A 115,343-nucleotide genomic window follows, 5' to 3' on the forward strand; every position below is an offset into this window, starting at 1 on the left:
CCCAGAATTATACTCTTTGAACGACGGCTTTATAACAATTCTGTCGCTTACTTCAACAACTTTAACATTCTTTTCATACTCTTCATTCCAGTTCCGGTCCTCAATTAAATCTGAAGTTATTACATAATCATAAATAAATCCCTCTCCCTTAGCGGATTCAAGGACTGCCGAAATTTCCTCTTCTGTAACAGGATTATTTGGGTCAACAAAGAGATTCAAACTGTTTTCGGTTTCGGTAATACCGGCAAAATCAAATTGCCAGAGCATTCCGCTTATCAACTCGTTGTTTACCGGAGTTGTAACAATTTTATACTGCAGATATTTTTTCATTTATCAGTAACTGTAAATTAATTCGCAAATTTTATCCTGAATTTCTCTTGCGGTTTTGGATGAACCGTTAAAATTCTGGATCATAATTGTAAAGGCAATAAGATGATTTGACTTATTCGTAATAAAACCGCTTAGATTACTTACACCGCTGATTGTTCCGGTTTTAGCACTCACTTTTTTATTTGCAAAAGATTTTTTCATCCGGTCCTTTAAAGTCCCGTCGACTCCTGCTACGGACAAAGAGTTCAGCAGCTTATTAAATACGTCGCTCCTTTTATTGTAAACAAATTTCAGCGTTTCGTTTAGAAGTTCGGCGGAAACCAGGTTGTAAAAGGAGAGACCCGAGCCGTCCGCAATTCGGTAATTCTCCGGATTCAAACCGGTTAGAGTGATCAAGCTATCGATGAGATTAATTCCGTTTGAAGCGGAAGCAGGCTTACCGTAATACTTCAGAGCCATAGCCCTGAGGAGCATTTCGGCGCTAAGATTATTACTCTCTTTGTTGGCGCTTACAACAACAGAATCGGGCAATCGTTCGAGCGAAAAAATTTCTTTCAATCCGTCGGGCAGCGATGCGGTTTTAATTTCCCCGGAAAAATTGATTTTGTAAGCGGCAAGCCTTTCTTTGAATAACTGTAGAAAATATTCTGCAGGGCTGTAGACGTTGAGCAATAAATCATCCGGTTTATCATTTAAAGCTATTTCACCTTTAACGGTGATACTGTTTTTTCTGCTTATCCAGTCCCGGGTTATAAGAAAAGGAATATTTTTCTGTTCGGTAGTAACCGATGTGTTAATCACTTCAACAAAACCGGTTTTGGGTTCGGTATTGATAATAGCCGGTTTTCCTTTAATGTTTGGTGCGTACAAAACTTTTATAACATTATCATTTATGTTGAGAGCAGATAAGTAAGGGGAATTAGGATCCGGATCGTCGTCCCACATCCAGCCGTTTCCCCACATTAGTGAATCTATTGCAGAAAGGTCCGCATAAATATTCCCGCGAATCTCATTTATACCTGAAAGTTTAATCTCTCTAACTAAAGAATCCAGATCATTTAAAGAAAAACCAGGATCGAGTCCGCCTACTAAGTAGATATCACCCTTGCAAACAAAATTTTCGGTAACACCGCTCTGATAAACAGAGGTTTTGAATTTGAAATCATTAAGAAACAAGAGAGACGCACTTGTGGTAAGCAATTTAATAGTAGATGCAGGATGAAAAAGAAGTTTTTCATTCCTTCGGTAGATTGATTTATTTGATGTAAGATCAAAAACATCAATAGCTATCTGACTGCCATTAAAAAAATCCGAAGTAAGAACTTTATTTATCCGATTCTGGAGGCCCGAATTTTTTCCCTGTGGATATACGGAGACTGTAAGAAGCAGGAGTATGAAAAGTAACTTCATTTTCATGAATAGTCCTTTAAAAATATTCTCTCTCTCTGAAATCGACGCCGATCTTATCAGTCACAAATATTTTTGCCGCTTCGGAATCTACATCGCTTAAACCGACGATCGACATAACTACGTGAGTATATTCCTTCGCTTTATTAGCGAAGTCGAGCATTTCAGCATGAAGAGATGAATCGACTCTCATCAACGCTGCATATTGATCAGGATCAACAGAATTCAGGCTTATAGAAACAATATCGATCAACCCTTTCAATTCCGGTGTAATATCCCGTTTGTTTATAAAATTTCCGTGTCCATCTGTATTCATCCTTGTCCGGCCGCCGTTCTCTTTTACGTATTTGGCGATTTGTTTTACAACATCCCATCTGATAGCCGGTTCGCCGTAACCGCAGAATACAATTTCCTTAAAACGCTTCGGGTCGCCGATCTCTCTAATATAAACATCTGCTTCAGGTTCTTCCGACTTTGTCATTTTCAAATTGTAACCGTTTATAACAGCTTCTCCCTTACGATCGCAGAAAACGCAATCGGCATTGCATCTGTTCGTAACATTTATGTAAAGAGAACTGCCGATCTGATAAGTAAAACTTAATGATGGTTTCATACCGATACCGAATAATTTATATGCGTTATAAGAAGTTGTTCTTGCAACATCTTCAACCGAAAGATTGTGAACCTCTGCAATTTTTTCAGCAACCAGTTTAATATACGCCGGTTCGTTCCTTTCTCCGCGTCGGGGAGCTGGTGTCATAAAAGGGGAGTCAGTTTCAAGAAGGAGATTTTCAACCGCGATCCTGCTTAAGACTTTCCTGAGGCTATCTGCTTTTTTAAAAGTGATGTTTCCGGGAAAAGAGATGTAATGATGCATCTCCACAAGTTCTCTCGCATCTTCAACGGAACCTGCAAAGCAGTGATACTGTGCTTTAAGTCCGGTTCCTTTATATCTTCGGGCAAAAGCCATTATATCATCGTTCGATTCCCTGTTGTGGATAATCACTGGCAGGTTGAGTCGAATAGCAAGCTCAATCTGTGCCTCGAAAGCTTTCAGTTGAATATCGCGCGGCGAGAAATCGTAATAGTAATCAAGACCGATTTCCCCGATGGCAACCACTTTTTTGTGCCCGGCGACCTTTTCAAGCATTGGAATCAGATCGTCACTCCACTCTCTAGTATCATGAGGGTGAATTCCGACTGTCGCATAAATCTGCTCGTATTTATCAGCCAGTTCTATTGCACGGGCGGATGAAGCCAGATCTGTTGCGGGTACAATTATATAATCGACTCCTGCAGCTGCCGCACGTTCCAGTACCTGGTCGAGTTCACCGTTGAAATTGGGATAAAACAAATGTGCATGTGTATCTACGAACATATAATCCTTTCAAAAAAAATATTTGCGATGGGGATTAATACCGGAATCTTTATTGAATTACTTCTCCGATTAAAATTCCGGGCTCGCCAAGTGCCGATGCGACATCAAGCGCTTTTTCAACATCGTCCCTGTCGACTATCGCGATTAATCCGATACCAAGATTAAATACTTTTCTCATCTCTTCGATTTTAATGTTACCTGTACTTTTAATAAGTTCGAACAGTGGCGGAATTTCCCATCCTTCCCAGTTTATCTTTAATGAAAGATTCTTTGGTATAACCCGAACTGTGTTTCCAATAATTCCTCCGCCGGTAATATGCGAAAAAGCTTTGACAGAAATTTTCTCCTTCATTTCGCAGATCAATTTTAAATACGACTTATGAACTCTCAGGAGTTCCTCTCCAAGCGTATTTTCAAAACCGGCAGGTATTTCATTAATTCTGAATTTGTCCAGTAAAACTTTTCTGGCAAGTGAATAACCGTTTGTATGGAGCCCGTTGGACTTGAAGCCGATCATCAGGTCCCCGGCAACTACATTTTTACCGTTAATTATTTTATTGCGTTCTACAATGCCAACTATTGTTCCAGAGATATCGTATTCGTCCTCGGTATAAAATCCGGGCATCTCGGCAGTTTCACCTCCTATAAGGGCGACATTATTTTCTCTGCAGGCAATAGAAAAACCCTTAATAATTTCTGCAGCCCTTTCGGGAATCAGTTTTCCAACGGCAAGGTAATCCATAAAGTATTGCGGCTCAGCCCCGCATACAGCAATATCATTTACACAATGATTTACGAGGTCCTGTCCAACTGTGTCGTGCTTATCAGCTGCAAATGCTATTTTTAGTTTTGTACCGACTCCGTCCACGCTCGAGACAAGTACCGGATTTTTATATTTCTCAAGATCAATCTGGTAGAAAGCCCCGAAATGGCCGATACCGGAGAGAACATTCTTATTGAATGTAGATGCAGCCAGTTTTTTGATCTTTTCAACGGTTCTGTCACCGGCATCGATATCGACCCCGGCGCTTTTATAGGTATTATCGGAATTCATCAGATTCGATTTTTTGTTTTCTCAAATATAATCATTATTAAGGAACTGAAACTTTTTCGACTCAAAAATTGTCTTCCGGATTAACATAACTACCAGTTCTCCTTAGAAATGAAAAATTGCCTAATTTTTAATAACTTTGAGCCCATTGCTCTTAAGAATTTACTAAAATATGTCAGGATATCATTTAAACGAGAGAGAAAAAGCAATTTTGCGGTTCATTATTCACCAGTTTATTCTTACCGCAAATCCGGTCGGTTCAAGGAATATTTCGAAAAAATATGAAGTTGGACTATCGCCGGCCTCGATCCGAAATATAATGTCGGACCTCGAAGATCTCGGCTATCTCAATCATCCTCATACATCGGCCGGAAGAGTCCCGACCGATATGGGCTACCGTGTTTATGTAGATTCATTGATGGATCCGCCTAAACTCGGATCGGATGCCAGAAGTATGGTGGATAGTAATCTGAGTCAGGCTGCATCGGAAACAGAAGATCTTTTAAGGATAACATCATCTATATTGAGTAATCTTACGAACCAGCTGGCTCTTGTAACTTATCCGAAATTTGAGCAGGCGATTCTGGAAAGAATTCAAATTGTACAGCTTTCTTCCATCCGGATTCTCGTTGTTGTAACAGTTCAGTCCGGACTTATAAGAACCATAACTCTTGAGATTAATGCAGAGGTTAATGAAAATAATATTGCCGTAGTTCAGCAACTCCTGAACGAAAAGCTTTCGGGTTTACGTTTTTCGGAAATAAGATCTACATTGAATGACAGGATCAAAGATTTTAATAGTGATTCCGTAAAACCGATTATCAGGGTGTTTGTTGATTCAGTAGATAAAATCTTTAATGATATCGGTAGCGAAAAGACGATTATTTCCGGCGCGAAAAATATACTTTCTCAGCCTGAGTTCGAAGATCACGAACAGTTTCAGAGCGTTATTGAACTGATTGAGAATAAAGATGTTATAATTCATATTCTCGATAAAAAATTAACCGACAGTACCGATCTCAATATCACGATCGGCAAAGAAAACCAGGATGAAAAGTTTTCGGATTATAGTTTAATTACAAAGGAATACAAAGTAGGTGAATTAAAAGGTACGCTTGGAATTATGGGTCCGAAAAGAATGGACTATTCCAGGATTATTGCCGCTGTAGTTTATATAGCAGAACAATTAACACGCGAATTAACAAAACAAAGATAGGCGTCATGAAGAAAAAGAAAGATGTTAATGAAGAATTAAACGGTCAACCGGATGAAATGGAATCGAATCAAGAATTTAAACAGGAGATAAACGAAGAAGATACTTCAATAGAAATTGAAGGAAAACCTGCAGCCGATGATAAATCGGAAGACCTGAAGACGGCAATTCAGAAAATTTCGGAACTTGAAGATAAAGTAAAACAACTTCAGGATTCGCTCCTGAGAAAAGCTGCCGAGTTTGAAAATTATAAAAGAAGGACAGAAAATGATCAGCTCAACCTGCTTAAATATGCAGCAGAGCCGATAATAAAAAATATTCTGATAGTGTATGACGATATGGAAAGATCTATTAGCCATATAAACGACAATAACAATTTTGATTCTCTTAAGAAAGGAATGGAGCTTGTATTCGAAAAGTTTACCAAAATTCTGAATTCGCAGGGTGTAAAAAAGATTGATGCAATGGGAAAACCTTTCGACGTCAATTTTCACGAAGCTTTAATGCAGCAGCCTGTCAACTCCGCCCCTCCCAATACTGTAATTCAGATTGTTGAAGAGGGCTATATGTATAAAGACAAAGTAATTCGTCATTCAAAAGTAATTGTAAGTTCGGAGGCTGAAGATCAGGCTCAAAATAACTCCGGTTCTAATAAGACCGCCGGAACAGATTCCAATCTCGAAGGATAAAGACTAAATGGCAAAAAAAGATTATTATGAAATTCTGGGTGTATCCAAATCGGCTTCGCAGGATGAATTAAAAAAAGCCTACAGAAAACTTGCAATGCAGTACCATCCGGATAGGAATCCCGGAAATAAAGAAGCCGAAGAAAAATTCAAAGAAGCAGCCGAAGCTTACGAGGTCCTCAGCAATGATGAGAAAAGAGCAAAGTACGACCGTTACGGACACAGCGGTTTAAGAGGCGGTCAGGATTTCCATAGTTACCAGAATGTAAATGATATCTTCAGTCATTTCTCCGACATATTCGGTGGTGCGTTCGGCGGTTCTTCTATTTTCGACGATTTCTTCGGCGGTTCTGCTCAAAGAGGAAAACAGAAACAATCCGGTACTCCGGGCGCAGATCTTAAAATAACTTTAAAACTTACTCTTGAAGAAGTTGCCACCGGAACCACCAAAAAAGTAAAAATAAAAAAGTTTAACAAGTGCGACGAATGCAGCGGTACCGGCGCTAAATCGTCCGGTAGTTTCAAAACATGTGCATCGTGTAACGGTACAGGTGAAATAAGGCAGGTTTCCAGATCAATATTCGGTCAGTTCGTAAACATTGCCCCCTGCAATAATTGTAATGGAACCGGAAAAATCATTTCCGATCCATGCGTTAAATGTTCGGGTGACGGCCGTGTTCATTCCGAATCCACAATTAAAATCAATGTTCCGGCTGGCGTTTTCGATGGAAGCTATATGACACTCCGCTCCGAAGGGAATGCCGGAAAAAACGGTGGACCTTCAGGAGATATTATTGTTGTATTCGAAGAGATTCAGCATGAGCATTTCCTCCGCGACGGCGATAATATTATTTACGAACTTAATATCAGTTATCCCGAAGCTGTTATGGGTACAGAAGTTGAAGTACCTACTTTAAACGGAAAAGCGAAACTAAAAATTGACCCCGGAACACAATCGGGCAAGTTTCTCAAAATGAGGGAGAAAGGAATTCAGCACCTGAATAAACACGGTGCAGGTGATCAGCTTGTTAAGATCAATATTCATGTTCCTAAAAATGTAACTTCAAAAGAGAAGGAACTCTTGAAGGAGCTTCAGAAACTTTCGAACATTAAACCGGGCAGATAAATTGTTCAGTTCTCTCTGATTTCGATTTTCAGTTTGTCCTGAGATTCATTAAGTCTACTTATATATGGGGGAAAAGTAGATGAAAATTATTACCAGAGTATCCCGCAAATTTGGTTTTACCGAGACAGAATCCAGAATAATTTTTTTCCTTTTAGTTACTCTGTTCGCCGGAATTATTATCCACCTTATAAAAAGTGAAACAGAGAACCCATTTCTTTTAGAGTTCGATTATTCAAATGAGGATAGCAGGTTCTATCATGATGAAAATCCTTTAAATGTTGGCGATAGTACTGAAAAATTTACTGAAAAAAGGGTTGAATCTAAGTCTGAACTTTCAGATTTTAGAACCGAGAAAAAAGAAGGAAACAAGGGTATTGCCTCCTTCTCTCCGTTAAATAAACTCGATATTAACGGCGCAGGGACCGATCAGTTCACATCATTGCCCGGTATCGGATTAAAAACGGCTCAGAATATTGTCGACTATAGAATTAAAAACGGAAGATTCAAAAGTATCGACGAATTGCTCTTTGTTAAAGGTATTGGTAAATCGAAATTCGAGAAAATTAAAAATCTTATTTCAGTTAATTAAGAATTTATAAACCTCTGGAGGAAAAAAATGTCAAAAGGTGAACCCTGGTATGTTCATTTTATTATGTATGCTGTTATTGCAGTCCTTGTTTTTGTATTAATAAAAGTTGCATACCTTGATCCGAATGAAGTGATTGAACAAGAAAAATATTTCAAGCAGGAATCCAGACTCAGAATGTCGAATCTCCGTGCCGCCGAAAGACTGTGGCAGGATAAGTTCGGAAAATTCACTGACAATATGGACAGCTTAATTACATTTATTAAGACTGATGCCGGTGTTAAGAAAGTAATGGAGGGCGTGGATACTGTTACTAAAAAATCAACTAATCCGTTTGTCAATTTATCCTCCGGACTCTTTACACCCGACTCTCTGTTATTCAGTCCTAAATCCGGCCAGAAATTCCTTCTTCAGGTTGATACTTCTGAAGTTGCCGATACTGTGATTGATAGACGCGGCAGAATTCTTAAGATCGATAGAATGAGAACAATTGGTCAGAGATATTTCATCAGCTGCCCGGACGGATTCGGAACCATTGGAGATCTGAGAAGTGATGCTATGAAAAATACTGCATCATGGGAATAAAATAAAAACTTGAATGCCATTATTTCATAATCATGTTGGAATAAACTTAACTGAAACTAAATTACAGCTCGTTGAAATAAGTTATAAAGAAAATCTCTTTTGCCTGGAGAATATTGATCAGCTGGTATTTAAAGATTCTTTAAATCCATCAATGCAGGATTCAGATCTGATTAGAATTCTCCAGGACTCCTTAAACAGAATCACCCGCAAAAAACTTATCACATCAAATTTTATCTCGTTTACTCTGCCGAACAATTTTTTTAAAATTTTCGAAATTCCTTACGACGATACACTTACAAGAAAGGACCTTATTGATCATATCCGCTGGGAGCTTTCTGTCTCTTTTCCGATGTACGACGGAAAGGATTTCCTGATCCAGTACGTCGAAGTAAATAAGTCGTTTGTCCGGCCGGAAAACAAATTAATCGTATTTGCGGTAAGCAAGGATATTGTAGCGGCTATTAACAATTTCTGTAAACAGAACAAATTTGAACTGAAATATGTAGATAACGCACACCTCGCATCAAATGCATTTCTCCACCTCGATAAAACGATTTCCAGGGAGAGGATAACATTCAGTTTTTATATCGATCAGCATTTTTCTTCTCTTGCTGTCTTCGAAGGACTATTTCCGTTTTATTTCAAAATTTTTAATCAGAACGGTGCGGATTTTTTCGAACAGTTAAAAAGTGTTCTGGAAACTTTATCGGATATAAATATCGGTCCGGAAAATATAAGCAGGGTTACTATGTGCGGACAGACTGTTACTTCGGAATTTGCAGAAAATATTTCGAAAGCAATCGGTAAACCTTTAGTGCGAATTAATCCGTTTGAATTCCTCAGGGTTGATGAAAGCATTAAAATCAACCCTCTCTTTTCAACACAATTTAATTCATTTACGGCAGCAACCGGAATAGCCATAAGAATTGTCTGATGAGAATAATAGGCGGTATTTATAAAGGAAGAACGGTCAGGTTTCCAAAATCCAAACTGGTTAGGCCTACAACCGACAAGACAAAAGAATCGATCTTTAATTATTTGATTCACACTATCGACTTTGAAGGAATCCTCGTATGCGATTTATATGCCGGGTCCGGTTCGCTTGGGCTCGAAGCCCTGAGCAGAGGAGCATCGCAGGTACATTTTGTTGAGAAGGATTTCAGTGTCTCGCGTGTCTTGAAAGAGAATATTACGTCACTTAATGCCGACGACTTGTGTAAAGTATTTAAAATGGACGCAGTAAAATTCACTAAAATTGAAGATCATGCACAATATAATCTTATACTGGCTGATCCTCCTTTTTTTAAAGACGATATTCATAAAGTAGTAGAGAATATTCTTTCGGGAGATTTCCTGGAGGAGGGCGGTTTAATGATTGTTGAAAGATCGGTTCAGACCAAAGAAAATGATATTGAAAATTTTAAATGCGAGCCGTTCAAAAAACTTGGGGATAGCCTGATTTATCGATTCGTGAGGTAATTAAAAATCGGTTGGTTTTTAAGTTAAAGGGAATTATTTTTTAATCAAAAGAAATTGGAGCCGTTACAATGGCAAAAGTAATTTACCCGGGCACATTCGATCCTGTTACAAACGGTCATATCGACATTATTAAACGGGCAGTTGAATTATTCGAAGAAGTGATTGTTACGGTTGCTAAAAATCCTTCCAAGACCTGCCTCTTCACGGTAGAGGAGAGGGTGGAAATGCTGAGGGAAAGTTTGAAAGGATTCGACAGGGTAAAGATCGACTGGTTTGACGGATTGGTAGTAGAACACGCAAGGCGTTCCGGAGCTATCGGAATTATAAGAGGGCTTCGCGCGGTAAGTGATTTTGAATACGAATTCCAGATGGCCCTGATGAACCGCAAACTCGCCGATGATATTACTACCATCCTGTTGATGCCCCATGCTCGTTACACATATCTGAATTCGACTATTGTAAGGAATCTATCTCAATTCCACGGAAACGTTGCCGAGTTTGTCCCCCCGATTGTTAATGCCAAGTTAAAAGCAAAGTTCAATACAAAATAAAACCCCGCTAGTGCGGGGCTTTATCAATTTTTGTCGATAAGATTTACTCTTCCGATTACATTTCCTTTTCAGCGGTTAGAATTCTGCCTTCCTGGAACTGTCCGGTCAGTTTATGCTCCCTGCTTATGTAGATTACACCCGCTTCATCGTGAGATTTACCAATTTTAGAATGGAAGGATTTCAATCCGCCTAGATATTTTCTTTTATCACTTACATAAACAAGGTCGCCTTCTTCGGCTTCCATTTTCTTCAAATCTGTCAGGGAGAGGCTGACGTAATCTTCATCATCATTCCTCAATTTCCAGTTTACACTTACAATTTCTCCCTCGCGTTCATTTATTTTACCACCCTTGAAAATTTCTTTAGCCCTGTGGAGTGACCAGGCGGTTAGTCCGTCTGTATGAACAGCGGGATCAAAGTGAATGTAATACTGTGCGGTAAGAGAAACCAGGACTGTCATAATAAATGTAGTAGCGAGCAGCAGATACATTCCGCCGATGTTGAACCAAACCATTATCAAGGAGCCGACGATAACTGCAAAGAAAACTTTCATAAGGTTATTATGTGAATCGAGTTTCTTCAGTCTATTTACAATTCTCTTCTGCCAGCTGAATGTAAGGGTTATAACAACTGCTACAGCAACGCAGACAAAAGTATTATATAATGCGCTTATATACGTATAAGGATGAACAGGATCGAGCGGTGTTCCATGTGCGAAAGGAGTGATCAGAATTCCGGGGTATCTTGCCCCAAGAATCATTAAAGAAGATCCGCCTAAAAATGTTGCAAGAACTCCTGCCGGTGTAAATTTCCTCCAGAAAATCCCGAGGAATATAGCAGTTACAAGCGGAGGAGTTAAAGTTGAATGAAAATATCCGTGAGCCTCATAAACCGTTGGATACTGGCTGAACGGTATAGTTGCCAGAACGCCTATTGCAGTAATTACAACAGAGGCAATCCTTGCCGCACCCAGTTCCTGTTTGGCCTCCTCCTCTGCCGATTTAACTTTTTTCTTAAAATACTTTTTAAGCGGATGATGGACATCATTCATATAAACTGCGGCAATTGCGTTAATCAATGAATCAACTGTCGATAATAATGTTGCTGTCAGTGCTGCAATTACAAATCCGAATACTCCTTGGGATGCAATTATATGAGTAACTGCTATAAACACTTCATCCGGATTAACATTCGGACTCAATTCTGAAGAGATCATTCCCGCCATTGCTTTACCAATCCAACCTGCATTACCGACAACAATTGCTGATAAAGGAAGCATAAACAAAACATTAAATACTGCGGCCTTTCTACCTTCATCAACACTTTTTGCGGACATAAATCTCATTATTAAACCCATGTTCATAAAAAGGAATCCGACCGAACCGGCAACGCCATCCTGCCAGAATATTCCAACGAAATTAAAATCCGGCGGTGTATTGAAATCTGCTAACGGTAACCTCCACTCTACCGGAAGTAAATGCCAGAAGGATTCAAACCCGCCCACATAATTAACACCCATCAGGAAGATCAGGAACCCGGCAAATAGTAGGATCAAACCTTGTAATAGATCTGTGAAAATAACTGCCGTCTGTCCGCCGAATGTTGTATATGTACCAGTAATAATAGCAATAGTAATTATTACACCCATAAGCGATACCGGTATTGATAAACCGAGCAGATTAATCTCAGCAGGTAATAGCGGTGTGAATACTTTACCTAGAGTAAGTAATCCAATTCCCAGATATCCTATCAGATAGAGAAGCTGGAAGACGGTTGCAATTCTCCTGACGGAAGGGCTGAATCTTTTTTCAAAATATTCGGGAATTGAACGGATCTTGGTATATACGACTATCGGAAGCCAGCCGAATAAAAAGAACGGTACGAAAAACCAATCGTTCATATATGTCATTGTTGATGATATCCCGTGCTCAAAACCCTTAGCGGAATATTTAACAAAACTATGACTTCCAACTCCGGTCGCAACAATTGAAACGGTGATTAACCACCACGCGAATCGTCTGCCTCCAAAAAAGAAATCTGTTGTTGTTCTGTTGTATTTTGCAAAGTAGCTTCCAAAAAGCATTATACCGAAGAAGTAAACAAACATTACTATCCAGTCGGTAGCGCTTCCTAAACCGTGTAATGATTCCATATATTATTTCACCAGTAGATTGCAGCTATTATTAAAATGGCATGAATTATCATAAAGTAAAAGAAACCGAAGTAAAGTACTTTTCTCCACCGTCGGTTCTTTTTCAATCGAAGATCCAGACTGTTACTTTTATGAATTATATACATCCCAGTAAAGAATATAATTCCTCCGCAGACGTATAGATAGATGAAAGGTAACCATGAATGACTAAAAGATGGCATACAAATTCCATTTTTTTGGTTTCTAAGTTAGTCTTGATGACTTTTATTCGCAAATAAAATCGGTTCAATTCTTAATAGCGGTGAAACTGTCGCTTTTATAAGAGTTGAAACGGTTTAATCGTGTAAATTAGACTGCCGGTTAAAAGAAAATACGGATTGCATTTGAGCCCTCTTGTATCTAAATTAAGCGCCTAAATTTTCATTTTTTCTTAATTGGAGGTCGTATTATATGGCTATGATGGCCAAGATGAGGAGTTTAGCTCCCTGGTTCATTCTGCTTGTTGGTGGATTATTTGTATTGTTTATGGTTATTTCAGATTCAGGTGTTCTCGATTTCGTCCAGCAGCAAAAACAGTATATCGGTTCTATTAACGGCGAGGATATTACTTATCAGGAATATTCAAACCTTATTGAACGAGCCAGACAAAACCAGGAACAGGCAACAGGTCAGGCAATCGATGAATCGCAGATGGATTTCTTCCGCGACCAGGTATGGGATGCCCTTATTACCCAGAAAATGATTGACGAGAAGGTAAAGGAATTCGGTATTGTGGTAACCGATGAAGAAATAAAAAATGAATTGATGGGACCCAATCCGCCTGCCATGCTCAGACAACAGTTTACCGATTCAACCGGGAATTTCAATCGCCAGCTTTACGAACAGGCAATGCGCGATCCAAGAAATAAAGAAATTGTAATTGCCGTTGAAGATCAGATCCGTCAGCAGTTTATTCAGCAGAAACTTCAGAACTATCTCTTTGCTTCAATTACGGTAAGCGACGAAGAAGCTAAAGACCGCTTTATGCAGCAGAATATTAAAATGAAAGCCGATTATATTATGATTGATCCCAATACTATTCCACAGGATCAGTATACGGTTACAGACTCAGACATTAAGAAATATTATGATGAGAATATTGATAATTATAAAATTGAGCCATCGAGAAAAATTAAATATGTTCTTTTCAGACGCCAGGCCTCGCGCGATGATTCCGTTGGCGTTAAAAAGAATCTTGAAGCTATCGTATCAAAACTGAAAGCCGATACTGCTTCATTTAAATCCTACGTCGATATTTATTCTGAACAGCCGTATTCGAAAGATACTATCTCATTGTCCTCATTACCGGCTGAGGCAAAAGACGCATTAACAAAAGCCAGTAAAGGAGATATTGTTGGACCGGTCTCCTCATTCGAAGGATATATTGTTTACCGTTATATAGATAAAATAAAATCGAAACAGGAATCCGTAAGAGCTTCCCATATTCTCGTACGGACTACTGGAAACGATAGCGAAGATCAAAAGAAAGCAAACGGCATTTATAATGAAATTATGAAAGGCGCTAATTTCGAAGCTACCGCAAAGGCAAAATCTGACGACGGAAGCGGAAGCAACGGCGGTGACCTCGGATGGGCCTCAAGAGGACAGTGGGTTAAAGAGTTTGAAGAAGCCGCATTCAACGGAAAGATCGGTGTGGTTCAGAAACCTGTTAAATCCGTGTTCGGTTATCATATTATCAAAGTAACCGGAAGATCTAATGAGGATTTTGTAGTTGAAAAAATTGTTAATAAAGTTCAGATCTCTGCTACAACCAATGATAATCTTTTTCAGAACGCATCGGATTTTGCTTATGTTGCAGCCGATAACGGTTTTGAAGCCGAAGCAAAGATTCTGAACTATAACGTGATTGAGACTCCTCCTTTTACAAGTGAAACGATGGCTATTCCCGGAGTTGGTATCAATCAGGCCCTTGTTAAATGGGCGTTTGATAACAACGTCGGCAGCGTAAGTGAAGTTTTCCGTGTTGCATCCGGTTATGTTGTTGCCACAGTATCAGAGGTTATTAAAGCCGGCTTTAAGAAATTCGATGATGTAAAAAGTCTGATTAAAAATGATGTCATGCGCGAGAAGAGCTTTATTAAAGCTTCCGAGCTGATCACCCAGATCCGTAAGAGTATCGGCGATGGCGGCGATCCTCAGGTTGCTAAAAATATCTGGTATGCTGCAAAGGTAGATACTACTGGAGAGTTTACTTTAATGGGAAACATTAACGGTATCGGAAGGGAAATTGCTCTCGCTGAATATGCCGGCAAAGCTGAATTCAACAAATGGTCCCAGCCTGTTAAAGGAAATATTGGAGTTTACCTGATCAACCTTAGATCGCGTACTAGCTTCGACAAGTCCCAGTTCGATGCCCAGAAACAGGTTCTTAGAAAAAACATTTTGGATCAGAAAAGAAATAATTACTTCAACATATGGCTGCAGGATTTAAAGAAAGAAGCCGATATCGTTGATAACAGATACCTCTTTTTCCGCTGATTAAAATTTAGCAGCCTTGAAAGGTGCACTAATCTTTCAAGGCTGTATTCCTTTTTTTACACTTTGATTTTCCCCTCTATTTTCTATATTGCCTGTGCCATTTATGAAACAGCTAATCTTTCATATAATCATTTTAATTCTCCTTTTTTCGGAGACCTCTTTTTCCCAGTATAACGGAAAGAAATTCAGTCTGTCTGCCGGATTCAATTACATTACAACTTCAAAGCTCTATTTGCAGCCGAATTCAGCCGACCCGTTCTTCAGATCCACTCACGATGTCCTGGAGGATATTTACAGCGTCTCATTCGAATTCAGGTACAAAGTTTTAGATGAATTGATAATCGGTATCGGTACGGAATATTTATCCAAAACTCATAACAACGGAAATTTTTTCCTTGCAGGAAACAGGATCGAAATAGAGGACGGTTACACTGTTATCCCTATCGAACTAAGCGGATATTATCTGGTTCCGTTTTCTACAGAGGACTTTAAATTTTTTATGGGAGGAGGCGCCGGCATTTATCTGGGCCGCCATATCCGCCGCATCGAGGATGTTGAATTTAATCCTGATGGAAATGAGCTCGGTTATGGAATTCATGTTGCAATCGGAATGGAATATTTAATAAATGAATATTTTTCAGTCCGCGGACAAATGCGTTTCAGAGATCCGGAATTCACTATGAAGAGTCGTTATTCAAATCCGGCAGTAAATTACAAAGGAAATAATTATCCGCTCCCTGCAGGAAGTATCAGTTCAAAAGTTAATATCGACGGCATTACTTTCAATATCGGTCTTTCATTTAATTTTTAATCTCTTTTTATATCAGACCTCTTAACTTCAGCTTTATATTAATTATATTACGTCACAAAAACTGAAGGTCGGTTTTAATTGGACCAGAAAAGAATTTATTTAACGGGTTTCATGACGAGCGGCAAGAGTACTCTCGGTCCAATTATTGCCAATGTCATTGGTTTCGATTTTTACGACCTGGATAAGGAAATTGAAAAGGAAGAAAATCTTTCTGTAATTGAAATCTTTGAAAAAAGGGGGGAGCCCTATTTCAGGGAAATTGAAAGCAGAATACTTAAGGATTTATCGAACGGAAACCGTGTTATTATATCACTGGGAGGCGGGACTATTATTAATTCTGTAAACTATGAATTGATGAAGCGGACCGGAAAGATTGTCTATCTAAAAGTATCCCCTTCAAACCTTTATAAGCGCTTAAAAAATAAAATTGACAGACCGCTGTTCCGGGATCTTGTACTGGGCGAAAATCCGCAGGAAGACTTTATTCACAGAATAAAAGAATTACTGGATAAAAGAAAAATCTATTACGAAAAGGCCGATCTTACAATAGATACCGATATGAGCCCAATCGGAATAACGGTTGATAAAATTGCAAAGAAAATTATGGACCTCTTTCATGAAAAAAATTAATGTCAGGTTACCGGGCAAAGAATACCCTGTTTATACCGGCAAGAATATTTTCAGCAAGCTTAAAGGATTGATTAATAGTAATAAACTTTTTGGGAATTTATTCATCATTATTGATGAAAACGTATTAAGTCTTCACAACGGAAAGATTGAAAAATTTTTAAGCAGTATAGACACAAGAGCTTATCTTTACAGCATTAACGCAACAGAACCGAATAAATCCGCAGATCAGCTTTCGGATATTTATTCGGCATTAATAGAAAACGGATTCGGCAGAGATACACTCATAATTGCTATTGGCGGGGGAATTACAGGCGATATTGCCGCCTATGCTGCTTCGACTTTTGCAAGAGGAGTAGAGATTGTTCACGTACCAACTACGCTGCTGGCTATGGTCGACAGTTCGATTGGGGGAAAGACAGGAATCAATTTCAAATCGACAAAAAACATTATCGGCTCATTTTACCAGCCGGAATTTGTTCTTATAGATACCGACTTTCTCAAAACCTTGCCGGAAGATGAAATTCTGTGCGGATTCGGTGAGGTACTTAAATACTCGCTCCTGATCGGGAATGACTTCCTCAGCTTTGTAAGTAGGAATCAGAATAAAATACTTAATCTAGATGCTGAAAAACTTCTTAAGGTTTTTTCTGTTTGCGTAAAGTTTAAATCCGCGATTGTTGAAATAGATGAAACTGAAAAGCTTGGTTTGAGGAAAATCCTGAACCTCGGCCATACTTTTGCACATGCAATAGAGATTGAACAGAATCACTTAATTAAACACGGACAGGCAGTCATAATCGGTCTGGTATGCGCATTACATCTATCCAACCGTTTGGGGATTTTAGAAAACACATCCTTTAAAAAATATCTGCCGCTTCTTTTAAGGAGTTCTGAAAAAGTACGGATTAAACAATTCTATCCGGTGAAGATTTACGAAATAATGAAGAGAGACAAAAAATCAATTCACGATGGAATCCGGTTTGTACTTCTGAAAGAGGCTGGCAATTTAATTATTGATGTGGAGGCCGGGATGATCGACGTGATGGATTCTATAAACAAAGGCCTACATTATTTTATTAATGGAAAAAAATAAATCTCTTATGAATCATTTATCCGAGACACAAAAACTGTTATTTGTAGTTGTTCTCATTCTGTGGCTATCGGTTTATAATATTACCGTCAATTCACAGGTGGAGAGGGAGACAAGGGGAGTATGGGTTGCAACTAATTTCCGACTCGACTGGCCGCCCCCCACATACGACCAGGAAAAACAGAAACAGGCACTCATAAATATTTTTGAGAATATAAAATCGAAAAATCTTAACACTGTCTTTTTCCAGGTCCGCAGTAACGGTGTAGTCTTATTCAGTTCATCATTCGAAGCACTTTCTCCATATATTACAGGGGAAGTCGGAAGGAATGCCTCTTATGATCCTTTGAAGTTTGCAGTTGAACAGGCCCATAGTCACGGACTCGAAATTCACGCTTGGGTAAATGTAGTAAGATGTTTTTCCGGAACCGAATCGGCTACATTCAACAATCCGGCTCACATAACTCAACGAAAACCTGAATGGATTGTTGAGGACGTAAGAGACGGCGCGAAATCTTACTGGCTCGATCCGGGGCTCCCCGAAGTTCGGGATTATCTATCGGACATGTTTGCTGAAATGGCTGCCAGCTATGATATAGACGGAATTCACCTCGACTTTATCAGATACCCGGGTAAAAATTTTGATGACGCTTTCTCTTACAATGTTTACGGCAATGGTGTACCTGTTGACGATTGGCGCAGGAGTAATATAACATCTCTTGTTGAATCGATCAGCCGGAAAGTCAAATCGGTTAAGAAAAATATAAAAGTCGGCGCGGCTCCTATCGGTGTTTACAAGAATCAGAAAGGAATGTACGGATGGGAATCGTATAATGAGATCTATCAGGATTCACGCGAGTGGCTGAAGCGCGGAATAGTGGATTATCTGGCGCCTCAGATATACTGGTCCCTATCCGATAATACCCGATTCGATCTTCTGGCTAAAGAGTGGGTTGAAAATTCATTCGGCCGACATATTATTTTAGGTATCGGTGCATATAAGGATAATGTTAAGCCGGATATAGGCAAGATGATCGATTATTCCAGAAGTATCGGAGCCGAGGGGATTGCATTCTTCAGATACTCCAGCATTTCCGGGTACCGGATTGAAAAATTTCCTTATAAAACTCTTCCATCGTTAATGACCTGGATGGGGGGGATCTATCCCGAACCCCCGTCGAATCTAAGCGCAGGTATTTTATCAACCGGCAGCAGGGAAATTGAATTCGAATGGCAGGTAAGTAATAACAGTCCGGGTGATTCGATCGGTTATTTTGCAATCTATAATTTACCTAATCCGGGAGCCGAACTACTGCCAGATTATCTGCTAGATGTAATACCTGCCGATGTAAATAATTACAAATTGATTGTTGATAAACCGGAACGAGTTAATTATTATTTTGTTGTAAACTCTGTAAGTAAATTGTGGAATGAAAGTATCGAATCTTCTAACGTGGTTCAGGTCCGGATTACGGAATTAAATGACCTGATCTATTCTGAAAAGAACCGTTTTGTAAATCCTGTCCTTGTTAAAGAAAATAATCTCACTTATAAAATCCTACTTCATTCTGATGTGGAAGAGAAGATTGAGATTATCGGAATGAAAAAAGGGGAAAAAGAAAAAATAGAGAGCAGAATACTGTTGAAAGGTAAAAATATTATAAGTATTGAAAATGATACGATGGGCCCGGAGAAATTGAAAATCAGGTATCCGGACAGAAACAGGGAAGTAGAATTAAAACTCTAATCTTTCAGAAATTTATTAAACCATTCCTTCCGTTTATCATTAACTTCTTTTCTGTTTGATTTTAAAAAGTGATCGCCGTTTTCATATAGAATAAGCTGGTGCGGATAATTCAGCTCTTTAAGCTTTTCCGACAGGTCAATTGAGTCGTGCACAAGAACTCTGTCGTCCGCAGTCCCGTGTAATATGAGAAGAGGCGTATTTTTAGAAAGCATTTGAGGGAAATTAATAATCGATCTCGATTCACAGCTCTTACTGAAATTTTCGGTATCTGCTTTCCCCATTGTAATTTCGTAAAGCCGTTTCATAAACTTACTTTCTTCCGAATTGCATCTTAAGTTTGCAATTCCGCCAATTACGATCGCTGCTTTGAAAATACCCGTCCGTGTAAGTGTAAGATATGTCATCATACCGCCGCGGCTCCAGCCTTCAATTCCCCAGTTAGCCGGATCTGCAAATTCAATCTCGTTGGCTAATGGAATTAAATTAAGAACGTCGTTCACATCCGAGCCTCCGAATTCGTCTTTTCCATCACCGCCGGCATTACCCCTGTATTGCGAAGCAAAGACCACATGACCCCAGCTTGCGATCTGTCCGAATATTCCGCTTGCGTTGAATTGATCGATTGAACCCGCATTCCCTATGCCGCCCCGGCACCAGATAATACAAGGATATTTTTTAGAACGATCTTTAGGATAAGCCAGATACCCCTTCACCCTTAAGCCGTCGGATAGATAAGTTATCTGTTCAACTATAGCATCTTCTACGCTCCGTTCGCCCCATCCGCTTTTTATCATCTTCTGCTGGGTCGGGTTCAATTCAATAATTCTTCTTTCAATAATTACAGGCTGCATTTAATACTCCGGAAAATTCTTAAATTTCACATGCAACTTTGCAAGATTTCTGAGAATAGAAAAGAGTAAACTATGCCGACAAATTTAAGGTGGTTAAATGACTAAACAAAAAGTTAAAAAAAATAAAGGCGCTGAAAGGAAGAAAAATCTGTTTGTTCAGATTACTGTGATAGCATTACTTCTTGGATTCGTAATATATTTTGTCCTTTCAAATTTTATACTCAATAAACCGGCGGAAACAAACAGCGATTTAGAGAGAGCAATGAAAAATAAAACACCCTACACATTTCAAAAAGAAGGCGAGCTTGTCTTTACAGGCAACAATGGCGATACTATTACCAGAATCGATATCGAGATTGCGGACGACGATCAGCAAAGAGAATTGGGACTTATGATGCGCCGCACTATGAAGGAAGATAACGGAATGCTCTTCATTTTCCCTTACGAAACTATACAGGCTTTCTGGATGAAGAATACAATTCTTTCCCTGGATATTCTCTATGTCAATTCACGGAATGAAATTGTGAAGATCTACAAGAATACAGAGCCATATTCTGAAGTTTCCCTTCCATCGGGTAAACCTGCAATTTACGTGGTTGAAGTGATAGGTGGTTATACGGATAAATACGGAATTAAAGAGGGGGATAAGATTGTTTGGAAGAGGGATTAATAGATTGTAAAATCGTAATCGGAAAAGATCATAAGCGGGAGACCGTACATAAGAACTAGAATTCGAGCCTCCCGCTGTTTAGTAAATTACCTTTTTTTGCTGCTTTTCTTTTTAACTACTTTTTTAGCAACCGATTTCCCAGCAACCTTTTTTGCCGGCTTACGGATTATTTTCTTAACCGGCTTTTTAACTGCAGTTTTCTTTTTAGGTTTTACACTTTTCTTTGCGATCTTTTTCTTAACAATTTTTCTTTCTTTTTTCACTTTCCTCTTTTCTTTAACCACTTTCTTTTTAGCAGGCGATTTTTTCTTAACAACTTTCTTCTTCATGCTGGATGCAATAAGATTCAATGCGCCTCCGGCTTTGAACCATTCTATCTGTCCTGCATTGAAAGAATGATTGAGCCAAATTTCATCGGTTGTGCCGCCGATATGTTTAACAACCATCTTCAGTTGTTTGCCGGGCGCAAATTGCTTTAAACCAACCAGGTCGAAAGTATCATCCTCCTTTATTTTATCGTAGTCGCTCGGATCTGCGAATGTTAACGGAAGCATTCCCTGTTTTTTGAGGTTTGTTTCGTGAATACGCGCGAAAGACTTTGTAATAATTGCCTTCCCGCCCAGGAATCTCGGTTCCATAGCGGCATGTTCGCGGGAGGATCCCTCGCCGTAATTTTCGTCGCCTACTACAATCCATCCGATTCCCTGTTCTTTATACTCTCTTGCAACTTCGTGAACGGGCTGATAAAATTCGTTAAGCTGATTCTTTGCTTCGCCGGCATTTCCGTTAAATGCGTTTATAGCGCCGAGGAACATATTTTTTGAGATGTTATCCAGATGTCCGCGGTATTTAAGCCAGCTTCCTGCCGGTGAAATATGATCTGTAGTGCATTTCCCTTTTACCTTGAGAAGTAAAGCTAAAGACGTAAAATCTTTGCCGTCCCAGGGTTTGAAAGGTTCAAGAAACTGAAGACGCTCGCTACCCGGATCGATCTTAACTTCTGTCTTGAATCCATCTTTAACAGGTGCGAGGAAGCCCTTTGTATCCTTTTCAAATCCTCTCATCGGAAGTTCGTCGCCGAAGGGAGGATCGAGTTTAACCTGTTCTCCTTTTTCGTTAACAAGATAATCTGTTTCCGGATTGAATGATAATGACCCTGATATGGCTAGTGCAGTCACTATTTCCGGACTGGCAACAAACGACAGTGTTTCCGGGTTGTTATCATTTCTCTTTGCAAAATTTCTGTTGAACGAATTAATAATTGTATTACGTTCGCCGGTTTTGATATCCATTCTTTTCCACATGCCTATGCATGGTCCGCACGCGTTTGCCAGAACCTGTCCACCGAATTCTGTAAGAGTCTGCAGCTGTCCGTCTCTCTGGATAGTAGCACGTACCTGTTCCGAACCCGGAGTAATTGTAAATTGGGCTTTTGCTTTAAGTCCTTTAGATAATGCCTGACGAGCAATATTTGCAGAGCGGTCGATATCCTCGTAGCTTGAATTGGTACAGCTTCCAATCAATGCAACGCTTATCTTATCCGGGTAATTATTCTGAACAACAGCTTCTTTCATTCCGGAAACCGGATGAGCGAGATCCGGTGTAAACGGTCCATTAATGTGAGGCTCTAATTCATTGAGGTTTATTTCTATCAGCTGGTCGAAGTAGAGTTCCGGATTCGCATATACTTCATCATCGGCTTTTAAAACGTCAGCTAATTTCTCCGCGAGTTCTGCCACATCGGCCCGGTCTGTTTTTCTTAGGTAACGGGACATGCTTTCATCGAAAGCGAAGATTGAAGTGGTTGCGCCGATCTCGGCACCCATGTTGCAAATTGTCCCTTTGCCAGTACAAGAAATTGATTTTGCCCCGTCTCCAAAATATTCGACAATGGCACCGGTTCCGCCTTTAACGGTCAGCAATCCGGCAACTTTTAGAATTACATCTTTCGGGGAAGTCCATCCGGAAAGCTTTCCTGTCAGTTTCACACCGATCAGCTTTGGCCATTTTAATTCCCAAGGCATTCCGGCCATAACATCCACAACGTCCGCACCGCCTACTCCAATGGCAATCATTCCCAGTCCGCCGGCATTAGGAGTATGCGAATCGGAACCGATCATCATTCCGCCCGGGAAAGCATAATTCTCTAAGATAACCTGATGAATTATACCCGCACCCGGCCGCCAGAACCCGACACCGTATTTTTTGCAGATGCTTTCAAGAAATTCATAAACCTCTTTGTTCTCCTCAATAGCTCTCTTTAAATCCTCTTCCGATCCGCTCTGAGCAACAATAAGGTGATCGGCATGAGCGGTTGCGGGAACAGCGGAATTTTTTCTTCCGGCATGCATAAACTGTAATAATGCCATTTGCGCAGTTGCATCCTGCATTGCTACCCGGTCGAGCCTGAAATCCGCAAAGTCTTTTCCTCTTTGCATTGGTGATTTAGCCGGATCCCATAGATGTGCATATAAAACTTTTTCTGCGTAAGTCATCGGACGCCCTACAACCTTACGCGCATTCTCGATTTTCTTACGGATTTGCGAGTAAACTCCCTTTATCATGTCGAAATTTGCAGTCATGGTATTGTACCTAAGTTTATTAATATTCAATGCTAAAATAAAAAAATAGTATAGATTTTTATAGATGCGGCGACGAGATTTTAAATACTCAACGAGATTAGATAAAACCGGTTACCAAACCCTAATTGAATATTTCCCTTTCCACAATCTCGCAGATAATATGTGCTATTGTAATATGGCCTTCCTGTATCCGCTGGGTATTATTTGAAGGGATTAATATTGGTAAATCAGCCATTCCTTTCAGTTTTCCGCCGGAGCCACCAAGAAAACCGATCACAATCATCTTTTTCTCATGTGCTTTTTCAACAGCCTTTATAATATTCCCCGAATTGCCGCTTGTTGAAATCGCTATTAGAATATCGCCTTCATTGCCAAGTCCTTCAATACTCCGGGCAAAAACATTTTCGAAACCGATATCATTTCCGCCGGCTGTAAGATTGGATGTATCTGTGGTTAACGCTATTGCAGGCAGGGCGGGACGTTTTACATCGTGACTTAATCTGATCATCAGTTCTGTAGCAATGTGCTGGCAGTCTGCTGCGCTTCCGCCGTTACCGCAGAGCAGAACTTTTTTTCCGTTCCTGTAGGATTCAATCAGAATATCGGCGGCTTTAAAAACGTCCGATTTACATTTCTTTTCAATCGCTAACTTAACTTCAGAACTTTCTTTCAAAGATTCGGAAAAAAATTTTTCTCTCTCCAAAACGTCACCTTTTTTGATTAGATTTGAACCGCATCAAAAATAATAAAGTTTGTTATTAAACTCCTGCAGGAAATGAAACCCGGTAGTAGAAATAAAGAAAAATTTGAATACCCTCTGTTCTGCGATTATTCATGCAAATATGCTTCATTCGGTTCTCCGGCCTCAATTGGTGCGTGCAGAAAGGAATTGGCCGTCTGGTGCAAACATTTTAAACGCTATAATAATAAGCACAATAAATGCTTCAATAGAACCTGAGAAGATAGAATTTAAAACCAGGAGCGGATCTTGTTTAAATCCAGATTCATATTTATGAATCCTGATACTTTAGAATGACTTCCGAAAATCGTTGTTCAAAAGAGGAACATTTCCTATGTTTCGGCATATTTTACCAATAACTCCGAATTATTTATGAAAAAAATCATCCTCTTCTGGATAATTGCATTTATCATCACAGCCTCTTCCGCGGTCTTTCAAAGAATGACAGGCCCTACATATCCTCTCTCCGGCAAAATTAAATTCGATGGGAAAGAGATTAAATATAAATTTATGAGAAGTGAAGAAACAGTAAGGGATTGCAGGGTTGATATAGTTGTAAACGATAATTCAATTTCCGGCACATTGTACTGGAGGAAATACAAATACGACAAAGAATATAATCGTGTTGAGATGACAGGCGGTGATACGCTAACGGCATTTCTTCCAAAGCAGCCTTCTGCCGGTAAATTGGAATATTATGTAGAGCTGGAAAAGGGTAGTGAAATAATCGACGCTCCGAATGATAGAGCTGTCGTAATCCGTTTTAAGGATGTAGTGCCGGCCTGGCTTCTCATTCCTCACGTTATTTTTATGTTCGGGGCAATGCTTCTTTCAACAAGAACCGGACTCGAGTTTTTTAACAGGGAACCTGATTTTATAAAACTTACTTCATGGACACTCGGATTTCTTCTGATCGGGGGGTTTATCTTAGGCCCGCTCGTTCAGCTTTATGCATTCGGCGCATTGTGGACAGGATTTCCGTTCGGATACGATCTTACCGATAATAAAACACTTATCGCAGCTCTTGTATGGATCTTTGCCTGGTATAAAATCAAAAAATCGCCGAATCCCAAGCTTTGGGTATTAATTGCAGCAATAGTAATGATGATTGTGTTTCTGATTCCCCATAGCGTTTTAGGCAGCGAATTGGATTACAGCAAATTGGAAAATCATAAATAGTAGAATTCTAATCCTATTAATTCAGGAGCTAAAATGAGTTCACACGAAAAACCAACAACAACCGGATTGCCGCACAATGCGTATTCTGAATTAAAACCGGGTGAAGAATATATTCCTGTATTGTCACCTAACAGTGAATACCCGGAGGTTACTCCTTACTCGGTTATTACCGGTATTATTATGGCAATTATTTTTACTGCTGCTGCCGCTTACCTTGGTTTGAAAATCGGCCAGGTCTTCGAAGCTGCAATTCCGATAGCAATCCTTGCCGTAGGTTTATCTGCTGCTTTTAAGAAAAAAGGAGCTCTCGGACAGAATGTAATTATTCAATCGATCGGGGCAACATCGGGTACAATTGTAGCCGGTGCTATTTTTACGATACCGGCTCTTTACATATTGAATCTGGAAGCCGACTTCTATCAAATCTTCTTCGCTTCACTGCTCGGCGGATTTCTCGGAATACTTTTTTTAGTCCCGTTCAGAAAATATTTTGTTTCGGAAATGCACGGTAAATTTCCATTCCCCGAAGCTACTGCCACAACCGAGGTTCTTGTAGCAGGCGAGAAGGGAGGAGGGCAGGCATTTGTTCTGGTTGTTGCCGGTTTGATCGGCGGTATATATGATTTTATTGTGGCTGCTTTTGGCTGGTGGAGTGAAGTGATTACTACCAAAGTTGTCGGCATTGGTCAGACACTCGCAGATAAGTTAAAGCTTGAATTCCGTGTTAGTTCTAGCACCGCGATTTTAGGACTTGGTTATATAATTGGTCTTAAGTATTCAGCCATAATTGCAGCGGGTTCATTTCTATCCTGGTTTGTTCTGGTCCCTATAGTTGCCTATTTCGGACAGTATATTGTTGAACCTGTAGGATCTAATATTTCACTTCTTATTAATGAAATGTCGGCCGAACAGATCTTCAGATCCTACGTCCGGCATATTGGTATTGGCGGAATAGCTATGGCCGGATTGATCGGTATTATCAGATCATCGGGCATAATTAAGAAAGCTTTCTCCCTCGGCTTCCAGGAATTGTTCGGTAAAAAGGTTAACGAAAATAATATCAGGACACAGAAGGACCTTCCGATGAAAATAATATTTATCGGAATTGTAGTTGTAGCTGCACTTGTATTTGTATTTTTCCTCTTCGGCGTTGTTAATAATCTGTTTCAGGCACTGGTAGGATTAGTGATAGTACTTATAATTTCATTTCTGTTTACGACGGTTGCGGCTACAGCTATTGCGATTGTAGGCACCAATCCGGTAAGCGGAATGACACTTATGACACTGATACTTTCGTCGGCAGTTCTTGTTTCGGTGGGATTAAGCGGTCCGGCAGGAATGGTTTCCGCACTGATAATCGGCGGTGTTGTTTGTACAGCACTATCGCAGGCAGGTGCGTTTATTACAGATCTTAAAATCGGCTACTGGCTTGGTTCTTCGCCTTATAAACAGGAAAGATGGAAATTTGTAGGAACAATTTTTTCCGCCGCAACGGTTGCATGGATAATTATGATACTCAACGAAACCTACGGATTTACAGGCGATAATGCTCTTGTAGCCCCTCAGGCGAATGCCATGGCGGCTGTAATTCAGCCTCTAATGTCCAATCAGCCTGCACCCTGGGTGTTATACCTTGGAGGCGCATTCCTTGCGTTAATCTTAACAGTACTTAAAGTTCCTGCCCTCGCATTCGCTCTCGGTATGTACATACCGATGGAATTAAATATGCCTCTCTTATTCGGCGGATTGATTGCTCATTTCGTTTCTACAAGAAGTAAGGATGATAAACTCAACACGGCCAGAAGGGAAAGAGGAACTTTGATTGCTTCCGGTTTTATCGCAGGCGGCGCACTCTTTGGTGTTATCAGCGCGATATTGCGTTATGCCGGGTATAACTGGGTTCATACTGAATGGCAGGAAACGCATGCAGCCGAATTGGTCGCGTTAATTATGCTCAGTATGATTGCTGTTTATATGATCTGGGATTCATTGAGAGCTAAAAAAGAAGAATAAATATTTCTTTTTCATTTATGAATATTAATAACCCCCGCATCTGCGGGGGTATTTTTTTAGGATTGTAATAATGGCAACTGATATGGATTCCGATACCTTTTTTTATCTATTTTTTCCCCGCTCATTTAATCTATGGGGGAATGATGAATTCAAAATATATTTTCATTTTAATTATGGTGTGTTTAATGACTAATTCATTTGCGCAAAACCTGGAGAGGAAAGACGTTCCCGTTAAATTTAAGTGGGATAATTCCGTTCTCTATAAAAATTCCGGCGAATGGCAGAAAGATAAATCTCTTATAGAAAAACAGATCGGCGAACTTAAATCATTTAAAGGGCAGCTTGGCAATAGCGCCGATGTTTTCTATAATGCCTTAAGAACTTACTTCGATACATACAAACTTTATTATAAACTTTCCGATTATGCCTTCAGAGTAGCAGACGAGGATTTACGGATCGGGGCTAATCAATCTTTAAATCAGGAGGCGACTACACTTGGAACACAGTTCGGCGAGGCTGCTTCATTTCTAAGTCCTGAAATCCTGAAGATCGATCAGGAGAAGATAAAATCTTTTTTTAATCAGAAGAAGGAACTGGCAGAATTTCAGTTTTTTGTGAATGAGATTCTCAGATTGAAAGAACATACTTTAACTGAAAGAGAAGAGGAGATACTTGCCAGTGCCGGTTTGATTACCACAACAATGAATGAAGTCCATTCAATTTTCGACAATGCCGAGAAACCGAATCCAAAAGTAAAACTTTCAACGGATGAAGAAGTTGAATTGAGCGCCGCGGGATACTCTAAATACCGTGCCTCTTCCAATAGAAAAGACCGTGAGAATGTAATGGCGGCTATGTTCAACGAAGGTTATAAAAAATTTCAGAATACTTTCGGCGCTAACCTGGCTGGTAAAGTTAGAGCCGATTACTTCTACGCAAAAAACAGGAAATACAAGTCGGTACTTGAACAATCTCTCGATGCGAACAAAATTCCGGCAAGTGTTTATGAGAATCTGATAAATCAGATAAATAAAAATCTTCCTACGCTTCACCGTTTTCTGAAATTAAAAGCGCGCATGCTTGGTTTGGATCAGCTCTATTATTACGATCTTTATGCTCCTATGGTAAAAGATGTAGAATTTAAATACTCAATAGAAGAAGGGCAGCAACTTCTTCTTGAAGTCTTTAAACCTCTCGGAGAGGAGTATGTAACCACCGTTAAAAAATCTTTTGATGACCGGTGGATCGATTACGTTGCTACAAACGGAAAACGAAGCGGAGCCTATTCATCCGGTGCTGCTTTCGACTATCATCCCTTTATAATGATGAACTGGACAGACGATTTTGAATCGGTTTCCACACTTGCGCACGAACTCGGGCATACTATGCACAGTTATTTCTCGAACAAACATCAGCCATTCGTAAATGCGCAATATGCTACATTCGTTGCCGAGATTGCATCAACAATTAATGAAAACCTTCTAAACAATTATATGGTGGCTAACGCAAAGAGCAGAGAGGAGAAATTGTATCTTCTCGGCACTTTCCTCGATTTGATGCGGGCTACTATATTCAGACAGGTTTCATTTGCTGAATTTGAATGGGAAATTCATAAAAAGGTTGAAAACGGTGAACCGCTCACTGGCGAAGAGATGAGCAGCATTTATTACGACATTGTTAAAAAATATTACGGGCACGATAACAGTGTCTGCGTTGTTCCGGATTATGTAGCATTTGAGTGGGCGTTTATTCATCATTTTGTAGGATATACATATTATGTTTATCAGTATTCCACTTCGCTGATTTATGCAACTGCGTTTGCCGAAAAAATTCTGAACGAAGGTCAGAGCGCCGTTGATAAATTTTATAATATTCTGAACGGCGGCAGCTCGGATTACCCGATTGAGCTGATTAAAAAAGCGGACCTCGATCCGTTAAGTTCCGAAGCCTTCGACCTTGCTATTGCAAAGATGAACAATGTAATGGATCAGATAGAGGCGCTTCTCGATAATAAATAAATTGTTTCTTTGGTGGACCTTGAAAGCCAATCGGAATTTCAAGGTCCATTTTTATATCTCTAATTCCCTGTCCATATCAGTACAACACCGCCGGTTTTACCCCTGCTGAACCGATAAGGGGCATCAATACTTTGTTCGTAAACCTCGATAGCTTTTATTGTGTGAGGATTTATTAATTCCACCGGATTTGGAGCTTTCTCTACAGGGTTAAACTTTTTTCCCCCAAGTATTGAACGGTTTGGCGGAGCGGTGAAATCCTGATTTATAAGAACCCCATCAAGGTAAAACATTATCGGTTGATTAAAACTCTCGTATCTTTTAAAGTAGAACTCATTATCGTTATGCACATATGTTATTCCGGGAATGTTCGTTAGGAAATCTCTCATAGAATTCTTTCCCATCGGCTTAAGTTCTTCTACCGAATAAAATTTGCCCGGACTCTCCAGTTTTCGTTTATAGAATCCGATAGCATCAAGTTCCATATCCCGTCTCTCGCCTGTTACAGTAACCTCACCCAGAACCACAGAGTTCGGAAGTAATCCGATCTCAATTTCGAGTGTATCACCTGCCGGTATGAAAAGGTGCTCGATTATTTTGTCGTGATAACCGATACGTTTGGTCTCAAGAATAAAATCTTTCAGTCGTACCTGCGGAAATATGAAAATTCCGTCAGCGCCTGTTGATTGAATAGCCGATATTTTTTCCTTGGAGGGTTTTAGAAAAATAATAACATCTCCTACCGGCTCCTTCGATGTCAGATCAAATGACCGGCCTATTATTGTTTGTGAGTGTGAGGTAGAGCTGAAAATCAGCAACGCACATAAACAACTGATTATAAAAAGGAAAGTACTTTTCATATCTATTCCGTTTATTCTATCTGCCAGTCCATAATAAAAGAACACCGCCGGCTTTTCCCCTGCTGAACTGATAGGGCGCATGAATACCTGATTTATAGTATTCAACGGCTTTTATGTTGTTGGGTGAAATCATATCAAGAATTCCAAGAGCGTTTCCTTGTTCGCTTAACAGCAATCCATCTAGATAAACAATAACATTTCCGAAAAAATCATGTAATCCGAAACTGCGAGTGGTATTTATAGAAGAACCAAACGGAGTTTGTGTAACAAGAAGTCCGGGAATTCCTCTTAGTAGTTCTCCGGCATTATTTACACTTCTGTTTTTAAATTCCTCCCGTGTAAAAAATCTACCGTTTCCAAAGACCCTTCTGTTATAAAATCCGACTTTGTCTAAATCAGAGTCGTAATTCTCAAATGCTTTCTTCCCCTTTACTTCAATTTCAGCAAGAAGAATAGGAACAGCCTCCATAACAATTAAAATATCTAGAGTATCTGTCTTAGGTATGAGCAGTTTACCCACCAGAAAATCTTTATAGCCGTATCGAGTCGTTTTGATATAAAAGCTTCTGTATTTCGGATTTGTGAAAATGAAAAAGCCGGTACTGTCACTTACACGGAAGGTTGAAATTGTTTTTACTGTCGGCATTAAATAGATGAACACATCTTCAACTGGTTTTTCTGTCCCCGATTCAATCACTCTACCTCTCACAACCTGCGAGTTGTTGTTGACCGGAATAAACAGTATAAGAGAAAATGCCAAAAGAAAATTGATGGAATTGAATAGGCCGCGGAAGTTTATTTCATTTGTCATAAACTTATCCTAGTCCGGGCAGGACATTTTAGTACTAAAAGAAAATAAAATATTTTTATTTAAAACAAAATGTTATTAATGCGGGATTAGTTCTAAGAGTCTGCGGAATTTGTAAGTGTACGACCGCAATTTAAGCTGCTGTTTCGGGGATGCCGGAGCTGAAAGGGGTTGATCCAGCCCCGGCTCTATTGCCTGCAAGCAAAGCCTTAGTTTAAGTGGAGTTTTTGTAATGCCATACCGATTGCCGTTTCAATTGAATATCTTTCATTCAGGTAGTCAACGACAAGGTTTATAAAAGATTTCTGATCTTTCTTCGGTATGAATACTCCGTAAAATGCTGATGCTATTTCAAATATTTTGTTCATTCTATGGTTTACCAGTTTCTAATTATATTATCGAAGGAAATTTTGAAAATTTTAGAGTGGAAGCGGAAAATGATAAATAGTAATGTAAGAGAGCTTTTCCCCCATCTTAAAACAGGTCAGATCTATTTCAATCATGCGGCAATCGGTCCCTGGTGTTCGCTTGTACTCGATCGAATCTCGGAATATATGAAGGATAGAAGCGGGGAGAGGGTTGAGAATTACTCTTCTTTTTTAAATTGGAGTTCCGGCGCTAAAGAAAAGTTAAGCCTGATTATCGGCTCTGAAACAGATCGTATTGCATGGATAGACAATGTATCTAACGGTTTGAACATACTTGCGAGCGGTTTAAATTGGAAAACAGGCGACCGGGTTGTAATTAACGATATAGAATTTCCCTCGAATGTATATCCTTTCCTTAATCTGAAACAATCCGGAGTTGAAATTGATATCATTAAATCGAAGAACGGAATTGTTGATACAGATGAAATTATTAGAGCTGTAACTCCCAGGACAAGGATTATATCGATCAGCCTAGTTCAGTTTTTATCCGGGTACCGGACCGATATCGAACTGTTAGGGGATTTTTGCAGAAGCAGAGGTATAATCTTCAGTGTAGATGCCATTCAGGCGACTGGTGTCGTAGGTATCGATGTTATAAAATCAAAAGTCGATTTTCTCTGCGGGGGGACTCAAAAATGGTTAATGGCATCCCAGGGCTTGTCATACCTTTATGTTACTGAAGAACTTCAGGAAAGAATAACTCAGAGCAGTGTAGGCTGGACCTCCGTAGAGAACGCGTGGAATCTGCTCGATTATGATCTGAAGCTTAAAAAGACTGCCGAGCGTTTCCAGAACGGAACAGTTAATGCTTTAGGAGTTGCTGTCTTCGATGCTGTACTCGAATTATTTACCGGAACCGGAATGAAAAATATCGAATCGGCGGTTTTGAGCAACACAAAATATTTTTTTAAGAAACTCGAAGAAATAGGAATTGATCCGTTCCTTAAAGATGTTGATGAAAAAAATCTGGCCGGAATTGTAACATTCAGGCATCCGGATGCGAACAGAATTTATGAGGAACTTCTTAAGCGTAAAATTTTTGGTGCCGTCCGCGAGGGAATGATAAGATTCTCGCCACACTTTTATAATACTTCTGATGAAATTGACCGGGTTGTTGATGAACTGAGGAAAATAGAATAGGGGACCGTGTAATTTGAGTCCCCTTATTAAATTTATTTTTCGGGGTTGTAGGAAAGTTCTACTTTAACATGAAAATCCGCGCCGCTGAAGAGAGTGTATTTAACCTCGCCGATAGTACACTTATAATCCTCTCCTAAAAGATCGCTGATAACTTTTGCTATTGAAGTTTCGAGTGTTCCTACACTAACGGATTTAAGTTTATTTTTTAAGAGTTTTTCTACGTCGATTGCTTTTTCCTGTTCAGCCATTTTATTTCTCCTCTATGTTAAATTTCGATTTCTCAGGTAGTTAGACGACCATGCATCATTATGGTTCATTCAAAAATTACTATCAGAAATTCGCTTAATTCCGAATCAAATTCAACAATTCTGCGGTCTTTTCATTCATCAGTTTTTCATTCTGCCTCGATTCCACATTTAGTCTCACAAGGGGCTCAGTATTGCTCATCCGGATATTAAACCGCCAATCAGGGTACTCAACACTTAATCCGTCGAGTTCATCAACAGTACCGTCATTAAACTTCTCTTTGATCTTTTCAATTTTTTCTTTGGCATTACTGACGGTAGAATTTATCTCGCCTGAACACGGATATTCTTTAATCATTTCTTCAACAAGATCGGAAAGTTTTGAATTCTCATCGGACATTAATTGCAGAATTAAAAGGAAAGGGATCAGTCCGCTGTCGGAATAGTAATTATCGCGGAAATAATGATGAGCCGACATCTCGCCGCCGTAAATCGAATTGACTTCGCGCATCTTCTGTTTTATAAACGCATGCCCGCTTTTGGAAACGACTGTCTTACCGCCCGATTTCTCAACAACTTCAATTGTGTTCCAGGTAAGCCGCGGGTCGTGAACAATCTTTTCACCGGGATTCGTTTTAAGAATCGATTTGGCTAACAGGCCAACGATATAATATCCCTCTATAAAATTTCCTTTCTCATCGAAAAAGAAGCACCGGTCGTAATCGCCGTCCCATGCAACTCCCAGGTCTGCATTGTATTCCTTTATTGCATCGATTGTTGGCTGACGGTTTTCGGGTAGTAGGGGATTCGGAACACCGTTCGGGAATTTAGAATCCGGTTCATGAAATACTTTCACCATTCTTATAGGAAGATTTTTTTCGAGCCGGTCCAGAGCCGGTCCAACGCATCCGTTTCCGGCATTCACAACTACTTTAAGAGGTTTTATTTTGTCTTTTTTGTAAAATTTTTGGAGACTATCGATAAATTCACTCATAATATCTTTCTGAATTACTTTTCCTTTTACCGGTGCATCAGAAGGAATTTCATTATTGAGGATCATTCTTTCAATTTCATTCAATCCCGAATCATATCCCAAGGGAACTGAACCTTTTTTAACAAACTTAAGTCCGTTATATTCGGGCGGATTGTGGCTGGCGGTTATCATTACACCGGCATCCGAATTTAAAAATGGGGTACCGAAATAGATCATTTCGGTTCCGCATAAGCCCAGATCGTAAACATCACTGCCGGCATCGGTAATTCCATTCGATAAAGCTTCGGCTAGAGCAGGAGAGGATTCTCTTACATCCCTTCCTATTACAACGGATTTACAATCAAGGTATTTTACTAGTATTTTACCCACTTTATAAGCCAGTTCCGGATTTAAATCCGAAGGCACTTTCCCTCTTATATCATAAGCTTTGAAAGAAGCAATTCTTTCCATTTATTCTCCAAAATTGATTTATCAAAAATAATGAATATTCCCCTATTGAACACGATAGATAACCTGACCGTTATTATTACAATATCAGGTGGCCGGCTGGAAAAAGGATAAATTTTTGCATAGAAATAGAATATCTCATGGTTTATTTTGCGTGCGCTTTTCTATGAGGAGGTTGATATCGAAACCAGTTCTACTATTCCGTCCAAATTTGCACAGTGCAGCAATTCTAAATGCCGTTTCGTATTTCATTTCGAAACTATTGAAGAATTTGTTGAAGCCAACTTTCTATGTCCTGAATGCAGACATAAGCTGACTACACATCATGTAGTCCAATGCAGAAATTGCCAGACAATTGTAAATCTATTTGCAATTGACGAAGGAGAAGAGCCTGTAATTTTTTATGTGAATAAATGCAGCCATTGTCACGGCTCTATCGAGGATGAGAGAAGAATTCAACCTTTTCTATATCCTGAGCTGTACATGTAAATAGCACTTTTTGTCTTTGTTAAAATATCTATTCTTTTTTGCATGTGGAAATTAGCTCCCGACAATAGATATTAATACCCTTCTGATATATTTTTACCCCTGATAATTGTATTCTTTCAACTAACGGGGGTTCGTATGAACAAAACTCTAAGAATTTCATTCCAGTTATTTTTACTCTACTTTATTATTTCCCTCCCTCTACTTTCTCAGCAGAAATTTATTCCCGATACGGTTAAAGCAGATAAGTTCGATATTGGCAAGATGTGGACATTTGAGCATGCGCCTGTCGATTATTTTGACAAGGTTTATGGTTTCAAACCATCTCAGGAATGGCTCGATGATATCCGTCTTTCAACTCTCCGGTTCGGTGGCGGATGTTCTGCAGGATTCATTTCCGAGGACGGGCTTCTCCTTACAAACCATCACTGTGTTGATTTCATAATGCAGCGGGTTCAGAAGGAAGGGGAGAATATACCGCGGGACGGTTTCTATGCAAAAACTCTGGCCGATGAAAGGAGAGTGCCTAACCTGTCAGTTACGCAGCTTGCTCTTATTGTTGATGTAACCGATGAAATAGTTGCCGCAATTAATAAAGGCAAGTCCGATAATGAAAAAGTTGAATTCAAGAATGCTAAGATCCGTGAATTACAGGATAAGTATTCAAAAGAAACCGGACTGGTCTGCAATGTAACCTCTCTTTATCATGGCGGAAAATATTCCCTTTACGGTTTTAAAAGATACGAAGATGTCCGCGCCGTTATATTTGTAGAAAGGATTGTAGGCCTCTACGGCGGCGATCCGGATAATTATACATACCCGAGATACAACTCGGACTTTGCAGTACTTCGTGTATATGACAATAACGGTAAACCGCTAAAGACCGATAATTTTTTCAAGCTTAACATCAATGGCCCGAAACTCGGTGAAGTTCTTTTTGCACTCGGTTATCCGGGAACAACCAACAGACTCAAAACAATTGCACAGCTTGAATACAACCGGGATATTGTCTACAGAAATAATACTTTCCAGAGTAACGGAATGGTCCGGATCTACGAAGAGATGATTAAACTCTATCCGGAGAATGCCGATGTTTACAGAGGATTGATGTTCGGTCCGGCTAATATTGCTAAACGTCAGAACGGCTTCATAGAGAATTTGTTCGATCCGTATCTAATGACGCGGAAAAAGGCATTTGAAAACGACCTTAAAAAGGTAGTGATGAACGATCCTGTTAAAAAACAGAAATACGGCCACATCTGGGATTCAATTGAGAAGACAAGAAAAGAGCTTTCTCTTCATGCCGGAGAAAGAGCTGCCTTTGCAAGATTGAATAACTCAATCTTTTTGCAGAGAGCTTTTGATATGGTTGAACTTGCAAACGCAATGAAACTTCCTGAAGATCAAAGGCCTGCGGAAATGAGAACCGAAAGATTAACGCAGGCTTTTAGTAATTTACCGGCAGCCATAGATTTACCTCTGGAAACAAGAAAACTCGCAATGGTTATTGATTTTATTAAACTTAATCTCGGCAATGATAATCCTGTTGTTAAAGAATTTTTTGGGGGATTAAACAGTGATAAAATGGCCGAGAAATTGATCCGGGAGTCAAAATTAAATGATAAGGATTTTATGTTGACTCTGATAAAGGGTAATCCGGATGACATTTTAAACAGCAACGATCCGTTCATAAGGTATTATGCAGGAACGCGTGAATCAAGATTGAAATTCCAGTCAGAGGCTCAGGAAATAATTAACACCGAAACTGTTCTTGAGGATCAGCTCGGACTCCTCCTTTTTGAAGTATTCGGAACTTCAATTGCACCGGATGCAACCGGGACATTCAGAATAAGCGATGGATTGATTTCCGGTTATAAATACAATGGAACAATAGCTCCTCCGTTCACTACATTCCACGGACTTTACGACCGATACTATTCACATCAGAAGCAATGGCCGTGGGATCTTCCTGCCCGATGGGTCAATTACGGAAATCTCGACTTAACCGCACAGAACAATTTTGTCGGTACATTCGATACGGTAGGCGGCAGCTCCGGAAGCCCCATAATTAATAAAGAGGCTGAATATATCGGAATCCTCCACGACGGGAATATGGAAGGGCTTTCAAACGATTTCATTTATACTACCGAGAAAAACAGGTCAGTTGCGCTTTCTTCCCAGGCAATCTATCAGATAGTTAAGCATATTATCGGAGCAGATAGAATTGCAGGGGAAATGGAAACAGGAAAAATTGTAGAATAATCACTAAAATTGAGATTCCCGGGAGTTTTTCCGCGGGAATCTCAATTATTCAATTTTACATTTTTTTTTGACCCCAATTAACTTGGTATTCATTCCTATCTGTTATATTTTTTGGAACAACAAATAACCAATAATAAACTGGGTGTTAATATGTTACGATTTGTAAATCGATTTAAACTTAGTCAGCTAATTATTTTATTAGCCTTCTTTTCTCTCCAGGTTCAAGCACAAATCAATTTTAATCCCGATACAGTAAAAGCTCAAAAATTCGATACGGGTAAGATGTGGTCTTTCGATTATCCACCGTTCGAACATTTTGAAAAGACTTACGGATTCAAACCGACTCAGGACTGGTTTGATGATGTAAGACTTTCCGCATTACGTGTTCCGGGATGTACCTCCTCGTTTGTATCAGCAGACGGATTAATGATGACAAACTATCACTGCGCAGAAGGTCTTGTGAGAAGAGTTCAGAAAGATGGTGAAGATCTTATTAACAACGGATTCTTTGCTGCAACACTCGGAGAAGAACGAAAGATCCCTAACTACTGGACCGAACAGCTCGTGTTTACGAAAGATGTTACAGATGAAGTAAGAAACGCAATTGCTGCCGGTAAGACAAACGAAGAAAAGACAAAACTGAAAGATGAGATCTCAAAAAAACTGCTCGATCAGTACAAAGCGGAAACAGGTTTGAACTGCCAGTTCATTTCGCTCTTTAACGGCGGTAAGTATTCAATTTACGGATACAAACGTTATGACGATATCCGTCTGGTATTTGCACCGGATTACCAGGCTGCATATTTCGGCGGCGATTACGACAACTTCACTTACCCTCGCTACAATCTGGATTGTACATTCCTCCGTGCATATGAAGACGGAAAACCGGTTAAGGCAGAAAACTTTTTCAAATTTTCTACCGAAGGAATCCAGCCGGGCGAACCTGTATTTACTGTCGGAAATCCCGGAAGCACCCAGCGCCTTAAAGCAGTCTCTTTCTTAGAGTATGCTCGCGATATCACTTACCGGAATAACTCATTCCTGGCCGATAATTATTTCGCAGCCCTCGAAACATTGAAATCGATCAATCCTGCCAACAAAGATATCTATGAAAGAATCCGCAGACAGATCGGCAACGGTCAGAAAGTATTTCATCAGACTTACAAAGGGTTAACCGACCCGTACCTGTTCGCAAGGAAAATCGCTTTTGAAAAATCATTGAAAGAAAGAGTAATGGCGGATAAGGATCTGAAAGAAAAATACAGCGGAATTTGGGATAACCTCTCTGCAACAAGAGCGGAAATGAGGAAGATCGGACCTCTTATGTCGGCATATTCTCTGAATCCAACTTATTCATCAAGGTACTTTTTAATCGCCCGTGATCTTGTGAACCTTGCAAAGGAACTTAAAAAACCTGAAGCTGAAAGAGATGCCAAGTATAAAGGAGCAAAACTCGATTCAACTTTAAATGCGATGTATCCTGAAAATATTGATAAACCTCTCGAGTACACTAAACTTACCATCCAGGCGGATTTTATTAGAATGAACCTCGGCGACACCAATCCTCTTGTTCAATATTTATTTGAGAATAAAAAAGGGAAAGAAGCAGCCGACTATATAATGTCGAAATCAAAATTGACCGATAAAAAGAATTTTGTGGCACTCGCAAAAGAAGGTGCGGAAAAGATATTGACCTGCAAAGATCCATTCATCTACTACGTTCTCCAAACTCAGGATAAAATTTCCGATCTTCAGAAACAGGCAAAGGAAATCACAGACACAGAACAGGTATATGATGATATGCTCGGCCAGGTTGTGTTCCATTTCTACGGTACAACTATTCCGCCCGATGCAAACTTTACACTCAGAATTAGCGACGGCGTGCTTAAAAGTTTCGACTATAACGGAACAATGGCTCCGACAGTTACAACTTTCTACGGTATGTACGACAGAAATTCTTCATTCTACAAGGAATATCCGTGGAATCTCCACCCGATGTGGAATGATCCTTCGAAGATTAATTTAGCTACTCCGTTGAATTTCACTTCTACAAATGACATAGTAGGCGGTAACTCCGGAAGCGCCGTAATAAACAAGAATGCCGAAGTTGTTGGTCTTGCGTTCGACGGCAACATGGAGAGCATTTACGGAAACTTTATTTTTATGCCTCATGAAAACCGCTGCGTTTCGGTTGATGCCCGCGGAATGATGGAAGCATTCGAAAAAATTTATAAAGCAGAACGCTTTGTTAAAGAGTTGAAAGAAGGGAAATTGTCCCAATAGGGGTCTATTCCTATTAATGTGTCTTAGTGTCTTGGTGACCGGATTGAAATATATTTCGATCGGGTCATCAGGACACAAATGTTTTAAATCTGGCAGCTGCCGGATTTTTTATCAAATCATACCGAGGTTGAAATGAAAAGTATTAAAAACATTTTGCTCATTCCGTTATTTCTTTTTACAAGCATAATACTAAACGCACAATCGATTTACGAACCTGTTGATATTTCAAAAGTTAAATTCGACTTGAAAGAAATGGGAACGATGTGGACATTCGACGCGGTTCCTGTCGACTACTTCGAGAAAACCTATGGCTTTCGTCCGACACAGGAATGGTTGGAAGATGTTATGAAATCCGCTCTTCAGTTCGGCGGCGGATGCTCTGCTGCTTTTGTGTCGGAAGACGGACTGATAATGACCAATCATCACTGCGCAAGAAATGTTCTGCTTGGCCTCTCCCCAAAAGGGGAGAACTACCTGCGCGACGGGTATTATGCCGGTACAATGGATAAGGAGATTAAAGTCCCCAGATTGTTTGTAGACCAATTGATAACAATTTCCGACGTAACCGACGAAGTACTCGAGGCATTTAAAAGCGGTACAACAAACGATGAAAAAATTAAGAACCGTACCGCAAAGATTTCCGAAATTGAAAACAAGTATAACCAGGAAACCGGACTTGTCTGTAAAGTAATCGAACTTTACAAGGGAGGCAAGTATTCGTTATACGCCTATAAGCGCTACAGCGATATACGGTTAGTAATGGCCCCGGATTTTCAGATTGCGGCAACCGGATGGGACTGGGATAACTTCACGTATCCGCGTTATGAACTCGACTTCATGTTCTTCCGTGCTTATGAAAATGATAAACCGGTTAAGACAAATCACTTCTTTAAATTCAGTGCCAAAGGCGCCGAGGAAGGGGAACCGATTTTTGTTGTCGGCAGACCTGGAAGCACTCAGCGTTTATTATCTGTTGCCCAGCTAGAATTCTTCCGCGATAAACAGTATAAATATTTTCTTGCAATGCTTAATGAGTCCTATAAAAACGCATACGAACAGTTTGAAGCTCATCCCGAAAAATTTGATGAAATGCTTAACTCGGTTCTGGGTGTTGGCAACAGCAGAAAATCTTTTGCGGGGCGTTACCTCGGTCTGCGTGATGAACTTATAATGGCTAAGAAAAGAGATTTTGAAAAAGATCTGATTGCAAAGGTTAACAGCGATCCCGGGCTAAAAGCTAAATACGGACATATCTGGACAGCAATTCAAAGTGCTATTAATGAGCTTAATGGATTCTACAATGATTATCTGACTCTTGGACTCAGATCTCCTTATATAACATTAGCTCAGGATGTTTTAAAATATGCAAATCAGTTGAAACTTCCGGAGAACGAAAGAGAAAAAAAATACAGTAAAGATTCCTTAAGTACTACGATTGAAAAACTATTCCCGGTAAATTTTAACGTTGAAGCTGAGAACAGAAATTTGCGTGCATCGGTAAGTTATCTTAACGTTATTCTGGGCGGCGACCACTTTATTACAAAAGAATTATTCGGAGGTAAGATTGGTGATGAGGCAATTTCTTATTTCCTTTCGGCTTCCGGTTTAACATCCAAAGAGAAGCTCGACAAGTTCGTAAAAGAAAACACTCCGGATCAGATCCTAAATTCGAACGACCCTCTGATCAGATTTGTAAACTATGTAGCAAAAAAGAGAGCCGAGCTTGATCCTAAGAACCGCGAAATCCAGAATACACTTTCTGTTCTGAATCAGCAGCTGGGTGAAGTTATATTCTCGGTTTACGGCAATCAGATACCGCCGGACGCTACAAGTTCTCTAAGAATTTCCGACGGCGTTATTAAAGGATACGAATATAACGGGACATTAGCACCGGGCAAAACCACCTATTTCGGTTTGTGGGATAGATGGTATTCCTTCGGGAAAAAACCTTATCCCTGGGGATTACATACGAGATGGCAGAATATTCCGGAAGGCTTCGACCTCTCAGTTCCGATCGGGTTCGCTTCTACTAATGATATTGTCGGCGGTAACTCGGGAAGCTCCGTTATTAATAAGAACAAGGAAGTTGTTGGATTGGTACACGACGGAAATCTTGAAAGTCTTGCCGGTGATTTTATTTTCCTCGAATCTAATAATAGAACCGTAGCAACCGATTCCTGGGGATTAATGGAAGCGCTGAAGTTTGTTTATAAAACCGACAGGCTTGTTAAAGAACTTCAGAACGGAAAAATCGATTAGTATTTTTTTTGCGTAAGGAACGGCACTTAGCCGTTCCTTCTTTATCCTGCCAATTTTAAAATATCAGAAACTACAAGAGCCGCAGTAGCTTTTGCACCCCCGCTCGATCCTTTTATTATTAAAGGATACTTATTATAGAATTCCGATCTGATCAATAATATTTTTTCGCTTGAACCGGCAGAATAAAAAGGATGATTTGAATTTACCATCTCAATTTTAACCTGCCCTTTATCTTTTTTAAAAGAAGCCGAATAGACAGGCTTACAATTCATGTTTAGCGATCTCCGCTTCAGTTTTTCAAAATGATAATCGTAGGATCTTATCGCTTTGAGAAACTGCTCTGCTGAATCTAAGCTTTTTAATTTTGCCGGAACAAGGTTCTGAATTCTTATATCATCCAATTCAATTGCAGCCCCGGCCTCCCGCGCCAGTATAAGTATTTTACGGGCGGAATCAATTCCGTTAAGATCGATTCTCGGATCAGGCTCTGTTAATCCTTCCTCTCTTGCTTCAATTATTAGATCGGAAAAAGACCGTCCGGTTGAAATCATGTTTTCCAGAATGTAATTCATCGTACTCGAGAAGAGTCCTTTTATTTCAATGATTCTATCTCCGCCTTCTCTCATTGAATGAATCAGATCGATACCCGGAAGTCCCACTCCTGTATTTGCGCTGTACCGGAATCCTGTCCCGTATTTCTGTACTATTTCCCTTAACTTAACATAGTCCTTATAGTATCCCGAATTTGCCGATTTGTTGGGAGTAACAACCGGAATTTTTTTAAGGATCTCTCTGTAGTGATTTTTTAGATCGCTTCCGTCGGTACAATCGGCAAAAATTGCCTTTTGGAATCCGCTTCCCGTCATCCGGTCGATATACTCATTCATATCTGTTACTTTTCCATTGTTAACCAAAAGATCTTTCCACTTATTCAGATTGATTCCCTTAGCATCGATAAACATCCCGGATCGGTTTACAATTCCAACCACTCTTATTATGAACGAATTACTGTATAAATCGAAAGTGGAATTATTTTTCAGATAGTTCAACAATTCAGACCCTACCACTCCGGTGCCGGCAATAAAAAGCGATATATTCTTTTTCATATCAGGATCATTTTTATTAGCAAAAATTCTGATTACAAAACTACATAAGAAATACAATTTCCGTTAATACATAAATTATTTTTAGAAACAGCGTTTCCGGCTATAATTCCAAATAAAAATTACGAATGTTTTGAAACTTTTCGTTCAAAATCTATATTTAGTAAGGGTAAGTAAACTCTCTGGAAAGGTTAAATAATGGAATATTCGATCGAGTCTCCCTGTACAAACAGATGTTTCGTGCCCCCCGGTTCAGATCTTTGTACAGGATGTTTTAGAACTGTAAATGAGATTATTCATTGGATCAATTATTCAGACAAGCAGCGTTCCGAAGCAAATGCAAAAATTGAACAGAGGAAAAAAGATTATGAAAGAAAAAATGGATAAAGGTTTTGTTCAGATCTATACCGGAAACGGTAAAGGAAAAACAACGGCTGCACTCGGACTTGCCCTCCGTGCCGCTGGTGCCGGAATGAAATCTTACATCATTCAGTTCATGAAGGAATATCCCTACAGCGAAGTTGAAAGCCTGAAAAATCTGAATCACTCGATTGAAATTGAGCAATGCGGCGGAGACGATTTCGTCTATAAAAAAGAACTTCCGCCTTCCGATGAATTGAAAAAAGCTGCTGCAGGGCTTCGGCGGGCTAAAGATAAAATGATAAGCGGTAATTATGATCTTGTTGTACTCGACGAGGTATGTGTCGCAATTTACTTCAAACTTTTTAATACAATTGAAGTATTGGATTTTATTAAATCGAAACCGGCAAATGTTGAATTGATTCTTACCGGCAGATATTGCCCTCAGGAATTAATTGATGCTGCAGATCTTGTGACAGAAATGAAAGAAGTTAAACACTATTACCAGACAGGTGTTTTAACAAGAAAAGGAATTGAATCCTGAAATTATTTACCTGTGATCAGTTGATACAGATGAATCCACATGCCTTCTCTCGTACGCAAAATCAACTATCATTTTAAGTGCTGTTGCGTAATCGTATCCGGCATGACTGGCCGATCTCATAAATCCCGCATCTTCAGTCAAGTCGGGATTTGGATTTACCTCAAGGACGTAAAGTTTATTATCTGTTTTTGAAAGACGCATATCCACTCTCGAATAATCCCTTACACCCATTGTTTTAAAACAGATTAGCGCCATTTTCTCAGCCTGTTTCTGAATCCGCTTGGGCAACTGAGCAGGACAGATCGGAATAGTTTTATGATATGCTTCGTGGAGCGGATCCCACTTTGCCTGGAAGCTAACTATAGGGTGAAGATGATCGGGAAGCTCCGAGAAATCTATCTCGCTGATCGGAAGCACCACAGGATTCTTATCCCCGAAGACGGCAACATTTAACTCGCGCCCTAATATGAATTCTTCAATTAATGCCGGTTGTTTGAACGAACTTATTACATAATCGACACGCTTTTTAAGTTCATCCAGGTTATTGACGATGGAGTTATTGTCTATTCCAACGCTGGCATCCTCCCACGCCGGTTTTACTATAAGAGGGTATTTCAAACCCGTCCTGAAAGATTCGGTCATATGCTTTATTATTTTGAACCGCGGGGTCCGGATACCTGCGGCTCTTAGAATCCTTTTAGTGAGGGTTTTGTTCTGACATGTTCCTAAAGCCAGAGGAGTAGCTCCGGTGTACGGGATGTTTAAGAGTTCCAGCAGACCGGTAAAATTCATTTCCAGGCGCGGCTGGTCGTGAAAAAGCTCTACAAAATTGAATATTACATCGGGTTTGTTCTTTTCAATATCCCTGAAAAAAAGCGGCAGATCGTCACGTATGTTAAGAGTATATGCCTCATACCCGAATTTCCTAAGTGATTTTGCAATTCCCTCAAATTCTTCTATCGGATTGATCTCCTGAAGACTGAATACAGGATCGAAATCGAGGTCGCCTTCCTTTGGCATTTTGGCTTTCTTCGATTTATCCTGAATCGGCTCGTTAAATAGGATGGCTACTTTCACGTCGAGAACCATTTTTTTTTACAAAGGTAAACAATTCTGTTTTGCATTTCAAAAGTTTTGCTATTTTTGCACTCAACTTGAATAAGTGATTATATGAGTTTCTATCCGCAGCCGAATAAATATCAATGCGGTCCTTTTGCATTGAAACACGCTCTCGTCATGCTTGGCATTTTCAAGGACGAAGATCAGATTGGAATAATTGCCGGAAGTACCTGGTGGTCCGGTACTGATGAATTTGGTCTTGCACGGGCCGCCCGGAGATTTGATTGTAAGATGAAACATTTTCAATCGAGTAATCCCGACGACGCCCGAAGAATGCTCGTTAACGAATTGAAGAAAGGTCATCCCTGCATTCTGAGCGTAAAAAACTGGGAACACTGGACAACGGTTGTAAGCTATCAGAAAGGTAACTTTGTTGTGATAGATAGTGAACTCGATAAGGTCGTTTCCGTCCAGTCAACAACCCAGCTTCTGCGGAGATGGAAATATATCGAGAAGGGAACAGGGATAAGAAGTTTCGACGGATATGCACTTATTCCAAAATTCAAAGTGACAACGCGTGCTAAATTTACTCCTCTGAAAGCTAAGTACCTGATGTACGATAAAAACGAAGACCTTGCAAATAAATTCGATCAGTACACAAACGACCTGATGACCATTGGCAGTCCGCGTACCAAATTGAGTTTTAACTTTATTACATTCTCGGAATTCTTACGCCGTAACGAAAAAAATCTGATTAAGCGAGTCGCACAATGGCACGGGGAACCTACTTATTCGGAGTTGAAGAAAATTCTTACTAACATGAAATTTGTTGCCGATGTTTATGATCTTATTATACATGAGGATGAAGAGAAACGAGCGGCCATCGACCTGGCCTCCATTCTGATGATGTATTCGTGCGGAAAGTACGGAATGAATCCGATCTATTAATTTTTACGAGATTTGTAAATGGAAAGACACAGCAGAATTTTGAAGAAAGACAAATCGGCTCTAATTGTTATCGATATTCAGGAGAGAATCCTGCCGGTTATATTTGAAAGCGGGAGAGTAGTTCAGAATTCAATAAAGCTGATAAAAGGATTTAGAACATTGAATCTGCAGGTCTATTATACCGAACAGTATCCTAAAGGATTGGGGCCGACCAGCAGTTTTGTTAAAGAGGCACTCGAAAGCGCAAATGCTGTTGAAAAGTTGAGTTTCAGCTGCGCCGGCGCTCCCGGTTTATTCGATGAACTTAAAGCCAAAGGAGTTGAGCAGGTTGTGCTGTGCGGAATTGAATCGCATGTCTGCGTATTGCAGACAGCGCTCGATCTTATAGCTGCCGGTTTTCAGGTTCAGGTTGCTTCCGATGCGGTCTCTTCTAGAAGAGAGTTCGATTACAATATCGCGCTCAAGAGAATGAATTCAAACGGTGCTGAAATTACTCTCACGGAATCTGTTCTGTTTGAATTATTGGAAGTATGCGGTACAGACCAGTTTAAAACAATTTCGAAACTGGTTAAATGACTTAAAGCCGGCCGATAAACAGCCGGTTAACATTCAGGTAATCAATCGAAATATTTTTTAGGAAATTCGAAAAAGAAGGTTTTACCTTTACCGCGTTCAACATCTTTCCAGCTTTCAACATAAAACTCAATCCCAACAATACCGCATGTGGGAATATTTGTCACTAATTTATTCCCCAGATGATTTGCATATAATGTAATAGCCGGGTTGTGACCGAACAAGAAGACCTTCTTATAAGATTCGGAAATTTTCTGGACAATCGTTTCAAGCTCCCTGATTCCGCTGTCATATATTGAATCATCGATGATAATTTTTTTTAAGTCGAAACCGATTTCCCCGGCAAAAATTTCTGCTGTTGTAATTGCCCTTAAAGCAGGACTGGAATAGACGGCATCGGGATTTATTTTCTCTTTTTTCAGGAGTTGTGCCATAAAGGGGGCGTCGCGTTCGCCACGTTTGTTCAAGGGTCTCTCGTAATCAGTAAGTCCGGATTCGCCCCAACTCGATTTTGCATGCCGTATTAAAAATAATTTTTTCATGTAACCGGTGCTTAATCAGGATCGGAATGATCTTAGTTCGGAAAGAATATTTTTTAATTTATTCAGGTGCTTTAGTTTTAGAGGTTCTAAAACCTCTCTTGCATACGATGTAAAAAATTTATGCTCCGACATAAACTCAATGCTTTTTTCAAGCCACTCCAGCTCCGTTAAAGACCGGCCGAAATGATGTTCAAACTCAACTCGGAATAGGTCGTTCCTGTTGATAAAATTTTTCTTTCCGAGATGGGAGAGATCCGCGTCGCAAATAACTTTTTCGAGAAGATTCTTCGGCTTCTGAGGTACGCGCGTCGCAAGAATGCAGCCTTTAACTTTCTCGATTTTTTCCGGAGGGTATTTTTCGTTTGCAAGGAAATCACCGGCATATTCTGCGCTTACTTCCTCATGGCTGTCTGATTTCTTTACATATCCCACATCGTGAAAGCAGGCTGCAAGCTGAACAATTTCGAGATCCTCCTCCGTTAAATTCTCTGCCTCTCCGATTTCCAGGGCAGATGCTATAACCTCCTGCGTATGGTTAACGTCGTGATACACGTGCGCTTTTGGAGTCTTATCATATAAAATCGAAAGTGCGTATTCTTCTGCTTTTTTCAGAAGAGAGTTTTTCATTCTATGTTCCAGGTTCTATTCATAATCCGACGCACAAATTTAATAAATTAATAAGTAGAGTCTAACTGATTTTGTCAGTCCTGTGATGCAAATCTGCTTCCTATCCTTAAATTATAATATCTGACAATATCAGGAAAGAATATTCCAGTAGTTGAAAAAATATTTATCTTTGTAACAATATATGTACAACTATCCTTCAAATATTTACGATCAATCGGCTGTTATCCCATATAAGATTGATGGAAGCAGTATTAAAATTCTTCTTATTAAATCGAGAAAAGGGAAGTGGATTGTTCCAAAAGGGATAATAGAATCGGGACTTACACCTCAGGAATCAGCTTTAAAAGAATCAATTGAAGAAGCAGGTGTTGAGGGAATTGTAAGTCAAAACTATATAGGCGAATATCAATACGAAAAATGGGGCGGAGTTTGTAATGTAAGAGTATTTCCTATGCTGGTAACAAAAGAGTACGAAAAGTGGGAAGAGGATTATTTCAGAATTAGAAAATGGTACGACATTAAGAAAGCCGTTTCGCGGATTGAAATCCCTGAATTAATAGGTATGTTGAAAAAGCTTCAGGAGCAGATCCTGAAAAATTCTAATGACAATTATGAATCTCTTCGTTGATAGCAGCCTTTGAGAATTTCGGACTTAAGTAAGGAATTCCCAGATTCAATCCCCGCAAAATGAATAAGAGGGCAAGTACTACCGCAAATATGGGAATCAATTTGTTAGCCCGCCTTTTAAAATTTACATTTATGATTTTTCCGAAGACAGCAGTTGCAAGCATAACCGGGAATGTCCCTAGTCCGAACATTGTCATATATAAAGCACCCGAAAGCCAGTTAACCGTAGAAACAGCTCCCGCAATCCCGACATATACAAATCCGCAAGGTAATAGTCCGTTTAATACTCCGATCGTAAATAAAGATGAATTTGATTTTTTCGCAATCATTCTGGCAAAATGGCTCTTAATGAAATTTGTTGTTTCACGGTAAATGAACGTACCGGCAATCTTGGCCTTAATTTTTCTCGGTGTAAAAATATATGCAAGAATTATTACGCCGAAAGCAATCGATAGATCCTGCTGTAATCCGAACAGGACCAGCCGGCTTCCGAAGAGTCCGAATAAAGCACCAAGAATTGTATATGTTAGTATACGGCCGAAGTTGTAGAGTATCCGTCCCGTAAAAACCTTTAATTGAGAATCCCCTATTACCGGTAATGCAAGAACAATCGGGCCGCACATTCCGATACAATGAAGACTGCCGAATAATCCGACTACGAAACCGGTCCATATTTCCATTAATTCACCATCAGAATTTTTTCGTTGTAATAAGTAATTCCGTTTGCCGCCCAATCAACTTTTACTTTCCAAACGCCTTTCATCATCTTTACGGTAGAAATCGTTTGAACATGGGCTGAATCGTTTGTTATCTCTACACCAAAATCCTGTGACTGATCGGACGGCCTGTAAAAATGAATATGGCCTGAAATAACCCCGGAACTGAACTCGGTGGGGAAAACAAACTTTATAGCGCTCTGAAGATTTACAATCTCAAGCTGCTCCTTCAGCCGGGCTGTCCTGTCGATTTTGTCTATCTGTTCCTGATATTCGAGATCTTTTGCGTAATAGTTTTCGGTAACGAGATGCACATCCTGATTCATAAAAATCATAACCATAATTATTACGCCGGTTACAAAGATTATGTATGTTGCGGCGATTTTAACTCCCCATGATATTTTCATTTTACCTTCCCGAGAAATGAAGTCTGAATAACATCAAGAACTTTATCGTTCGATTTAACCGAAATTTGCAGCGGGGTCTTCATCGCTTTTATTTCACTCTTATGAAGGATAACGAGGAATTTGGATTCGGTAACACCCTGAGGATTAACAATAAGATCGTTTCCTATTAATTTAATTTCACCGTTCAGGTTCTGAAGCTCAAGAGAAGCGGGTAATTGATCGAATGTTTTGTTTACAATCTTCAGGTCGTATATGTTACTGATCCTTCCGTCCGACTGTTCCTGAAAGAGTAATCCCGGACTCCTTAAAATACTTAGTTCAACAGGCGAGCGGTTAACGAGAAGGAAAATAATAAGGACAGTTAACAGGATCAGAACAAGTGTATATCCGATGGATCTTGGAGTAACTAAAGGCTGCTTCCCGGTTTCGATCTGGTTCTTCGACGCATAACGGATCAATCCGCGCGGACGATTTACCTTATCCATTACATCGTTGCACGCGTCAATACAGGCGGTGCAGTTTACGCATTCAAGCTGTGTACCATTTCGGATATCGATTCCTGTGGGGCATACATCCACACATAAATAACAATCGATGCAGTCGCCTGAGTTCTGAATCTGGTCTTTTCTTATTTTACCTCTCGGTTCGCCCCGCTTATAATCGTAATGAATTACAACAGAATTCTGATCGAGCATTACTCCCTGAAGCCTTCCGTACGGACATACCAGAGTACAAGCCTGCTCGCGGAAATATGAAAAAACAAAGTAGAAAAGTCCCGCAAAAATCAGGACTGCCAGAAATGTAGTGAAATGTTCGGAGGGTGAAGCGGATATATATTTCTGCAGCTCGTCGATTCCGATTATATAAGCAAGAAATATATTTGCTATAATAAATGACAGAACGAAGAAGATTAACTGCTTGGAGGATTTTTTAAGGAATTTTACGGCATTCCAAGGCGACTTGTTTAATATCCTCTGTTTAGATGCATCCCCCTCTATCCAGTATTCTATCTTTCTGAAAACCATTTCCATAAAAATTGTCTGTGGACAGATCCAGCCGCAGAATAGTCTTCCGTAAACAACTGTGAAAAGGAAAATCGATACGATGAATGCAATCATTGTAAGCGCAAAAAGATGAAGATCGTGCGGTCCGAACGGGATTCCGAATAAAATAAATTTCCGTTCGATTACGTTAAGAATAATAAACGGATGTCCGTCGATCTTAATGAAAGGAACACCGAACAGAAAAACCAGAAGAAAAATACTTACTAAAGTTCTGGCATTATAAAACTTACCGGATGGCTTTTTAGGATAGATCCAGACACGCTTACCTTCCTTTGTAACAGTTGATATCGAATCCCTGAAGGATTCTTCCTGTATTATTTCATTTTCCATAGATTCAAATCTGCAATTAAATACCTATTGTATTAACCTGAAAAAGAACTGCTGTTTATTAAATTCAGTTGTTGATACAGGCAAAGTAATTATCAGCTTCCTTCAGAAGTTTCAGGTTCAATCCATTTTTCGCCTTCAGGCGCTTTACCGTTAGGCGGATTAGTGCCTTGCAGGGTAATTATATAGCTTGAAGCGGCCTGCATCTTCTTAGGATCGAGCTGTGTTTCCCAGCTGATCATACCTTTTGCAGGCACTCCATACTTGATCACTTTAAATATATTTTTTATACCTCCGCCATGAATCCAGTTATCGTCGGTTAAATTCGGACCTACAAGACCTTCGCCGCTCTGTCCGTGGCATGTAGCGCAGTTTTTAATATAAATTTCTTTCCCTTCCGCAATAGAGGCGGGATCATTAACAAATTTAACGGTCTCCTCATTTATAAACGCGCCTGTTCGTATGAGGAACTCGCGCTCGAGCTTTGCCTGTTCAATCTCGACTTTATATTCTGTGGACTGAACCTGGCCATCGTCGAAAACATGAAATGCGAGCATGTAAATAGCAGCCCAGATTATCGTTCCGTAAAAGAGGATATGGAACCATGGCGGAATTCTATTATCGAGTTCACGTATTCCGTCGTAATTATGTGCAAGAAGGATTTCCTGTTCTTTTTCTATTGGAGTAGAACGCGTAAGAAATTTTGTCAAAGCAGTAAAAGGGGATTTGAAAATCTTTCCTTCAGAATCCTGCTTCTCGCTGTAGACTACAATAAGCCATAATACGAAAGCGATCATTATTATTGTAACTACCAGCATGAATTTCATCACTTTATCAACAGTATCTTCTCCTTCAGCAGCAATAAGATTCGAAAAGGCCGTAATTGTAAATAACAATGTCGCGATCAGATAAAATTTTCTATTTATATTTTTCATTATCAATCTCAGGATTATTATGATTTTCATTTTTTATTTCAAATGGCAGGTTGCCCATTTTGAACAGATATTTTTTATCGAGCCGGACAACCCATATTATAAGGAAAACGAATACCAGGAAAAAAAGGATTAATCCGATCACCGGGAAAATTGAAATACCTTCTATCGAGCTTAAATACTTCGAGATCATTTCGCTTTATTCCCCTTTATATCCGTTCCGAGTCTTTGCAGATAGGCGATAAGAGCAATTACGTCTTTGTCCCAGTCGGCAGGTATTCCGTTATTGATCAGGTCATCTGCAATCATGTTAGCCTGTTTTTCAAGATCCTCATTAGCAAATTTTTCGTATCCTTCGTCATACGGAACACCGATCGATCTCAGCGCTTTTATTTTTGCCGCAGTGGCTGAAGTATCGAGAGTCTGAGTAAGTAACCACGGGTAAGGAGGCATAATTGATCCGGGCGACATCTGTCTCGGATCCTCGAAGTGGAGATAGTGCCAGAGGTTAGAGTATTTACCACCTTGCCTGTGAAGATCGGGACCGGTCCGTTTCGATCCCCAGAGGAACGGGTGGTCGTATACGTATTCTCCGGCTTTCGAGTATTCACCGTAACGTTCGGTTTCGGATCGGAATGGCCTTACTAACTGCGAGTGACACGTATTGCATCCTTCGCGAATGTAGATATCTCTACCGTGAAGCTCAAGCGGTGTATAAGGTTTAACGCTTTCAATAGTCGGAATATTCGATTTGACAATGAATGTCGGAATAAATTCAACTACGCCGCCGATGAGAATTGCAATTGTAGCCAGAATAGAAAACTGAACCGGCCTCTTTTCGAGCCAGCGGTGAATCATACCGCGTTTCGGCTTATCGTGTTCCAGGATGAGCGGAGGAGCTTCTGCTTCCTCATTCTTAACAAACTTACCCTGTCTGGCGGTTTTAAGAAGATTGTAAGCCATCAGAAATACTCCGGACAGGAACAGGAATCCGCCGAAAGATCTTATTATGTGAAAAGGAATTATTTGAAGCGTTGTTTCTAGAAAATTAGGGTATTGGAGAATTCCGAGAGGAGTAAATTGCTTCCACATCAATGATTGAGCTATACCCGACCAGTACATCGGAACCGCGTAAAATACAATACCGAGAGTGGAAATCCAGAAGTGCGCGTTAGCCAGTTTCTTGGAATAGAGCTCTGTGTTCCACATTTTCGGAACCATCCAGTAGAGTACTCCGAAAGTGAGCATGCCATTCCAGCCGAGAGCGCCAACGTGTACGTGGGATATTATCCAGTCGGTAAAATGTGCTATTGCATTTAGGTTTTTAAGTGAGAGCATCGGCCCTTCGAATGTTGCCATGCCGTATGCAGTAACTGCGACAACCATGAATTTTAGTATCGGGTTATCACGGACACGATCCCAGGCTCCGCGGAGGGTCAATAATCCGTTCAGCATTCCTCCCCAGGAAGGAGCGATAAGCATCAGTGAAAAAACCGTTCCCAGGGATTGAGCCCAATCGGGTAATGCAGAATAGAGAAGATGATGCGGCCCTGCCCAGATGTATAAAAAGATTAACGCCCAGAAGTGAAGTATCGATAATCTGTATGAGTAAACAGGTCTGTTTGCTGCCTTTGGTAGAAAGTAATACATCAGTCCTAGGAATGGTGTTGTAAGAAAGAATGCGACAGCATTATGTCCGTACCACCATTGAACTAGTGCGTCCTGGACACCTGCATAAACAGGATAACTCTTAAGGAATCCCGCCGGGACTTCGATTGAGTTTACAACATGAAGAACAGTTACAGTTACAAATGTTGCAATATAGAACCAGATAGCAACATACATATGTTTTTCGCGGCGTTTAATAATTGTGCCGAGCATGTTGGCTCCAAATGCGAGCCATACAAGAGCTATTAAAATATCGATCGGCCATTCAAGTTCTGCGTATTCCTTGCTTGTTGTAAATCCCATCGGCAGTGTTATTGCCGCGAGAACAATTATTGACTGCCATCCCCAGAAGTGGAACTGGCTTAATTTATCGCTGAACATCCTCGCTTTGCATAATCTCTGAAGAGAATAATAGACACCTGCAAAGATCAGGTTTCCTACGAATGCGAATATTACTGCATTTGTGTGTAATGGACGGATCCTGCCAAATGTTAAATATTGTATACTAAAATTTAATTCGGGCAGGTAGAGTTGTATGGCGATAATTAGACCGACCAGCATTCCTACTATTCCCCAGACAACTGTGGCAATAGTAAAGAGCTTTACAATCTGGTTATCGTAACTGAATTTGTCGACATTCATTAAACAGCTCCTGGTTTTTATGAACTAATATTTTCAATTAAGAATCGTGTATGAGTAAGTTCAATTAAACTTACTTACTCTTATTGTCCTTTTTCTCTTCTTCCTTTACGTTATTTGGATTATCGAATAAAATTCTAACAGACGGGGTATATTTATCATCATACTGACCGCTTTTAACAGCCCATAGATAAGCAATCAAAAAACCTCCGGCAACCAGCAGGCTAGCGCCTATCAGAACGAAAACGACTGACATTAAATAAATCTCTCTTTTCTTGCAATAAAATTAATCGAAATTGTTGTAAAGACAACAACTGAAATAGAACTTACGGGCATTAAAATCGCTGCAATGATAGGAGATAAAGTTCCGGTAACCGCGAATGACAATCCGATAATATTGTAAATGAATGATAGAACGAAACTTGCAATAATTACTTTGTTGCTTTTTTTCGAAAACAGAATAATATCTGCAAGACGCTTAAACGAATTTGAATCGAGGATTCCGTCGCATGCAGGAGAAAAATTATTAATGTTGTCCGAGATTGATATACCCACATCACTCTGCTTTAGTGCCCCGGCGTCATTCAAGCCGTCGCCAACCATCAGAACTTTTTTACCGCGGCCCTGCAGCTCTGTTATATATTTCAATTTGTCGTGAGGCGACTGGCGGAAATGGAGCTCCTTTTCATCGGCAAAGAAACTCGAGAGTTTTACCTTCTCGCTTTCGTTATCCCCGGAAAGGAGCGAAAATTCATAATCGGCTTCAAGAGAGGAGACAAGCTCCTTCAATCCTTCGCGATACCGGTTAGAGATTGAAAAATAACCAGCCGGCTTATTGTTAATTGAGATATATACCTTTGTAAATTCATCCTTGCTGCTTTTAAATCCGTGAATGAAAAACTCGGATCCTGCTTTAACTTCATTCCCGTCAATCGATGCTAAAATACCCTCTCCCGATATCTCGTTAAAAGTATCCACACTCATTGAAGGATCATCTTGCAGGTAATCATAAATTGCCCTGCTTAACGGATGTGATGAATTCCTTACTGCAGATTTCACCAGCGACTTATCATTACTGCTCAGAGAGCCGCCGTGGAATTCCACTTCCGCTGCGTTGTTCTCAGTTATTGTACCTGTCTTATCGAATACAATATGGTTTATGCCGGCCAGTTTTTCTATCACATGAGTGTTCTTAAGGTAAAATTTATTTCTTCCGAAAATTCTTAAAGTATTTCCGAGAGTGAACGGCGTGGAGAGTGCCAGGGCACACGGGCATGCTACAATTAATACCGCGGTGAATGCGTTGAAAGCAAGCGTAGTATCCTCCGGAAGCCAGTAGACTGCTCCAGCTATGGCTATTACAAGTACAATAAATGTAAAATGCTTGCTTATGCCGTTTGCCAGCGAAACAATCCTCGATTCATCCTCCTTGCTGAAGGCCGAACTGTTCCATAACTGGGTCAGGTAACTTTGCGATACCTCTTTAACCGTTTCAAGTTCAATAACACCGCCAGCCTGTCTTCCGCCTGCATAGATTATTTCGCCGTTGTTTCTCTCAACTGGAATCGATTCGCCAGTTACGAAACTGTAATCAATATTGGCATTTCCTTTTATCAGGATTGAATCGGCGGGAATAAGTTCGTTGTTGCGTATAATTATTCTATTACCGACTTCCAGTTTCTCAACCGGAATAGTAGTCTCTGAATTATATTTTCTGGTAGTTACAGAGACAGGGAAATAGGATTTATAATTTCTTTCGAAGTTGAGTGTCTCGTAGGTTTTATTCTGAAAGAGTTTTCCGGTAAGTAGAAAGAAAACAAGTCCGCTTAAGGAATCGAGGTAACCTGCACCTTCGAGGAACAGTATGTCTATTATACTTCTTAGAAAAAGGACAAGGATTCCCAGAGCGATAGGCACGTCAATATTTACAATCTTTTTCTTTAATCCTTTCCAGGCTGATATAAAATATTCGGTACTGCTGTAGAACAAAACCGGGAGTGAGAGAATTATGTTTAAGTAAGCGAAAATTCTCTTCATCTCCGGCAGCTCCTCTGTGCCGATCGATAAATACTCGGGGAAACTGAGGAGCATAATATTGCCGAAACAGAATCCCGCTATTCCGATTTTGTAGTAAAGACTTTTATTCCCGGCCTTTACTTTTTCCTCCTCTTTCTCCTCAAGGTTAAGGAGAGGTTCGTAACCGAGAGAATCGAGAAGTTCTACCACCTCTTTAAGATTCGTTTTAGACTCGTTTAATGTAATGAAGACTTTTTTCTGCAGGAAATTAACTTCGGAGGAAATTATGCCGGGATTTAATTTAAATAGGTTCTCCAGTATCCAGATACAGGAACTGCAGTGCATCTGCGGAATGGATAACGTTATTCGTGAAATCTGTCCGTCTGTAAAATCGGTCATCCTCTGCTTGAGGTCGGGATCGTTAAGGAACTCATAATTCCGTTTGACCTGGTATTTTCGCGTTATTCCCGGATTCTGATCAATTGAATAATAATTGCAAAGGTTGTGCTGATTAAGAATTTCGTAAACAGTTTTACATCCGTTGCAGCAGAATATTTTCTCGTTCAGGCTGATCGAATCATCAGGGCATTCATCACCGCAATGATAACAGATCATTTTAGATCCGGTATTAGGTTCCGGTACAACCGTATTCTGTTCGGACTCTTTCCTTTCCAATTAATTTAATTTGATTTTTTGAAGTGGATATTTTTTTACGAATTGATTGCCAATTCCGCCGTTAAGATATAAAATTCCGGATGTTTTATCTAATAAAGATTTTAAACCTTGTCAGCTCCGTATAGAATATTGCCGGATCATTCTGATTTGATTTATGCAGACATTAAAATGAAAATTTGAGAATTCGATTTTTGACTTTAACTTTGTATCATAAAAAATTCTGAGGTGTTGATGAAATCTCTAAAAGGTAAATCAGTTTTTATAACTGGAGTTACTTCCGGAATAGGTAAAGCATGCGTTTATGCGTTTGCGGCTGAAGGTGCAAGACTTGTAATAAGCGCCCGAAGAAAAAATCTGGTAGATGAAATTGCCGCTGATATAAAGAAAAAATATAATTCCGAGCTCTATGCTTTTCAACTTGATGTAAGCAGTAAAAAAAATGTTGATGATGCTATAGATTCCTTGCCCGAGGAATTTAAGAGGATCGATATCCTGGTTAATAATGCCGGCATGGGAAGGGGTATGAATAAATTGTACGAGGATAATCCTGACGGATGGGAGGAAATGATCGATACCAACGTGAAAGGATTGCTCTATGTTACCAGAGCTGTAATTAACCAGATGGTAGAAAGAAAAGAGGGTCATGTAATTAACATCGGTTCAATTGCAGGGCATGAACCTTATACCAGAGGAGCTGTTTACTGCGCATCAAAAGCGGCTGTCGCCGCTATTACAAAATCTCTCCGAATGGATGTTATGGATAAGAATATCCGTATCAGCACCGTCGATCCTGGACTTGTTCAAACTGGATTCAGCAAAGTAAGATTTTACGGAGACGAGGCGAAAGCAGAGTCCGTCTATAAGGGATATACTCCTTTATCCCCGGAAGACATTGCAGATGCAGTAGTATTTATAGCCACTAGGCCGGAACATGTTAATATTGCGCAGATGATTATTTTCCCGACAGCCCAGGCTTCTTCAACTATGGTTCATAAAGAACCGGTCTGAGCCGGTCACTAATTTCTATAGGTTAAGGAAGATACTTATATCGCCGGCTCCTTCACGGATAATTTCCGGCTTGTCCTTACTAAGGTCGACAATACTAGATGGTTTTCCCTCAAGGGCGCCGCTCGATAACATAAGGTCGACCTGAACGTTGAAAATTACCTTTATCTCGTCGGGATTGAATAAAAGGTCGCCTTTCCTGTTTGTTACGGAAGTACTTACAATCGGATTTCCAAGTTCTTTTGCAAGAAGTAGCGCGATTTTATGATCCGGTACTCTTATACCGACTGTCTTACGTTTCGTCCATAATTTTTTTGGTACTTCTCTGGCGGCAGGAAGGACGAATGTATAAGGCCCGGGCAGAAGCTTTTTCATAGTCTTGTAAGCATAATCAGAAACCTTTGCGTACTTAGAAATGTCTTTCAGGTCGGGACATATAAAACTGAAAAGTTTTGTGCCGGCTTCATGTTTTATCTGATATACTCTTTCAAGTGCTTCCTTATTAAAAATATCGCATCCGAATCCGTAGACAGTATCAGTAGGATAAATAATTACTCCTCCGCTTCGCAGTACCTCAACAGCTTTATTAATATAACGCAACTGCGGCGTTACCGGATGAAGTTCAAAAAATTCCATATTCACTCCTTTCAATAATTTTCCAACTGTCTGATCGGGCAGTTTAAAGAAAATTTCTGGCGCGGCTCTTTGCCAATTGTTGAATTGTCTACCGCTAATGTTAAAACTTGTCTTCAAATTGTCAACTAAAATCTGTTAAATTAAGTTGTAAAATATTTCCGGATTTGTTTAATGAAAAGCAGAATACCGCGGACAGTCTGGATACTCGGCTTCGTAAGCCTCTTCACAGATTTTGCGAGCGAAATGCTCTACCCTTTAACTCCACTTTTCCTTTCGGCTTCACTCGGGGCTTCGATGTCTCTAATTGGTCTGATTGAAGGTGCTGCGGAAATTACTGCAGGATTACTGAAAGGTTACTTCGGCTACCTATCCGATAAGACAGGAAAAAGATCACTCTTTGTAAAAACCGGTTATGCACTCTCCGCTTTTGTAAAACCAATTCCTGGATTTATTCCTTCTACAATTACGGTGATTTTTTCAAGGGTAACAGACAGGATTGGTAAGGGAATACGAACCGCACCCCGCGATGCTCTTCTTGCATCAGCTTCAAATGGAAATACAGGCAGTATTTTCGGATTCCATAGGGCTATGGATACTGTCGGTGCAGTGCTCGGACCTGTAACTGCTCTAGTGCTTCTGAATATCTTCACCGGTGATTATGTCCTGATATACATGATAGCGGTTATCCCTTCTTTAATTGCAGTTATCTTTGCTCTTAGCGTAAATGATAAAACAGTCGCATACACTTCTCCAATTCAACCAATCTCAATAAAAAAGTTCTGGCGGGATTCGGCTGCAGAATTCAAATGGCTTTTAATTCTACTGACGGTTTTTTCATTTGTAAACAGCAGCGATGTTTTTCTAATCCTCAAAACAAAAAATATTTCCGGGTCGGATCATTGGGCCTTATCCGGATATATTTTCTATAATATTATTTATGCGTCGGTCTCCTATCCGCTCGGAAAGCTTTCGGACAGATTCGGCAAACCTCAAATTTTCATAACAGGACTTCTGATTTTTTCAATCGTTTATCTCGGATTTGGAATTAGCGGTGATGTTTACTTGAATTTTTTACTCTTCGGTCTTTATGGAATTTATGCCGGAGCCACCGAAGGAATATCTAAAGCATGGATCTCGGATATTGTTCCGGATCATTTTAGGGGAACCGCAATCGGAGCTGTGACAACACTTGGAAGTTTCGGAATTATGGCCGGTTCTTTTTTTGCCGGATTTCTCTGGGATCATTTCGGCTCCCTTGTTCCATTCCTGTTTTCTTCGATTATTAGCGCTATACTGGCCGCTGTACTCTATTATCTCCTGAAAAAGAAGGTTATATAGGTCTCACCGGATTCTTTTTATTTCAGGAGTAGTGATGATTTTACTATTTTTAGCATGCATTTATATGGATTATATGAATAAAGATAAGCTGGCTGTGGTTGCTGTGAGCGGGGGAATGGATAGCTGCGTTACCGCTGCAATTGCAAGCGAACATTATAATCTGGCGTTTATTCATGTTAATTACGGTCAAAGGACCGAGTCACGTGAATTAAAAGCTTTTCATGACATTGCCGATTACTATCGTTCTGAAAAAAAAATGGTAATCGATTTCGGGCATCTCGCAAAGATTGGCGGCTCTTCATTGACGGATAAATCAATCGAAGTAACAAAGGCCGATCTTCAAAGTCATGATGTGCCGAGTTCCTATGTTCCTTTTAGAAACGCTAATATTTTGAGTGCGTGTGTAAGCTGGGCCGAAGTAATTGGTGCTGAAGCGATCTTCATAGGCGCTGTTTATGAAGATGCTTCCGGCTACCCCGATTGCCGCCCGCAATTTTATGAAGCATTCGAAAAAATGGTTGATCTAGGTACGAAACCGGAAACTAAAATTAAAATTTTAACCCCTATTATAAATTTTTCGAAAGCTGATATTGTGAAGAAGGGGATTGAATTGAAAGCTCCGCTACATCTTACGTGGTCGTGTTATCAAAGTGAGGATGAAGCATGCGGTGTGTGCGACAGCTGCGCTTTCCGTCTCCGCGGTTTCCAGCAGGCTGGCGTAGAAGATCCGATACCCTATAAGGTGAAACCGGATTACCGGGATTACTCTTTATAAATTGTTTGCAGTAAATTAATTGCAAAAATATCTGAGTTGAATATGGATTCGAAAACAAAAATACTTGTTACTTTTCCCAATCCGAATCCGGAAAGGGATTACACAATTATTCATACGGCACCGGAATTTACATCCCTATGTCCCGTTACCGGTCAACCAGATTTCGCTACTATTGTACTTGAATATATACCCGAGAAAATCTGTGTTGAACTGAAGAGCTATAAATTTTATTTGCAGTCATTCCGGAACGACGGTATCTACTTCGAAGCCGTTACAAACAGAATATTGAACGATCTTGTAAAAGTCTGCAAACCCCGTTACATGAAAATTACAGCAAAGTTTAATACGCGCGGAGGAATCTACTCCGAAATAATCGCAGAACAGAGAAGAAAAAAATTGAAAAAGAAATTTGTTTGACCTGAATTAACTCCATTTTCAATCAATTAGTTATATAAATCATTAATTATAAATTTATTCTGGAGTTAACATGGCAAAGAAAATTATTAAAAGAAGCTGGGCTGAACCGTTCAAAATAAAAATGGTTGAGCCGATTAAAATGACAAACAGGGAATACCGCGAGAAAGCCGCCAAACAGGCAGGCTACAATACATTCCTCTTAAAATCCGCAGATGTGTATATTGATCTTTTAACTGACAGCGGCACTAACGCAATGAGCGATTATCAGTGGGCAGGTATGATGCTTGGCGACGAAGCTTACGCAGGCAGCAGAAATTTCTATTACCTGTGGGATAATATTAAGAAATACTACGGAATGCCTTATCTCGTACCTACTCATCAGGGCCGCGGTGCCGAACACCTTGTATCCAAAGCTATGATTAAACCCGGCGATTATATCCCGGGCAATATGTACTTTACCACAACCCGTCTTCATCAGGAGCTTGCCGGCGGTACTTTCGTAGATGTCATTATAGATGAAGCCCACGATTCCCAGAACAGGCATCCTTTCAAGGGAAATATTGATCTTCAGAAACTCGAAGACCTTATCAAAAAAGTCGGCGCTAAGAAAATTCCTTACGTTAGTATGGCAGGTCCCGTTAATATGGCGGGCGGACAGCCTTTCTCTATGGAGAATCTCCGCGCGGTAAAAAAACTTACTGATAAATACGGCGTGAAACTCTGGTTCGATGCTACACGCGCAACGGAAAATGCCTATTATATAAAAACACGTGAAAAAGGATTTGAGGATAAAACGATTGCCTTCATTCTTAAAGAAATGTGCTCAAACTTCGACGGACTCTGGGTGAGCGCTAAGAAAGACCTGATGGTTAACATCGGTGGTTTCCTTGCTACGCGAAATAAGAAAGTCTTCGAAGAAACAAGCAATATGGTTGTTGTTTATGAAGGTCTGCATACTTACGGCGGACTTGCAGGGCGCGATATGGAAGCAATGGCTCGCGGTATTGAGGAAATGGTTCAGTATGATAATATCCGTGCGAGAATTGGACAGATTGAATACTGCGGTAACCAGCTCGAGAAGTACGGCATCCCGATGGTTTATCCTTTCGGCGGTCACGCTATATTCCTTGATGCTAAGAGATTTTTACCTCATCTGAAACAGGATCTTTTCCCCGCGCAAACACTTGCTGCCGAAATTTACGAGGACAGCGGTGTGAGAGGAATGGAGAGAGGAATTGTATCGGCAGGACGCGATCCTGAGACCGGTAAACACCGTTATCCCAAACTTGAACTTGTTCGTCTTACTTTCCCGAGAAGAGTTTATACTCAGGCTCATATCGATGTTATGGTTGAGTCGATTGCTCAGGTCTATGAAGAAAGAAAGAAAATTAAAGGTTTGAAAATGGTTTATGAACCGAAATACCTAAGATTCTTCCAGGCAAAATTTGCCAAGATCTAATTCAGAATAATAAAAATGATTGAAGGGGTTTGATTTTTCAAACCCCTCTTTGTATTGAAAAAGTAATTGAGTATGGATCCGATCAAAATTAAAGAAAAATATTTTGACGATAGAGACAGGGTCTTTAATGACCCCGATCTCCTTAAAGATCCATTTAAATTCTGTATCACGTATTCCGTACTCGTAGAGGAATACATAACCAAAGTTCTTAAAGGGATTAAATTAAACTGTGCGGTTGCCTCCGTCGGAAGTTTCAGCAGAAGAGAACTCTCCCCCTTCTCGGATATCGATATAATGTTCATTTTCGATAAGGTTGAGGGCAACGACGACCTTATTAAAGAATCGGTTACAAGATTATGGGATGCAGGTATTGAAGTCTCTCATACAATCCGGGAGTATTCCGACATAGAAAAATTTCTGAATACGGATCTCCACGCTTACACCCAATTTCTGGAAACACGTTTTATTCTTGGCAGTGCAAGAGTATATAATGAATGGAATAAGAGAGTTTTCAAACCTCTTACAAAAGAGCATAAAAAAGAATTGATCTTGGAATTTTTTGAGGATATAAGATTACGTTACCAGAAGTTCGGGGATTCAGCCAAGGTACTTGAACCGAACGTGAAATATACAGCCGGCGCTCTAAGGGATCTTCAGGTTATTGAATGGATCTATTCGATATGGCACGATCTCTTTCTTTCGAATCAGGAGGAGATTTCTCAAACTGAGGTCTTCCTTCTAGAAATGAAAAAGAATAAGATTCTTCTACCCCGCGCCGTTGCACGGCTTCAGGATAGTTATAAATACATTCTAAGTACCAGGAATCTTCTGCATTTGATATCCGGACATAAAAACGACCGGCTCGAATTTATTTATCAGGAAAAGATTGCTGTCGCTCTTGGATACCCAGCCGATGGCTGGCATCCGTATATGAAAAAGTATTTTGAATCTTCGAATGTTATAAAACGGTTTTCACGCACTATGATGAAAAGATTCCAGGAGGAAATCTCAGATCAGGTTTCCGACTATCTTGCTATTGAGCTCGACGACGACTATTCGATTAAGAACGGTGTAATATCACTGACTTCCAAATCCGGATTGACTCTTTCATCTATTATGAGGGCATTTTATTACAGGTGTATTAACGATGCCCGCTTCGATGAAAACCTCCGTTCGAATATTATCGAAACCGTAATTGATCTTGAAGAAACGCAGAATCTGGAACACCAGTCGTCCGTTTTCTTCCGTGAAATTCTCAATCTGCCGAAGAATGTAGCCAAAACTCTCGAGGTGATGAACGAGCTTGGTGTGCTCGGTGCTTTTATGCCGGAGTTTAAAGAGCTTGTTGGATTTTTTCAGCCGGGTGTTTACCATTGCTATACCGCTGATGAGCATACACTTATCGCCTTGAAAAACCTTGAGCATCTTTCACTTGAAAATTCGCAGCTGGCTAAAATGTTTAGAACTCTCGACAGGAAAGATATTCTTTATCTTGCAGTTCTGTTCCATGATATCGCAAAACCGATTTCTATTTCCGGTCATGAAATCATCGGTGCTGAAATAGCCAATTCGGTTATGGAGCGGCTGGGATACGATCAGAAGGAGATTCAAACTGTCCAGTTCCTTGTAAGGATGCATCTTGTTATGGAACAGGTTGCATTCCGTAGAAACCTGAATGACCCATCAACCCTCAATAATTTTGCAATCCAATTCCCGAATTCGGAATGGATCGACCTTCTATATCTTCTTACATATGCAGATCTCTCCGCGGTTTCTCAGGTTGTCTGGACTCAATGGAAGAGCGACCTTCTTCACGAACTCTACAGAAAAACCAAAACCATGATCGATGACCGTATCAGCGGGCACGAGCTTCTTTCTTCAAGTGTTCAGGACATTATGAAGGAATCCGGATTCTCAGATGACGAATCGTTCAAGAGTCATATAGAATCGATCGACGACCTCGGATATCTTCAGCATTTTACTCAGGATGAAATTAATAAACACATTGAGGAGATCGAGAAAGGATCGCCGGTTTCTGTCTTCTTCAAAGAGGAAGGCGGATATACTTCGGTAACCGTAATTACAAGGGATTCCGAGGCGCTTCTCTCGAGGCTCTGCGGAACGCTTTCTATCAACGACCTGAATATTCACGACGCAAAAATATTTACTCGCAAAGACGGAATTGTGATTGATAGCTTCAACGTAACGGATTTCAGAACCGGATCGGTTGTAAATGAATCCCGCTTCGAAAAGATCCGGAATGATCTTGATCTTACAATCGATAACCAGCTTCAGATTACAAAAGAATTCAGCAAAATAAAATCGAAATGGTGGCGGATAGAGAATAAACTATTTAAACGGAAAGGTAAAATTAAAATTGCTTTCGAGAAGCATGACAAATACACGATAATAGATATTTATTCTCCGGATCGACTCGGCCTTCTATACCAGATAACAAAAAAAATGAATGAGCTCGGACTCGGAATTTACTTTGCCAAGATTAATACAAAGGAGGACGGCATTGTAGATTCATTTTACATACTCGACAGGAACAGAAAAAAAATCTCTCCCAACGATTACCAGCTAATTACTCTTGAATTAACAGAAACAATAAACGAAATGCTATAGGTGATAAATTGAATTTTATGGATAGAACAAATCCGATCGGTTTTTTCGATTCAGGCATCGGCGGTTTAACAGTTGTTAAAGCAGTTTCACAGTTGCTGCCTAATGAAAATATAGTCTACTTCGGGGATACTGCCCGCGTCCCGTACGGATCTAAATCAAATGATACAGTTGTTGAATACTCTATTCAGGCAGCCAACTTCTTATTAAGAAAAAATATTAAACTGATGGTTGTGGCATGCAATACGGCTTCATCGGTAGCGTTAAAAGAACTGAAAAGATTTCTTACTATCCCGGTTATCGGAATGATTGAGCCGGGCTCTAAACTCGCTCTTAGGGAATCTGGAAATGGTAAAATCGGCGTTATAGGTACAAATGCAACTATTAATAATAAAGCTTATTCACAGGAATTGAAGAAGCTTAATCCTAAATTAAAAGTATTTGAAAAAGCATGTCCTCTCTTCGTTCCGATAGCCGAAGAAGGATGGATCGATCATAAAGCAACCGAGCTGATCGCGAGAGAATACCTGACCGAACTTAAATCTAAAAAGATTGACAGCCTTGTACTCGGATGCACTCATTATCCGATCCTCGCGGATGTAATTCAGAAAGTAATGGGTAAAAGTGTTAAGCTGGTGGATTCCGGTACTCCCGCGGCTCATCTTGTGGAGGAATATCTAAACGGAAGGGGATTGAGGAATATTTCCAACCAGATCGGTAAAAGAGAGTTTTATGTTAGTGATATTCCTTCCAGATTTAAGGAAATAGCCGAAAGATTTTTAGGCCGGAAAATTACTCATCTGCATAAAGTTGAACTTGATGAACTGGTAAACGAGTGACGAATACAAATATCAAGGTTAATTCTTTGTTAAAGAGTTTTTGATTAACATATAGTTTTCTATAAGTTTTTCATTTTTGATGCTTACACATCTCATTTACGTTTCAATTTGTAAAAGTAGATTCCACTGATTGTCTTCCCGTCTACTATCTCGCAGGATCTTATTTTTTCATCGATTTCTTCTACGGAGAGTTCCAGCAATTGAATATCCTCTTCGCCCTCTTCGCGCGCATGATCTCCGGGAATCAAATTCTCTGCAAGGTAAATGTGTAATACCTCGTTGCAAAAACCGGGTGTAGTGAAAATTTTTCCGAGTTTAACAATTTCCCCGGCGCTGTAGCCTGTTTCTTCAGTTAATTCCCTTGCAGCGCAATTCAAAGGGTCTTCGCCTTTTTCAAGTTTTCCTGCCGGAAGTTCTATCACTCTTTCGTTATGCGGGTAACGGTACTGGCTGATTAAAATTATCTTTCCTTCATTTGTAACAGGGACTATAACCGCTCCCCCGGGGTGGACGGCAACCTGGCGGAAACTTTTATTGCCTGTTCCGTTGTACTCAATTTCATCTACCCTTACATCGAATACTTTGCCGTGAAAAACAGTCTCGGATTTGTTAACAACAAAATTCATTTATTCCTCAAAAAATTTTCTGTAAAGATAGGAAATAATCGGGTGGATTTTAACGGCGTTTTGTAGATTGCAATTGCGGGATCTATCTTATTCCCGTAACTACAATTTTATCTTGGCGAAGAGAACTGAATGTTAAACTTCCTGATCACGATTCAAAATCTATTTATAAACAGATTAAAATCCCTATGAAAAAATTATTTATTCTCATCTTAATCGTTTCATCTGTATTCAATGCACAGGATTTTACAAATGAAACAAAAGAGGAGAGAAACGCTAGAATGAAGTGGTGGCGCGATGCGCGCTTCGGAATGTTTATCCATTGGGGCTTATATTCAATTCCGGCCGGCGAGTGGAATAATTCCAAAAACCACGGCGAATGGATCAGGACAACCGCTCAGATTCCGCTTGAAGATTACAGCCGGCTTGCCGGTCAGTTCAACCCTTCTAAATTCAAGGCGGATGATTGGGTTAGAATGGCTAAGGAAGCGGGAATGAAGTATATTGTTATTACTTCGAAGCATCACGACGGTTTCTGCCTGTTCGATTCCGATCATACAGAGTTTGATGTAATGTCCACACCGTTTAAGCGCGATATACTTAAAGAACTTTCCGATGCTTGCCGTAAATACGGGCTTAAGATCTGCTGGTATCACTCAATTATGGATTGGAATCATCCTGATTATCTGCCCAGGAGAGAATGGGAAAAGGACCGTACAGCGGATGGTGCCGACTTCTCCAGATTTATTCAATATCTGAAAAACCAGTTAAAGGAATTATTGACCAATTACGGCGAGATCGGAGTTCTATGGTTCGACGGGGAATGGGAGACAACATGGAATTCCGAATACGGAATAGAGCTTTACAATTATGTTAGAAGTCTTCAGCCGGATATAATTGTTAATAATCGGGTGGGTGTTGGAAGAAGCGGTATGGAGGGGACTACAAGGGAAGGTGAATTCGGGGGGGACTTCGGTACTCCCGAACAACAGATTCCAGCTACCGGATTGCCGGGCGTTGACTGGGAGACCTGCATGACGATGAATGACCACTGGGGATATAATAAGAACGATAAGAATTTTAAATCCTCGCAGGAACTGATCAGAATGATAGCCGACGTTGCATCGAAAGGGGGAAATTTTCTTTTGAATATTGGCCCTACTTCGGAAGGAATATTCCCTCCTGAAAGTATTGAACGTTTAAAAGAGATCGGTAACTGGATGAACCTCTACGGTGAATCGATCTACGGCACCGAAGCCAGTCCCTTTGCAAAACTTGAATGGGGCCGAGCTACAAAAAAGAGGATCGGTAATAATACCAGACTTTATCTTCATGTATTCGACTGGCCTTCGGACGGGAAACTGATAATACCCGGTATTTACAATAAACCGCTTATGTCGTATCTGCTCGGAGATAAAAGAAAAAATCTGCTTCCTGTTCAGAGAAATGAAGACGCAATAATTATCCAGCTGCCTGAGAATGCGCCTGATGGAAATAACAGCGTTGTGATTCTTGATGTGGAAGGAAAGGAGGACGTAAGTCATCCTCCTGTAATTGTTAGTGATAATTTTATTTTTATAGAATCATTAACAGTCAGTCTTAAGACCGAACGGCCTAACGTTGAGATTAGGTATACACTCGACGGGACTGTTCCTGACCTGAATTCAAGACTTTACTCTAACGGAATTGTGTTGAAAGAATCGGCTGAAGTTTCTGCTCGGTGTTTTAGAAACGGAAAACCTGTAAGCGGTACTTCACGCGCAAATTTTGAACGGGTGCTGCCCGCAAAATCCCAAAGTATTAATAACCCGGCTCAAGGAATTAGTTATAAGTATTTTGAAGGGAACTGGGATTCAATTCCCGAATTCAATTCACTCATTCCGGTGAAAGAGGGATATTTAGATAATTTCAATTTCTCACCGCGTAATCAAGTTGAATATTTCGGTTTTCAGTTTACCGGATATATTTCTGTCCCTGCGGATGATGTATATACATTTTATACGGATTCGGACGATGGAAGCAGACTTTTCATTGACGGTAAACTTATAGTTGATAACGACGGGCTTCACGGAATGCAGGAGAAGGAAGGATCTATTGCACTCTCTAAAGGTTATCATTCCATACTTGTCGAGTATTTTGAAAAGACAGGGGGAGACGATCTTAAAGTTTCGGTTGAAGGGGGAGGATGGAAAAAGCAGCTAATACCGGATCATATACTCTGTCACTATAAATAAATTTTATCTAATTAAAAAAATCGATATAATTCATATGAAAAAAATATTCTTCATCATTTTAGTTTTTAACTCATTTCTGTTGGCTCAATCAAATCCGCTCACAAACTCCTCTCACTTTGCCGTAATCAACAAATCGGATTCGGAACAGGAGATTGTTCGCAAAGCAGCTTTTGTAGTTCCGAAGCAGCAGCAATACGACTGGCAGAAACTCGAGTTCATTGCTTTTGTTCACTTCGGAATAAATACTTTTACCGACAGGGAATGGGGAGAGGGAACGGAAGACCCGGCATTGTTCAATCCTTCTGAGCTCGATGCAGAGCAGTGGGCAAAAACTTTTAAAGATGCGGGAATGAAGCTTGCCATTCTCACGGCAAAACATCACGACGGGTTCTGTCTCTGGCCCAGTAAATTCACCAATCACAGTGTTAAAAACAGTCCGTGGAAAAACGGCCAAGGTGATGTAGTACGAGAGTTTGTTAATGCTTGCAGGAAATACGGTCTGAAAGTAGGTCTCTATCTTTCCCCGTGGGATCGAAACAATCCGGACTACGGTGATTCACCAAAGTATAATCAATACTTCCTTAATCAGCTTAGAGAACTCCTGACTGAATACGGTGAGATAACGGAAGTCTGGTTCGACGGCGCATGCGGTGAAGGCCCAAACGGGAAAAAACAGGTTTACGACTGGCAGGCATATTACAGATTAATAAGAGAGCTTCAGCCCGGGGCAGTAATTTTCGGAATGTCGCCGGATCTAAGGTGGGTCGGTACCGAGACAGGTTATGGCAGGGATACCGAATGGAGTGTTATTCCGCTCAAGATCGATCCGGTGATTAAGAAGAAATTTCCGTTTGGATCTTATTCGCTGGATGAAATTTATAAGCCGGGCGATATGACCGATTATGATCTCGGAAGCAGAAAGAAAATTTCTGATGCTGATTTACTTTTCTGGTATCCGGCGGAAACCGATGTTTCAATCCGGCCCGGTTGGTTTTATCATCCGTCGCAGGACTCGCTAGTTAAATCTGTTGATAAACTTGTTGATATCTATTTCAATTCTGTTGGAAAGAACGGTGTCTTTCTGTTGAATGTTCCGCCTGACAAAAGAGGTCTGATCCATCAGAATGATGTAAAAAATCTTATTGGACTTAAGGGTGTTGTAGACCGGACTTTTAATAATGATTATTCTGATAAATCAATGATAAAAGTTGCGGGTGAAGCAATTCAGACCAAGAATAATTTTTTCGGTAAAAATGGCTATTGGCTTGCCGGCGAAGAGAATACTAAACTGGTAATTGAAATTGAACTAACAGACAAAGCAACTTTCGATGTGGTTATGCTTCAGGAGGAGATTAGAGTAGGACAGAGAATCGAGAGATTCATTCTGGAATACTGGAATGGAAATGAATGGGAAAAATTTTCCGAAGGAACTACGGTCGGTTACAAACGACTTTTAAGATTTGAACCTGTTACTGCAAAGCGGATTCGAATTGTGATTGACGAATCCAGGATGAATCCTGCCATTTCGGGTTTCGGACTTTTTAAATATTCCGGTAATTAACATCATTAAAAGTACGGTGATCTATGAAAGCAAAATTTTTGCTTATAATGTTTGCTGCTGTTTCAATTCTGTCGGCAGAAGAATTCAGAGTCGATTCACCCAAGGGCAGATTGCAGTTGAATGTGAATGTAGATAATGGAGTAAGTTTTTCGGTCTTGAAGAATGGGTTTACGTTGGTTGGCAATTCCGGAATATCTTTAGAATTGTATGACGGTAAACTTTTAGGATCTAATCCCGTGCTGACCGGAAGCAGCACAAGATTAATTGATGAAACTTTGAAACCCGTTGTAAAACAGAAATATGAATCGATTCAGAATTTCTGCAATGAACTTTTACTTTCGTTTGCCGGGGGCTATAAAATTATTTTCAGAGTTTATGATGATGCCGTTGCCTACAGATTCCGGACGGAATTAAATGAAAAAATCAGAATTAAATCTGAATTGGCTGAATTTAATTTCGGCAGGGATTACCAGATTCTATTTCCGGAAGAAAAGAGTTTTATGTCCCACTCGGAAAGATTATATCTTCCGTTAAAATTGAGTGAAGTAACATCGGAAAGATTTTGCTCCCTCCCTGCTCTCGTTAATCTGGAAAACGGTATTAAAGCAGTCATTACAGAATCCGACCTGGAAGATTATCCCGGACTTTATCTTTCCGGTTCCGATGAAAATCCGAATAGCCTCAAGGGAATATTCCCATACTATCCCGCCCGGGATACGGTGAGAAACGACCGTGACGTTTATGTTGTTGAACGGAAAGATTATATGGCCGAGACCTCCGGTAAGAGAAATTTTCCGTGGAGAATTGTTGCTTTCTCTGAAAATGACGGCGATCTTATAACAAATACAATTGTTTACAAGCTTGCTAAGCCGTCTGATCCAGGTTCCGATTTTTCATGGGTGAAACCGGGCAAAGTTGCCTGGGACTGGTGGAATTACAACAACATATACGGTGTCGATTTCCGCGCCGGCGTGAACAACAATACATATAAATATTTTATCGATTTTGCTTCGAAGTACGATATCGAATACATTATACTTGATGAAGGCTGGTACAAACTCGGCAATCTGCTGCAGCAGTCTCCGGACATAAATATTGAAGAACTTGTCGATTACGGCAATAAAAAAAATGTGGGAATAATTCTCTGGATGAGTTGGAAGACACTCGACGACCAGTTTACGGAGGCAATGGATCTATTTTCTAGATGGGGCATTAAGGGCATTAAAGTTGACTTCATGCAGCGGGACGACCAGTGGATGGTAAATTACTATTACAAAGTTGCTGAAGAAGCTGCAAAAAGAAAATTGCTTGTAAATTTTCACGGGGCTTATAAACCGACCGGACTGTATCGTACCTATCCTAACGTAATTACAAGCGAGGGTGTATTAGGATTGGAGCAGAGTAAATGGAGCGACAAAGCTAATCCATGGATGGCTGTTACTTTGCCTTTTATTAGAATGTTCGCAGGACCAATGGATTATACACCGGGTGCAATGATCAATGCAACTAACCAATCGTTCAAACCGATTTTCACTGTGCCTATGAGTCAGGGAACACGTGCTCATCAGCTTGCGATGTATGTTGTATTCGAAAGCCCGCTTCAGATGCTGGCGGATAATCCAACCCATTATTACAAAGAACCTGAATGCATGGAATTTCTTTCTAAAGTTCCAACAGTCTGGGATGATACTAAAGTTCTAGATGCGGTAATCAGCGAGTATATTTTGATTGCCCGGCAGTCTAAAAATCAATGGTATATCGGTGCAATTACAAACTGGACTCCGCGAGATTTAACAATTGATTTTTCATTCTTGCCTGACGGAGATTTTAAAATTAAAATCTGGCAGGATGGAATTAATGCCGACCGTAATGCGAACGATTATAAATTGCTGATTCAAAACATAAACAATAAAACAAAACTGAACATTCATCTTGCGCCGGGCGGCGGATGGGTGGGAATAATAAGTAAATGATTTTTACCTTTTCCTGTATCCCTCTGGATTTGCCAGGGGGATACAGGGGAATTAAAGTTTAGACCGGCCAGAGCCAGCCGAAAACACCTGCGGTAAACAAAGCATAGATCAAGCCGTCGATAGTAGAAGTTAATGTTGACCTGAAGGATTTATGATACCAGATATGCATCGGCCAGTAAGCGAATGAATATCCCATGAAAGCAGAGGCCCCTACGAATCTGAATACCTGCAGATAATGCGCATCGGGCGGAAGTGCGCGCCCGGCAATGTATGCCGCGAAGATTCCCACAACAATTGAGTAGATAAACCAGAGAAGGAAATACTTTCCCATACCCCTTTCCCCGTTCGGTAGAACGGTTACAATCATTACAGGACCTTTATTCAGTTTGTCTTTATACTCCTGTGATTTCATTTCCGCCATGCTTCCCGCGCGCGGAACCATATATTCTCCCGGAGGAATGTTGAACGGTCTTAGAACGTCCATCACTTTATCCTGATCCGGTATCTTCGGATATTCCCCTTTATGCCATGGAAGTACCATGTGTACTATTGAGCTTACAATAAATACTGTAATTGCCGAAACTAAAATCGGCAGCCATAAGGATGATAGTTCCGTCATAACTTTCTCCTTTAAATTAAACAACCGGACTTAAATGCCGGTATTTTTATGAGAGTAATTATTTAGCCGTATCGGAAGTGCGGGCAACTTAATGATTTTTTTTTACTCACTCAATAAGCTATTAATATTTAATTCCCCTGATCATATTCGGCTCTTATTGTAATTACTTCGAACGGATTGAATGAAATCTCGGAATTGCCATTAATCTGGAATTCTTCCCCATCTTTTACAATGAACAATTTTTCCGGATTAAATGAATTCCAAATAATCTTACTCGAAGTGCTTAACCTGCTTACATTAAATAATTTTAAAATCAGTGATTTCTTTTGGGGTGTAATACTGCTTAGAATTACTGAGGGTGAAGATAAACTAAACAGACTTATTGCTTCAGCATCTTTATTCGCTGTTGAAACAACCAATGGCGATTGATAACCGGTTCCTGTTCTATATGCTTCAATCTCATCAAAATTATTATGCGGGCTGATTAAAAAATTGAATTCTGTTTTTCCCGATTGATCGGCTTTATAATTTGTATGCCAGTAATTATTCATTACATATGCAAAAATAGCTGAAGAATTTGTAAATGTATTTTTCCAGATTTTTGATCCGCTGGAATTGTCCTCATCAACAAGATCCCCGATTTCGAATAAAGATGATTCCATAGGGAATAATGTAATACCATTTCTTCCATTCGAAATGTCAATCCACTTATTGACTGAAAAGAAATCCTTATTAGCTCCATCAATAAGCATGCTGTCCGGTTGAATATAAGTCCGGCCGATATCGTATCGTATCCTTGGATTAGATATCGAGAAAGGAAATGCAAGGTGCACAGATTCTTTTTCACGCACACTTTTTTTATAGATAACATTATTTACCATCACTTTGTCAAACGGTTTTAGAAGGGTAATCTTTTTAATAATTGAATCGGCACCCTGAACATAAGACCTGATCTTATACTGGGTTAGCAGCAAACCGTCTTCAATCATTTTGCATTCTGAAATTGTATCTTGAATAAAATCCTTAGGATTTTTCCCGGGTACATAGAGAACAGAGTTAAATCCATACAAGGATTGAGGGTCTAACAGCGGGAGGGAATTCCAATACAGGTTTTTTATCCTACCCTTACCGTTAAGATCCAATAATAATTGCTGGTCATCATAATTTTCTGTGACGTTGTTTCTTTCTTGTTTTACAATCTTAAATATTCTTGAACCAAGGGGAGGAATTTTATCAGCCAGGAATGCAATCCGTCCGTCGCTCAACAATTGTGACGGGACCGGGTTCAAGTTCTCGTCGGCAACTGAATTGCCGGATCCGGCTATACTGCTGTCGATATATGCAATATCGCTTCTTTCCCAGGAACATGTATTGAATACAGATACATAACCGGAATTGTCATTACGGACCGATGATAATAATTTCTCCAACAAAGATTTTGACTGCCGGTCTGCCCGGTATGCAAATCCGGATTTGTAATTCCACTGTTGTATTACAAACGGATTATCAGGTTCGGAAATACTATTCCACGCCCCCCATGTGTGCTCGTGAAATAAAACTACATTTTTTCGTGCTTCATAAGCCGAAAGGGAATCGTACATCCGGGGATTGATTATTGCAGAAAGTATCCCATACTGAACTATCCGGTCCGCAGCAAGCCGATTTAAATTCTCCTCGTGAGCCGTGGAGTAGGCTCCATCTTCCCAGTAAGGATTAAACTCACCTCTTACTAAGCCAAGCTTTGATCCGTAACGCCATTCAAATTTCTTAAACATAGAATCAACAGTCGATAAAATTATTTTTGGAGAATAGTATTTTTCGTTCCACTGCTTCACAAAATCCGATAGCGTGCTGTCGGTTGGACCGTTATCGCCGCGAATTGAATAACGGAGCTGAATTATATCATATGGGTATTTTGTTGAATCAAGATCATTCAGATAATTAAAAATATGTTCCTTACCTCTGCGGAATAAGTCCCCCCGACCGAAACTGTGAAAGTATGAATATCCCCGTCCTGCCATCCAGAAAAGGACTTTACCTTTACCATCGGGCGATTGCCAGTAGAAAGGTTTATCGCCCCATGCATAGTTTGAATGCCCTACCCGGTCGCCCCCGCCGAATGTACCTGTGAAATAATTTTGTCCGCTTGAGAAATATTTTATTCCGTTTTTTGTAAGCGTTGCAATTAAGCTCCAGTTAATTCCGGGTATGTCGGTTATCATTGCGTTAGAAATATCAAGTCCAAATTCCTTCTCGATTCTCTTCGAGTATTCAATCAGCCAGTCGAATTCCTCCGGTTTTGTAATTCCTGTTAAGTTGTGTGAGTAAAGAGCGGACAATCCGATTGAACCGGATTTGATTGCTCGTATTAATTTTGCTTTTTGACCTTCCGGTGCTTCACTTAAATAATTTTCCAATGCCCATAGCGATTCAATATTCCATTTATATCTAGCTTCATCTGGATAGCGTTCAGACTTTTCAATATACTTAAGAGCATCATCAATGTTTTTATTCTGAATCTGAATAACCTCCTCCTGGAGATTGGAATAACCGATATCGCTGTGAGAATGACTAATTAAATGAATCTCTCTTTGTGAGGTCGGTTTTAGTTTAATTCTCTGCTTCTTTCTTATAAAATTTTTGATCTCTGCGTCTATTGTAAGTTCAGTCTCACTATCATTATTATTGATTGTAAGATCAAAATCGTTGAATCCTTTCTCAATCCGAAATTTATAAACTTTATTATCGGCATTAACAACAAGTTCGGATGGATTGCCGATATGGTCAACCTTAATATTTATCGCCCGGAAAAGTTTTCCATCTTGTCTGATGATTGCGGGAATCGGCGAGATGTCAATTTTTTCCTTATATGAATATTTGAAAGTCATATACCAATCGGGACTATTCTCATTTTGCCCGGCGACAGAGATTCTCAATTTTCTACCTGCGGGATATACTCCGTTTGGAATCTTGAGATACACATTGCCGAAAACGTCATCAACCGCATCCTGCTTAACAGCATCAAAAAAAAGCTCGATGTTGTTTTTCCCTTTGTAATTCCAGCTGAATGGAACCTTTCGCTTCATCGGCGTAATGAAAGTCAGTATTTTTTCGCCGTTTATTGAAAGATCAAAATTGCGGTCGGCTTTACTTGTTCCGCTTGAATGGCCTCCGAGCCAGTAGATATAGAGAAAATTTTCTGAAGTGTTGGGTATTACATCGGTTTCCCAGCAGATTATTTTATTGCCGTCGGTTACCCTTGTCAGCAAAGCTACCCTGGCATATTCGGGATAAGAAGAGCGGTAGGGAAGGTTCTCGCCTTCAATTTCCGCAGTATAACCGTTAATCAGTTTTGTCCCCGGCGGTATTGAATTAAGAGACTGCGCCTGAAAATTCTGGAATAAAAAGATTAAAAGTAACAGCGCAGCACTCTTCATCTTAGATCCGGTTAGGTTGTTAAACGACTGGTGGAATTATTTTAATTCGAGCAGTCCTGAACAGTTCTGATCAATTTACTAATATCAAAACCTTTATCGCCTGCTTTCTTAATTAACGAATTATAAATCTCTTCATCCATTCTCGGTGTCCGGGAAAGAATCCACAAATATTTTCTGCTAGGTGTACCCACAATAGCATACTGGTAATTCTCTTCGTCAAGCTCTATCACCCAGTAATCGCCGCGGAAAGGCCAGAAGAATTGAACGCGGAGTTTTGCATTGTTACTCCCCTCAACAACAAATGCTTTTCCTGTTGCGTCGTCAAGTTCACCTTCTTTTATGCATTTGTTGATTACACGGATTGTTGTAGAATCGATCAGTTCGTATTCTGCTGTGGTGCAGCTGCATCCTTCCTGCTGACTGAATGGAAGCCGCGCAATTTCGTACCACTTGCCGAGGTAACGGTCGATATCAACCTTTTTAACAACATCAAGCGGAGGATAATTTGCCGCACTGCATCCGAAGAGGAGAATTATTGAAAGGAAGGATAGAGAGAATAAAGTAATATTTGTTTTCACGTCAGCCTCGCGGATGAATGATCAAAATCCATTAATTAATAAAACCGGATCCCGCGGATTCCCAGTATGCGGCATCCGGCATCAATCAATCGGATTAAAAGATTATTCGTAATAGGGAATTAATTCACTTCCCATAAATTTCAGAACCGCTGTTACAACTCCTAGATCGTCCAGGTATCCGATCAACGGAGCGAGGTCCGGTACGGCATCAATAGGGCTTATAAAATAGATCAACGCACCAATAACAATCGACTTTCGGTACCACGGAACATACTTGTCTCGCATGTAACGGTAGAGCGCTTTTATATCTTTTGCAAAGCTTATTTTTTTTCCCACCCGTTCAAGTTTTTCCCAGAGCCCTTCTTCAACCTCCTCCTGACCTTTTTCAACTTTGGAAGGAGAATCGTATTTCAGATCGAGATCATCAAGTTCGTAGTTCATTATTTATCCTTAATTTTTTTTGAATTGATTGAACCAGTCAAAAATTGTATTCCACCATAATCTTGAATTCTGCGGTTTTGTAACAAAATGCGATTCATCCGGGAAATAGAGAAATTTACTCGGTACATTTTTCCTCTGCAATGATGAGAATAATTCCATGGCCTGGCCTTCAGGCACTCGAAAATCGAATCCTCCGTGGATAACCAGCGTTGGGGTTTTAAAATTATCTGCTTTGCGGTGAGGCGACCATCTCTCGTACATTGCACGGTTCTCCCACGGTGTTCCTTTGAATTCCCATTCCGGGAACCACAATTCCTCGGTTGTACCCCACATGCTTTCAAGATTAAATACTCCGGCGTGCGAAACAAGCGCATTGAACCGGTCTGTACTGCCGAGTATCCAGTTGATCATATAACCGCCGTATGAAGCTCCCGCGGCAAAGGTGTTTTTAGGATCGATGAATTTAAAATTCTTCAACGCATAATCACATGCATTCATCAGGTCTTCATATACTTTACCACCCCAGTCGCCCGAAATCTCGTCGGTAAATTTCTGTCCGTATCCGGTTGAACCCCGCGGATTGGGTGCAACAACCACATATCCCTTCGAAGCGAATAGCTGTGAGTTCCATCTGTAATGGAAATCATCGTTCCAGTGACCCTGAGGTCCGCCGTGTATAAGGAAGAGGAGCGGGTATTTCTTATCGGGATTGAAGAATGGAGGTTTAATAATTATTGACTGGACCTTTGCACCTGCTGCACCTTCGCTCCAGAATGAATTAAACTCACCGAACTCAATTTTACTCAACAATTCCTTGTTTAAGAAAGTGATCTGTTCAATTCCTCCGCCGTTTGTTTTGAGTGAGAAGATTTCATACGGCATGTTGTTGCGCTGACGCTTGAAATAAATCAATTGCCCGTCGGAAGTAATCGACATATCATTATTAATCCCTTCATTCAGGAAGAGAAGGTTTTCACCCGTAGATACGTCAAATCTGTAAATCGAATTATAGATTTGATTGGCGGCATCGTAATAAATATATTTTCCGTCGGGCGACCATAATATCTGTCCGACCGATATATCGAGTTTCCCGGTAAGATTTCTCAATTCACCGCTGCTTCTGTGATAAAGCATCAGGCTGTATTTATCTGCTTCGAAACCTGCTCGGGCCATCGAGCGGAATGCTATGTAGCTGCCGTTCGGCGAATAAACAGGCTGATTATCATTCCCCGGACTTACGGAAATTTTTCTGTACTGGGTTGGTGAGTCCTTCTTAATGTCGGCTGCATTTATTAAATAGACTTCATTGTTCGTGCTCGTTGCGAGAACTTTATCAGGATTCATTACAAATGCAATCTCCTTACCGTCCGGAGAAATCGTGTAATCCTGACTGCTTCCCAGGTCAACAGGCGGGCAATCGGATTTCGAGCCGAGCATCAGGTCTGCATATTCTTTTGTCTGAACGTCATAAATGAAAACGTGACTTCGCTTATCGCCGCGCCAGTCGTTGAATGTCCGGTACATCAGCTCTGTAAAAATCTTCGCTTTTACTTTGCTTTCCTCGGCATCCTTATCTTTCTTTTCATTGCATTCCTGAGTTGTGCAATCCGGATATACTGAAGAGACAAATAGAATTTTATTACCGTCCTTCGACCAGACAACTCCGGAAGCACCCGTGTAAATGTTTGTCAGCTGAAGATCATTTTTACCTTCGTAATCACAAGTCCAGATCTGTCCTTTCATCTGGTAGCTAATCGATTTGCCGTCAGGCAGAAACTTCGGAGAGCTTTCGTTAGCTTCAGAGTTTTTTAGCGGGCGGAGATTTTTTCCGTCCTGATCTATCAGCCAGATATCGGAATTGCCTTTGTTTGAATCCATGCTGTAAGCTGTAACCGCAAATGCAATTGTCTTACCGTCGGGCGATACATCATATCCTCCGATCCTTTTCATATTCCATAAATCTTCTACGGTCATCGGCCTTTTCTGTGCGAAGAGTGAAAGCCCGGTTACAAATAATAGAACTAATAAGAGAGTCTTTTTCATTGGAATCCTCAGATGGTTTTTATTTCAGGTGTAAATTATAAAAAGAGGAGGGGAAATTAAAGAGAATTGGAATTGAATAAATCTAAAACACAAATCACATATGAAAACTTCAGATAGACTTTAGTAAATACTTACGCTAAATTTCATGTGTAAAATGAGCAATATGAACAGATTGTTTTTGTCAGGAACAATTATTAATAACAAACAGGAGAGTTTATGAAATCAAAAACACTAATTCTTTTCTTATTATTTGCTTTTTATCAGACCGGATTCGGTCAGTTCGAAGCTTCAAAAAGCTATGCAGGTCCATCCCTGGGTTTATCGTTTCTTGGCTCTACTTTTCAGTTAGGATTGAATTATGAATATGGAATGCCTCTTTCAGCTATCGGAATGTCCGGTCCCGGAAAAATCGGCGTAGGCGGACTTTTCAGGTATTGGAGCTACAGCGAAGGATTTGGAACCGGAGAATGGAGTTACACTAATATTCTGGTCGGTGCTCAGGGCAATTATCACTTTGCGCTCGATAACCGGATGTGGGACCCATATCTAGGGCTTGTTTTAGCTTACAATATCGCATCGGTTAAATGGGAAGGTGTAAAAGGATTTGGATGGGCAGATAGAAGTGCCGGCGGATTCTGGCTCGGTCTGCATGGCGGGGTACGTTATTTCTTCACCCCGAAGACTGCCTTAAATCTTAGGTTCGGTTTCGGTACACTTGATTATGGTGCGTTAGAGATCGGTGTCGATTTCCAATTATAATTTTAATGTAATTATGAGGCCCGGATAACGCCGGGCTTCTTTATCAATTAAATAAATCCTTTCTAATTCATTCTTGATAACCCCCATCAATTTGCCTAATTTTGGCTACATTTTTATAAATTTAATGAGAATTATGAAATATCCATTCCGGGAAATTGAATCCAGCTGGCAGAAGTTTTGGGAAGAAAGGGAAGTCTATAAAACCGACCTTTCCAAAAAAGAAAAAAAGATTTACTGCCTTGTAATGTTTATTTATCCCTCAGCCGCAAAAATGCATATAGGTCACTGGTACAATTATGGTCCCACCGATTCATGGGCCCGTTATAGAAAGTTGAAAGGTTTTAATGTCTTCGAACCGATCGGTTATGATGCATTCGGTCTTCCGGCAGAAAATTATGCAATAAAAACCGGTATCCACCCGCAGGACAGTACCCTTCAGAATATTAATGATATCCGTGTTATGGTAAAACATATGGGCGGTATGTACGATTGGAATTCGGAATTAATGACTTGCGTTCCGGAATATTACCGCTGGAATCAGTGGCTCTTTCTTCAACTCTACAAAAAGGGTCTGGCCTACAGAAAGAATGCGCCCGTTAACTGGTGCCCATCCTGCCAGACAGTATTAGCGCGTGAGCAGGTATTAAACGACGGATCATGTGAGCGTTGCAGCACTACAGTTATTCAGAAAAATTTAACTCAGTGGTTCTTCAAGATTACAGATTATGCCGAAGAACTTCTTGATGGATTGAATAAAATCGACTGGCCTGAAAAAACTAAAACAATGCAATTAAACTGGATCGGAAAAAGCATCGGCGCGGAAGTCGATTTTTCCATTTCAGGTTCCGACGAGAAAATAAAAATTTTTACTACTCGCCCCGATACTCTGTTCGGTGCAACATATATGGTCCTTGCGCCAGAGCATCCTCTTGTTGATGCATTAACTACTTCGGAGAATAAACTGAAAGTTGAAGAATACCGCGATTCAATTAAATCAATGACCGAAATCGACCGGACGTCAACCGTAAAAGAAAAAACCGGAGTGTTTACAGGTGCCTATGCCGTTAACCCGGTAACGAATAAAAATATTCCGATCTGGATTGCAGACTATGTTCTAATGACTTATGGTACCGGAGCTATCATGGCTGTTCCGGGACAGGATGAAAGGGACTGGGAATTTGCCGAGAAATTTGATCTGCCTATTATAAGAACTGTTGAACCATCAGAAGGATTTGAAGGGAAAGCATTTACCGGAGACGGACCTGCGATTAACAGCGATTTTCTGAATGGTCTTTATGTTGAAGACGCAAAGAAAAAAATTATTGAGTGGCTTGAAGACAAAGGAATTGGAAAGCATACTGTAAATTACCGTTTACGCGACTGGCTTATATCCCGTCAGCGATACTGGGGTACACCGATTCCAATAATTCATTGTGATAAATGCGGACAGGTTCCTGTGCCGGAAGATCAGCTTCCGGTTGTACTTCCATACGATGTAAACTTTAAACCTGATGGCGGATCGCCGCTCGCTAGCAATTCAGAATTTGTTACTACTAATTGCCCGGTCTGCGGATCTCCTGCTAAACGGGATGTCGATACAATGGATACGTTTGTAGATTCATCCTGGTATTACCTCCGCTATCTTAACCCGAAATATGATAAGGGAATGTTTGATCCAGAATTGGGTAAAGCATGGACTCCGGTGGATACATACGTCGGCGGTGCCGAGCATGCCGTTATGCACCTCTTGTACGCCCGATTCATCCATAAATTCCTGCGCGATATCGGACTGGTTAACAGCGACGAGCCTTTTCAGAAACTGATTCATCAGGGCACTATTACAAATCTTGGCGCTAAAATGTCGAAGTCGAAAGGGAACGTTGTGGATCCCAATCAGTTTGTTGATGAATACGGGGCGGATGTTTTCAGAATGTATATGATGTTTATGGGCCCTTATGAGCTCGGCGGCGACTGGAGCGATAAAGGTATTGTTGGAGTTGACAGGTTTGTGCAGAGAACTTATTCGCTCTTCAGTTCGCATCAGAATTTTTCCGTCGTTCATCCTTCTGCAAAGAAATACGAACTTGCGCAGCTCAGCGAAATTGAAAAAACCATCTACAGAAAAGTAAACCAGACTATGGAAAAGGTTGAAATAGAGGTTGAACATTTCAGATTTAATACCGCCGTTGCGGCTCTGATGGAACTTATTAATGAATTAAAATCGTTGGATGAATGCAGGAACGATCTTAAAACTTTTGCTCTCGAACGCTTTGCTGTTCTCATAGCACCTCTTGCGCCTCATCTCGGGGAGGAATGCTGGAAACTGCTCGGTAATTCGAAATCGCTCTTTGAAGCCCCTGTCTGGTTTGATCTGGATAAATCGGCACTTGTAGAGGACAAAGTCAATATTGCTGTCCAGGTGAACGGAAAGCTAAGAGCTACGATTGAAGCTGCAAATAATTCCAGTAAGGAAACAGTTTCTGCGATAGCTAAAAACGACGAGAGGATTCTGAAGTATATTCAGGATAAGGAAATAATCAAGGAAATATTCGTACCTAATAAAATTTATAACATTGTAATAAAATAAAATCCGTTTGAATCCTTTTAATTTGCGTCATCCGCGTTTTATCAATTTTACAAGGTTGGGCAGAGAAACAGGGTAGAGCTGGTAAATCAAAGAGGAAAATATGCTTGATGTAAAATTTATTCGTGAAAATCCGGATCTTGTACGGCAGGGTCTGGCAAATAAAAATGCCAGGGATATTGTTAGTGAAATAATTAAACTCGACGAGCAGAGAAGATCGCTGATTGCCAGGACGGAGGATCTTAAAGCAAAAAAGAATCAGGTCTCCGCACAGATACCAAAATTTAAAAAAGAAGGAAAAGACACATCTGAAATTTTTGCAGAAATGAAATTGGTTGGCGATGAGATTGCACTGCTCGACACCCAATTACGCGATATTGAAAATGAGATTGATGATATTCTCCGAAATACTCCTAATCTGGCTCATTCCTCAGTACCCGTTGGCAAATCTGCCGAAGATAACGTGGAAGTGCGTCAATGGCTTCCTGAAGGTTTTTCATTCAAAAATGATTTTAAAGTTCTTGACCATGTTGAACTCGGGAAAAAATTACAGCTCCTCGATTTTGAAAGGGGCACTAAAATTAGCGGATCCGGATTTCCGCTTTACACAGGTAAAGGAGCTACACTTGAACGTGCGCTTATCAATTTTATGCTCGATTATCATCTCCATCATCACGGATACAGCGAGATTTTTCCTCCTGTACTTGTTAACAGGGAATCGATGAAAGGAACCGGCCAGATTCCTAAAATGGAAGAGGATATGTACTTCATAGAGAAGGACGGATTATATCCGATCCCCACCGCTGAAGTCCCGATTACAAATATTCACCGGGATGAAATTCTTACTGAAAAGGAACTGCCCGTTAAATATGTCGGCTATTCTCCATGTTTCCGTAGGGAAGCTGGATCCTACGGAAAGGAATCGAAAGGATTTTTACGCGTGCATCAGTTTAATAAAGTAGAGATGGTTAAATTTGCAAAACCGGAAAACTCTTATGATGAACTCGAATCGATGGTAAATGATGCAGAGGATATTCTCAAAGCGCTGAATGTACCGTACAGAATTCTTATGTTGTGCACAGGCGACCTGAGCTTTTCTGCGGCTAAATGTTACGACATTGAGACGTGGTCTCCTGCCGAGAACAAATGGCTTGAAGCTTCTTCATGCAGCAACTTCGAAGCATTTCAGGCACGAAGAGCGAACATCCGGTTTAGAAGAGAGGAAACAAAAAAACCGGAATTTATTCATACTCTTAACGGATCGGGTCTTGCAACAAGCAGGTTGATGGTTTCTCTGCTGGAGAATAATCAAACTCCGGAAGGTAAAGTGATCGTTCCAAAAGTTCTACAGAAATATACAGGTTTCGAAATTATCGGTTGATTCTCATTCAGATCAGTTCTTAAAAAGCTGTGCGGTATTTCCCGGTCAGGGTATTTAGAAATACCTATAATACTTTCAACGAATCGGCGGAATTAAAAGAAAGGACTCTATTTCGTCTTGTTCAGAAATTTATTTCACCTCAAAAAATATTTTGTCCGTTACAAAAAGTCTTTTATGCTCGGGATAGTTTTTATCCTCTTCTCAAATTTTGGACAGGTCTACATTCCTCAGCTGGTTAAGCAGGGAATTAATGTAATCGATTCAGGAGTAGACGACGGCTCTGTCCTGAAATTTGTAATTCTGATAGTAATCACATCTCTTATTGCCGGAATTTTCAGATTTCTGATACGTCAAACCATAATCGTAACTTCCTGGAAAATAGCGAACGACCTCCGTTACGATTTCTGGGGTCACCTTCAAAAACTTCCGTTAAGATTCTATCAGAATAATTCCACCGGCAATATTATGTCCCATGCTACTAACGATATTAATGCGGTTAGAAGTTTTGTCGGGCCGTCGGTGATGTATACAATCGATAACGGTACAAAATTTCTGCTCGTATTTATAATAATGGTTTCGATGAATCCGCTCCTAACTCTCTATGCGCTGCTTCCATCTCCTTTCATGTCCCTTGTTGTTTATCTTGTTATGAGCCGTGTCCATGCAAAGTATACCAGGATTCAGGAGAAATTTGCCGATCTGACGGCGCGCGCCCAGGAGAATTTTTCTGGAATAAGGGTTGTCAAATCATATATCCGGGAGGAATATGAAATTGATAATTATAAGAAAGAAAGCGATGAATATCTGAACCGTAAGATGGATCTCGTGAAGCTGCAGGCAATGTTTATCCCTGTCTTCTCAATCATTGCAGGACTTTCGTTCATAATTGTTTTGTGGGCAGGCGGCTCACAAATGATAGAAGGTAATTTTACAATCGGCGAGCTGGTTGCTTTTTATGCCTACCTCGGAATGCTTATCTGGCCTATGATCTCTTTCGGTTGGGTTGCAACTATGATTCAGCAGGCCGAGGCCAGTATGAAGCGCCTAATGAAAATTTTTAATGAACCTTATGAAATTGACGATTCTCCCAAAACAGATAATGCCATAGCCGATATAAAAGGGGAAATCGAGTTTAAAAATGTTTCCTTCAGGTATGGCGGCAATCTTCCCCTGGTTCTCGATGGTATCAGTTTCAAAATTGAACAGGGCCGCACTGTTGCTTTTATCGGCCAGACGGGTACCGGAAAGACTTCTCTTGTAAATCTGATTCCGCGATTCTATGATGCTACAGACGGGGAAATATTTATCGACGGAATAGATATTAAAAGAATACCTCTGGAAACGATTAGAAGAAGAATCGGAATGGTTCCCCAGGAGAATTTCCTTTTTTCGGATACTCTCGGAAATAATGTTGTTTACGGACTCGATAAATCCGATCCGGAAAGAATCCGGATCGCTTCAGAAATTGCTCAGTTGTCCAAGGATGTGGAGAATTTCCCGAAAGGATTCGAAACAATTCTTGGTGAACGCGGAATTACTCTTTCAGGAGGACAGAAGCAAAGATCTTCCCTTGCACGTGCGCTTGCAATCGATCCTAAAATTCTGATACTCGACGACTCCCTCTCCGCCGTTGATACGAATACTGAGGAGGAGATACTTAAAAGACTGAAAGTATTTATGAAAAACAGAACCAGCATCATTATCAGTCATAGAATCTCTACCGTTAAAGACTCGGATAAAATACTCGTTCTTCACAACGGTAAAATAGCAGAAGAGGGAACACATGAAGAACTCGTAGCGCTTAAAGGGATCTATGCCGATCTTCACAGAAGGCAATTACTCGAAGAAGAACTTTCGGTTATGGAATAACTATGGCAGAACAACGCGAAGACGAAATATTAGGTAAAGCATACGACTCTAAGCTTATGAAGCGGCTCCTTGTTTATATTAAGCCGTATAAGCACTATGTAATTGCAGCAATAATTTTCAATATACTTGTTGCGGCGCTTGGTCCCCTCCGTCCTTACCTTAGTAAGGTAGCAATTGACGACTATATACTCAATAAAGACTACAACGGTCTTCTTCTTATCGTAGGCATTTTATTTCTATCACTTGTCATTCAGGCAGTCGTTCAATACTTCCTTACCTATTTTACCGAATTAATGGGTCAGAAGATTATTTATGATATACGGGTTCAGCTCTTTTCACACGTTCAGAGACTAGCATTAAAATATTTCGATAAAACTCCTATCGGCAGAACTGTTACCCGTGTTACCAACGATGTAGACGCATTGAATGAAATGTTCTCCTCCGGTGTGGTAACGGTTTTCAGCGACGTGTTCATGATTGTGTTCATTTTCATCTTTATGTTCAGTATGTCCTGGCAGCTTACTCTAATAACACTCGCTGTAATTCCTTTCCTGTTTTACGCGACTTTTCTTTTCAGAAAGAAGGTAAGGGAGGAATACAGGAATGTCAGAACTCATCTTGCCCGGCTTAATTCATATATGCAGGAACATGTAACGGGCATGAACGTAGTACAGATGTTCGCTAAGGAAAAGCAGGAACTGGAAAATTTTGAATCGATCAATAACGATTTCAAAAAAGCCAATATTAAATCTGTTTTTTATTATGCCATCTTTTTCCCGTTTGTTGAATTGCTAAGTGCTGTCTCAATCTCACTGGTAATCTGGTTTGCAAGCGGCGAAATAATTCAGGGTGTTCTTACTTTCGGTATACTGACGGCTTTTATTCAGTATATAGAAATGTTCTGGCGGCCTGTACGCGACCTTTCCGAAAAGTATGATATCCTTCAAAGGGCAATGGCCGCGTCCGAAAGAATTTTCAAACTGCTGGATGACAAAACTATTATAAAAAATCCCGACACACCTGTTCTGCTTCAGAAAATCAGAGGGGAAATTGAATTTAAAAATGTCTGGTTCGCTTATAATCCGGATGAGTATGTTTTAAGGAATCTATCATTTAAAATTAATCCGGGAGAAACTGTTGCAATAGTTGGAGCTACCGGTGCTGGAAAGACAAGTATAGTAAATATCCTAACCCGATTTTATGATATTGAAAAGGGAACCATCACGCTCGACGGAATCGATATAAGAAACCTGAATAAGAAAGACCTCCGTAAGTATATTTCCATGGTACTGCAGGATGTTTTTCTATTCAGCGGAACTATTAAGTCGAATATCAGCCTCGGTAACCCGGAGATTCCGGACGAAAAAATTATTGAATCGGCAAAAACTGTTGGAGCAGATAAATTCATTTCCAAGCTGCCGAATAATTATGAAGAAGAGATGAAAGAAAAAGGAGCCACGCTAAGCGTTGGTCAGAAGCAGTTAATATCGTTTGCCCGAGCGCTTGCTTATAATCCGCAAATTCTTATTTTGGATGAAGCGACTTCGAGTGTTGATACAGAAACCGAACAGTTGATTCAGAATGCAATTGAAAAACTTCTGATCGGTAGAACATCTATTGTAATTGCTCATCGTCTCTCAACAATTCAGAATGCGGATAAAATTCTTGTTATGCATAAGGGTGAATTAAAAGAAACCGGTACACATCAGGAATTGCTTGCTAAGAGAGGAATCTATTATCGTCTGTACGAACTGCAATATAAAGATCAGGAAATAACAAAAACTGCTTAGTGGAGGCACACTTCATGGCAAAAAAGAGATTTATGACGCTTCCGCGTCACATTCTTGAAGGCGAAAAATTACACCCGGAGGCAACCGGAGAACTCTCTGCGATTCTGCTGCAGCTTAGTCTAGCTGCTAAAGTTATTTCTATGGAGGTTAATAAAGCCGGCCTTGCCGATATACTCGGCTTTACAGGTGAAAATAATATTTCCGGCGACGAGGTAAAAAAACTCGATATATTTGCTCACGAAACACTTCTTAAAGCAATGGATCACGGCGGACATTTCTGTGTTATGGCCTCCGAAGAAGATGAGGATATTATACATCTTCCCCCTCACCAGAAGATCGGCAAATACGTCCTTCTCTTCGATCCACTCGACGGATCTTCGAATATCGATGCCAATGTAAGCATCGGTACTATCTTTTCAATTTACAAAAGAATTACTCCAGGAGACGGGCCAGGTACACTCGAAGACTGCCTTCAGCCCGGTTATAAGCAGGAAGTTGCGGGTTATATCCTTTACGGATCCAGTACAGTATTCGTTTATACCGCCGGGCACGGTGTTTACGGATTTACACTTGATCCTGCATTCGGAGAATTTCTTCTTTCACACGATGATATAAAAATCCCAAAACATGGAAGAATCTACAGTATAAACGAAGGCAATTATTTTTCGTGGCAGAAAGGTTTGAAGGATTATATAAAATATTTACAGGCCAATAAATTCAACGGTAAACCTTACCAGGCACGTTACATAGGCTCAATGGTGGCGGACGTCCACAGAACATTATTGTACGGCGGAATTTTCATGTATCCGGGTGATACCAGAAATGCTAAAGGAAAACTCAGACTTGCTTACGAATGTAATCCTATGGCATTTATTGTAGAAGCAGCAGGGGGACGTGCAACCGACGGCAGGAAAAGGATATTGGAACAAGTACCTGAATCGCTTCATGAACGGATTCCGATCTTTATCGGAAGTGAAGAAGATGTACTTCTGGTTGAAAAATTTCTTAGGGAAGCAGGCGATTAAACGAAAAAGTGCGAAGATCTTTTTCTAAGAGTTCGCACTTCTAATTTTTCAGTTCACTCTTGAGTTTAGCAATCTCTTCATTCAAACGAGCGGCCAGTTCTTCCTTGGTAATTCCGTTAAGTGTAAATTTTGCCGAGCGGACAATTACTTCTGGAGAGTCGCCTTCACCTTTTAGAAATCTATATAAATTGAAGCCGAGCCGGTTACGGTCGTTCATTAATGGAAGATTCTCCTTAAAGCTCTCGGCTATTCCATATGCCTTCTTTTCCAGAGAATTATCGGGAAAAGCTTTTGTTAATGGGGCTGCTAATGTGGTCATTATACCTACCTTTAAAATCGACTGGTCTAAAAATAGCCAAGAATTTTGTTCAAGACAACTGATTGGAGTGGAAGGCCTTTTAATATTTGGTTAGATTTGCAGGGAAATAATGGATTTACCGGCTTGAATGGAAAAAACCCCAATCGAATTCTTATAATCCGCCTTAGCTCACTTGGCGATGTTCTGCTTTCCTCGCCTCTGATAAGGGCTCTGAAAAATCAGTTTAGCGGTGTAAAGGTCGACTTCCTTGTAAGATCGGAGTATGCTGATGCTGTAAAGTTCAATCCGAATATAAACGTCGTATACGCGATCTCAAGATCTGATAAAACCAAATTCTTAATGAAAATTCTCAAAGAAAACAGGTATGATTTTCTTCTTGATCTACAAAATAATATTAGAACACGTTTAATCTGCCGTTCAATTAATGCTAAGACTTATCCATTCAGTAAGCCTACTTTGCAAAAGTACCTGCTTGTTAAATTCAAGATCAACCGTTTCAGGGATATTAAACCGATTACCCACAGGTATGCCGAATCGCTTCCCGAATTGAAACTTGATGGTAAAGGTCTGGAGTTTTTTGTCCCTTTGAAAGTTCAGTCAACTTTGGATTCTTCAAAAAAATATATCGGGTTGTGTCCGGGCTCCAAACATTTCACAAAAAGATGGCCGCCCGAATATTTTGTTGAATTGGGAAACAGTTTATCCGGACTAGGATACCAGATTTTAATATTCGGCGGTAAAGATGATAAAACAATTTGCGAATCGATCTCTTCCGGTATCGGCGGCTCGCTGAATCTTTCTAATGATAACAACCTGTTTCAAACCGCAGCCGATATGAAGAACTGTAAATTAATTATATGCAACGATTCGGGTCTTATGCATACCGCAGCGGCTTCCGGAATTCCGGTAGTTTCTATTTTCGGATCCTCCGTTAAAGAGTTCGGATTTATTCCCTACGGAGTGCCAAATTTAATCTTAGAGAATAATTCGTTATCTTGCAGACCATGCAGTCATATTGGGAGAAGCAGATGTCCGGAAGGACATTTCAAATGTATGAGAGAAATTACTCCCGGATTTGTTACTGAAAATGTTACTAAATTTTTGTCCGGCCTATGAAAAACACCTGGTATTTGCTCTACAATCTTATAATTATTCCGATCGCAAAAGTGGTCATTTTTTTTATTTCGCTGTTCAATCAGAAAGTAAGGACAGGAATAAGAGACCGTAGAAAACTATTTGAGAATCTTATAATTGATCTAACCGGAATTGACCGTAAGAAAAAAATGATCTGGTTTCATTCGGCCTCGATGGGGGAATTTGAACAGGCAAAACCAATCATAGAAAAAATAAAAAGCGAGAAGAAGTTTAATATTATCATCACTTTCTTCTCTCCTTCCGGATACCGTAATTCTCTCAAATATCCGTATGCCGATATAATTTCATATATACCGATCGATACTCCAATACTGACCGAGAGATTTTTAAACCTTGTAAGGCCTCATCTGGCAGTATTCATGAGATACGATTTCTGGCCTAATATGGTCTGGCAGCTCGACCGGAAGAGGATTCCGTATTTTATTGTAGACGCAACAATGCGCAGCCGTTCAAAAAGAAAACTCCCGCTTGCAATTGATTTCCATAGATCACTTTTTTCAAATATTTCAAGAGTCCTCACGGTTTCCGAGGATGATGCTAAGAACTTCCGTGAATTCGGGATTCCAGATAGCCGTATTGAAGTTGTTGGCGATACACGCTTCGACCGGGTCTATCAAAAGAGTCTTGATGCTAAAGAGAAGAAATTGTTCAAAGAGGATTTCTTTAAAGGGAAAAAAATTTTTGTACTGGGAAGCACATGGGAAAGTGACGAAGAGATCGTTCTACCCGCACTTATGAAAGCAATGGAATATGATCCGGACTTAATGCCCATAATTGTACCGCACGAACCGACAGTTCAGCATCTGGAGCGGATCGAACATACTTTTTATAAACATTTCAGCACCATCAGATTTTCTTACCTTAACAATTACAAAAATGAGAGAGTAATAATTGTTGATTCAATCGGAATACTGCTTACTCTCTATACTTACGCCCACGCTGCTTATGTTGGCGGAAGTTTCAAACAGGGAATTCATAATGTGCTTGAACCGGCTGTATACGGTATTCCGGTCATATTCGGTCCTAAAATTGAAAACAGCAGGGAGGCCAATCTGCTTGTTTCTATCGGGGGAGCTTTCGTAATCCGTAATAAAAAAGAGGCATACCGGATTATAAGAAGACTATTTACCGATCAGAATTTCCGGAGTGAAAGAGGGAAAATCTGTTCCTACTATGTAAAAGAGAACACCGGTGCCTCAGACAAAATCCTTCAGAAAATATACAATCAATTGTAAATCTTAATTTGATTTACCCTCAGCGGACTATATTTTCAACACTCATTTTCATAAATTGAATCCGAATTTCTACCGGAAATAGGAAATATGACTTCATCCTTGGACAAAACATTTGACTTATCCCGACCTGATATTTCCTATCGTAATATTCTGGAAACCGCCCCGATCGGAATGCTCATTTTCAACGACGACTTCATTGTGAAATTTGTAAATAAAAATTTTTTCCATTTCAGCGGTGTTGTCAGCGCAAATCCATCTGAATTAATAGGTAAAAGTATCTACGAGTACAGAATCTTTGAAGTAAGCGATCTGAGGAAAGACCTGAATGAATTAAAAGATGGAATTGCATTCGAGAAAGTTCTGGCCACATCTACAACTCTTTCCGGTAATAAAATTTCCATTATTGTAAAATGTGTTCCCATTCTGATCGAGAATAAATTCAGCGGCGGTGTAATTATAATTGAGGATGTTAAGATTAATACTGCCGCAGAGGAAGCTGCTCTTATTTACTCTCCTAATTTTCAGAACTTTCTTTACCTGGTAAGCGACTGTTTCTTTTTTGTTGATAAAGAAGGGAATATCAAATTAAGCTCTCCTACCGGATACGACGATTTCTCGTTCCTGTTTGAACCGGATTTGAGAAATAATAAACGTCCGCAGAAATTGTCGGGTATTTTATTTAAAAAGCAGCTTGAATCGGTGCTTTTAAGCAGCAAAACTGTCTGGACGGAGATACCTTTCATAAAAAACAGCTCTGAACATCGGGCAAGTATTACTCTTATTCCGGTTGCCGAGAATGATTCGAATGTAGGTCTGGTTATTGTCCTTGTTAAAGAGATTCAGGGTGAAAAGACAAATATCACGATTAATAATGAAGAGATTAAAGAGCTTAAAAGATATCAGCAGATTGTTGCGGGAGTTCTCGATGGTGTAATCGGTTTCGATAAAGAGGGAAAAATAATTTTCTGGAACGAATCCTCTGCAAGCTTATTCGGCCTTACAAGAAGCGAAGTGTACGGAAAATTCATCGGGAAAATTTTTCAGCAGATCGATCAGCTCTATTTTCAGCAGATGATGAAACAGTTGACTGAAGAAAAATTCTGGGAGGGTGAGTTCAGAATAGGGGAAGATGAAAGTGTGGCGGAATATTTTTCGGTCAAGATCGGTGTAATAGACGAAGATTCCGAAGAATCCTTTTTTATGCTCTGTTCGAATATTTCCGGTAGGATCAGAATTGAAAAAGAACTTAGAAGCTCGGAAGAGAAGTTCAGAAATATTGTAATTAACTCCCACGAATTCATCTGTATACTGGACCTGGACGGAAGAATAACCTATGCCAATCCTTTCTTTCTCGATACGTTCGAATATAGTGCGGATGAAATTACGAAAATGAATTTCGGTGAATTGGTCGATTCACTTTATATGACGGAAAATCCTTTCTTTATTAATGAACTTGCTTCATTCAGCTCGCAGTCGGTTGAATTACCTCTTATTAATAAAAAAGGTCAGAGGATTTATGTGCTGGCCAGTTTTTCCTCCGCAAATGATCAGGAAGGCGTTCCTCTCTATTACACCGTTATACTTACCGATATTACGCTTAAGAAAGAATCTGAAAAAGATCTGCTGCTTATAAGATCTATCTTTGAGGCTTCGCACGATGGAATCGCATTGATAAGCAGGAAACGGTTTGTGCTTGTAAATGATTCTTTCGTCGGAATGTTTGGATACAGAAGCGCAAGCGAAATTATTGGTCAGGATCCTATTGACTTTGTTTTTGAAATCGATAAACAGAAAGTAGAAAAATATCTGGTCAGTTCAGATGAAGGAGATGACCTGCCTGCCCGATATGATTTCAAAGGGAGGCGGAGGAATGGTACAGTCCTTGAACTTGAGAATTCAGTTTCAACTTACAGAACCAATGAAGAAAAATTTGTTGTATGGGTTATAAGGGATATTACTGAAGAGAAAAAGGCTCAGGAAGCTCTTCAGATTTCCGAGGAAAGATACCGGAGTATTTCGGAGAATATTAAGGAGAGTTTCTTTACGGCAGAAAGAATCGACGGTGAACTTAAATCGGTTTTTTATACACCGGCTATTCGTCAGATTACCGGGTATACTCCCGATGCTTTTATAAGCGACCAGGATCTGTGGAAGAATATAATCCATCCGGATGATGTTGAAGAAGTACTTTCGGAATACGATAAATTCTACACCGACAGATCGAAAAATTTTCAGGTGTTTGAATACCGGATAATAGATGCGCTCGGCAATATTAACTGGATCGAAAATAAAGTTTCTGTTAAACGCGACTCATACGGTGAGATCCGGATGATGTTCGGTATTATAAGCGATATTTCACTCTCTAAACGGGCAGAGGAGGAACTTAAAAAATCCGCTGCAGAATTAAAGGAACTTAACGAAGCCAAAGACCGGTTTATTTCCATTATCTCGCACGACCTGAGAACCCCTTTCAGTTCTATACTTGGATTTACCGATTTTCTACTTTCCGACGATCCCGACCTTAACGATGAAAAAAGAAAACAGTATGTGGTCTATATTCAGGAATCTGCAAAAAATATGCTCGGGCTCGTTAATTCGCTTCTGGATTATACCAGGCTTCAGACAGGAAAAATTAAATTTGAGCCGCAGAGAGTTAATGCAAAATCCGTTATTGATAAAGCGATTCAGATAATGGCCGGTGTTGCGCTGCAGAAGAAAATTAACATTGTATCAAAACTGGATCGGGATTTTTTTATACATGCCGACGAAGATCTTCTTCTTCAGGTATTCAATAATCTGATTTCCAATGCAGTCAAATTCACCAACAATAGAGGTAATATCAGTGTTGATGCTTCCGTTGATATAGAAAAACATCAGGTTCAGTTTCACGTGGAAGATGATGGCGTTGGAATGAATGAGGAAAATGTTTCTAAACTATTTAAAGTTGATTCCAAGTTCACAACTCCGGGTACAGCAGGCGAAAAGGGCAGCGGCCTCGGACTTTCGTTAGTAGGGGATATTGTTAGAAAACATGGGGGCGATATCTGGGTGGAAAGTTCTGTCGGGAAAGGTTCAAGATTCTATTTTACAATTCCTATAGCTTCAACAAATATTCTTCTTGTAGACGATATAAAGACCGACCGGCTCCTCTATTCAAAACTGATCAGGAATTTAATTCCGCAATACAGCATTATAGAAGCCGATAACGGAAAAACAGCTCTCGAAATTATCAAACAGAACGCACCGGTTCTTGTAATAACCGATCATAAAATGCCTGTGATGAGCGGTTACGACCTTGCAAAACAGTTGAATATAACAGACCTGAGATATAAACCGCCGGTAATTGTTCTTTCAAGCGATCTAGACGATACAATTAAAGGTGAGTATAGAGAACTTGGAATTGAGTATATTTTCCAGAAACCGGTAAATCTCAGCGATTTTAAAAACGCAATTCAACTTGCCCTTAAAAAAGCGATATACAGTTAAAAGGCCTACTTCTTAATCCTTTTTAAAACCGCACCTGTACCGGGCTTCAGATTATAAATTCTTTCGGCAATAGAGATAGTTTCAACACCCGCCTTCTCTTCATTAACCAGGACTTCCCAGTTACCTTCCGGTAGAGGAAAATCGAGCATCAAATTCTTATCGCAATTAAAAAGGACAATAAATTTTTCATCGCCCGAATGGACCGAAAAAGCAAGTCCGAATTTGCTGGCCGGATGTTCTAGGAATCCGATCTCTTCATATTCCGCATGCCGGAACGCTGTATACTGTTTTCTCAGCCGGATCAATCCTTTATAATAATTAAGAAGCTCCGAATTGATCTCAGCATGTTTATAGTTTATATAATTTGTTTCATTATCCTTGTTGTAAGAGTTGTGGTCGATTCTTCCTTTCTCCGGATCAATAATTTTTCTGTTGTCCTGAATAACTTTAGATCTTGCGAATTCCTGACCGGCATGAATCATTGTTATTCCCTGAGATGTAAGCAGAAAGAGAGCAGCGAGCTTGTTAAGCTTCATCTGCCTTTCCGAAAGCTTAACGTGACTTTCGATATCCTTTATCTTCTGGTCATTATCTACTTCCTTTGTACCTAATCTTATAAAATCACCAAGTGTATAACCGTCATGCGATTCCAGGTAATTAACAGAATGTTCCTTCTTCTGAAACAATCCTAAAGAATCTCTAACGAGTGTAGCATTGACATAGCTTTTTATCCGTTTAATAGAGTTATTTCCGTACCACTCACCGAATATCCATCCGAGACCGTCGTGCGGATTTTCTCCTTTGATGCCGTTTCTTATCTGATCGTTCCACGCCGCGTAACCTTTTTTAGAGAATCCGTCCGGAGAGTAACCTCCGCCGCCCCAGGCTTCTCCTATCAGAATTACATTGGGATTTATCTTCATCGTTTCATTTCGGATCTCTTCAACTGTTTTCCAATCGATCAGAGTGCTAAGATCGAACCGGAAACCGTCAACCTTATATTCCTTCATCCAGTGGACCAAACTTTCGACAATAAGGCGTCTAACCATCGGCCGTTCAGTTTTTAGGTCGTTTCCGCACCAGCTGTTTGCAATGTAATTCCCTTTATTATCAAGACGGAAATAATATTCCTTATCAATCTGTTTAAGGTTCCCGATTTCATATTCGGAAAGATGGTTGTAAACCACATCCATAATAACAGCGATCCCATCTTTATGAAACGATTTTACCATCTCTTTAAAATCATTTATCTGCCGGCCGTCTTTTCCGATCCAATCATTCCATTTAAAATTTTTCCATTGCTGACTGTAATAGGAAGCGGGTGCAAAGAAAGCGCCAGTCATATAGCCCCAGTGGTTTCTTTCATACGGATTCCAGGTATTAAACTTTCCGTCGAGAGAATCTCTGAAAGGTATTTCACAGTATCCGAATTCCTGAGCGGGCAGGATCTCAACAGCATTAATTCCGAGTGCTTTTATATAATCGATTCCGCCATTATTACCTTTTTCAATCAACCCTCTGTAAGTACCCGGTTTTTTTGCTCCGGAAGATTTGTGAGCGGTCATATCCCTTACGTGCATTTCATAAATTATCAAATCCCGCCAATCATAATTAAGGCGATCCGTTCCCTCCCAGTCGAAAGGAGAATCCTTTACTACTATCGAACGGCGCGGATTAAGGTAGGATGTTTTAGTAGCGACAGCTTTTGAGTAGGGATCGACACAGATCGGTTTATTCGAGTTGCTTAAATCCTCCCCTTTATGATAAACTTTAAAGCCGTAAAAAAGTCCGTATTGTTCGCCTTCAATCCGAGCTTCCCAAACGCCGTTTTCATCCTTCGACATAAAATACTCTTTACACTTACGTGAATCGGGATGCGTAAAAGTACAAAGTCGTACACTTACGGCAGACGGCGCAAACAATCGAAAGAAGGTTGTTCCGTCTTCAAAAAAAGAACCTAGTTTTTTATCGGAATAAAATCTGTCCAGTTCATTATAACGTTTAACAAACTCAGATGTATCTGGCTGCTCAGCAATCGTCTTTCTTTCGGTTACAAACAATTTTTCACCTGTGATGTTGTATGAAAAAGAAATAAAAAAAAGCAAAGTAAAAACTGATCTGCTCAATGATAATTTTGTCATAGATAGGTCATTTTTTGAGCAACAAGTTAATCAATTATCGAAATGATTGGAAATTATTTGATAGGTAAAATATTTTCAGCATTAATCTCATTTTAAATAGATCATTTTTTTCGTTTCATTGAATCCGCCAGCCGTAATTCTGTAATAGTAAATCCCGCTCGATAATTGAATACCGAATCCGTTGCCGGCCAAATTGCTTATTGTAAATGAAACGGAATAGGCACCGGGACCCTGCTGCTCATCTACAAGTGAAGCAATTTCTCTTCCAAGCAGGTCGTACACGGCAAGTCTTACATGCTGCCTGCTGGTTATTGAATACCTGATATTTGTTCCGTTATTGAAAGGATTAGGGTAATTCTGAAATAATTCAAATCGGGTAGGTACAATTACAATACCGTTGGTTTCAAGTAAATCTTTTAAAATCCAGGTGTCAGGATCAAACAGAGCCGAAAGCGGTTTTCCGTTTACCGGAATACTCCATGTCTGAACTTTCATATCATTGAAAAGTGTGATTGTATTTGTTTCGGTAGAGGTTGAATACTTTATCTGAACAGGCATTTTGAAAAATTGAGGATTAGTATTTGTTAATGGTTGTTCGACCCTTATGATCAGGTTATAATTATTTCCCGCGAGCTGTTCGTAACCCCAGCTGAATTTATATTTAGGATAGTTTTCACCGTAAATCCACTGCTGGAAAAAGTAATCGAGATCGGTCCCTGAAACACGTTCAGCTATTCTTTGAAAGTCCTCAGTTGTCGCAGTTCCATAGGATAATCCCGGCTCGGTCAAATATTCCCTGAGTATTCTGAAAAAGTTATCGTCTCCAACAACTCCTCTTAGCATATGAAGTACGACACCTCCTTTGCTGTATGAACGGGCGCTGTTGAAAATCTGGCTTACACTTTCTGTGTTCTGGACGTAAATAGTTCCAGTAGCGGTTTTTGCATGATTCATAATTGCGATAACATCGTTCATAAACGAAGTTTTTCCGTACTTCTCTTCGAAATAGATGCTTTCGGAATATGTCGCAAATCCCTCATTCAACCATATGTTTGCCCAGTCCCGGCAGGTAACTTTGTCGCCGAACCACTGATGAGCCAGCTCGTGAACTACCAGAGCTTCGCTGAATCCGCCCATTGAAGCGATTGTCTGGTGTTCCATCCCTCCGCCGAAACCGCATTGCGCGTGACCGTATTTCTCCATTGGATAAGGGTACGGTCCGAACTTCTCGGAAAAAATCCTGAGCATATCAATTGTACGGTCGAGGTTTACTTTCTGCGAAGTGAATACTTCCGGATAAACGTAGTGATTTACCGGCATTAATTTGCCGGGTTCGTATTCAAATAGGGTTTCGTAAAGGTAATAATCGCTCATCGCAATTGAGATCAGATAATTTGCAATCGGATAATGATTTTTCCATTTGTATGTTCTGGTTCCGTCAGGATGGTTTATAATGCCTGTAAGAAGTCCGTTCGAAACAGATACAAATTGCGGATCAGCTGTTATCCATACATCGGATGAATCGGCCTTGTCGGCAGGAGTGTCTTTCGAGGGCCACCAGTCTCTTGAACCGTACGGCTGAGATAAAGTCCAGATGACCGGCCGGCCGTAAGGTGTATTAGCTGAGACGAAGCTCCCGCCAATTCCTCCGCTGCTGTTCGGCCGACCCGAGTAATTAATTTCCAGTGTAAATTCTTCGGATGGAGAGTAACTCCTGTTAAAAGTTATATTTAACTTGTTTCCTGGAGAAAAGTTAAATGGTAGATTCTTACCGTTTGAAATTACAGAAGAGACCGAAAATCCGCTCCATAGATCGAGAAAGATTGAAGTTAAATTTTGATCTAATGCTTTCCCTTTAACAGTAACGCGGCCTGAAAGAAATAATGGATTATTTGTAATGAAAAGATCGAGTTTATAATAGGTTGCATCGAATCTCGGATCGCCCGGATAATTAATCCGGTTGGTTTTGGATAATCTTTCATACTCAAGAATTTTTGATGTAGAGCAGTAATCCGATCCCCGTTGCGCAAAAACCTGTATGGAGAAGACAAGAATTAAGATAAGTAGTTTATTCATATTATAGTTTTGAAATTGATCCAGCTGCAATATCCGGTTAAATGATATTATGATCAAAAAATTTATTAATTCTGTAGGAAAATATTTTTTACCATATTTGCCTGAACAATTTTAATAATTAAAACGAAAAGCCAGTAGAAGATAGCATTACTTTCATAATATAATCAAAGCATTAATTTGGAGTATTAATGAGCCGGCACACAAAAATATTTATCGGATTAATAACCGGTGCTGCAGCGGGAGTAGCAGCTAATTTTTTATACCCTGACGCTCCGATTTTAAAAATAGTTCAAACATATTTAAGCGATCCTCTAGGCAAAATATTTCTTAATCTTCTAATTATGATGGTAATTCCGCTGGTTTTTTCGAGTCTGGCTTTAGGTGTTGCTCAGATTGGCGATTTGAAAAAACTGGGACGAATAGGACTTAAGACGATGGGTTATTTTTTCCTCGTTACTGCTTTGGCCGTAACAATCGGTCTGGTTCTGGTAAACAGCATCAGGCCGGGGGATTATTTGCAGGGAGAGACAAAGACTCAATTACTTACTTCATACAGTGAACAGGCTTCTGAAATAAAAGAAGTATCCGAAAAAACAGAATTCGGTATTCAAACGCTTGTTAATATCGTTCCGAGGAATCCGATTGCAGCCGTTGCCAAACCGAATCCGGAAATGCTTGCATTGATCTTTGTATCGCTTATGATCGGCATAGCGCTAACAATGATACAAAAAGAGAAAGCCGAGCCGCTTATTAAAATTCTTGACGGAATCAGTGATGTAACGATTGTTATAATAAATATTGCAATGAAGTTAGCTCCTTTCGGAGTAGCTGCTTTAATTTTCAGTGTTACCTCTAGGTTCGGATTCGAATTGCTGGTTGCTCTCGGAATGTATATGTTCACTGTAATGTCGGGTTTAACCATTCTGCTCGTTGTTGCTTACTCTGTTTTGATAAAAGTCTTTGCACGTTACAGTCCGGTCCTCTTCTTTAAAAAAATTCAGACAGTTATGATGACTGCATTTTCAACGAGTTCAAGCAGTGCAACGCTCCCCACAACCATTTCGGTATCTCAAAATAATTTAGGTATTCCACCTCAGATAACAGGATTTGTTCTTCCATTGGGTGCGACAATGAATATGAACGGTACAGCATTGTTCGAAGGCGTTACCGTTTTATTCCTGGCCCAGGTCTTTGGTATTGAGCTCTCATTTGGCGTTCAGCTGATTGTAGTGTTGATGAGTGTATTAACTGCGATAGGAACCGCGGGAGTCCCGTCCGGTTCAATTCCTCTGCTTGCAATTGTACTGGCAATGGTAAATGTACCTGTTGAAGGAATTGCGATTATACTTGGTGCCGACAGATTACTGGATATGTGCAGAACAGTATTAAACGTAACAGGGGATATAACCTGCTCGGCATATATTGCACGATCGGAAGGATATGAATTAAAATCCTAAGATTGGCCAGCTTAATATTACTATTACTGAAAAGCTTTTCTCACTTTTAGAAGAAGCATTGGATCTTTTGCAGCAAAACATTGCTTAAAACAAGTTTCTGCCAATTCAATTGCGGCATCATAATTGTATTATTCCCACCTTAAGAAATTCCGGAGAAAATAATGGACGCACTTTTTGTGGGATTATACTCAATTACTTGGCAACAGGTAGTAATGATTGGGGTTGGCGGACTTTTAATCTACCTGGCAATTGTTAAAGAATATGAACCGGCCCTTCTTCTGCCGATAGGATTCGGAGCCATCCTTGCAAATATCCCTCTTTCTGCCGCAATCGATCAGGTATCTAACGGTGAAAAAGTTGAAGGTGTCTTGAACATCTTTTTCGAAGCAGGAATTATGACAGAAATATTTCCGCTTCTGATTTTTGTAGCTGTAGGCGCAATGATCGACTTTTCACCTCTGCTGAAAAAACCTTACCTGCTCCTTTTCGGGGCGGCCGCCCAATTTGGAATATTCTTTACAATGTCTGCAGCTACTTTATTCGGCTTTAGCTTAAAGCAGGCTGCATCCATTGGGATAATCGGTGCTGCCGACGGCCCAACTTCAATTTACGTAGCATCAAGATTTGCAAAGGATTTATTGGGGCCAATATCAGTAGCGGCCTATTCCTACATGGCATTGGTGCCCATAATTCAAAGGCCTGTAATAAAAGCCCTTACAACGCGAAAAGAGCGGCTGATAAGAATGGAAAGCCAGGCTAAGACTGTCTCCAAGCCGGTGCTCATAATATTTCCCATTTCGGTTACAATAATTGCTGGAATAATTGCCCCTTCGTCTGTGGCTCTAATTGGTTTTTTAATGTTCGGTAATCTGATTAGGGAATGCGGTGTTCTCAATAAACTGTCGAATGCTGCCCAGAATGAACTGGCCAGCATTGTCACAATTCTTCTTGGTCTGACAATCGCAGCAACAATGACAGCAGATAAATTTCTTCAACCGCAGACTTTAATTATAATTGGACTTGGCCTGGTGGCCTTTATTTTTGATACTGCGGGAGGAGTATTATTCGCGAAATTTCTCAACCTGTTTTTAAAAAAGAAAATCAATCCGATGGTAGGTGCTGCGGGAATATCAGCCTTTCCTATGTCCGCGCGTGTGATTCATACTTTAGGACAAGAAGAAGATCAGTTTAATTATTTGTTAATGCATGCCGTAAGCGCAAACGTAGCCGGACAAATAGGTTCTGTAATTGCCGGCGGATTAATATTAGCATTAGTAGTTTAGGAGGAATCATGTTAAGCCCGGAAGCAATAAACAATTTTTGGAATGCCGTCCAGATTACAGGCAAAGGTATGGCAGGTATTTTTATATTCATGGGATTATTCTACTTGCTGATTAAAATGCTTGATAAATTTTTTCCAAAGAATATTGAAAAGGAAAAATCAAATTGAAAAAAGGGCTCTAACGAGCCCACTTTTTACTTCAATAGTTCGTCTTTTATCTCTTTCGGAGGGTGTTCATGAAAAGCGTGATGATCGATTTCCTCTTCTTCCTTAATAATTACTGATGCGAGTATTGATGCCAGAAGTGTTACAAGTATAACTATAAGAGATGTTTGAACAGGTATATGAACCCATCCTGAAATTATCATTTTTACTCCAATGAATAGGAGTATAAATGAGATCCCATACTTAAGATATCGGAATAGATTCAATATTCCTGCCAGTGCAAAGAAAAGTGAACGCAATCCGAGTATGGCGAAAAGGTTGGATGTTATTGCAATGAAAGAATCCTGGGTGATAGCAAGTACTGCCGGAATTGAATCTACAGCAAATACAATATCGGTTGATTCAACAAGAATTAAAGTTATGAAGGCTACAGTCGCGAAAATCTGATGATTGTGTTTTACAAAAAAATGGTCTGTTTTAACATCCGTCTTAACATTTAAAATCTTCTTAGAAAGTTTTACGAAAATATTATGATCCGGATGGATTTTCTCTTCTTTTGAAAGAAACATTTTAATTGCAGTGAATATCAGTACAGCTCCGAGAATGTAGAACATAAAGTTGAATCTTTTAATCAGTTCAACTCCCGCAACTATGAATAGAATTCTGAATACAACCGCCCCGATAATACCCCATTTCAGAATTCTGGGTTGATGTAAATCTTCAATACCCATCATTGTGAAAATCAGTATGAATACAAATAAGTTGTCTACAGAAAGTGAATACTCTATTATGTAACCGGTTATAAACTCGAAAGCCTTTTCATGTCCTACGGGGAAAAAAAAGTAAATGGCACTTCCAAACAATAATGCAGTGAAAATCCAGACGCTGGTCCAAGTAAGGGCTGTCTTTACTTTTATCCTACCCTTTCTATGGTCCGTTACATACATATCGGTGCTGAATACAATAATAAACAAAGCTATAAACCCGAACCAGAAATAGAGTTCACTTGTCATTGGATTTTCTGCAATTTTAATTAAACTTCCGATTCAAAGATTGGAAAATCCTTTCATATAAAAAATTTATTTTAAAGAAAGGTCACCGGCACATTAATAAATGCCGAATTAACCCATAAAGAAAGAGAGTAAAATACCGGCAGCGACCGCGCTTCCGATTACGCCGGCAACATTCGGAGCCATTGCGTGCATCAAAAGGTGGTTCTTTGGATCATATTGAAGTCCAATTACCTGGGAGACACGTGCGCTATCAGGAACTGCGGAAACACCGGCATTTCCAATAAGAGGATTTATTTTATTCTCATCACTCAGAAAAAGATTCAAAACTTTTGCGAACAGAACTCCTCCCGTTGTTGCGATCATAAATGAAAATGCACCAAGCATAAATATACCGACAGATTTCGCAGTTAGAAATGTGGTTGCCTGCGTTGAAGCACCAACAGTCAGTCCTATTAATATTGTAACTATATCAATAAGCGGACCTTTAGCGGTATCAGCCAGGCGCTTTGTAACACCGCTTTCTTTCAGAATATTTCCAAAGAAGAGCATACCTAAAAGCGGAAGTGCGCTGGGTGTGATAAAACATGTTAGCACCAGTCCGACAATGGGGAAGAGTACTTTTTCAAGTTTAGAAACCTGGCGGGGAGGTTTCATCCTTATAACGCGCTCTTTTTTTGTTGTAAGTAGTTTCATTATCGGGGGTTGTAATACCGGCACAAGAGCCATATAAGAGTATGCAGAAACGGCAATAGCACCTACCAGATCCGGAGCCAGTTTAGAGGACAGGAAAATTGCTGTGGGTCCGTCAGCTCCGCCGATAATTCCAATAGCAGCGGCTTGCTGGGGAAGATACCCGAGAGCCAGTGCAATTGTATAAGCACCAAAGATTCCGAGCTGAGCTGCTGCGCCGAGGAGTATTAAACGTGGATTTGAAAGGAGAGTTGAGAAATCTGTCATAGCTCCTATGCCAAGGAAAATCAATGGTGGATAGACCCCCTGGCTTACACCGAAGTAAAGATAATTCAAAACGCTTCCTTTTTCATAAATACCCACTTGTAGATTGGCGCTTTCCAGAAAAGGGATATTACCAATAAGAATTCCGAACCCGATTGGTACAAGAAGCAGCGGTTCATAATCTTTAGCTATTGCCAGATAGATAAAAACCAGTGCAACAATGATCATTATTAAATGGCCTAGCGTAAAATTTGCAAAAGCAGTATATCTTATAAATTGATCGAATCCGTGTGCAGTAAATTCAAGAAACTTTTCCATCATTAACTCCCGATCTCTATAAGAAGGTCACCTTCCAGAACAGAATCACCCTGCCGCACTTTAATAGAAATTATTTTTCCTTCTTTATCAGAATTAACCGAATTCTCCATTTTCATTGCTTCAAGAGTAATCAGTTTATCTCCGATTTTAACCATATCGCCTTCGCGTACATGAACATTAAGAATAACACCGGGGAGTGGAGCTTTTACGAAGCCAACACCTTTTTGAGCACCCGGGCTGCTTGTTTTCTGAATTGAAGGAGCTGAATCTGTTGACGGAGAGACGACAGATCTAACCAGCTTGGGAGTTTTTGTTTTTTGAATCTGCTTATCTACTTCAACCTGATAATGTGTGCCGTTAACTTCTATATCAGCTATATTATCATCAACACTCACAACATTAACTTCGTATTGATTGCCGTTGATTGTCAATTTAAATTTTTTCATTAATTCAATTCCTTATCTTGGAAATTGTCTGATGCCGTAAATTTTTGAACTCCATGGAGAATACGTTCTGGCAACTTTGTTTATTGTCAGGATCGCACTTTCCTGATCATGTAATTCATTCATATAAAGATGAAGGGCTATCGCTATAGCCGCATTTACCTCGCCGGACAACTCCACATCTTTTCCTTTTGCAGGTAATTCTTTCCCTTCTTTTTTAAGATTGGATTTTATCCTGTAATTCAATGCTTTAGTGATGTTATAAAAAAGCATGTAAAGAAGAAGAAGTGAAAGGAAGACTACAGCCATCCCAATAAAAGTCATTCCCACACCCCAGGGGTCAATATCGAGAAATTTTTTCGAGTTTTCCGCAATTCTCGATTTTGCTAATGAATCGGCTGCTGCAACTGCCTGTGCAATTATCATTTATCCTCCTATAATGGAATGTTAGAATGTTTTTTGGGAGGATTAAGATCTTTCTTAGTAGCGAGCGACTGAAGTGCCCGTATTACTCTGAATCTTGTGTTTCGCGGTTCTATCACATCATCTATATAACCGTACTTAGCCGCAACATAGGGCGTAGCAAATTTATTCCGGTACTGTTCCTCTTTTTCATTTATGAATTTTACTTTTTCCTGATCATCCTTAATTTCTGAAATCTCTTTTTGATGAAGGACTTCAATTGCTCCTCTGGGGCCCATAACGGCAATCTCAGCTGTGGGCCATGCATAATTAATATCTCCTCTCAGATGCTTAGAGCCCATTACATCATAAGCACCGCCGTAAGCTTTACGGAGAATAATGGTTACTTTAGGGACAGTCGCTTCGCCGTATGCAAATAGTAATTTGGCGCCGTGGAGAATTATTCCGCCGTATTCCTGAGCTGTTCCCGGGAGGAAGCCAGGTACATCTACAAGCGTAACAATCGGGATGTTGAAAGCATCGCAGTAACGGACGAATCTTCCGGCTTTACGGGATGAATTAATATCTAATACTCCGGCCAGATAATTCGGCTGATTGGCAACTATTCCAACAGGCATCCCGTTGAACCGTGCAAAGCCGGTTACAATATTCGGTGCATAATGCCGCTGGACTTCCAGGAATTCATGATAGTCGGCAATTGCGTGTATTACATCTTTAACATCGTATGGTTTGTTAGGACTTTCTGGAATTATTTCGTTTAGCGAGTCTTCGAGTCTGTCGATCGGATCGTCACACACCGAAAGCGGGGGATCCTCAAGATTATTCTGAGGCATGTAACTTAATAGTTTTCTTATAAGCAGAATTCCTTCCTGCTCGTCATCTGCTACAAAATGTGTAACTCCGGATTTAGAACCGTGAACCATAGCACCGCCGAGCTCTTCGTCGGTAACTACTTCACCGGTTACGGTTTTAACTACTTTGGGCCCGGTTACAAACATATAGCTAGTGCCTTTGGACATAATCGTAAAATCGGTTAGAGCCGGTGAGTAGACGGCTCCACCGGCACAAGGACCAAAGATCGCGGATATCTGAGGTATTAAACCGGAAGCCATAATATTGCGCTGAAATATATCGGCATAACCTCCAAGACTTTTAACTCCCTCCTGAATTCTGGCGCCGCCGCTGTCGTTTATTCCGATTAGCGGAGCTCCTACTTTCATTGCCTTGTCCATCACCTTACAAATTTTCTGAGCGTACATCTCGGAAAGTGATCCGCCGAAAACAGTAAAGTCCTGTGAAAACACATAAACAAGACGTCCGTCTATCGTACCGTAACCTGTAACAACTCCGTCTGATAGATAAGTCTGCTTATCGAGACCGAAATCGACTGTCCGGTGGGAAACGAACATATCAAACTCCTCGAAGCTGCCTTCATCGAGAAGCATATCGATTCTTTCCCTTGCAGTAAATTTTCCTTTTTGATGTTGCGATTCAATTCTTTTTTCACCGCCGCCCAGCCGCGCTTTAGCGCGCATATCCATCAACTCTTTGATCTTGTCCTGTAATGCCATTATTGTTCCTCAGTTGAACGTTTTATTTGCTGTTTATTAAATGTGAGTTACGGATGTTCGCATAACTCAGTTAATACCCCGTTTGTAGATTTCGGATGAAGAAATGCAATATTCAATCCTTCAGCTCCTTTGCGGGGCTCTTTATCAATTAATTGAATCCCCTTCGACTCGATCTCTTTCAATGCGTCTTTAAGATTCTCCGTGGCGAAAGCTATATGATGTATTCCTTCGCCTTTTTTTTCTATGAACTTACCGATCGGTCCGTCGGATTCTGTTGATTCAAGTAGCTCGATTTTTGTCTGGCCAACCATGAAAAATGCCGTTTTCACTTTTTGATCTTTTACCTCTTCAACAGAATAACATTTTAATCCGAGAACATTTTCATAATACTTAATTGATTCATCGAGATTTTTAACTGCTATACCGATATGTTCTATATACTTAAGTTCCATTCCATTTACTCCTGAAGTTTTGTCTGTTCAAATAAATATGTTAAATGACCACCTGTTCTTTATACTCACCGAAAACATTTCTCATCGTATTACATATTTCACCTATGCTTGCGTAGACTTTTACAGCATCAAGTATAAACGGCATTAAATTGGAGGTTCCTTCCGCTGCTGTTTTAAGAGCCGCTAATTTTTCTTCAACCTCTCTCTGGTTCCTGCTCGATCTGGTTTTATTGAGAAATTGAATCTGATCGTTTTGAATTTTTTCATCGATCTTAAGGATTTTGCCTTTGTGCTCTTCCTTCTCAACAAATTTATTAATTCCTACTACAATTCTTTCACCGCGTTCCAGTTCCTGGTTGAACTGATAAGCCGATTTTTGAATTTCCATCTGAATATAACCGGCTTCGATCGCATTAACCACACCGCCGAGAGAATCAATCTTATTGATATATTCTCCGGCCTCTTTTTCTATCTGATCGGTAAGCGACTCGATATAATACGAACCGGCAAGAGGATCTATTGTGTTTGTTACACCGCTTTCGTAAGCCACTACCTGTTGAGTTCTTAAAGCAACTTTAACTGATTCTTCAGTTGGAAGTGCAAGTGCTTCGTCTCTTGAATTTGTATGAAGACTCTGAGTTCCGCCGAGAACCGCGGCAAGCGTCTGTATAGTTACTCGGATAATATTATTGTCAACCTGTTTAGCAGTAAGTGTAGAACCGGCTGTCTGTGTATGGAATCTTAACATCTGGGATTTATCTTTTTTAGCACCGAATCTCTCCTTCATAATTCTGGCCCAGAGTCTTCTTGCCGCCCTGTATTTTGCTACCTCTTCGAGCAGATCATTATGCGCATTGAAGAAGAATGACAACTGTCCGGCGAATTCGTCAACATCCAGTCCGGCTTTTATAGCAGCTTCAACATAAGCAATTCCATCTGCAAGAGTGAAACCGACTTCCTGTGCGGCAGTTGATCCTGCTTCGCGAATATGGTAACCCGAAATTGAAATAGTATTCCACTTAGGCACTTCCTTAGAACAGTATTCAAAAATGTTCGTTATAAGTCTCATAGATGGTTTGGGGGGATAAATGTAAGTGCCCCGTGCAACGTATTCTTTAAGAATATCGTTCTGAATTGTTCCGCTAATCTTATCCTTTGTAACACCCTGCTTTTCGGCAACAGCAATGTACATTGCCAGAAGGACTGACGCCGGTGCATTGATAGTCATTGAAGTTGAAACCTTGTCGAGAGGAATCTGGTTGAACAGAATTTCCATATCTGCGAGAGTATCGATAGCCACGCCGACTTTACCGACTTCACCAAGAGCCATCGGGTCGTCGCTGTCGTATCCTATCTGCGTTGGTAAATCGAAAGCTACTGATAGTCCGCTTTGTCCCTGCGTCAACAAGTAACGGTAACGTTCATTCGATTCTTTAGCAGTTCCGAATCCTGCATATTGACGCATTGTCCAAAACCGTCCTCTGTACATAGTTGGCTGAACACCTCTGGTAAAAGGATACTTGCCCGGGAAACCGAGTTTTTCTTCATAGTTTTCAGAATCGGTTAAGTTTGGAATGTAAAGCGGATCCACTTTAGTAAAGGACTGGGTTGTAAATTCTTTGCTTCTTTCTGGGAATTTAGATACTGTTTTGAGGTAATTCGATTCCTCCCAGTTTTTGTATGCGTTCTGCACCTTCTCTTTTAATTGATCGATGGTCATTCATTTCCCTTTTGAAAAATGATAGTTTATGCAATTAATATGCCTATCAAAGAAGAAGGACAATAAAGATAAAACGGAGAATGCTGTGTGAATTTAATGATTTTATTAAATAAAGAGGGGAAATCTTATATAAATTTATTTATACTTCTCAATAATTGGAATAGAGTTATCTAATATGGAAATTCAGAGTAAAAATTTATTTTTCCGGAACTTGACAAATCCTTCTCTAAAATCTATTTTTAGACCTCGATTTTGTATGTATTTCATATGAAATGAAATTCCGCGGTAGCTCAATGGCAGAGCATGCGGCTGTTAACCGCAGGGTTGTAGGTTCGAGCCCTACCCGCGGAGCTAATGCTCCGTTAAAGGAGAATTAATCGGTTCTTATAAATATTGAAGTAGAAGGTTTTAGGCATTTTGTTCGTTTTTTTGGTTTTTAATTTGATCTTCTTTATATCATTTAGATTTTAACTCCCACATTAGATTTAGTATGAAAACCCAACCTTAATTTTATAGAACCCGTTATGTTTGTTCATTGAATGTTTGAGGATAGGAATAATTCCAATCCTTCACGCATATTGAGAGGACATGCGTGTTAATCATAAGTCCTTTTTATGAACTTGAGCAGTGGACGTTTGTTGATTTATATTAACAAAGCTTTGCAGGTGCTCTGTTCGTCTTTTAAATAATTATTTTTCATTTTATTAGGAGCATCAAAAGATGTCAGAACGAGTAAAAGGAACCGTAAAATGGTTCAACGGCGCAAAAGGTTATGGATTCATTCAACGCAAAGACGGAGATGATGTTTTTGTTCATTTCCAGGCAATTGTTGGTGAAGGATACAAAACCCTTCAGGAAGGTCAGCAGGTTGAATTCACGGTTGCTCAAGGTCAAAAAGGCCCACAAGCTCAGGAAGTAAAAGTTATTCAATAATTTTTACGATTTCAAAATTAAAAACCCCGGCAATAGCCGGGGTTTTTGTTTTTAAAGAGAATCAGATTTGATCAGGTAGCATCCGTGCGAAGGAACTCCGAATAAAATCTTTTCACCCTTGTGCGGGATTTCCTTTTGCCGCCAGACGTCTCTTATCCTTACATTTTCATTTAATCCGGTCCTTAATAAGTCTAATTCGAACTGTTCGGTACTATCACCGAGGTTAAAAATCCCTACCGCTTTATTACCATCCGCAAGTTCTTTAATCCAGACTTGAATATTGCCTTCTTTCAAAACCGGTACTGCCTGTTTTCCAAGAGGGTCCTGATTAACAGATAAGACTTCATCATTTGTAAGCAGATTCATTGTGAAAGGATCAGCCCTCGATAAGTCGCATCCGATCAGCAGTGGTGCAGAGAGTAGAGACCAGAGACTGATATGAGTATACTGCTCGTCTGGTGTTAATTTTGTAGGATGTAAATTCGGGCCCCAGCCAACCCAGCCGACTACAAGCATATCGGGGTCATTCCATTGCCCCGGACCGGCATATTTCGCATTTTCAATCTGATTGAAACCAATCTCACTCATACTCTTCCATGTATCCGTAATATCACCTGTTGTTCGCCAGAGATTACCTCCAACTTCAGCGCCCCATTCCCAGACTTTTCCCATCCCGTACTGGCATAAACTGTAGACAATATCCCGGTTAATTTGCTTTAATGCGTCTCGCATTACAAAGTAAGGTTTTTTTAGTTCGGGGATTGATTTGTCTTTGGCAATCTGATCGTATGAACACCAATCGTATTTAAGATAGTCGATTCCCCAGGAAGCAAATGATTGTGCGTCCTGTAACTCATGCTGATAAGATGCAGTATAACCGCCGCAGGTTAAAGGCCCGGGCGAACTGTAAATCCCGAGTTTCAATCCCATAGCATGGATGCTGTCTGCTAGAGCTTTCATATCAGGAAATTTTTCGTTCGTTAAAATAAAACCGTTTGAATCACGTTTAGGCAATGGAGAGTCGCCTTTTATTTCCCATCCGTCATCAATGTTAATAAATGTCCATCCGTGATTAATTAATTTTTCCTTAAAAACCCTGGCCGATTCCAGAACTTTTTGCTGATCAACTGCAAGTCCCCATACATTCCAGCTGTTCCATCCCATCGGCGGAGTTAATGCAAGTTTTTCTCCAATTATAAATTTAATCTCAGCTCCGGCCGAGCCATATTTATTCGCAACTTCAACATTAATAGTATATTGGCCGGTTTTACGGACTACGCCGTTTATAATTCCTGTATTCTCATCAATAGAAAGTCCTTCAGGCAGATTCGCTGCTTTGAATTTTACCGGTCTTTCTCCGGTTACAGCAACGGTATAAAGAAAGGGTCTACCCGGGGATTGACCGTAGATTTTTGCACCGTTTATTCTGGGGTGCTTTGGGGGAACCGGAGTTAGAATATAAGGTACCTCCTCTGTGAAAGAAAAGATCTCTTTAGTCCCGGTAAATCTAAAATCATATTGAACCTTTACAGGTTTTAAAATATTGCTCAGAGTATAAGAGAAATTTTTATTATCTCCCGGATTCAATTCCACCGGCTCATTTTTCACAAAGAGATTATTTCCGTTAGTCTTATCTACAGCATTAATCTCAAATGTTCCGGCTAACTTTAATCTGTCCGAGATATTTTTAATGTAGAAGTTTTTCGTAATTGAGTCGCCGGAAAATTCGAATTCGGTGGTAGCTGAATTTGTAAAAAGGTATTCAGTTACATTCGTCATACTTACAGAACCATTGCCGGTATAAATTCCGCCCTGACCACCCTGATCGAAAACACGGACCGCGATAATATTAATATTATCCCATAGTATTCGCGGGTCATCTGTTGGCAGGGTATAGCGCCGGTTTTTATCCCAGAGAATTGTTTCGGCATTAAGAAAGGTTGAGTCAATTTTATGATCGGTTTTAACATTAAATCCGTTAATTCCGATTATCTTCCCGTTTAGAAAAGTATGGTCAAAATTATTCACCTTTCCAAGAAAAATCTTCAAACTGTCTTTTAAGTATGCATTCTGTTTTAGCGAAGAGGGAATAAAGACTTTTATTCTGTACCAGGCAAAACCGTCTAACGGATCGTATCCCTGCTCTTCCCATATTTTGTCGATAGAAATATCATTCCAATCAGAATCGGTATAGTTAAGTTTAGAGTATTCGGGATCAGTAAAATTATTACTGTCGCCAACTTTGAATTTCCATCCGTCCTTAAGTCTGATTAACTCTTCCTGCGCGTAATATTGAACCGGAGGGAAAATAAATATGATAAGAAGTGATAAAAGTTTGAGGTTCATAACATCACCTTATAGAATGGCTCAAACAAAATTATCCCTTAATCATTAAACTCCCAAAATAAATTTTAATTGTACCGGGTTTAATAGACCTTATTTCAGTTTATCTGAAAAGACTTTCTTGAATTTTTCTATTTTCGGAGTGATTACAAAACTGCAATAACCCTGATAAGTATTATTCTCATAATAATTCTGGTGATAATCCTCAGCTTTGTAGAATTTTCTAAAGGGACTGATTTCTGTAACGATCGGATCATTCCAGATTCGGGCTTCATCGAGCTTCTGTTTGTATTCCTCAGCAAGTCTTTTCTGATCCTCATTATGATAGAAAATTACCGACCTGTACTGTGTACCGACATCGGCACCCTGTCTATTTAATGTTGTGGGATCGTGAGTCTTCCAGAATATTTCGAGGAGTTCGCTATAGGAAACTAAATTTGGATCAAAATAAATCATGACAACTTCCGCATGACCTGTCAGTCCCGTACATACGGCTTCATAAGTAGGATTCGGTACCGATCCGCCCGAGTAACCGGATTCTACTTTTAAAACACCTTTTACTAATTCAAATACCGCCTCTGTACACCAGAAGCATCCCGAACCGAAAGTTGCAACAGAATATTTTGAAGTATCTATCATTTTTTCCTCATTTAATTCATGAGATAAGTTTTGCCGGCTGATATTACACCCTGTAAATATTAATAATATCAGCAGAATTAAATATTTCATTGTTATCTCTTAAATAATTTCTACTGTAATTGAGAACAAAAAAAATGATTAAAAAATTCACATTACTTTTTAACTGGAATTTCGTAAGTTTAAAACGAACTTATTCTCATCCTCGAAAATTAAACTATTTAAGAAACGGGTTTACTAACGGGGTGGGTATGAAAAAGTATATTTATTTATTTCTGTTAAGTTTCTGTCTATTTCCGTCCTTCTCATCTCCACAGTCTAACACAACAGCTTTTCTTTTCTCATTTGAAAATTCAACTGAAGTTGATATCGATAATATGGAAGGAACTCCGGTTTTTACTACATATGGTATATTAAACGGACCTAAATATTTTGGTGGTCATACCGGTCAATCAGTTTCATATTCTGGCTGGCACCCTGGTGATGCATTAAGATTCGGATTTAATACTTCCGGTGGTCAAAACCTCAGATTTCAGGTATATATGCAATGCTCGAACTATGATGTCGGTAAATTTATGATAAGGGTAAGCAGTGATTTGCAAGACTGGACTGAAATGGAACCGGAATTCATTCCTCCAACTGTATTTGCTCTATATGGCCCTTATATTTTACCGGCTTCTTTTGAGGACGTACCTGAAGTTTATATCGAAATTCTGAAAACAGACTCCGCAAAGAGTTCACTTAATAACCTGCGATTGGATGAAGCGACTCTAATAGGAGATGGACCTCTACCGGTTGAGCTGGTTTCATTCTCAGCAAAGCTTATTGAACACAAAGTAGTGCTCGATTGGTCAACATCAACGGAAGTAAATAATTACGGATTTGAATTGATGAGATCAACAGATGGATGTTGCTGGGACTCGATTACGTTTCTACAAGGCAATGGCAACTCGAACACTATTAGGCATTATAATTATACCGATACGCCTTTTGGGGGACTAAAATTTATTTACAAACTGAAACAGATCGATTTCGACGGAAGACTTAAGTATTACGATCCTGTGGAAGTTACTATGGAAAAGATCTCTCAATTCTCTCTTGAACAGAATTATCCTAATCCGTTTAATCCCGAAACTACAATCCGGTTTTCACTTCCTTTCCAGACAGATGTAAAGGTTATACTGTTCAATCTTTTAGGCGAGTTTGTTGCCGAGATATTGAACGATGACCTGAATGAAGGATATTACGAATACAAATTTAACGGAAGGGGTCTGGCAAGCGGAGTCTACTTTTACCAGCTTCGTGCCGGCAATACCAGACTGACAAAGAAACTGATTATTACTAAATAGTTAAGGAAACCTTAAAAAAAAACAATAAGAATATTCTGAAGGCTTATCTCTAATTTTCTTCAATAAAAAAATTGTTATCTTAATATCGGTCAAATAAAACAGTGAGATAATGAAAAAAGGTATTCTCATTTTCCTATTTGCTTCACTATTATCTGCACAGTCGTTCCATCAGTACGAAAATCAGTCGTTCGGAAGGGAAAAATTAAACGAGGGTTTATCATTCAACTTTCAACAAAGAGACGGTGTACTGTCCGACAAGAAAATCAATGCGCTTAATAAAGCAGTGTTCGGTTTTTTACCCTGGTGGGAGTACAACGCTGGCAATCATCTATTTATCCGTTACGATCTGGTCTCTCATATAGCTATCTTTTCATTTGAAACTGATGGCGAAGGAAATTTGACTGATCCGCCTCTCTGGCCATGGAATGATCTGATCAATTCCGCACATTCAAAAGGTGTTAAAGTAATTATGGCTGTTACTTCTTTTAACGGCGACGATATTCATAGAATTATGACTGATAACGGCATAAGAAGAAAACTTTGTGAAAATATCAGAACTAAAATTATCCTTTATAATCTGGACGGGGTAATCATTGATTTTGAAAACCTGAAAGATGAAGATGACAAAAAATACGCAACAATTTCATTTATGACTGTTCTTAAGGATATTATTCAGAATCAGTACAATCCTGATCTTGAAATTTCATTTGCCACTCCTTCCTACGGTCGGAATGAAAGGGATATTATGGAATGGAATTTCCCGGGACTGGCAGAAAAATGCAACTATCTTTTCGTGATGAATTATGATTACTGGGGAAGCTGGGCAATTACTACCGGGCCCTCCGCGCCTCTTACAGGGCAATATATAAGTGTCACAAATTCGATAACAGAAGAATACAAAAATGTGCCCCGCAATAAAATTATTTTAGGTGTACCTTACTACGGAAATTACTGGAAGACGAGTTCCGGTCAACCTTATGTTTCTGTATTTCCGTTCAGCAGCGACAGTACTAACAATAACTGGCAGAAAATTTTATTGTACAGAGAAATAATGGATGAGTATTCGACATATGACCGGATGTGGGATGAAGTTTCGAGTACTCCCTGGATCAGGTGGTTCGATAACGGGTGGCATCAGGTATGGTATGATGACCATGTAAGTCTGGAAATGAAATATGATCTTGCAATTCAACAGAATCTGTTTGGAGTTGGAATCTGGGCACTCGGTTATGACGGGGATAGAGATGAACTATGGAATCTGATAGAAAAGAAGTTTGTAAACAATACGGCTGTTAACGCTGATGAAGAGCTCCCGGCGGAGTTCGTGCTAAGTCAGAATTATCCAAATCCGTTTAATCCCGAAACCAAAATTAACTTTCAACTTAGTTCACCGGGTAATGTAAGATTAACAAT

Annotated in this window: 96 protein-coding genes and 1 tRNA gene (2 of these 97 cut by a window edge); 52 read left to right on the top strand and 45 right to left on the bottom strand. The window is 40.0% G+C overall.

All coding sequences use genetic code 11. From position 1 onward, the window contains the following. The 4 genes in view from prmA to purM are tightly spaced (at most 49 nt apart) and all read right to left on the bottom strand, a layout consistent with a single transcriptional unit that may run on beyond the window. Positions 1-330, bottom strand: partial view of a 50S ribosomal protein L11 methyltransferase gene (gene prmA / locus PLZ15_11420; GenBank protein HOI30354.1) — the beginning only. Its footprint begins 519 nt before the window's first position; 330 of the gene's 849 nt are visible here — the first part of the coding sequence; it begins with the start codon at positions 328-330; its stop codon lies beyond the left edge, outside the window. Between the two features lie 3 nt (positions 331-333). After that, positions 334-1,746 carry a D-alanyl-D-alanine carboxypeptidase/D-alanyl-D-alanine-endopeptidase gene (gene dacB, locus PLZ15_11425; GenBank protein HOI30355.1) on the bottom strand — a complete coding sequence of 471 codons (1,413 nt, stop codon included), beginning with the start codon at positions 1,744-1,746 and terminating at the stop codon, positions 334-336. 10 nt (positions 1,747-1,756) lie between these two features. Further along, positions 1,757-3,115, bottom strand: a complete 1,359-nt coding sequence (locus PLZ15_11430) for a YchF/TatD family DNA exonuclease (protein ID HOI30356.1) — start codon at positions 3,113-3,115, stop codon at positions 1,757-1,759. Between the two features lie 49 nt (positions 3,116-3,164). Then, positions 3,165-4,169, bottom strand: coding sequence for a phosphoribosylformylglycinamidine cyclo-ligase (gene purM / locus PLZ15_11435; protein HOI30357.1), 1,005 nt, complete (start codon positions 4,167-4,169; stop codon positions 3,165-3,167). A gap of 169 nt (positions 4,170-4,338) precedes the next feature. On the opposite strand from purM, the gene hrcA reads away from it, so the two are divergent. The 8 genes from hrcA to coaD all read left to right on the top strand — a co-directional run bounded on the left by hrcA (position 4,339) and on the right by coaD (position 10,392). Next, the gene (hrcA, locus tag PLZ15_11440; protein ID HOI30358.1) at positions 4,339-5,382 is read left to right on the top strand and encodes a heat-inducible transcriptional repressor HrcA; all 1,044 of its coding nucleotides are present in this window, start codon (positions 4,339-4,341) and stop codon (positions 5,380-5,382) included. Between the two features lie 5 nt (positions 5,383-5,387). After that, positions 5,388-6,068 (top strand): nucleotide exchange factor GrpE, encoded by a 681-nt coding sequence (gene grpE / locus PLZ15_11445; protein ID HOI30359.1) that lies wholly within the window; start codon positions 5,388-5,390, stop codon positions 6,066-6,068. 7 nt (positions 6,069-6,075) lie between these two features. Continuing rightward, a complete protein-coding gene (gene dnaJ, locus PLZ15_11450) occupies positions 6,076-7,191 on the top strand; it encodes a molecular chaperone DnaJ (protein ID HOI30360.1) in 1,116 nt (371 codons plus the stop codon). A gap of 79 nt (positions 7,192-7,270) precedes the next feature. Beyond that, complete coding sequence (locus tag PLZ15_11455) at positions 7,271-7,780, top strand: ComEA family DNA-binding protein (GenBank protein ID HOI30361.1); 510 nt, start codon at positions 7,271-7,273, stop codon at positions 7,778-7,780. A gap of 27 nt (positions 7,781-7,807) precedes the next feature. Next, entirely contained in the window at positions 7,808-8,362 is a 555-nt protein-coding gene (locus PLZ15_11460) for a hypothetical protein (GenBank protein HOI30362.1), read from the top strand. Positions 8,363-8,375: 13 nt separating this feature from the next. Then, positions 8,376-9,296 (top strand): hypothetical protein, encoded by a 921-nt coding sequence (locus PLZ15_11465; protein ID HOI30363.1) that lies wholly within the window; start codon positions 8,376-8,378, stop codon positions 9,294-9,296. Then, positions 9,296-9,841 carry a 16S rRNA (guanine(966)-N(2))-methyltransferase RsmD gene (gene rsmD / locus PLZ15_11470; GenBank protein ID HOI30364.1) on the top strand — a complete coding sequence of 182 codons (546 nt, stop codon included), beginning with the start codon at positions 9,296-9,298 and terminating at the stop codon, positions 9,839-9,841. The genes PLZ15_11465 and rsmD overlap by 1 nt, the downstream gene beginning before the upstream one ends. A 68-nt stretch (positions 9,842-9,909) precedes the next feature. Next, on the top strand, positions 9,910-10,392 hold the full coding sequence (coaD, locus tag PLZ15_11475; GenBank protein HOI30365.1) for a pantetheine-phosphate adenylyltransferase: 483 nt from the start codon (positions 9,910-9,912) through the stop codon (positions 10,390-10,392). Between the two features lie 55 nt (positions 10,393-10,447). Here the strand turns inward: coaD and PLZ15_11480 are convergent, their stop codons facing one another. Both PLZ15_11480 and PLZ15_11485 read right to left on the bottom strand, forming a co-directional pair. Continuing rightward, complete coding sequence (locus PLZ15_11480; protein HOI30366.1) at positions 10,448-12,544, bottom strand: sodium:solute symporter family protein; 2,097 nt, start codon at positions 12,542-12,544, stop codon at positions 10,448-10,450. Positions 12,545-12,552: 8 nt separating this feature from the next. Further along, positions 12,553-12,765, bottom strand: coding sequence for a hypothetical protein (locus PLZ15_11485; GenBank protein ID HOI30367.1), 213 nt, complete (start codon positions 12,763-12,765; stop codon positions 12,553-12,555). A 229-nt stretch (positions 12,766-12,994) separates the two neighbouring features. On the opposite strand from PLZ15_11485, the gene PLZ15_11490 reads away from it, so the two are divergent. The 5 genes from PLZ15_11490 to PLZ15_11510 all read left to right on the top strand — a co-directional run bounded on the left by PLZ15_11490 (position 12,995) and on the right by PLZ15_11510 (position 19,360). Then, complete coding sequence (locus PLZ15_11490) at positions 12,995-15,082, top strand: peptidylprolyl isomerase (protein ID HOI30368.1); 2,088 nt, start codon at positions 12,995-12,997, stop codon at positions 15,080-15,082. 103 nt (positions 15,083-15,185) lie between these two features. Further along, a complete protein-coding gene (locus PLZ15_11495) occupies positions 15,186-15,893 on the top strand; it encodes a hypothetical protein (GenBank protein HOI30369.1) in 708 nt (235 codons plus the stop codon). Between the two features lie 78 nt (positions 15,894-15,971). Next, the gene (locus PLZ15_11500) at positions 15,972-16,523 is read left to right on the top strand and encodes a shikimate kinase (GenBank protein HOI30370.1); all 552 of its coding nucleotides are present in this window, start codon (positions 15,972-15,974) and stop codon (positions 16,521-16,523) included. After that, positions 16,510-17,616: a 3-dehydroquinate synthase gene (gene aroB / locus PLZ15_11505; protein HOI30371.1), complete on the top strand. Its 1,107-nt coding sequence runs from the start codon at positions 16,510-16,512 to the stop codon at positions 17,614-17,616. The genes PLZ15_11500 and aroB overlap by 14 nt, the downstream gene beginning before the upstream one ends. After that, the gene (locus tag PLZ15_11510) at positions 17,603-19,360 is read left to right on the top strand and encodes a family 10 glycosylhydrolase (GenBank protein HOI30372.1); all 1,758 of its coding nucleotides are present in this window, start codon (positions 17,603-17,605) and stop codon (positions 19,358-19,360) included. The genes aroB and PLZ15_11510 overlap by 14 nt, the downstream gene beginning before the upstream one ends. On the opposite strand, the gene PLZ15_11515 is transcribed toward PLZ15_11510, so the two are convergent. Next, positions 19,357-20,211 (bottom strand): prolyl oligopeptidase family serine peptidase, encoded by an 855-nt coding sequence (locus PLZ15_11515; protein ID HOI30373.1) that lies wholly within the window; start codon positions 20,209-20,211, stop codon positions 19,357-19,359. The two genes, PLZ15_11510 and PLZ15_11515, sit on opposite strands and share 4 nt — an antisense overlap. Before the next feature lie 97 nt (positions 20,212-20,308). Between PLZ15_11515 and PLZ15_11520 the strand changes: the two genes are divergently transcribed. Next, complete coding sequence (locus PLZ15_11520; protein ID HOI30374.1) at positions 20,309-20,881, top strand: DUF192 domain-containing protein; 573 nt, start codon at positions 20,309-20,311, stop codon at positions 20,879-20,881. 86 nt (positions 20,882-20,967) lie between these two features. On the opposite strand, the gene PLZ15_11525 is transcribed toward PLZ15_11520, so the two are convergent. Together PLZ15_11525 and PLZ15_11530 are read right to left on the bottom strand one after the other, a co-directional pair. Then, complete coding sequence (locus PLZ15_11525) at positions 20,968-23,463, bottom strand: aconitate hydratase (GenBank protein HOI30375.1); 2,496 nt, start codon at positions 23,461-23,463, stop codon at positions 20,968-20,970. A 121-nt stretch (positions 23,464-23,584) separates the two neighbouring features. Next, a complete protein-coding gene (locus PLZ15_11530; GenBank protein HOI30376.1) occupies positions 23,585-24,166 on the bottom strand; it encodes an SIS domain-containing protein in 582 nt (193 codons plus the stop codon). Between the two features lie 408 nt (positions 24,167-24,574). On the opposite strand from PLZ15_11530, the gene PLZ15_11535 reads away from it, so the two are divergent. The 3 genes from PLZ15_11535 (at position 24,575) to pepF (ending at position 29,412) form a co-directional block, all read left to right on the top strand. Beyond that, a complete protein-coding gene (locus PLZ15_11535) occupies positions 24,575-25,381 on the top strand; it encodes a hypothetical protein (protein HOI30377.1) in 807 nt (268 codons plus the stop codon). Positions 25,382-25,414: 33 nt separating this feature from the next. Next, positions 25,415-27,394: an oligopeptide transporter, OPT family gene (locus tag PLZ15_11540; GenBank protein HOI30378.1), complete on the top strand. Its 1,980-nt coding sequence runs from the start codon at positions 25,415-25,417 to the stop codon at positions 27,392-27,394. A 185-nt stretch (positions 27,395-27,579) separates the two neighbouring features. After that, entirely contained in the window at positions 27,580-29,412 is a 1,833-nt protein-coding gene (pepF, locus tag PLZ15_11545; protein HOI30379.1) for an oligoendopeptidase F, read from the top strand. 59 nt (positions 29,413-29,471) lie between these two features. Here the strand turns inward: pepF and PLZ15_11550 are convergent, their stop codons facing one another. From PLZ15_11550 to PLZ15_11560, 3 genes are all read right to left on the bottom strand, one after another. Then, on the bottom strand, positions 29,472-30,269 hold the full coding sequence (locus PLZ15_11550; GenBank protein HOI30380.1) for a hypothetical protein: 798 nt from the start codon (positions 30,267-30,269) through the stop codon (positions 29,472-29,474). A gap of 16 nt (positions 30,270-30,285) precedes the next feature. Next, on the bottom strand, positions 30,286-31,080 hold the full coding sequence (locus PLZ15_11555; GenBank protein ID HOI30381.1) for a TonB-dependent receptor plug domain-containing protein: 795 nt from the start codon (positions 31,078-31,080) through the stop codon (positions 30,286-30,288). 206 nt (positions 31,081-31,286) lie between these two features. After that, the gene (locus PLZ15_11560; protein HOI30382.1) at positions 31,287-31,445 is read right to left on the bottom strand and encodes a hypothetical protein; all 159 of its coding nucleotides are present in this window, start codon (positions 31,443-31,445) and stop codon (positions 31,287-31,289) included. Positions 31,446-31,514: 69 nt separating this feature from the next. Here PLZ15_11560 and PLZ15_11565 point away from each other — a divergent pair, with 69 nt between their 5' ends. Beyond that, positions 31,515-32,645: an aminotransferase class V-fold PLP-dependent enzyme gene (locus PLZ15_11565; protein HOI30383.1), complete on the top strand. Its 1,131-nt coding sequence runs from the start codon at positions 31,515-31,517 to the stop codon at positions 32,643-32,645. Between the two features lie 32 nt (positions 32,646-32,677). Here PLZ15_11565 and PLZ15_11570 read toward each other — a convergent pair whose 3' ends face one another. After that, positions 32,678-32,893, bottom strand: coding sequence for a hypothetical protein (locus PLZ15_11570; GenBank protein ID HOI30384.1), 216 nt, complete (start codon positions 32,891-32,893; stop codon positions 32,678-32,680). A gap of 94 nt (positions 32,894-32,987) precedes the next feature. Further along, positions 32,988-34,334, bottom strand: coding sequence for a phosphomannomutase/phosphoglucomutase (locus PLZ15_11575; GenBank protein ID HOI30385.1), 1,347 nt, complete (start codon positions 34,332-34,334; stop codon positions 32,988-32,990). Positions 34,335-34,481: 147 nt separating this feature from the next. On the opposite strand from PLZ15_11575, the gene PLZ15_11580 reads away from it, so the two are divergent. From PLZ15_11580 to PLZ15_11595, 4 genes are all read left to right on the top strand, one after another. After that, positions 34,482-34,820 carry a hypothetical protein gene (locus tag PLZ15_11580; GenBank protein ID HOI30386.1) on the top strand — a complete coding sequence of 113 codons (339 nt, stop codon included), beginning with the start codon at positions 34,482-34,484 and terminating at the stop codon, positions 34,818-34,820. A 135-nt stretch (positions 34,821-34,955) separates the two neighbouring features. After that, positions 34,956-37,079, top strand: a complete 2,124-nt coding sequence (locus PLZ15_11585) for a S46 family peptidase (protein ID HOI30387.1) — start codon at positions 34,956-34,958, stop codon at positions 37,077-37,079. A gap of 150 nt (positions 37,080-37,229) precedes the next feature. After that, positions 37,230-39,362 carry a S46 family peptidase gene (locus PLZ15_11590; GenBank protein ID HOI30388.1) on the top strand — a complete coding sequence of 711 codons (2,133 nt, stop codon included), beginning with the start codon at positions 37,230-37,232 and terminating at the stop codon, positions 39,360-39,362. Positions 39,363-39,494: 132 nt separating this feature from the next. Further along, positions 39,495-41,621, top strand: coding sequence for a S46 family peptidase (locus PLZ15_11595; protein ID HOI30389.1), 2,127 nt, complete (start codon positions 39,495-39,497; stop codon positions 41,619-41,621). 41 nt (positions 41,622-41,662) lie between these two features. Here PLZ15_11595 and PLZ15_11600 read toward each other — a convergent pair whose 3' ends face one another. Then, entirely contained in the window at positions 41,663-42,727 is a 1,065-nt protein-coding gene (locus PLZ15_11600; GenBank protein ID HOI30390.1) for a hypothetical protein, read from the bottom strand. Positions 42,728-43,061: 334 nt separating this feature from the next. Here PLZ15_11600 and cobO point away from each other — a divergent pair, with 334 nt between their 5' ends. Then, positions 43,062-43,628: a cob(I)yrinic acid a,c-diamide adenosyltransferase gene (gene cobO / locus PLZ15_11605; protein ID HOI30391.1), complete on the top strand. Its 567-nt coding sequence runs from the start codon at positions 43,062-43,064 to the stop codon at positions 43,626-43,628. Between the two features lie 6 nt (positions 43,629-43,634). Here the strand turns inward: cobO and PLZ15_11610 are convergent, their stop codons facing one another. After that, a complete protein-coding gene (locus PLZ15_11610; GenBank protein ID HOI30392.1) occupies positions 43,635-44,705 on the bottom strand; it encodes an ATP-grasp domain-containing protein in 1,071 nt (356 codons plus the stop codon). A gap of 93 nt (positions 44,706-44,798) precedes the next feature. Here PLZ15_11610 and PLZ15_11615 point away from each other — a divergent pair, with 93 nt between their 5' ends. Further along, positions 44,799-45,635: a cysteine peptidase family C39 domain-containing protein gene (locus PLZ15_11615; protein ID HOI30393.1), complete on the top strand. Its 837-nt coding sequence runs from the start codon at positions 44,799-44,801 to the stop codon at positions 45,633-45,635. An 18-nt stretch (positions 45,636-45,653) separates the two neighbouring features. Beyond that, positions 45,654-46,211, top strand: coding sequence for a hydrolase (locus PLZ15_11620; protein HOI30394.1), 558 nt, complete (start codon positions 45,654-45,656; stop codon positions 46,209-46,211). Positions 46,212-46,252: 41 nt separating this feature from the next. On the opposite strand, the gene PLZ15_11625 is transcribed toward PLZ15_11620, so the two are convergent. Further along, positions 46,253-46,750 carry a histidine phosphatase family protein gene (locus PLZ15_11625; GenBank protein HOI30395.1) on the bottom strand — a complete coding sequence of 166 codons (498 nt, stop codon included), beginning with the start codon at positions 46,748-46,750 and terminating at the stop codon, positions 46,253-46,255. 15 nt (positions 46,751-46,765) lie between these two features. Then, entirely contained in the window at positions 46,766-47,377 is a 612-nt protein-coding gene (locus tag PLZ15_11630; GenBank protein HOI30396.1) for an HD domain-containing protein, read from the bottom strand. Positions 47,378-47,558: 181 nt separating this feature from the next. Between PLZ15_11630 and PLZ15_11635 the strand changes: the two genes are divergently transcribed. Next, on the top strand, positions 47,559-48,005 hold the full coding sequence (locus PLZ15_11635; protein ID HOI30397.1) for an NUDIX hydrolase: 447 nt from the start codon (positions 47,559-47,561) through the stop codon (positions 48,003-48,005). Here the strand turns inward: PLZ15_11635 and PLZ15_11640 are convergent. From PLZ15_11640 to PLZ15_11675, 8 genes are all read right to left on the bottom strand, one after another. After that, complete coding sequence (locus PLZ15_11640; GenBank protein HOI30398.1) at positions 47,977-48,684, bottom strand: sulfite exporter TauE/SafE family protein; 708 nt, start codon at positions 48,682-48,684, stop codon at positions 47,977-47,979. The genes PLZ15_11635 and PLZ15_11640 overlap by 29 nt on opposite strands. Beyond that, the gene (locus PLZ15_11645) at positions 48,684-49,127 is read right to left on the bottom strand and encodes a FixH family protein (protein ID HOI30399.1); all 444 of its coding nucleotides are present in this window, start codon (positions 49,125-49,127) and stop codon (positions 48,684-48,686) included. Before PLZ15_11645 ends, PLZ15_11640 begins: the two co-directional genes overlap by 1 nt. After that, the gene (gene ccoG / locus PLZ15_11650) at positions 49,124-50,521 is read right to left on the bottom strand and encodes a cytochrome c oxidase accessory protein CcoG (protein ID HOI30400.1); all 1,398 of its coding nucleotides are present in this window, start codon (positions 50,519-50,521) and stop codon (positions 49,124-49,126) included. The genes PLZ15_11645 and ccoG overlap by 4 nt, the downstream gene beginning before the upstream one ends. A gap of 92 nt (positions 50,522-50,613) precedes the next feature. After that, positions 50,614-51,453: a cbb3-type cytochrome c oxidase N-terminal domain-containing protein gene (locus tag PLZ15_11655; GenBank protein HOI30401.1), complete on the bottom strand. Its 840-nt coding sequence runs from the start codon at positions 51,451-51,453 to the stop codon at positions 50,614-50,616. Next, a complete protein-coding gene (locus tag PLZ15_11660) occupies positions 51,437-51,643 on the bottom strand; it encodes a cbb3-type cytochrome c oxidase subunit 3 (protein ID HOI30402.1) in 207 nt (68 codons plus the stop codon). Before PLZ15_11660 ends, PLZ15_11655 begins: the two co-directional genes overlap by 17 nt. After that, on the bottom strand, positions 51,640-53,760 hold the full coding sequence (gene ccoN / locus PLZ15_11665; GenBank protein ID HOI30403.1) for a cytochrome-c oxidase, cbb3-type subunit I: 2,121 nt from the start codon (positions 53,758-53,760) through the stop codon (positions 51,640-51,642). The genes PLZ15_11660 and ccoN overlap by 4 nt, the downstream gene beginning before the upstream one ends. 70 nt (positions 53,761-53,830) lie before the next feature. After that, entirely contained in the window at positions 53,831-54,013 is a 183-nt protein-coding gene (gene ccoS, locus PLZ15_11670) for a cbb3-type cytochrome oxidase assembly protein CcoS (GenBank protein ID HOI30404.1), read from the bottom strand. Next, positions 54,013-56,448: a heavy metal translocating P-type ATPase metal-binding domain-containing protein gene (locus PLZ15_11675; GenBank protein HOI30405.1), complete on the bottom strand. Its 2,436-nt coding sequence runs from the start codon at positions 56,446-56,448 to the stop codon at positions 54,013-54,015. Before PLZ15_11675 ends, ccoS begins: the two co-directional genes overlap by 1 nt. A gap of 231 nt (positions 56,449-56,679) precedes the next feature. Between PLZ15_11675 and PLZ15_11680 the strand changes: the two genes are divergently transcribed. Next, a complete protein-coding gene (locus PLZ15_11680; protein ID HOI30406.1) occupies positions 56,680-57,456 on the top strand; it encodes an SDR family NAD(P)-dependent oxidoreductase in 777 nt (258 codons plus the stop codon). Positions 57,457-57,471: 15 nt separating this feature from the next. Here PLZ15_11680 and PLZ15_11685 read toward each other — a convergent pair whose 3' ends face one another. After that, a complete protein-coding gene (locus tag PLZ15_11685) occupies positions 57,472-58,089 on the bottom strand; it encodes an L-threonylcarbamoyladenylate synthase (GenBank protein ID HOI30407.1) in 618 nt (205 codons plus the stop codon). A gap of 171 nt (positions 58,090-58,260) precedes the next feature. Here PLZ15_11685 and PLZ15_11690 point away from each other — a divergent pair, with 171 nt between their 5' ends. The 6 genes from PLZ15_11690 (at position 58,261) to murI (ending at position 65,542) form a co-directional block, all read left to right on the top strand. Then, positions 58,261-59,427 (top strand): MFS transporter, encoded by a 1,167-nt coding sequence (locus PLZ15_11690; protein ID HOI30408.1) that lies wholly within the window; start codon positions 58,261-58,263, stop codon positions 59,425-59,427. 34 nt (positions 59,428-59,461) lie between these two features. After that, positions 59,462-60,202: a 7-cyano-7-deazaguanine synthase QueC gene (gene queC, locus PLZ15_11695; GenBank protein HOI30409.1), complete on the top strand. Its 741-nt coding sequence runs from the start codon at positions 59,462-59,464 to the stop codon at positions 60,200-60,202. Between the two features lie 42 nt (positions 60,203-60,244). Then, a complete protein-coding gene (queF, locus tag PLZ15_11700; protein HOI30410.1) occupies positions 60,245-60,619 on the top strand; it encodes a preQ(1) synthase in 375 nt (124 codons plus the stop codon). 70 nt (positions 60,620-60,689) lie between these two features. Further along, the gene (locus PLZ15_11705) at positions 60,690-62,078 is read left to right on the top strand and encodes a tyrosine phenol-lyase (protein HOI30411.1); all 1,389 of its coding nucleotides are present in this window, start codon (positions 60,690-60,692) and stop codon (positions 62,076-62,078) included. Positions 62,079-62,150: 72 nt separating this feature from the next. After that, on the top strand, positions 62,151-64,706 hold the full coding sequence (locus PLZ15_11710; protein HOI30412.1) for an HD domain-containing protein: 2,556 nt from the start codon (positions 62,151-62,153) through the stop codon (positions 64,704-64,706). Positions 64,707-64,723: 17 nt separating this feature from the next. Beyond that, positions 64,724-65,542, top strand: coding sequence for a glutamate racemase (gene murI, locus PLZ15_11715; GenBank protein ID HOI30413.1), 819 nt, complete (start codon positions 64,724-64,726; stop codon positions 65,540-65,542). A 92-nt stretch (positions 65,543-65,634) separates the two neighbouring features. On the opposite strand, the gene PLZ15_11720 is transcribed toward murI, so the two are convergent. Beyond that, positions 65,635-66,168: an NUDIX hydrolase gene (locus PLZ15_11720; GenBank protein HOI30414.1), complete on the bottom strand. Its 534-nt coding sequence runs from the start codon at positions 66,166-66,168 to the stop codon at positions 65,635-65,637. 185 nt (positions 66,169-66,353) lie between these two features. Here PLZ15_11720 and PLZ15_11725 point away from each other — a divergent pair, with 185 nt between their 5' ends. From PLZ15_11725 to PLZ15_11735, 3 genes are read left to right on the top strand one after another with little or no spacing between them, the layout of a single operon-like run. Continuing rightward, the gene (locus PLZ15_11725) at positions 66,354-68,399 is read left to right on the top strand and encodes an alpha-L-fucosidase (GenBank protein HOI30415.1); all 2,046 of its coding nucleotides are present in this window, start codon (positions 66,354-66,356) and stop codon (positions 68,397-68,399) included. Positions 68,400-68,433: 34 nt separating this feature from the next. After that, positions 68,434-69,960: an alpha-L-fucosidase gene (locus tag PLZ15_11730; GenBank protein ID HOI30416.1), complete on the top strand. Its 1,527-nt coding sequence runs from the start codon at positions 68,434-68,436 to the stop codon at positions 69,958-69,960. Between the two features lie 23 nt (positions 69,961-69,983). Continuing rightward, positions 69,984-71,933 (top strand): glycoside hydrolase family 97 protein, encoded by a 1,950-nt coding sequence (locus tag PLZ15_11735; GenBank protein ID HOI30417.1) that lies wholly within the window; start codon positions 69,984-69,986, stop codon positions 71,931-71,933. 58 nt (positions 71,934-71,991) lie between these two features. Here the strand turns inward: PLZ15_11735 and PLZ15_11740 are convergent, their stop codons facing one another. The 5 genes from PLZ15_11740 to PLZ15_11760 form a co-directional block, all read right to left on the bottom strand. Beyond that, positions 71,992-72,552 (bottom strand): hypothetical protein, encoded by a 561-nt coding sequence (locus tag PLZ15_11740; protein ID HOI30418.1) that lies wholly within the window; start codon positions 72,550-72,552, stop codon positions 71,992-71,994. A 128-nt stretch (positions 72,553-72,680) separates the two neighbouring features. After that, positions 72,681-75,989 carry a hypothetical protein gene (locus tag PLZ15_11745; GenBank protein ID HOI30419.1) on the bottom strand — a complete coding sequence of 1,103 codons (3,309 nt, stop codon included), beginning with the start codon at positions 75,987-75,989 and terminating at the stop codon, positions 72,681-72,683. Positions 75,990-76,030: 41 nt separating this feature from the next. Beyond that, positions 76,031-76,567 carry a lipocalin family protein gene (locus PLZ15_11750; protein ID HOI30420.1) on the bottom strand — a complete coding sequence of 179 codons (537 nt, stop codon included), beginning with the start codon at positions 76,565-76,567 and terminating at the stop codon, positions 76,031-76,033. Positions 76,568-76,669: 102 nt separating this feature from the next. Next, on the bottom strand, positions 76,670-77,008 hold the full coding sequence (locus PLZ15_11755) for a YkvA family protein (GenBank protein ID HOI30421.1): 339 nt from the start codon (positions 77,006-77,008) through the stop codon (positions 76,670-76,672). 9 nt (positions 77,009-77,017) lie between these two features. After that, positions 77,018-79,051 carry a S9 family peptidase gene (locus PLZ15_11760; protein ID HOI30422.1) on the bottom strand — a complete coding sequence of 678 codons (2,034 nt, stop codon included), beginning with the start codon at positions 79,049-79,051 and terminating at the stop codon, positions 77,018-77,020. Between the two features lie 216 nt (positions 79,052-79,267). Here PLZ15_11760 and PLZ15_11765 point away from each other — a divergent pair, with 216 nt between their 5' ends. From PLZ15_11765 to fbp, 6 genes are all read left to right on the top strand, one after another. Next, on the top strand, positions 79,268-79,810 hold the full coding sequence (locus PLZ15_11765) for a hypothetical protein (protein HOI30423.1): 543 nt from the start codon (positions 79,268-79,270) through the stop codon (positions 79,808-79,810). 133 nt (positions 79,811-79,943) lie between these two features. Further along, entirely contained in the window at positions 79,944-82,397 is a 2,454-nt protein-coding gene (leuS, locus tag PLZ15_11770) for a leucine--tRNA ligase (protein ID HOI30424.1), read from the top strand. A gap of 100 nt (positions 82,398-82,497) precedes the next feature. Next, complete coding sequence (gene serS / locus PLZ15_11775; GenBank protein HOI30425.1) at positions 82,498-83,775, top strand: serine--tRNA ligase; 1,278 nt, start codon at positions 82,498-82,500, stop codon at positions 83,773-83,775. Positions 83,776-83,949: 174 nt separating this feature from the next. Next, positions 83,950-85,644: an ABC transporter ATP-binding protein gene (locus PLZ15_11780; GenBank protein ID HOI30426.1), complete on the top strand. Its 1,695-nt coding sequence runs from the start codon at positions 83,950-83,952 to the stop codon at positions 85,642-85,644. A gap of 2 nt (positions 85,645-85,646) precedes the next feature. Continuing rightward, the gene (locus PLZ15_11785) at positions 85,647-87,434 is read left to right on the top strand and encodes an ABC transporter ATP-binding protein (protein HOI30427.1); all 1,788 of its coding nucleotides are present in this window, start codon (positions 85,647-85,649) and stop codon (positions 87,432-87,434) included. A 14-nt stretch (positions 87,435-87,448) separates the two neighbouring features. Next, entirely contained in the window at positions 87,449-88,459 is a 1,011-nt protein-coding gene (gene fbp / locus PLZ15_11790; protein HOI30428.1) for a class 1 fructose-bisphosphatase, read from the top strand. Between the two features lie 40 nt (positions 88,460-88,499). Here fbp and PLZ15_11795 read toward each other — a convergent pair whose 3' ends face one another. Beyond that, a complete protein-coding gene (locus PLZ15_11795) occupies positions 88,500-88,778 on the bottom strand; it encodes a hypothetical protein (GenBank protein HOI30429.1) in 279 nt (92 codons plus the stop codon). A 123-nt stretch (positions 88,779-88,901) separates the two neighbouring features. Here PLZ15_11795 and PLZ15_11800 point away from each other — a divergent pair, with 123 nt between their 5' ends. From PLZ15_11800 to PLZ15_11810, 3 genes are all read left to right on the top strand, one after another. Further along, entirely contained in the window at positions 88,902-89,894 is a 993-nt protein-coding gene (locus PLZ15_11800) for a glycosyltransferase family 9 protein (protein HOI30430.1), read from the top strand. Next, entirely contained in the window at positions 89,891-91,168 is a 1,278-nt protein-coding gene (locus PLZ15_11805) for a glycosyltransferase N-terminal domain-containing protein (GenBank protein HOI30431.1), read from the top strand. Before PLZ15_11800 ends, PLZ15_11805 begins: the two co-directional genes overlap by 4 nt. Before the next feature lie 87 nt (positions 91,169-91,255). Next, positions 91,256-94,654: a PAS domain S-box protein gene (locus PLZ15_11810; GenBank protein HOI30432.1), complete on the top strand. Its 3,399-nt coding sequence runs from the start codon at positions 91,256-91,258 to the stop codon at positions 94,652-94,654. 5 nt (positions 94,655-94,659) lie between these two features. Here the strand turns inward: PLZ15_11810 and PLZ15_11815 are convergent, their stop codons facing one another. Both PLZ15_11815 and PLZ15_11820 read right to left on the bottom strand, forming a co-directional pair. Continuing rightward, complete coding sequence (locus tag PLZ15_11815; GenBank protein ID HOI30433.1) at positions 94,660-96,795, bottom strand: alpha-amylase family glycosyl hydrolase; 2,136 nt, start codon at positions 96,793-96,795, stop codon at positions 94,660-94,662. Between the two features lie 87 nt (positions 96,796-96,882). Continuing rightward, on the bottom strand, positions 96,883-98,871 hold the full coding sequence (locus tag PLZ15_11820) for a M1 family aminopeptidase (GenBank protein HOI30434.1): 1,989 nt from the start codon (positions 98,869-98,871) through the stop codon (positions 96,883-96,885). A gap of 188 nt (positions 98,872-99,059) precedes the next feature. Here PLZ15_11820 and PLZ15_11825 point away from each other — a divergent pair, with 188 nt between their 5' ends. The 3 genes from PLZ15_11825 (at position 99,060) to PLZ15_11835 (ending at position 101,778) form a co-directional block, all read left to right on the top strand. Further along, entirely contained in the window at positions 99,060-100,328 is a 1,269-nt protein-coding gene (locus PLZ15_11825) for a dicarboxylate/amino acid:cation symporter (GenBank protein ID HOI30435.1), read from the top strand. Positions 100,329-100,489: 161 nt separating this feature from the next. Then, positions 100,490-101,611, top strand: a complete 1,122-nt coding sequence (locus tag PLZ15_11830) for a sodium ion-translocating decarboxylase subunit beta (protein ID HOI30436.1) — start codon at positions 100,490-100,492, stop codon at positions 101,609-101,611. Positions 101,612-101,619: 8 nt separating this feature from the next. After that, the gene (locus tag PLZ15_11835; protein ID HOI30437.1) at positions 101,620-101,778 is read left to right on the top strand and encodes an OadG-related small transporter subunit; all 159 of its coding nucleotides are present in this window, start codon (positions 101,620-101,622) and stop codon (positions 101,776-101,778) included. A 26-nt stretch (positions 101,779-101,804) separates the two neighbouring features. Here the strand turns inward: PLZ15_11835 and PLZ15_11840 are convergent, their stop codons facing one another. The 7 genes from PLZ15_11840 to PLZ15_11870 all read right to left on the bottom strand — a co-directional run bounded on the left by PLZ15_11840 (position 101,805) and on the right by PLZ15_11870 (position 108,669). Further along, positions 101,805-102,788, bottom strand: a complete 984-nt coding sequence (locus PLZ15_11840; GenBank protein ID HOI30438.1) for a TerC/Alx family metal homeostasis membrane protein — start codon at positions 102,786-102,788, stop codon at positions 101,805-101,807. Between the two features lie 108 nt (positions 102,789-102,896). Next, positions 102,897-104,063, bottom strand: a complete 1,167-nt coding sequence (locus tag PLZ15_11845) for a sodium ion-translocating decarboxylase subunit beta (GenBank protein HOI30439.1) — start codon at positions 104,061-104,063, stop codon at positions 102,897-102,899. Then, positions 104,063-104,506 (bottom strand): biotin/lipoyl-binding protein, encoded by a 444-nt coding sequence (locus tag PLZ15_11850; protein HOI30440.1) that lies wholly within the window; start codon positions 104,504-104,506, stop codon positions 104,063-104,065. Before PLZ15_11850 ends, PLZ15_11845 begins: the two co-directional genes overlap by 1 nt. Positions 104,507-104,518: 12 nt before the next feature. Beyond that, a complete protein-coding gene (locus tag PLZ15_11855; GenBank protein HOI30441.1) occupies positions 104,519-104,929 on the bottom strand; it encodes an OadG family transporter subunit in 411 nt (136 codons plus the stop codon). A gap of 8 nt (positions 104,930-104,937) precedes the next feature. After that, a complete protein-coding gene (locus tag PLZ15_11860; protein ID HOI30442.1) occupies positions 104,938-106,497 on the bottom strand; it encodes an acyl-CoA carboxylase subunit beta in 1,560 nt (519 codons plus the stop codon). Positions 106,498-106,544: 47 nt separating this feature from the next. Beyond that, positions 106,545-106,949 carry a methylmalonyl-CoA epimerase gene (gene mce, locus PLZ15_11865; GenBank protein ID HOI30443.1) on the bottom strand — a complete coding sequence of 135 codons (405 nt, stop codon included), beginning with the start codon at positions 106,947-106,949 and terminating at the stop codon, positions 106,545-106,547. 40 nt (positions 106,950-106,989) lie between these two features. Further along, entirely contained in the window at positions 106,990-108,669 is a 1,680-nt protein-coding gene (locus PLZ15_11870) for a methylmalonyl-CoA mutase family protein (protein HOI30444.1), read from the bottom strand. A 279-nt stretch (positions 108,670-108,948) separates the two neighbouring features. On the opposite strand from PLZ15_11870, the gene PLZ15_11875 reads away from it, so the two are divergent. Beyond that, positions 108,949-109,020 (top strand) — tRNA-Asn (locus PLZ15_11875). Between the two features lie 369 nt (positions 109,021-109,389). Next, the gene (locus PLZ15_11880; protein ID HOI30445.1) at positions 109,390-109,602 is read left to right on the top strand and encodes a cold-shock protein; all 213 of its coding nucleotides are present in this window, start codon (positions 109,390-109,392) and stop codon (positions 109,600-109,602) included. Between the two features lie 51 nt (positions 109,603-109,653). Here the strand turns inward: PLZ15_11880 and PLZ15_11885 are convergent, their stop codons facing one another. Beyond that, on the bottom strand, positions 109,654-111,948 hold the full coding sequence (locus tag PLZ15_11885; protein ID HOI30446.1) for a putative Ig domain-containing protein: 2,295 nt from the start codon (positions 111,946-111,948) through the stop codon (positions 109,654-109,656). A gap of 90 nt (positions 111,949-112,038) precedes the next feature. Further along, entirely contained in the window at positions 112,039-112,674 is a 636-nt protein-coding gene (gene msrA / locus PLZ15_11890) for a peptide-methionine (S)-S-oxide reductase MsrA (GenBank protein ID HOI30447.1), read from the bottom strand. A 158-nt stretch (positions 112,675-112,832) separates the two neighbouring features. Here msrA and PLZ15_11895 point away from each other — a divergent pair, with 158 nt between their 5' ends. Beyond that, the gene (locus PLZ15_11895) at positions 112,833-113,930 is read left to right on the top strand and encodes a T9SS type A sorting domain-containing protein (GenBank protein HOI30448.1); all 1,098 of its coding nucleotides are present in this window, start codon (positions 112,833-112,835) and stop codon (positions 113,928-113,930) included. Between the two features lie 109 nt (positions 113,931-114,039). Further along, positions 114,040-115,343 carry the 5' portion of a glycosyl hydrolase family 18 protein gene (locus tag PLZ15_11900; GenBank protein HOI30449.1) on the top strand. The gene runs 172 nt beyond the window's last position, so the window shows 1,304 of its 1,476 coding nt (coding positions 1-1,304); it begins with the start codon at positions 114,040-114,042; its stop codon lies beyond the right edge, outside the window.

This window comes from Melioribacteraceae bacterium, assembly GCA_035362835.1.
GTDB lineage: Bacteria > Bacteroidota > Ignavibacteria > Ignavibacteriales > Melioribacteraceae > DSXH01.

What these genes read in the sequence shown, in the direction of transcription:
- PLZ15_11635 (HOI30397.1), top strand. Translation starts at nt 47,559, where the DNA reads ATGTACAACTATCCTTCAAATATTTACGATCAATCGGCTGTTATCCCA.
- PLZ15_11705 (HOI30411.1), top strand. Translation starts at nt 60,690, where the DNA reads ATGGCAAAGAAAATTATTAAAAGAAGCTGGGCTGAACCGTTCAAAATA.
- fbp (HOI30428.1), top strand. Translation starts at nt 87,449, where the DNA reads ATGGCAAAAAAGAGATTTATGACGCTTCCGCGTCACATTCTTGAAGGC.
- PLZ15_11620 (HOI30394.1), top strand. Translation starts at nt 45,654, where the DNA reads ATGGAAAGACACAGCAGAATTTTGAAGAAAGACAAATCGGCTCTAATT.
- PLZ15_11495 (HOI30369.1), top strand. Translation starts at nt 15,186, where the DNA reads ATGAAACAGCTAATCTTTCATATAATCATTTTAATTCTCCTTTTTTCG.
- PLZ15_11690 (HOI30408.1), top strand. Translation starts at nt 58,261, where the DNA reads ATGAAAAGCAGAATACCGCGGACAGTCTGGATACTCGGCTTCGTAAGC.
- PLZ15_11850 (HOI30440.1), bottom strand. Translation starts at nt 104,506, where the DNA reads ATGAAAAAATTTAAATTGACAATCAACGGCAATCAATACGAAGTTAAT.
- ccoS (HOI30404.1), bottom strand. Translation starts at nt 54,013, where the DNA reads ATGTCAGTCGTTTTCGTTCTGATAGGCGCTAGCCTGCTGGTTGCCGGA.
- PLZ15_11825 (HOI30435.1), top strand. Translation starts at nt 99,060, where the DNA reads ATGAGCCGGCACACAAAAATATTTATCGGATTAATAACCGGTGCTGCA.
- PLZ15_11655 (HOI30401.1), bottom strand. Translation starts at nt 51,453, where the DNA reads ATGAAAAATATAAATAGAAAATTTTATCTGATCGCGACATTGTTATTT.
- PLZ15_11480 (HOI30366.1), bottom strand. Translation starts at nt 12,544, where the DNA reads ATGGAATCATTACACGGTTTAGGAAGCGCTACCGACTGGATAGTAATG.
- PLZ15_11745 (HOI30419.1), bottom strand. Translation starts at nt 75,989, where the DNA reads ATGAAGAGTGCTGCGCTGTTACTTTTAATCTTTTTATTCCAGAATTTT.
- PLZ15_11855 (HOI30441.1), bottom strand. Translation starts at nt 104,929, where the DNA reads ATGATAATTGCACAGGCAGTTGCAGCAGCCGATTCATTAGCAAAATCG.
- PLZ15_11430 (HOI30356.1), bottom strand. Translation starts at nt 3,115, where the DNA reads ATGTTCGTAGATACACATGCACATTTGTTTTATCCCAATTTCAACGGT.
- PLZ15_11830 (HOI30436.1), top strand. Translation starts at nt 100,490, where the DNA reads ATGGACGCACTTTTTGTGGGATTATACTCAATTACTTGGCAACAGGTA.
- PLZ15_11595 (HOI30389.1), top strand. Translation starts at nt 39,495, where the DNA reads ATGAAAAGTATTAAAAACATTTTGCTCATTCCGTTATTTCTTTTTACA.
- PLZ15_11820 (HOI30434.1), bottom strand. Translation starts at nt 98,871, where the DNA reads ATGAATAAACTACTTATCTTAATTCTTGTCTTCTCCATACAGGTTTTT.
- murI (HOI30413.1), top strand. Translation starts at nt 64,724, where the DNA reads ATGGATAGAACAAATCCGATCGGTTTTTTCGATTCAGGCATCGGCGGT.
- PLZ15_11645 (HOI30399.1), bottom strand. Translation starts at nt 49,127, where the DNA reads ATGAAAATATCATGGGGAGTTAAAATCGCCGCAACATACATAATCTTT.
- PLZ15_11525 (HOI30375.1), bottom strand. Translation starts at nt 23,463, where the DNA reads ATGACTGCAAATTTCGACATGATAAAGGGAGTTTACTCGCAAATCCGT.
- PLZ15_11560 (HOI30382.1), bottom strand. Translation starts at nt 31,445, where the DNA reads ATGAACAAAATATTTGAAATAGCATCAGCATTTTACGGAGTATTCATA.
- PLZ15_11740 (HOI30418.1), bottom strand. Translation starts at nt 72,552, where the DNA reads ATGACGGAACTATCATCCTTATGGCTGCCGATTTTAGTTTCGGCAATT.
- PLZ15_11590 (HOI30388.1), top strand. Translation starts at nt 37,230, where the DNA reads ATGTTACGATTTGTAAATCGATTTAAACTTAGTCAGCTAATTATTTTA.
- PLZ15_11840 (HOI30438.1), bottom strand. Translation starts at nt 102,788, where the DNA reads ATGACAAGTGAACTCTATTTCTGGTTCGGGTTTATAGCTTTGTTTATT.
- PLZ15_11615 (HOI30393.1), top strand. Translation starts at nt 44,799, where the DNA reads ATGAGTTTCTATCCGCAGCCGAATAAATATCAATGCGGTCCTTTTGCA.
- PLZ15_11860 (HOI30442.1), bottom strand. Translation starts at nt 106,497, where the DNA reads ATGGCATTACAGGACAAGATCAAAGAGTTGATGGATATGCGCGCTAAA.
- PLZ15_11455 (HOI30361.1), top strand. Translation starts at nt 7,271, where the DNA reads ATGAAAATTATTACCAGAGTATCCCGCAAATTTGGTTTTACCGAGACA.
- PLZ15_11625 (HOI30395.1), bottom strand. Translation starts at nt 46,750, where the DNA reads ATGAAAAAATTATTTTTAATACGGCATGCAAAATCGAGTTGGGGCGAA.
- PLZ15_11600 (HOI30390.1), bottom strand. Translation starts at nt 42,727, where the DNA reads ATGAAAAAGAATATATCGCTTTTTATTGCCGGCACCGGAGTGGTAGGG.
- ccoG (HOI30400.1), bottom strand. Translation starts at nt 50,521, where the DNA reads ATGGAAAATGAAATAATACAGGAAGAATCCTTCAGGGATTCGATATCA.
- PLZ15_11880 (HOI30445.1), top strand. Translation starts at nt 109,390, where the DNA reads ATGTCAGAACGAGTAAAAGGAACCGTAAAATGGTTCAACGGCGCAAAA.
- PLZ15_11845 (HOI30439.1), bottom strand. Translation starts at nt 104,063, where the DNA reads ATGATGGAAAAGTTTCTTGAATTTACTGCACACGGATTCGATCAATTT.
- PLZ15_11680 (HOI30406.1), top strand. Translation starts at nt 56,680, where the DNA reads ATGAAATCTCTAAAAGGTAAATCAGTTTTTATAACTGGAGTTACTTCC.
- PLZ15_11640 (HOI30398.1), bottom strand. Translation starts at nt 48,684, where the DNA reads ATGGAAATATGGACCGGTTTCGTAGTCGGATTATTCGGCAGTCTTCAT.
- PLZ15_11550 (HOI30380.1), bottom strand. Translation starts at nt 30,269, where the DNA reads ATGAAAAGTACTTTCCTTTTTATAATCAGTTGTTTATGTGCGTTGCTG.
- PLZ15_11720 (HOI30414.1), bottom strand. Translation starts at nt 66,168, where the DNA reads ATGAATTTTGTTGTTAACAAATCCGAGACTGTTTTTCACGGCAAAGTA.
- purM (HOI30357.1), bottom strand. Translation starts at nt 4,169, where the DNA reads ATGAATTCCGATAATACCTATAAAAGCGCCGGGGTCGATATCGATGCC.
- PLZ15_11510 (HOI30372.1), top strand. Translation starts at nt 17,603, where the DNA reads ATGGAAAAAAATAAATCTCTTATGAATCATTTATCCGAGACACAAAAA.
- PLZ15_11895 (HOI30448.1), top strand. Translation starts at nt 112,833, where the DNA reads ATGAAAAAGTATATTTATTTATTTCTGTTAAGTTTCTGTCTATTTCCG.
- PLZ15_11795 (HOI30429.1), bottom strand. Translation starts at nt 88,778, where the DNA reads ATGACCACATTAGCAGCCCCATTAACAAAAGCTTTTCCCGATAATTCT.
- PLZ15_11810 (HOI30432.1), top strand. Translation starts at nt 91,256, where the DNA reads ATGACTTCATCCTTGGACAAAACATTTGACTTATCCCGACCTGATATT.
- dacB (HOI30355.1), bottom strand. Translation starts at nt 1,746, where the DNA reads ATGAAAATGAAGTTACTTTTCATACTCCTGCTTCTTACAGTCTCCGTA.
- cobO (HOI30391.1), top strand. Translation starts at nt 43,062, where the DNA reads ATGCAAAAATTGAACAGAGGAAAAAAGATTATGAAAGAAAAAATGGAT.
- dnaJ (HOI30360.1), top strand. Translation starts at nt 6,076, where the DNA reads ATGGCAAAAAAAGATTATTATGAAATTCTGGGTGTATCCAAATCGGCT.
- PLZ15_11815 (HOI30433.1), bottom strand. Translation starts at nt 96,795, where the DNA reads ATGACAAAATTATCATTGAGCAGATCAGTTTTTACTTTGCTTTTTTTT.
- PLZ15_11490 (HOI30368.1), top strand. Translation starts at nt 12,995, where the DNA reads ATGGCTATGATGGCCAAGATGAGGAGTTTAGCTCCCTGGTTCATTCTG.
- PLZ15_11870 (HOI30444.1), bottom strand. Translation starts at nt 108,669, where the DNA reads ATGACCATCGATCAATTAAAAGAGAAGGTGCAGAACGCATACAAAAAC.
- queC (HOI30409.1), top strand. Translation starts at nt 59,462, where the DNA reads ATGATTTTACTATTTTTAGCATGCATTTATATGGATTATATGAATAAA.
- ccoN (HOI30403.1), bottom strand. Translation starts at nt 53,760, where the DNA reads ATGAATGTCGACAAATTCAGTTACGATAACCAGATTGTAAAGCTCTTT.
- PLZ15_11660 (HOI30402.1), bottom strand. Translation starts at nt 51,643, where the DNA reads ATGATCTCGAAGTATTTAAGCTCGATAGAAGGTATTTCAATTTTCCCG.
- PLZ15_11575 (HOI30385.1), bottom strand. Translation starts at nt 34,334, where the DNA reads ATGGAAAGAATTGCTTCTTTCAAAGCTTATGATATAAGAGGGAAAGTG.
- PLZ15_11460 (HOI30362.1), top strand. Translation starts at nt 7,808, where the DNA reads ATGTCAAAAGGTGAACCCTGGTATGTTCATTTTATTATGTATGCTGTT.
- leuS (HOI30424.1), top strand. Translation starts at nt 79,944, where the DNA reads ATGAAATATCCATTCCGGGAAATTGAATCCAGCTGGCAGAAGTTTTGG.
- PLZ15_11485 (HOI30367.1), bottom strand. Translation starts at nt 12,765, where the DNA reads ATGCCATCTTTTAGTCATTCATGGTTACCTTTCATCTATCTATACGTC.
- mce (HOI30443.1), bottom strand. Translation starts at nt 106,949, where the DNA reads ATGGAACTTAAGTATATAGAACATATCGGTATAGCAGTTAAAAATCTC.
- PLZ15_11465 (HOI30363.1), top strand. Translation starts at nt 8,376, where the DNA reads ATGCCATTATTTCATAATCATGTTGGAATAAACTTAACTGAAACTAAA.
- PLZ15_11760 (HOI30422.1), bottom strand. Translation starts at nt 79,051, where the DNA reads ATGAAAAAGACTCTCTTATTAGTTCTATTATTTGTAACCGGGCTTTCA.
- PLZ15_11735 (HOI30417.1), top strand. Translation starts at nt 69,984, where the DNA reads ATGAAAGCAAAATTTTTGCTTATAATGTTTGCTGCTGTTTCAATTCTG.
- pepF (HOI30379.1), top strand. Translation starts at nt 27,580, where the DNA reads ATGACTAATTCATTTGCGCAAAACCTGGAGAGGAAAGACGTTCCCGTT.
- PLZ15_11630 (HOI30396.1), bottom strand. Translation starts at nt 47,377, where the DNA reads ATGAAAAACTCTCTTCTGAAAAAAGCAGAAGAATACGCACTTTCGATT.
- PLZ15_11535 (HOI30377.1), top strand. Translation starts at nt 24,575, where the DNA reads ATGAAAAAAATCATCCTCTTCTGGATAATTGCATTTATCATCACAGCC.
- PLZ15_11585 (HOI30387.1), top strand. Translation starts at nt 34,956, where the DNA reads ATGAACAAAACTCTAAGAATTTCATTCCAGTTATTTTTACTCTACTTT.
- PLZ15_11835 (HOI30437.1), top strand. Translation starts at nt 101,620, where the DNA reads ATGTTAAGCCCGGAAGCAATAAACAATTTTTGGAATGCCGTCCAGATT.
- PLZ15_11785 (HOI30427.1), top strand. Translation starts at nt 85,647, where the DNA reads ATGGCAGAACAACGCGAAGACGAAATATTAGGTAAAGCATACGACTCT.
- rsmD (HOI30364.1), top strand. Translation starts at nt 9,296, where the DNA reads ATGAGAATAATAGGCGGTATTTATAAAGGAAGAACGGTCAGGTTTCCA.
- aroB (HOI30371.1), top strand. Translation starts at nt 16,510, where the DNA reads ATGAAAAAAATTAATGTCAGGTTACCGGGCAAAGAATACCCTGTTTAT.
- coaD (HOI30365.1), top strand. Translation starts at nt 9,910, where the DNA reads ATGGCAAAAGTAATTTACCCGGGCACATTCGATCCTGTTACAAACGGT.
- PLZ15_11710 (HOI30412.1), top strand. Translation starts at nt 62,151, where the DNA reads ATGGATCCGATCAAAATTAAAGAAAAATATTTTGACGATAGAGACAGG.
- PLZ15_11520 (HOI30374.1), top strand. Translation starts at nt 20,309, where the DNA reads ATGACTAAACAAAAAGTTAAAAAAAATAAAGGCGCTGAAAGGAAGAAA.
- PLZ15_11555 (HOI30381.1), bottom strand. Translation starts at nt 31,080, where the DNA reads ATGACAAATGAAATAAACTTCCGCGGCCTATTCAATTCCATCAATTTT.
- queF (HOI30410.1), top strand. Translation starts at nt 60,245, where the DNA reads ATGGATTCGAAAACAAAAATACTTGTTACTTTTCCCAATCCGAATCCG.
- PLZ15_11730 (HOI30416.1), top strand. Translation starts at nt 68,434, where the DNA reads ATGAAAAAAATATTCTTCATCATTTTAGTTTTTAACTCATTTCTGTTG.
- PLZ15_11780 (HOI30426.1), top strand. Translation starts at nt 83,950, where the DNA reads ATGCTCGGGATAGTTTTTATCCTCTTCTCAAATTTTGGACAGGTCTAC.
- grpE (HOI30359.1), top strand. Translation starts at nt 5,388, where the DNA reads ATGAAGAAAAAGAAAGATGTTAATGAAGAATTAAACGGTCAACCGGAT.
- PLZ15_11885 (HOI30446.1), bottom strand. Translation starts at nt 111,948, where the DNA reads ATGAACCTCAAACTTTTATCACTTCTTATCATATTTATTTTCCCTCCG.
- PLZ15_11685 (HOI30407.1), bottom strand. Translation starts at nt 58,089, where the DNA reads ATGGAATTTTTTGAACTTCATCCGGTAACGCCGCAGTTGCGTTATATT.
- msrA (HOI30447.1), bottom strand. Translation starts at nt 112,674, where the DNA reads ATGAAATATTTAATTCTGCTGATATTATTAATATTTACAGGGTGTAAT.
- PLZ15_11755 (HOI30421.1), bottom strand. Translation starts at nt 77,008, where the DNA reads ATGAACTACGAACTTGATGATCTCGATCTGAAATACGATTCTCCTTCC.
- PLZ15_11725 (HOI30415.1), top strand. Translation starts at nt 66,354, where the DNA reads ATGAAAAAATTATTTATTCTCATCTTAATCGTTTCATCTGTATTCAAT.
- PLZ15_11765 (HOI30423.1), top strand. Translation starts at nt 79,268, where the DNA reads ATGAAATCAAAAACACTAATTCTTTTCTTATTATTTGCTTTTTATCAG.
- PLZ15_11565 (HOI30383.1), top strand. Translation starts at nt 31,515, where the DNA reads ATGATAAATAGTAATGTAAGAGAGCTTTTCCCCCATCTTAAAACAGGT.
- PLZ15_11515 (HOI30373.1), bottom strand. Translation starts at nt 20,211, where the DNA reads ATGCAGCCTGTAATTATTGAAAGAAGAATTATTGAATTGAACCCGACC.
- PLZ15_11570 (HOI30384.1), bottom strand. Translation starts at nt 32,893, where the DNA reads ATGGCTGAACAGGAAAAAGCAATCGACGTAGAAAAACTCTTAAAAAAT.
- PLZ15_11805 (HOI30431.1), top strand. Translation starts at nt 89,891, where the DNA reads ATGAAAAACACCTGGTATTTGCTCTACAATCTTATAATTATTCCGATC.
- serS (HOI30425.1), top strand. Translation starts at nt 82,498, where the DNA reads ATGCTTGATGTAAAATTTATTCGTGAAAATCCGGATCTTGTACGGCAG.
- PLZ15_11540 (HOI30378.1), top strand. Translation starts at nt 25,415, where the DNA reads ATGAGTTCACACGAAAAACCAACAACAACCGGATTGCCGCACAATGCG.
- hrcA (HOI30358.1), top strand. Translation starts at nt 4,339, where the DNA reads ATGTCAGGATATCATTTAAACGAGAGAGAAAAAGCAATTTTGCGGTTC.